Genomic DNA, 101,274 nt, shown 5'->3' on the forward strand with positions numbered 1-101,274 from the left:
CGAGACCCTCGCGCCTGGAGAACGCGGCTACGCTGCGCCGGCGAGGCGTCATGACCGCGTATTTCATCGCCCTAGGCGCGCACCGGACGCGTGCATCACGCGGAGGAAAAGAAAGGAGCGCCGGTCCCGATCAATGCCCGCGCGGAGAAGGGTGCCGATTCGGCTTACTTCCGCAGCGCCTTTTCCAAGCGCCGAGTCATTATCCCCGCCGACGGCTGGTACGAGTTTTTAGGGGGCATTAGGGCAGGGTGGAGGGCAGGGTTTTGCCCGGGCTCTACACCCCTTTACCCTGCCCTATTTTTCGAGAGCAGCACCTCCAACGGAATCGCCCACATCTGTCTACTTCCGGTTTGAACACGACTTGCTCGCATGCCCCGTTCCTTACACGCATCTTGGAATGCTTCCCAAAGCCGTCACTAAACCACCCGCTCTGTCCAAGGCTCATGAAAATTTCCAACAAAATATGATGCCAAGTTAGGCAAATCTTGACTTGGGATGGCTGACGGGTTCTGTCGATGCGCCCGCCCATTAACCTGCAAAAATAGGTTTCGCCGCGTCACTGCTAAAAACCGGCTTATGGTAGACCACCAAGAGAAATGACCTGCCGCGGGCGGTGCGCACCGCTTTGAGCGGACAGTTATTTCAACAAAAACAGATCAGGAACTGATCTGTCGCCATCATTCGCCAAATAGTGGCGGCGACCCGACAGCCCCGCATAGCTTCCCCCTACGTATGTCCACGCCTCTGGATTGGGTTTTCTATTCTCCCTTATATAAAGCTTATAGGCTGTCGTGCTTAATGCCCGCCCTTTTGAGTCGCACAAGGTTTTAATCCAAGTGTTGCCGTTCCGGGTCCATGAAGAAAGTGACCATTTGCGCGCGGCCGGGAATGGGGATCCCCCAAAACTGTAGTACCGATTGCCACGTTTCCAGAGTGGGCTGCCAGGCCCCTGGATGATCGCGCCATCGAATTGCCTGTGAGTCTTCCCCACCTTATCAAACCGGATGCAACTCCTTGCCTCGGCCGAGCGTGCAGGGCCGGAAGTCGTTGCAGGGCGGGCGCGAACTGCCACATCGATCACTGTCTTTCGTGACTGGCTATCGATCGCGTCCCAAAGCACCCTGATTGACTGATTCGCCAGACTTGTCTTGGGAGTGATGCAGAACATGGCGTTTCTAATCGGCGCGGGACCGACGGTGCGGCACTCGACATACTGGAAGCCGCCCCATGTGTTACCCGAGGACTGAAATACCGACGGACCACAATCGAGTCCGTTTTCTCCAGACACGCTGATACTACCGACGCTCGGGGGAATGACCCCGAATCTCAATCTGCGCCCCGCTGCCCCTTGAGATAGACGTCCGCTGAAGCAAAGCGGTTCTCCAACTTGAACTCGTCCACCATGGCGCTTTCGATAACCCGGCGGATTTGCAATCGTTCTGTTGATCCCTGCGTCATGCGGATCGGTGTATTGCGTTCCGTCGGCGGGCGAAACACGCCAAAGAGAGCCCCTAAGCCCCGCCCCCGTTGCAGCATTGAAGAGCGCGCACGCGAGTAACAGGACTGCCGCATATCCGCACGCGCTTGCAATGTTCGCTAGGCGAGGCTGGATTTGCCCAGCCCTAGATGAATCGGTGTGGATTACCGACTGCATTCTGGGTCTCCGGAACGGCGGGTCTGGTCTTGTCTTTTTTCCGCCAAGGTCCTTCGATCCGCACCGTTCACCTTATGCGGTTTGCAAAGGAGACAACCGCCCCGCGCATTCTTGGGTTTCCGGCGTTTATGGTGTGCCATTCGCAGATCGTTGTGCAGTTTTTTGTTTCTCGTTCGCAAAGCCTTGTTCCGACGCCGAAGGCGACCCGGATCTCCCCGGCACTGCTTCTTATTACTTAATCACCCCGGCCAAAATGCGCGGAACCGGTATTGCTCGACGCCCTTATCCAGACTGTCCTAAATTATAGCGGCCTTAACGAGATAAGCGACAATAGGAGACAAGTTGCGAAAGTCCGTTCTCAGAATATGGGACAAGGAAATCCTGCAGCGTTTGCGCGCCATCGCTACCGGCACAGCGAAGCTCGTGGACCGTGACGAGTTACGGAGAAGGCTTGAGAAGCGGCTCAGATCTCCGCAGTGACTCGTGTCTGAATTCTTGAACAGGCGGCGGAAGAGGCTCTGTGTTAAACCCAGGCGCACGGTAGCGCAGAAGGCATCTTGTTTACCCTTTACTCACCAGAAAATTTCTCCTCATAAATCTTCAACGCCTCGTCCAATGACCGGGAGAAAGCAATCTGCCCCACCCGTTCGCGCACGCCGGCGCGGCGCAGCTTGAGGATCATACGCGGGTGCAGATTGTTGATGATCAAACCAATACGGTGGCCGCGTAGTTCCTTAACGATTGATTCCATGGAGACAATCGCCGTCATGTCCAGCATTGTGACCTGCGTCATTTCGAGGATGACCACGCACACATCGGGACTGACCATACCGATTTGGCGTATGGCCTTATGAGCGGAGCCGAAGAACAGCGGCCCCTTTATATCGTAAACGGCCAACCCCTTCGGGAGATCCTGGGTTTCTGCTTTTTTATCGTTGGTGAACGCTCCACGCAGATCCACGCCGGTGAGGGCGATACTACGGCGAATAAACAGCGCGGCCGCTAGGCCGACGCCGACACTAACCGCGACGACCATGTCGAATATCACAGTCAGCGAGAAGCAGGTCAGCAAGGTAATCACATCTTGGCGAGGTGCGATCCTGAGGGTGCGCACGAAGTGGCGCGCCTCGCTCATGTTCCAGGCTACCATGATCAACAGCGCCGCCATCGACGCCATGGGAATGTAGGCTAGTAGCGGAGCCAGCACCAGGATGGCGGCCAGAATGAATAGGCTGTGCACGACTGAGGATAGGGGTAATGAACCACCGGCACGGATATTGGCCGCCGTACGTGCAAGGGCGGCGGTTGCTGGAATACCGCTGAATAGAGGTGCGATCAGATTGCCGATGCCTTGCCCGATCAACTCATCGTTAGGATTATGTTTTTTCCCAGACATGCCGTCTGCGACCACCGCGCACAGCAGGGATTCGATTGCGCCAAGCATGGCGATACTCAACGCCGAGCCGATCAAGGTGTTCACCAGACTAAAGGAAAACCCGATGGGCTCACCATTCGGCCCGGGCTGCTGCCAGGGCCACATAAACTCCGGCAGCACCGGTGGGATGCCGCTGCCGGTCACCCCATCGATCACATATTGAAAGCGGGAACCGATGGTTTCCACGGTAAAGCCATCGAATACCTCAACAAGGCTCAGGGCGGCACAGGAGCCGGCCAGTAGTGCGACCAGATGTCCCGGTATCTGGCTGCGCACGCGCGGCCACAGGACCAGGACTAGAAAGGTCACCGCACCGATCAGTGCCTCCCGCCAATCCAGAGTCGGTAAGGCACTGATGAGGGTAGCCACCTGTTCCGGGAAATGCCCATCCAGGCTCACGAGGTCCAGTCCGAGTAGGTCCTTGACCTGAAGAGTGGCGATCACCACGCCGATGCCCGCGGTAAACCCAACTGTCACCGGATAAGGCATGACCTCGATTAGGCTACCCAGGCGCAGTATCCCCATCAGGACCAGAATGATGCCCGCCATGAAGCCACTGAACAGTAACCCACCCAGCCCGTGTTGCTGCACAATCGGCAGTAGCAACACGACGAAGGCCGCCGTCGGCCCAGAGACATTCACTTTCGACCCACCAGTCAGGGCAATCACGATGCCCGCGACGATGGCAGTGTAGAGACCATTCTGCGGGGGCACACCGCTGGCGATTGCCAGAGCCATGGACAATGGCAGGGCGATCACGCCCACGGTGAGGCCGCTCAGGATGTTGGACCAGAGGATCGAAAGCGAGGGCTTGCTCCGGACACTGCGGGTCAGGGCGTAAAACACATCTACTTCCTTGGCGGTAACACCGAGGCCTCTATGCGAATTCAAACATGGTCAACACAGGGCGCGCGTAATGATCCGCGTCGCTCAGCCTAACGGACAGAAGCGAGAGACCAAGCGCTTTATCCACAGGGGCATTTATGTCTCACAGCTCCCGCCGGTCTTGGATGCCCCCTGCTGGCCAAGGTCGGCGCGACGCTATCGAGGATCACCTTGGCGGGCCACCAAGCGTGAGCCACGCCGATAAGTGACCTGGTCAAGACATAATACGATCGGCTGCGCGACCGGCTTGGCGACTCAAGTCGCGACGATAGCCTAATAGCCTACCCGAAACACCCAGCCGGTATTTCGCCTCTGCTGGACCACCAACACGGCTAGTCTTGCCAAGGGCAATAGCTATGGCGACAGGCGTTATTCGGATTGATTCTTAAGGGAAGAGATCACCGAGCGGAAATTCATTAAGGGAGCTATTTAGGGGCTGAACGCTAGCATTGATAGAAAAACACCAGATTTCACAAAGCGTTATTAATTTGTATTGGCGGAGAGGGAGGGATTCGAACCCCCGGACCCCGTAAGGGGTCAACGCATTTCGAGTGCGCCCCGTTCGGCCGCTCCGGCACCTCTCCACTGGTCGCCTCATACTCACACGACAGGCGGACTGCGCAGTTTACAATAGAATACCCTGAGTAAGCCAAGGCTAGGCTGCACGATGGCCAAGCGACACGGTTTATCGGGGGGCGACGGATATCCTCGTGATCAGTGCCTGGCGCTCTACAATAACCGTCCAATTTGACCAAGGCCGTTTTTATTCACTATGGGCCGCTCGTTCGCGCAGCTTTTTATTATTTTGTTGATCCTTAGCGCATGCCTGCTGAGCTGGTTCGGTCGGATGCACTTCCCCGATCGGCTCCAGCTCGTCCAGCAGCGGGATAAACTTGTCGTGCTCACCCGTCTTGGCGCGAGTACTTATTATCAGTCCAACGAAGGGCCGGAGGGGATCGAGTACGATCTTGCGAAGCGCTTTGCCAATCGCCTCGGGGTGCAGTTGGTGATAACGCTGACCGATGATCTGGGCAAGCTCGGAGTGCAGCTGGAAACCGGCATGGCAGATCTGGTGGCCACGGGGATCACGGCGACGCCGTTGCGCAGCAAGCGCTTCGCGTTTGCCACACCGTACCTGCAAGTATACCCCCAGCTGATCTACCGTGCCGGCTCACGACGCCCGGATGGGCTTGCGAATACGGTCAGCGGATCGCTAGCCGTGCTCGCCGATACCCGCTCCGAGTGGCTCCTTTCCGACCGCCAAGTTGACATCCCCCAATTGCATTGGGCAGCGCTCACCAATGCCACCAGTGAGGACCTGCTCTATCGCGTCTGGAGCAGGCAATTCGATTACGCGGTAGTCAACTCCAACGAATTCACTCTGAGTCAACATTTTTACCCCGAGCTGCGTGTGGCTGGAAATATTGGCAAGCCGCAGGGGGTGGCGTGGATGTTTCGCCGCGACGGCGATACCAGCCTGCTCGAGGCGGCCAATCGATTCTTTGCGGATTTGCGGGCGAGCGGCGAACTCAACCAGCTCATCGAGCACTATTATGGTCATCTGGATAAGTTCGATTACGTCGGTACACGGGTATTCATACGCCACATAACCGACCGCCTGCCGCTCTATCGACAAGCCTTTCAGGAGGCCGCCGAGAAGCATCAGTTGGATTGGCGGTTGCTTGCCGCAATCGGCTACCAGGAGTCGCACTGGAATCCTCAAGCGAAATCGCCCACCGGCGTGCGCGGCATAATGATGCTCACCCGACCGACGGCCCGCGCGATCGGCGTCGACAACCGACTTGATGCGGGGCAAAGCATTTTCGGCGGGGCCGCCTACCTAAAGCGTATACTCTCACGCATTCCCGAGCGGGTGCCCGAGCCGCAGAGAACCTGGTTCGCTCTCGCTGCTTATAATATAGGCTATGGCCATTTGGTAGATGCCCAAACGATTACCGAAATGCAGGCTGCGAACCCGGAATCTTGGGCGGCTGTACGCAAGCGCCTGCCGCTGCTCGCGCAAAAGAAATGGTACAAACGGGTAAAATACGGCTACGCTCGCGGTTGGCAGCCCGTACGCTATGTAAAGAACGTTCGCAAGTATTACCGGTTGCTGGTGCGCATCACCGAACCAGCCATCCTTGATCCCAAGCACATCGAGGCCGGCAAAGCTATGCTCGAGGGCCGCAGCCCTTTCTATCTAGAGGGCGCCGTCCAGTCGTTGTATTAAAGCACGCCGCGGTGCGCGTCCCACTCTGTCGGGACGGTTCACATCCATGGTTGAGTTGTTCGTGGATCGAAGAAGCGTCACTGCGGCAACACCTTCCCCAAAGCCCTCTCTGTAAGCGGTATACAAGTTCTAATCGGCATACAAGCCGGCCGACCAAGCGGCATCATGCTTAGTTGTGCAATGAACGAAAGAAACGGGAAGCACAATCGGGATAGGCCTTTTTCTGAAAATATTAGAACTTCATCACACCTGCATGACTGCCGCGTTGACCTGGCTTGTAACCTGGATATGCTGCAGAAGATAAAACACGGTTAGAGCGACCTTCTAAAAAGGTGGCCGGTTTTCTTCACCTGTGGTGATGCTTTGGTGCACCAATGGGTGGCGGTATTCGGCGAAATGTCGAGCACGAAAACGCGCAATAGAATGGGCCGCATCGCTCTTGGGGGAAGGGCACCCAATCCACGGCGTTCGGATCGTGGACACCGCTCTCAACCAACGAAACTGCCGTTGAGGGCGGCGCGATGAGCATAATTCGGCCGGAGCTATCAATTATGCGAGGCAGCGGTCGTGCCAAGTTTGTGGTGATTTTATACGCTTATCTACTGCCTGGAGGGCAATCTTGCTGTGGCTGCGAAGCGTAATCTGAGCAACCTTATTGTCTTCCGCAACAGCCAGGGCCTGCAGGCACGCGGCTCTCTGCTAAAACTCTCCCGCACGACGCTCATTTTCGAAGTCTACAATCCCTACTCCATCGTTCAGCTAAGTGAAGTGCTGGAGGACATGGAGATTCGCAGTGGCGAGCGAATCGTCTACAGTGGCCGAGCCGTCGTCACCAATTTGGTCAACACGGGATTGATGCTGATCATCTCGGCGCGCCTGGTGGATGCCTGGTCTGATTTGCGGGGGTTGATCGGCGATGACCGTAGAATTCAGCAAGAGGTGGTGTCATTCATCGAGGATTGGCAGGACTCGCATCGAATACGCCCAAGCTATCAGTTAAGCGTATCCCGGATTCGCTCCTTCCTGACCGAGCTGCATCGTTGGCTCGAGCACGTGGACATCGAAGGCGATCCTGCCGACGCGGCATCCAATACCGAAGAAAAGCGGGAACTGCTCGCTTCTCTCACCAAGCCCCTCCTGCCCCGATTATCCGAGATGTTCGAGCGCTTCGAAGAAGTTGCTGCAGAAGTCTCGGACGAAGAGCGCACCACCCATTCCCGTTATGTCCAGCGCGATCTGCACCCGTTGCTTATGCGCGCGCCGTTTGTCCATCGCGCCTACCACAAACCACTCGGTTATGCCGGCGATTACGAGATGGTCAACATGATGCTGCGCGAACCGCAGGAGGGTCCGACCATCTACGCGCAGCTTATCAACACGCTGTATCTCGACACCGGTCCCGCCCAGGCCCACCGTAACCGCATCGACATATTGGCGGATTGGCTACAGGAGCGTGTCCGCAAGACTCTGGAGCACCGTGAGCAACCGCGCATACTCAATATCGGCTGCGGGCCGGCAATAGAGCTCCAGCAACTGATTCGCAGCGAGCCTTTGATGGCTCAGTGCCGGATTAAGCTGGTCGATTTCAGCGAGCAGACCCTTGCATACACGAAAGGAAAACTTGACGAGGCCAGTCAAGTAAATGGCATCCGACCAGAAATTGAATACAGTCACGATTCAGTGCACAAGCTACTCAAACGTGCTTCCCAAAAAAGGGAAGAGGAAGATTACACAGAGGCGTTCGACATCGTCTACTGCGCGGGCCTTTTCGATTATTTATCCGATCGAGTGTGTACGCGGCTGCTCAGCCTTTTCTGCCAATGGAGTTGCCCAGACAGCGAGATTTTAGCCACCAACGTGCATCCGAGCAACCCGACTCGCTACTGGATGGAATACTTGCTCGAATGGTATCTGATTTACCGGGACGAGCGCCAAATGTTGAAGATTTCCGAAGACCTTGGCCGGCGGGAGGTTTTCGTAGATGAAACCGGGATCAATGTTTTTTTGAAAATCTTCAAGGAAGTAGATGCCGACTCGGATGGACATTGACCCGGCCGTCGAGCAGGCTTGGGCCGAAAAGGATCGTTCGGCGCGGTTGCGATTTTCCAGGATCGGCTGTGTGCTTGCCCTCGTCCTGATCCCGGCGGGGGTGACCCTGGATCTGTTCATCTACCCACAGTTTTTCGGCAAATTTTTGCTGCTGCGCGCGCTTGGTGATGTGGCTGTCCTGGTCATTCTAGGGCTGCATTTCAGTAAAAACGGCCGCGACAATATTCGAATTCTCACGATGGCCTGGCTGATCATACCCCAGGCAACCATCTGCTACATGATCTACCTGACCGAGGGCTATGCCTCTACCTATTATGCCGGGCTGAATTTAGCGATCCTCGGTATGGGTGTGTTACTGCCCGTCACCGTATGGGAAGTCGCGATACTCGTTAGCGCTAGCCTGGCGCTTTACCTCGTGGCTTGCTTGAGCCGGACCGAAGAGCCGATTAATTCTGTTTTGCTCTACAATAATCTCTATTTTCTCGTCTCTACCGGTGTTATCAGTGCCACCGCCGTGTATTTCAATCGACTTCGACGTTTTACGGAATTCCGGCTTAATTTCGAGCTGGATGCACGTCATAAAGAACTAGCGGAGCTGGACCGACTTAAGTCCGAGTTCTTTGCTAATGTCAGCCACGAACTGCGCACGCCGTTAACGCTGATTCTTGCGCCGGTGGAGGATCTGCTGCAAAAACGTGCCGCTATTCCGGCGGCCATTGCCAGTCAGTTGGACATCATTTACGGCAACGCGCATCGGTTGTTGCGGCTGGTGAACGATCTGCTCGAGGTCATCCGGCTGGAGGAAAGCGGTGTCAAGCTGGATCGTCGGCCACTCGATCTGACGGCACTTTTGAAAAGTATCGTAACGGCCGTTGAACCGCTCGCTAAGTCACGCGGTATCACTTTCAAGCAGCGGCTTCCCGACGATCCGGTTCCGATTCGAGGTGATCGCAGTGCGCTAGAGAAAGTCTTTTTCAATCTGCTGAGCAATGCATTCAAGTTCACCAACGCTGGGGGTGGCGTTCGCATCACCGCCGAAGTTGAACCGGATCAAGTGCAGGTGACGGTCCAGGATACGGGCATCGGCATCAGCGAAAGCGATTTGCCGTTCGTGTTTGACCGTTTCCGGCAAGCGGACAGTTCGGCAACGCGAAAATACGTTGGCACGGGTTTGGGCCTCGCGCTCGTGAAAGAGCTCACAGAAAAACATGACGGTTCAGCCAAGATTCAGTCAAGACTGGGAGCGGGCACGGCCATAACGGTTAGTCTTCCCCTGGCGCGTGCCGCGGGTGAGCTCGATGCGGAGCCCACGGATAAAGAAATCTTTGCGCAGCCCGCTAGCGCTGCGCCATGGCAGGAGCTGGCGGCGGCGCCGGGCACCGATGCGTCTCCAGTCGCTACGGGTGATGATGAGCGGGCAACAGTCTTGGTGGTGGACGATGAGCCGGACATGCAGCGTTATCTGGTCGAGTTGCTCGCACGGGAATATCGAGTGCTCAAAGCAAGCGACGGGCGGCAGGGGTTGGCGCTCGCACAAAGCCAGCGTCCGAATCTTATGGTGCTCGATTTGATGCTGCCCGAAATCGACGGTCTGGAGATCTGCCGTCGCATCAAAGAGTCTCCGCAGACCCGTTCGACGCGCATCGTATTGCTCACCGCCCGAGCGGACGAGACTACCAAGCTGGCGGCGCTCGAGAACGGTGCGGATGACTTCCTCACCAAGCCGTTCAGCGGTATCGAGGTGCAGACTCGGCTGCACAATCTGCTGCGCTCCGCCAAGCTGGAGCAAGACCTGCAATTACGTAACGAAGAGCTGCAGACCACCTTGGATGAGCTCACGCAGACCCAGAACCAACTCCTGCACAGTGAAAAGATCAATGCACTCGGTCGCCTCTCGGCCGGACTCTTGCATGAGGTCAACAATCCACTGAACTACGCTCTGACCGCTTTGGAGGTGGTGAAAAACGATCGCACGATCACCGGCGACGAGGAACTCAGTGAAATCATCGGCGATATCGACGAAGGCATGCAGCGTATCCGCGGAATCGTCTCCGAGCTACGCGCCTTCGCCTACCCCTCCAAGGGTGAACAGCAGACGTTCGATGCCGCCAAAGCCGTACAGGGCGCGGTGCAAATGCTCGTCCACGAACGTCGCGACGTCGCCGTGTACAACGAGGTTGATGAGAGCTGCTGCGTCAAAGGCTCGCGCAATCACATCGTTCAGGTTCTGGTGAACCTCATCGGCAATGCCATCAAGGCCGTACAGGCCGTGGCAGAGCAGCGAGCCGGCGAAATCCGGATACGGGCCGAAGAGGACAATGGGCGCATCCGCGTCAGCGTCCGCGATAACGGCACCGGCATACCGGCCGACACATTAAATCGCGTTTTCGACCCCTTCTATACCACCCGGGATGTGGGCGAGGGAATGGGCATGGGTCTGAGCGTCTGTCAGACCATCGTTCGCAACCACGGCGGCGAGCTTTGCGTGCGTAGCGAAGAAGGCGCCTGGACCGAATTCACTTTTGATCTACCGGCAGCGGATGAGCTGACCCAGACACAGAGCAAGGCGCACAGGGATGTACGTGAGCGAACCGCATAAACGGGCAGTCGTACTCTTCGTCGATGACGAGACTAAGGCGCTGAAGTATTTCGCGCGTTGCTTCCACCGGGAGTTCAACATCCTCACGGCCAGCAGCGGCGACGAGGCCAGAGAGATACTTGCGCAGCACGGCATGTGTATTGCCGTACTGTTAACGGACCAGAGAATGCCCGTCAGCGATGGCATCTCGCTGCTGAGCGAGACTAAAGCACGCTATCCCCACATCGTGCGATTGCTGACCACCGCGTATACGGACATCGGCGAAGCCATCGCCGCGGTCAATCGTGGCGAGGTGTGGCGCTATATTACCAAGCCTTGGGATCTTGAGCTCCTGCGCGGCGAGTTGACCAATGCACTGGAGCTGTATCGCGAACAGAACCACGAGCGCGAGCTACTCACCGAGCGGCGCAAAAGCATCCTCTCCGTGGCGAGTCACATCGCGCACGAGATGCGCACTCCGCTGCTCAGTACCCGTTCCGCCGCCGCGGGCATCGAGCGCTACCTGCCGCGCTTGCTCGAAGGTCACCGCTGGGCTTGTGAGGCCGGGGCGCCGGTCGAGCCCCTGCGGGAATCGCATAAGTTTGCCCTCGAAGAATCGGTAGTCAGCATTCGCCGCATCGTGGATCGAACGAATATTATGATCGATCTGTTGCTGGCGAATTGCGGCGGTAAGCGCATCGATCCGACGGCCTTCGATATCTGTCAGATGGGTGAGTGTGTCGACTGCGCCCTGCAAGATTTTCCGTTCCAGACCGATCAGCGAGAGTGGGTGCACAGCCAGGTCCAGCCGAGTTTTTATTTCCGTGGCTCATGCGGGCTGATGGTGTTCGTGCTGCACAATCTCATGCGTAACGCGTTCAAAGCAATAAACAACGCGGGCAAGGGGCGGATACGTATTTGGACGAGTCGCGGCGAGACGAGTAATACGCTTCATTTTGAGGATACCGGCACCGGTATCGATCCGAAGGTATTGCCCGAAATTTTCGAGGACTTCGCCAGTTTTTCGAGTAACGGCAAGGGAGTCGGTATCGGACTTGGCTTCTGTCGCCGCGTCATGGAAAGCTTCGGAGGCACGATCAGCTGCCACAGCATACCCTCCGTACACACCCGCTTCGATTTGGCATTTCCCCTAGTGGTTGGCGATGGCGCCGATCGGAGCTGATTCTATTGTTTAATTTATGGATGTTAATACACGCGCTATGACGATATATGCGGTTCTCTATGTGGACGACGAGGAGAAGGCGCTGAAATACTTCCGCCGCGCGGTCGCGGATGAGGCGCTACCGGTATACACCGCTTCCAGTGTTGCGGAGGCCTTGGAAGTGCTGGAAGTTCACGGCGAGGAGATCGGTGTCTTAATCACCGATCAGCGTATGCCGGGCCAAACTGGCGTCGACTTGCTGCGCCGCGTTCGCGAAGACTGGCCTGAAATCGTACGCCTGCTGACGACGGCGTATTCGGATCTGGACGAGGCAATCGAGGCGGTCAATCGCGGTGAGATCTTCCGCTACATCACCAAACCTTGGGACATTCGGCAGCTGCGCACGGAGTTGCAGCAAGCTTTGGAAATCCACCGGCTCAGGCTGGAACGCTCATTGCTCATGGAAGAGAAGCTGAGCGTGTGGCAGCGTCTGATCGAGGTCAACCGCGTGCGTGATCTGGTGGTCATGGCCGGCAGTTTTACCCATATCCGCAATGCCATGACGGCCGTCGCCGCCTATCTGGAGGCCAATGTCACCGCAAGCTACCGCGGTAGACTGATTGCTCCGGAACAACTCGACCTGTGGAGTCTGACCGAAACCGAGATCCGGCGCACACTGGGGCTGATCGAGGCGCTCATCCATACCACCGAGCCGAACGAGGCTCGGGATGCCTTCGATGCACAGACCAGCCCACGCCGCTTGATCGAGGAGGCCGCGCCGCCGGTGTGCCAAGTGCGTGTGCAGGAAGTCGACGGGATTCAGCCTGTACTCGTCGATAGGACCCTGGCGCGCTCGCTCGTTGCCAGCTTATGCCACATGAGCGCCGGGGGTGACGAAACGACCGTGGAGGTACTCTGCGAGCCGGGAAGATTATATGGGGAGCTGGCGGCCACCGTTATGACCTTCTGCAGCGCGAGTAATTATCAGGCACCGGAAGGGACGTCCGGTTTGGATGTGATCCCGGAGCATCTGAGCGCCTACCTCATTGCCTATCATCACGGTGGCAGCCTACAGCCGGTCCTGGATGGTTCTATCCAGAAGGGCTTCCGCCTCACCCTGCCCACCGAGCCGGCGGTGGTGCCTGCGGGGCAACCCGCCGAAGGCTGGTTGGAAAGGATTCTCGCGCGCTTGGAGTGTTGGGAGTAGCAATCAGGGCGATCAATTAGCCGGATGAGTGGCGTCCACACGGCGAGATCGTCCTAGTTTCAGCGCGCGTGCTGACTGGGAAAACAACGGCCAATCTATAGTTTCTGTGCAAAATACACTTTTTGACCGCCAACTAAGGGATTGGCCTGCCAGTATGTGAGGTATTTCTACCTATAGATGATCCGGCCGTCCGTGGTGATCGTTTGGGCAACGCCGGTCGGTTGCGCATCTTACGCAACATGCGTACCCATCGGGGCTCGAAGCTGATCCGGCAGAAGAGCGCCGGGAATGCTATCGCCGCCAGCGACTGAACTGCCCCCGTTTCACGGTTGGAGTTTCGTAACTTGCAGTACCGCCCCTGATGATTTTAAAGTCATCTATGCTTGAAACGAGCCGGCGCTCCGGCCTTGATCTCCGTGCGGGTGCGCGGCGTGGTGCGAGCCTGGGGGTGTAAAGTAACAGGCATCATCGGGCTTCAAGGTGCCGGCAGGGTTGTCTCATCGCGTCACGGGCCACGCATAAACGCCAGACCCGCTGTCCAATAGAATCACACGGAACCTGACATATAACCGAGTTACGGAATTTCTCGAAGTAACCGGCGTTTTTCAGTGCCACTTCTTGCGCATCAGCTATATGGCCTCGCGTAGAGGTTCGTTGCTGCGGTGACGTGGTCACCCCAAAGGCTTTCAAGGTGCAAAAATACAATATTGTAAATCAATAGCTTATGACACACCTTGCAACCCTGTGTGACGGTTCAGACCGAGACCGTACCGCGCTAGAGGACCGGTTTTCAGTCACTTACCTTGAGCCGCCATCTGCCCACCTTGAAAGCCTTGCTGCCACCCCTTAATGTCGGTGAAAGCCACGGCCTCGGTGGTAGCCACCGCGGTAGCCTCTGTGGTGAGGTCCTCTGAACTGGTGTCCACCGAAATAAAAATTGCCGAAACGCGGGCCCCGAAAGCGGGGGCCGCGCTTAAAGCGCTGGTAGTAGAAGCCCTGGTTCCGGAAACCCCGGCGCCAGCGCGGGTAATGGCCGTGCCGAAAGCGATGGTAGCCGCCCATGGGCGCGGAGTAACGGTATTGGTAGAAATGGGGACCGTAGCCGTAGGAGAAGCCGTAGCGCGTCACCGGTAATGCGCCTGGGCCGCCGAGATAATCGTTGGCGCGCGCCGCAGACGATCCAGCGAACGTTGCGCCAAACAGCATGCCTGCCGCGATCAGCGGTAATAAACGCATTCTCGTCATAATACGTCTCCTTCCTGCTCCTTGCGGATAAAGCCGGGCTGAGCCCGAGGCTTCTTTGAATCCATGCTGCGCGCTGTTTCCTGAACCGCGGCTGAACGGGTGGGCCGAGAGCCTGTTAACAATCAGCCGCGACGCTGCGGGTGATTGTTAACAGGCCCTACTGCCATTCAGCACCCGTTCAGCTCGTGCGCGCTAGGGTGGCCGCGTGCCGATGCTAAATCGGCTGCCAAAATACGCGAAAAAGTAAGGAGGCCTACCGATGAACAAATTGCTGAGTATCGGTCTGTGCGCGGCATCCGCGGCCCTTGCCCCGCTTGCTCAGGCTGCCAGCTACGGCAATTACGGTATGGATTACGCCCGGGTGATCCGCGTGGAACCGATCTACCGCGAAATAGAGATCACCACACCGCAGCGGCAGTGCTATGACCAGCCGGTTCATCGAGGTTACCGGGCCAATGATGGCGGTGATGGCGCCTTGGCGGCCGTCGTCGGCGGGGTTGTGGGCGGCGTGATCGGCCATAGTCTGGGCCGTGGCCGCCACCGCGCGCCCGTTACCATCGCTGGTACTTTGGCGGGGGTGGGTATCGGCCGGCACATTGCCCGTCAGCGTGACGACTACTACGCCGAGCGGATTGGCTATCAGCGTGTTTGTCAGGTGGTCGACGATACCCGTTACGAGCGGCGCGTGGAGGGTTACGATGTCACCTACCGTTACCGTGGCGAGACCTATGAGACGCGTCTGCTCTATGATCCGGGTCCGCGGCTGCGGGTACAAGTGGATGTGACACCGGTGCTGGAGAATTAACCCTCGGGGTAAGCGAATGGGTTAGGCTAGCGGGGATGGGGCGCATGATGGTCGTAGCGGCACTGCTGGCAGTGGTCCTGGGGGGATTCGGAATCGCATCCGCCCAGTCCCGCCCCTTCGATTTCGACCAACGCCGCGTCATGGCGCGTTCGATGCCCTTTCCCGGGGAAGGCGGGCCGCGCCGGTCAGGATCCGTTGACCACGCCGATCACCACGGCTCAGCCCGTTCCGAAAGTCTCGCCCCAGGCTATGCGCCGCGGGATCGCCTGATCTCACCCGGGGAGGCGGCGCGCCGGGCCCGGCAGCGCTATGGTGGCCGCGTGCTGGGTGTAGAGCTCGCCCGTGACGGCGCGCCCTACTATCGAATTAAGCTGCTTCGCAACGGCAACGTGCGGGTCGTGCGTATACCGGCCAGGCGGTAGCCATGCGTGCTCTGATCATCGAAGACGACCGGCATTTGCTGGAGCAGCTCAAGGAGCATCTGGCGAGCGCGGGCTTGGTGGTGGATACGGCCGCCGACGGGCGCGAAGGTTGTCATATGGCCATCGAATACCCACTCGATGTGGCCGTGATTGACCTGGGGTTGCCACACGTTTCGGGGCTGGAGATCATCAAGGCGACGCGTGCTGCCGGGCGCCGGTTTCCGATCCTCATCCTTACGGCCCGCACTCGCTGGCAGGACAAGGTGGCCGGGCTGGAGGCCGGCGCCGACGACTATCTGGTCAAGCCCTTTCACCCAGAGGAATTGCTGGCCCGGCTGCGCGCATTGCTGCGGCGCACGAGCGGCTGGGCTCAGCCGCTATTGATCTGTGGCCCCGTACGGCTTGATATCTCGAGCCAGGCGGTCATGCTCGATGGTCGGCCCGTTGCTCTCACCGGGTTCGAATACCGGGTGCTGGAATATCTAATGCTCCACGCCGGGGAGGTGGTATCCAAGACCACGCTCACCGAGCACCTCTATGCCGAGGACGGCGACCGCGACAGCAACGTCATCGAGGTATTCGTCCGGCGCCTGCGGCGTAAGCTGGATCCGGATGGCCGGCTGGCGGCGATCGAGACGCTGCGCGGTCGAGGCTACCGGTTCACCCTGCCGCGGCAAGAGCCTGAGGCGTGAGCTCGCTGCACACCCGGCTGTTGCTCGCAGCCACCTGCATTCTGGTCGTTTTTATCGCGGCGACGGGGCTGGCGCTGGACCATGCGGTTTACGAGCGGACTTTGCACGCCGAGCGTGACAAGCTCCAAGGGCTGCTCTATGCCGTGTTGGGTGCCGCCGAGCTGGACTCGGATGATGTCCTTACTGTGGCGCTGGCACAATTGCCGGAGGGTCGGCTGGTGCAGCCGCAATCGGGCCTCTATGCCTTGCTGTTGGATGCCACTGCAGAGGTAGTCTGGCAGAGCCCATCGCTGCTGTTTCCGGCACCGAGGGTGGTTGCGCCCGCGGTCGGGCACTGGCGGTTTCAGAATGTGTCGAAAACGGGCTTCGGCCCCGTTTTTGTCCTCAGCTTTGGCATTCGCTGGCTGGGGGAGGACGCCGGCGGTCGCCGCTACACGGTGGTGGCATTGGAGGATAGGACGGATTTCGATGCTCAGCTACGACAATTCCGCACCAATCTCTGGACGTGGCTCATCGGGGCCGCCGTATTGCTCCTGGTAACGCAGTTGCTCGTGCTGCGCTGGAGTTTGTTGCCGCTGGGGCGGCTGATGCAAGAGTTGCGTCGTATCGAGGCGGGGGAACGCGACACCATCGGCCCGAGTTATCCCGATGAGCTGCAACCTCTGGTGGCAGCGTTGAATGCCATGCTCGAGCACGAGCGCCGCCAACGGGCTCGTTACCGTAATGCTCTTGCCGATCTGGCGCACAGTCTGAAAACCCCACTGAGCGTGTTGCAGGGTATTGCCCAGAGCAATGAGCGCAGCAGCAGTGCGCAGCGCCGGGTCGCATTGGAGCAGCTCTCTCGCATGGGCGCTATCGTCGACTATCAGCTCAAGCGCGCCGGCGCGGCGGGGCGGCAGGTGCTGCGCCGGCCGGTGCCGCTTGGCCCGGTGGTGGGTCGGTTGATAGCGGCACTCGAGAAGGTCTATCGAGACAAGACACTGGAATTCGAGCTGCAGATTGTTCCCGCGGCGCTGGCACTGCGCGCCGATGCGGACGATTTGATGGAAATGCTGGGTAATCTGCTCGATAACGCCGCCAAATGGGCGCAGGGGCGCATTGGTATCCGGGCCGAACGCTCGGCGGAGCAATGGGTGATTCAGGTCGACGACGACGGTCCAGGGTTTCCGGCGCAGGCGTTGGAGCGCCTGCGCGAGCGCGGTGCCCGCGCGGATACCCGCACCGAGGGTCAGGGCATCGGGCTGGCAATTGTCGATGAACTGGTGCAAAGCTATGGCGGTACGCTGAGTGCCGAGCCCTCACCGCTTGGAGGCGCCCGGCTGGTGATCCGGATTCCGGCTCGTTCGCTATAACACCGGGTGGACGCTAACGCCTGTGCAACCGCGCAGTGGGGATGAGACTAATGGCGAGGATTCTGGTCGTCGGCTCGATTGCTCGGGACGAGGTGGTCTATCTCGATGCCTCGTTGCGGGTGGGCGCACACAATCAGGGCCGCTGGGGCGGCGTGCGACTCGGTGGCGGTGCCGCCAATACGGCGTTGGCGCTCGCCCGCGCCGGTGATCGCGCACGGGTGGTCAGCGCCGTCGGGCAAGACCAGGATGGCGAGGGCTTGCTGCGCGAGTTGGTCGCCGGCGGTGTCGATGTGTCCCTGGTGTCGCGAAGCGCAGCGGCGACCACCCGATCCCTGGTTTTGATCGAGGCCGGCGGCGAGCGCACCATCATAAATCTGGCGCGGGCTTGCGTGCCGTTGCCGGCCGATCTGGCGCGGTTGCCGGCAGATTGCCTATACGTGCGCAGTGCCGACCCGGCGCTGACGCCGATTATGGCGCAACGGGCGGAATGGGGGCTGGTCGTCGCCCATGTGCCGCCGGTTCGGGCGGGTTGCCTACCGGCACGGATTCTACTTGGTTCTGCCGGGGATCTGGATGATACTTTCCTGACCGATCCCTGGACCGCCGGCCGGCGCGTCGCCGGCCAATATCTGCAATGGATGGTGGTGACTCATGGGGGCGAGGGGGCCGTTGCGTACAGTGCGGATGGCCCGCTGCGCGTGCGTGCACCGCGAGTCTCCGTAGTCGATAGCACCGGTGCCGGCGATGTGTTCGCGGCGGGTCTCTTGCATGATCTCGCGCGTGGCGAGATGATGGAAGCCGCGCTTGCCACGGCGGTCTCGTGGGGGGCTGCATCCGTATCTTATGCGGGTAGCGTGCCGCTACGAGGCTTCCTTGATCGCGGCTGAGCAGCGGTGCCGGGTGTCCGTATCCGCTTCGCTGTAAGTGGCGAGACCCAAAAAATGCGCGAATACTTGCCACGGCAACCGGCTTCGATGGTAAAGTTGAGCGTCAAAATCTGAACGGCTTGCCTGCATGAGCATCGAGTACTCACCAGCCAAAGCCAAGGCTTTACCGCTGATCGTCCGCTATCTGTTGATCGGGATCGGGTTTACCGCCGTTGCCTTGGGAATGCTCGGTGTCGTGCTGCCATTGCTTCCCACCACACCCTTCCTGCTGCTTGCCGCGGCGTGTTTCGCGCGTAGCTCCGAGCGATTCCATGATTGGCTCATGAATATGCCCGTCTTCGGTCAATATATTCGAGACTATAAGGCCGGCAAGGGCATTCCGCTGCGGGTAAAGATCACGGCGCTCACGGTGCTTTGGGTGACGATATTGACGAGCGTGATCTGGATAGTGCCGGTGCTGCTCATCAAAGCATTATTGATCATCATCGCTAGTGCGGTCACCACGCATATCGTGCGCTTGCCGAATCGTCGCCCGGAGGCGGTTTGGCGGCGATCGGCGCCGCCACCCGCATGAGGGTGCATGGCATAGCGTAGCTTGGGCGGCCCGAACACAAGGCAGTTGTCTCGTCACGGGTTCATGTGAATTACCACTAGCGGCTGAGGGCGAATACGTTGCGCAGCTCTTCGTCGGCGAGGTTGCCGATCCACTGCTCGCCGGTGCCGACGGTGAGTTCGGAGAGCGCCCGCTTGGAGCGGATCATGGCATTGATGCGCTCCTCGAAGGTTGCGCGGGTGATGAGCCGGTGGACCTGCACGGTTTGGGATTGGCCGATGCGGTAGGCGCGGTCGGTGGCCTGTGCTTCCACCGCTGGGTTCCACCACAGGTCGAAGTGAACGACCTGGGAGGCGGCGGTGAGGTTGAGACCGGTGCCGGCGGCCTTGAGCGAGAGAATGAAGACGCGCTCGGTGCGCTCGCCCTGGAAGCGCTCGACCAGGGCATCACGTTGCTTGCGCGAGAGACCACCGTGCAGGAACGCCGGTGTGCGCCCGAACGCCTCGGCAATCCAGCCTTGCAAGAGCTCACCGGCTTTACGGAACTGGGTGAATACCAGCACTTTCTCGTGCAGGCGGTGCGTCTCGGTCAGGAGCTCGAGCAAGCGTTGGGCCTTGCCGGAGTGCATGGGTGTCGTGGCACCGTCATTGAGGTATTGCCGGGGGTGGTTACAGATCTGCTTGAGCGCGAGAATCATCTGCAATACGAGCCCCTGGCGCTGGAAGGTATCCGACTCGCCCTGAATGACTTCGAGTCCTTCCCGAACGACGGATTCATAGACGGCGGCCTGTTCCTCGGTGAGCTCGCAGAATTGGTCCTGCTCAATTTTCTCCGGCAGATCGCTAATGATGGAGGTGTCGGTTTTTACCCGTCGCATCAGGAAAGGCGCGGCGGCTCGGCGGAATCGCTCGGCGACGCGGCGGTCGCCGTGCACCTGGATCGGGGTGGCGAACTGCTCGCTGAATCGTTTCGGTGTGCTGAGATAGCCGGGGTTTGCGAAGTCCATGATGCTCCAGTACTCCGAAAGCCGGTTCTCGACCGGGGTGCCGGTCATGGCGATGCGGGCACCCGCGCGGATGGACTTGATGGCTTTGGTCTGGGCGGCGGAGGGGTTTTTGATGTTCTGCGCCTCGTCGACGATGACAACGCGCCACGACAAGCGCCGCAAGGCCGCCAGATCGCTACGCGCATGACCGTAGGTCGTGGCCACCAAGTCCGGTTGCGCACCGGGAGCAGGTAGGGCGCGGCCGGGGCCATGATAGACGTGGATCGATAGCGACGGCGTGAAGCGCTCGATCTCCTTGCACCAGTTAGTGAGCAGACTGGTGGGAACGACGATCAGCGCGCTTGCGTGGTTGCCGATCTCGCCGTCCTCCTTGAGTTTGAGCGCGGTGGCGAGGACCTGCAATGTCTTGCCAAGCCCCATGTCGTCGGCAATGATGCTGCCAAGCCCCGCGTGGGTGTTGCCGTAAAGCCACTGGAACCCGCATTGCTGGTAGGGACGCAGCTCCGCGTGAAGGGCAGTGGGCAGTGGCACGTCGTCAATTGTCTTGAGCGCTTTTACACGCTCATGGGCCGCGTTATCGAGCTGCACCGGCGCGTCTTCATACTCGCCGGTCAGGGCAATGCGCGTAAGCTCGGCCCCATGGAGGCGGGTGGATTTGGCGAGCTGCTTGCGCAGGCGCTCGATCTCGCTCGGCTCGAGGTAGACATACTCGCCGCGGAAACGCACGATGCCCGTGGCTTCGCCGACCAGGGACTCGAACTCCTCGGGGGTCAGCAGGTGGTCGCCTACGGCAATACGCCAGTTGAAGTTGAACAGATCATCGGCACTGAGAAATCCGCTCGTTTCTCTCTTCTTGGCGGTAACCTCCAGGGAGCGCTTTGGTCTCAGCAACTGCTCCAATCCGCGTGGTAGGAGGGTACGGATGCCGAGGAGCTGGATAACGGGCAAGACCTCGAAGAGCAACTCGGGAAGCTGTTCGGCTGCAATGCGCATCGGTGCGCTGGCTCCGGCGCGTACATAGTCGTTAATGGGCGGGTAGGACTCGCCGAGCATCGAAATGGTTTGCAGGATGCGGCTGCGCTGCGTCGCCCACTGCGGATTCTGGAGGATCTGTGCGAGAGGCGTCGGTGCCCGCGCCGGGGCATCGTTGCGCGCCGTGACGTCGATGGACAGGGTGAATGTGGCGGTGTCTTCCTCCAGGCGAAGAAGCGGTGTGTGATCGCCCTCGGTGAGATGGAGTCGTGCAAGCCAGGTGCGGATGCTTCCCGCTATGGCCCCTTCGCCGGGGCCGTCGAACCATTCGGAGCCAGCGCCGAAGAACAGCCCCATGACCTTGTCGCCGCGCTGGGCTTCCGTGAGCTTGCTACCCCACTCACGCAGCCAATGATCCATGAACAGCCCGCACAGTAGGCGGGCCTGCATTCGCGCCGAGAGCCGTCGCTGGCGATTCTCCAGTCGCAAGCGCAGCAGACTCGAGGGTAACCCGCGAGCGAGGTGCTCGATGAGTGCCCGCACGCTGGGGTCAAGCGTCGCAGGTAGCCATAACAGGCCGGTGTCACCTCTTGGGAGGGCAAAGACCCAAGGAACGGCCGCACCCGCCTGGAGGAGGTGCAATGCGGCTCGGTTGGCGGCATGCAGCCCGGCCAGCTCGGGTTGGTAATCCGGCAGGTCGGCCGGGTCTAGCGCACCGAGGGAGGCGAGCAGGTCGGCAAGCTCCGTCACGCTTGCGGCGTCAATGACGGTGGTGTCTGCGTTTGCGTCGACGAGCAGCAGCGGTTTGTCATCGCTCGTGAGGCGGGTTGTGGGATGTGCCTCCGCCTCTGTTCCACCGTGCTCTAACTGCCGGCGGGCGGCCTTCGCTAGGCGGCGCATCTGGGTTGTCCAGCGCTTGCGGAAATCACCCGCCGGGCTGAATGATGGATTCGGCGGTAAGGCTTGGGGCAGCGCGTCAACCAGGTCGGATAGGCCCGAGTAATCGATGTGGGCGAGGGAGTCCGGCTCGGGGGCGGGCTCACGTTCGTTCTCATCCGCGCCCGCGAGGGCGAGTTCGTCGAGCCCGGGAGGTGCGCCTTTGACCTCCGCGGTAATGGCAAGACCACGATGCTCGAGTTCAGCAGCGAGATCGACGCCACGCAGGTGGAAGACGAGAAACGGGTTGCCGTCGATCTCCCGCGAGAGTGTGTAGATCACAGCGGCGAGATGCTTGCAGGGCACGGCCCAGTCCGGGCAGGAGCACTGCATCTGCAAGTCGCGCCACTGGGTGGGGAAAACGCTGATGTCCAGCGAGTCAGCTCGCTCGAGCACGGCGGGGTCGAGCTCGCGGTTGAGCAGCCGGCCGATCAGTGCCGGATCGGTGGCGAGGGCGTCGACTAATTCCTCGGTGTCTGCCATCGTCATAGCCGGTACTCGAAGGGTGACCCTATACGGGCGTGGCCGGCTTCCCTTCACCCGTGCCCGCACGTTGGTGCCGTTGATCGCGAGTTCCTCGACGGAGCCGTTATTCGCGTATCGCCTTCCCCGCGGCAGACGGTTCTCCCAGTCGATTTCGCGTAGCGCATACAGCCACTGCGCGCCCCACCATGTTTTGCCGAACGTTTGCCTGGACATGAGGATTGAACGGGTTAGAGGAGTAACTGCGCGTGCTTTTGAAGTGTCGGACTGTAGCATAGAGGGTCCGGGTAGAGGATGACTAAACAAGCCGTGGTGAGGGAAAACGACCTGAACACCGGCCTGCGCCGGCATGGCGCCTAGACCTGAATTTTCCCCGGCAATCCGCAAAATGCACGTTACAATTAAGTGCGTCTGCTGCCGTGTAATCACTCATATCAAAGGGCGACAATGAATTTTTGGCCCCACTACGACAGCGACGAGCTGGCAGGCGTGCAGCAAGTGCTGGCCTCCAAGCGGGTGAATTACTGGAACGGCGCAGAGGGGAGGTGTTTCGAGCGGGAGTTCACGGCGGCTATGGGCCGGCCGTGACACGCCGTGGCGCTCGGCTTGGCGTTGCGCGTGCTCGGCATCGGGGCGGGCGACGAGGTCGTAGTAATGCCGCGGCATGCAACCTGAAGGTCATCGAGGAGTGTGCTCAGGCCCACGGCATCCCCGCGCTGCATGGTTCCTGTCCGAAGGTGTATCGGGAAATGGCCTTCGACGGGCTAGGCTGTTGCCCGGCCGAACGCTTGCCGATTGCTTGGGTGCTCGGTGAGACCAGCCTTATGCTTCCCGTGCATTCGGCTCTGACCGGAGCTGATCTGGATCGCTTCTGCGCAGGCCGCAACGAAGTGCTAGAAAAGGCCTCGTCCTGAGGGTCGGGTGCAAAAGAGTTGGCACAATATGTCTATTGCATCTTAACCCAAGTTTAACGTCCCCAAAAATAACTTCGCGATACTCAGAGAGTTAAGATCGGCCGCGGCGGCGAGTGGCACTACATTACGTTCATTTTATAAATCAGCGGGCTCACACGATTGTTTTCTGCACGCCGCCCGGGGCGGGATCGGCCCCGAGGGCCTGATAGATTCGCGCCTGATCGGGCTCGGCGCGGGTGGCCTTGCGCACGTGCAGGGTGCGGCCATCGCCGCGGTTGAACGTGGCGGTGACCCGGCACTGGCCGGCGAGGGTATCGCGTAGCGTGCTCCAACGCTCGCAGATGCCGTGGGCGGCGAGGCAGTGGCGGATGAGCTGGACGAACTGATAGGCGAGCACGGTGATGAACAGGTGCCCCTCGGCGCGCTCTTCCTTGTGATGGAAGATCGGGCGCAGGCCGAGCTCCGATTTCAGGCTTCGGAAGACCGCCTCAAGGTCGGTGAGCATGATGTAGGTGCGCCACATTGTCTTCTCGTCCCAGCCGGTCTCGTTGCTGCGCAGGCAATAGACGCCCGGCTCGGTGACCAGAGAGCCTTTCACGGGCAGGCGCTGCCAGTGGATCGCACGGGCGCGCTCGCCGCTGTCACCGGCGATCACTTCAATGTGGTAGTGCTGGCCGAGGCCGCGGCTTTTCTCCTTGAGCCGCCCGATGCGCTCCCAGAGCTTGTCGATGCGCTTGGTGGTGCCCCGCCGGCTGAGTCCGGTCGCAAGCTTGTCGAGCCCAGCCTCGAAGCGGTCCATCAGGCGCCCGGCGATCGCTTGCTCCTTGCGCACGCGGCCCTCGGAGCGACAATACAGGCGCACCTCCTGGCCATCGGCCGAGGGCACTTTGAGTAGCTCCACGGCCTGCCCGCCGGCGTTGTCGAGGGTGATGGCCTCTTTAAAATCGACCGCGCGGCGGCGCTCGCGGCTGACCACCAGATAGCGGTAGCCCTGCTCGGCCAGCCAGGCGAGGTTGGCCTCGGTGGCCACCCCGCGGTCCATGACCACAAGCGCGCCGGCGGGCGCCGCGAGGCCGGTGAGCATCCCCTGGAGGGTCTGCGCCTCGGCCGCATTGCCAGCGAAGACCCGCGAGCGGCGCACAAAGCCGCAGGCATCGAGCACCAGCGCCAGGGTGAGCAGCGGGCAGTCGCTGCGCCGCTCCTTGGAGTGGCCGTGGCGCGCGGCCGGATTGACCGGTGCCTCGCCCTCGAAGTAAGTGTTGGTCAGATCGTAGAGCGTGATTGTCGGGGCGAGCGCGAACAGATCGCTCACCCGGGCGAACAGATGCCCTTCGAGGGCCGCGCGGTGGCGCAGCAGGATATCGGAGGTACGGTAGAGCTGCATCGGGCTCATCGCCTCGAAGTCCACCTCCAGCAGCTCGCCGAGGCCGCTGCGCCGGCGAGCCACTGATACGTCGCCCGCTCCGAGCCCGGGGCGGCCATGCGGGCAACGATCAGCCCCAGCGCCGCCGCACGTTGCGGGCCGGTCAGCCCCAGCGCTTGGAGCTGCTCCTCCAAGCCCGCCTGGCGCAGCGCCCACAGGGCGAGCTGCTCGACGCCCACCGAGCGCGGGCGCACCAGTGAGAGCGAGTCCACGTCCACCGACTGCACGTCACCCCCACCGCCGGGTACACCGCCAGCATCGGCCGGTGCCGGCGTACCGCCCTGCTCGGCGAGCAGCCGCGCCGCAATACGCTCGGCCTGGCGCTCGACGGCGAGCGGGAGGCCCTTCCCCTCCTCGTCGAACAGCGCCGCCTGGCCGCTGAGCCGTTGCTCGATGCGCGCACACAACGCCGACCAGTGTGCCTGCGCCACTGGGAAGTGCCGCCCCAGGTTCAACAGGGTGCGCTGGCGGACCTTACCGGCGCGCCGCTCGGAGCGCACCAGACGATACGTGACATACGACTCGCCGGTGGCCGTGCTGCGGGTCTGGGTGCGGCGGATGAACATGCCCGCGAGGCTAGCGTGGGCGGGCGCTCCGCACAAGGGATAACAACAAATATTATGGCACTACATCCAGCGCGCCACCCTCGCCACTATACGAATCAATAACTTCTCTTCGCATACACGCCCAAATCAGCCCGAAATCAGGCAGAGAGCGTTAAAGATGGGTTAAGAGCTTGCCGGGGTTTGTCATCAGAGCTGGATGAGCGCTGGTACAGCGAGGGACAATCCTGGTAACGGCACACGGAACTTCTGCCTTGGGGCGTTAAGGGCGTCGGTTCTTCGATGGTTTTGAAACCGAAAGTATCAGAGATACTGAATCCAAGCGGCCGCGCCTAAGGCGCGGCCGCTTGCTTGATGCCTCTCGTTCACGCTACCACTCGAGCTTCTCGAGTTTGCGCACTGCAACGTGCGTATCCCGCGTCATGATTCCGGTCGGACCCCAGTAATTCCATGCGTAGGTGAATTGCCCACTTCCCCCGGCGAGATAGAGCGGGTTCAAGCGGGTACGTGTCAGACTGTTGTGGCCGCCGGCGCGACGGCCACCGCGGATCTGCGATTTGGGTATGTAGATGGTCCGCTCGACGGCGTGATAGTACAGGCACATACCCGACTGCACTCGGCGGCTTACGTTGGCGCGTGTCACGACTACGCCGTTGTCGTTATAGACCTCGACCCAGTCGTTGTCCTTCAGGCCGACCCGTTCTGCGTCTTTGTCGTTGATCCAAACTGGGTCCATGCCGCGCGACAAGGTCAACATACGGTGGTTGTCCTTGTAGGTCGAGTGGATGTTCCACTTCCCGTGCGGGGTGACGTAGTTCAAGATCAAGGTCTTGTCATCGATCGGGCTGACGCTCAGATCATGGATATCCTTATAGTCGATCTTTGCTCGATAGGTACACAATTGCGCACCGAAGTCGAGATACCATGGGTGGTCGATGTACATTTGCTGCCGGCCCGTGAGGGTACGCCAGGGTATTAACCGCTCCACCTGCAGGCACCAAGCCGCGTAGGCCCGGCCCTCGGTGATATTACCGGTCCAAACGGGGCTGACCAAAACTCGGCGTGGCTGGCGGGTGAGGTCATAGAAAGTCATCCTCACGCCGCGGTACGGCTCGGCCAAGTCAACCAGCGGCACGCCAGTGTGGTGCTCCTCCGCCTTGAAGGCCTGATAGCAAACCTCGCCGTTGGTCTCTGGAGCCATATACAGCAAAACGTTGGCGGCATCGAGCGCGTCCTCGAGGCAGGGATAGCGCTTGCCGCCCCACTCGATTGCCCGGCGATGGCGCGGGTCGGGTGAGCCGCCAACCGGCTGGTCGCAGAGTTCGTCGTATTGTTTCGTAACTGGGAAATTACACCCGTTGCCGCTAATGCCTTTTTCTCGGACGGCGGGGCCCAGGGAAATGTACTTATTGTAGATCAGGCTGTAATCCCGCTCGAACACCTCGAAGTGCGGCATGGTTTTGCCCGGAATGGGCTCGCACTCGCCTTCCATCCAGTCGCGCACCTCACGTTGGGCCATCTGATCCGGCGTGTCGTGCATCAGCGGTCCTGCGAAGACGTCTTTCACTGGTCCTGGGAATACGCTGGGTGCGAGTTCGCTGATCTTCTTGGCAAACGCCTTGAAAATATCCCAGTCGCTCTTGGACTCCCAGACCGGCGGTACTGCCTGACTTAGCGGATGGATGAACGAGTGCAAGTCGGTGCTGTTGAGATCGTTCTTCTCGTACCAAAAGGCCGTTGGCAGAATGATATCGGAATACAGCGCTGTGGAGTCCATCCGGAAGTTGATGTCGACCACCAGATCGAACTTCCCGCGCGGAGCCGGCTCCCGATACTTTACGTGCTTGACGTGCGGTTTGGCGCGCTCTTCGGCGACCGCATTGTCATGCGTGCCAAGGTAATGTCGTAGGAAGAACTCCGCGCCCTTGGCGCTCGACTGCATGGCGTTGCCTCGCCAAACGAACCACACCCGTGGCCAGTTCTCCGGGGCATCCGGGTCATCGGTCGCGAAGCTGAGTTCTTTCTTCTTCAGCGCCTGCACCGTATAGTTCACGATGCCTTTGTCGTCCTTTGCTCCAGCCGCTTGCGCCGCACGGGCGACCTCGTGGGGGCTGCGGTCGAACTGCGGGTAATACGGCATCCAACCCATTCGTACCGACTTGGCGATCAGATCGATCGAGTGCTGACCCTTCGCGAGTTTGGAATGCGGGGGGAGATTGGCATACTCTTCGGCCAAACCATCATACCGCCAGCTGTCGCTGTTGCTGTAATGCCAGGTAGCCGATTGAGTGAGGCGCGGTTTGACGCCCCAGTCTAGAGCAGACGTCAAAGTGCTCCATGGCGCGAGGATCGCGAGCTTCTCCTGACCGACGTAGTGGTTCATGCCGCCGCCGTTGCGGCCACAGCAACCGCAGGCAATTAGGCAGTTGATGGCGGCCCGATAAATGAAGTTGTTATGGTACCAGTGGTTGGCGCTGGCGCCGACGATGACCATCGAGCGGCCCTTGGTCTTCTCCGCGGTGCCGGCGAACTCGCGGGCGAAGCGAATGACCGTCTGCCGGCCGATGCCGGTGTATTGCTCTTGCCAGGCCGGCGTGTAGGGCTTGAGGTCGTCGTAGCTCTCCGGGTAATCGCCGGGCAGCCCGCGACCCACGGCATACTGGCCCATGTTCAGGTCATAGACCGTGGCGACCAATACACTGCCGCTGCCGGTGTCGATCTTCTTCGCCGGTACGCCGCGCTTGTATAGGGTCTCCGAGGCGAACTCGTAGAACTGCACCATGGCGATTTCGTCGCTCTCGCCGAGAAAGCTCAGCACGGGCTCGATGGGGCTGTTGTCGAGAGCGTCCTCCATCTTGAGGTTCCACTGGCCGTGTTGTTTGGCCCAGCGATGGCCGACCTGGCCTTTCGGGCAGCGGGTCTCGTTGCTTTTGCGATCGAGCACCAGCTGCTTCCAGGCGGCGTTCTCCTGCTTCTTGTACTTCTTGACCTCCTCGCTGGTCAGGTAGCGACCCGGACGGTAGCTATCACCGTCCTTCTCGAGCTTGACCAGGAACGGCATGTCCGTGTAGCGCGTCACGTAGTCGATGAAGTAAGGCACTTGGCGCTTGACGTAGAACTCGGTGTAGATGACATGGCCTACGGCCATCCATATTCCCAGGTCCTGCCCCTTCTTGACCGGAATCCACCAGTCGGCGTACTTGCTGACCTGGCTGAAATCCGGCGACAGCACCACGAACTTGGCCCCCTCATGGCGCGCCTCGGAGATGAAATGCACATCCGGGGTGCGGGTCATGTTGAGGTTGGAGGCCATCGATACGATGAACTTACTGTTGTACCAGTCGGCGCTCTCGCAGACATCGGTCTGATCACCCCAGATCTCCGGGAAGGAGTTGGGCAGATCGGCGTACCAGTCATAGAAACTTATGGTCGCGCCGCCGAAGAGCTGCAGGAAGCGCTGGCCGGCCGCAAAGGAGAGCATCGACATGGCCGGAATCGGGGAGAAGCCCATTACCCGATCGGGTCCGTACTTCTGGGCGGTATAGAGACAAGCGGAAGCGATGAGCTCGAGCAGTTCGTCCCAGCTCGTGCGTCGGAACCCGCCCTTGCCGCGGGCCTTCTGCCAACGCTTACGCTTGTTCTCGTCGGTGACAATGGAGCTCCACGCTTCGACCGGGTTGTTGTGGCTGGAGCGCGCCTCGCGCCAGAAGTCCAGTAGCACACCCCTAGCATAAGGATATTTGACGCGAATCGGACTGTAGACATACCACGATGCAGAGATGCCGCGCTGACAGCCGCGCGGCTCATAGGGCGGTATGCCGCGGCCACCTTCACCCCGCCCAAGCAAGGGGTAGTCGGTCTGCTGCATTTCCCAGGTGATGATGCCGTCCTTGACGTAAATCGCCCACGAACAGCCACCCGTGCAGTTCACACCGTGGGTGCTGCGGAAGATGTTATCGTGCTGCCAGCGGTTGCGGTAAAACTCCTCCCACCGGCGAGTCTTTGGGTTGACAAGATCCTGAATCCAGCCCATGGCTTATTAATCTCCCCTGCGAATTTCTTCTTGGCTCGCTTCGCGCTCGGTTCGCCGAAGCGATCATCGCGCTGGGATCTTTAAGCTACATCCTTCGTCACGCATCGGGAGGAAGCTTTGCAATCCCATTAATTTAATAAATATCATTTATACTTAATAAAGTAAAAATATTATTTATACTTGTTTATGTTTAAGTGGGGGGAGGCCTTACTCCTGATGGGCGTGTTGTCGGGCAGGGTGTGAAGACACAATAGGTCCAGCTTCTCTTCAGCATTGTGCCCCTGGGTGTGGAGAGGCTAATGATCGAAGAAGCTGTCGAGCGTCTGGAGGTGGTGCGCCTCGCATTTTTGGAGCGCAACTGGGGTGAGGAAGCCGCCCGTGCTTTTGCCGCACGAACCTCGCGCAGCTATCGACGGGCCGTAGTACATCACGCCCGCCCGCCGGTGATCGGCGGTTTCGGTTGCGTCTACTCGCTTCCTATTGCTTCTTAAAACGATGTGTTCGCCCGAAACGAGGGGAGCGTTGGCCGGGCCCGGTTAAAGAGCGTGCACGCCTCACCTTGTGTCAGCACGGCGGTGGTGAACCGAGGCATCCTGTCCTGCAAAGCGCATCCCTACCGTGCGACGAATATTAGGCTGTAAAGAGATTGTAGGTGTGAGCAAATGTCAGCGCCACCGATCAACTTCCGAGGGGTAGCGTTTGAGCATTACCATTAGAGGTGGCATCGCTGCCGCAGGCGGCGCAGACCGATAGCCCGAACTCATCGGTCTCCAAGTGTTCCACGGTCTGTGTGATGCGTTCACACAGATCCGTGAATTCTTCCAGCGGGTCTCTGGGTAGAGGCCGGTAAGGTCGGTCTGGGGCGGTATCGTCGGTTGACCTGTGGCGATGACGCTGGAGATAGGAACGCTCTCGCCGTAAATGTTCTTGATATATCCGCAAGTAACGCCGCGCAGGTGTGAGCAACGCTGATCGTGACACCACGATGCTGCCTATCATGTCCTCGATGAGTGCCAAGCAGCGTTCGCCGAGTTCGATGATCGCCTCATGCTCGGTGGTTAGGACAAGCCGAGCCGGGGCAAAGCGGTCATCAGCCTGCGTGAGCGCGTCGATCAACTCGCCTTCGTAGGCATCGTCGCCAATCGCCGCGTAGCGGTTGAGGCAGTCGACGATGTCGTGCATTAGCAGCATATCCGGTGTCCGACCACGCGCGAATGCGCGCAGTTGATTGGAAAAGACATCCAGCAACCGTTGTACGTTGCGCTGTCCAGCTTGGAAACGATCGATGGCAGTACTCATAATGCGATCCTCCGGATCGATTATTATGCATATCAAATACTTTTTAGGTCGCCTTACCCCAATCAACCGATCGGATTTGCCGGAGGCACCGCGAGCATTCGGAGACCCTCGACAGGATCCGTCCCAAGGGTTCCCGGCGGTTCTCGCCGCCGACGATACATGGCTAGTAGTACAGTGTAGTCGTGTTTGGTTTGCGGGCGAGGTTTTTAAGTCAATTCTTATATTATACTGCGAAAACGTAATGTGTGCTGTGGGGGAGATCGGTTGTCCGCGACCCGCGCGTTGTTTGCCCGGTCTGTGGACGCTTATTGCAAGCACTCGAGCGATTCAGTTTATGCTTTTTCTTTGGAGCTTCAGCCATTGCGCCAGGCCGTGGTTGCCAAGTGTCGGCCGCGCCACGTCGGTTTTTCGGAGGGGCTGATTAATGAGCGCCGTCCTCCATCGGGTCTAATGCCCGTGAACCGGCCCAGCCCCTGGCAAACGCCCCGTGATCGTTATAATTAGGCTCGCTTGGGCGGTGGTGTGGTGCTGGAAGTTACCCGAACCGGGATTTCGATGGCGAGCAGGTTGGCCAATTTTTGTTTCGGCTCGAGCAGATCGGCAAGGCTATAGCGATCGAGCACGGCGAGAAAGGCCTGCAAGGCCTCGCGAAGTACCCCGTGCAGCACGCAGGAAGGTGTCAGACGACAGTAGTTCTGGCTGCTGAAGCACTCCACCAGTGCCATGTCGTTTTCAGTACGGCGTACGACCTCGCCGAGATTGATGCTGGCCGGTGAATGGCGCAAGCGCATACCGCCGTGCTTGCCGCGCACCGTCTCTACATATCCGAGCCGGCCGAGTTCGTAGACGACTTTCATCAGGTGGTTGCGAGAGATGGCATAGCGCTCGGCAATCTCCGAGATCGTGCTGAGCTCGTTCTCCTTGAGGCTGAGGTACATGAGTACCCGTAAGGAATAATCGGTAAAAGAGGTTAATCGCATCGTCTACTCCGTAGATAAGCGGTTCGCGGGTAACTGCTCATCCTGGTTGTCCATCCACTCGTGGTCGACTCAGAATCGGCGCGTAGCGCACTGCGAACAACGCAAACGCTGCGACCCAAGCCAGTGCGGCAGCATACAGCATCCACGGCGCCCCGCTGAGGGTGGCGCTTACGCGCAGTACGGCCGCCGCGCTTACCAGCCAGTAGATCGGCTGCGTGCCGCGCAACAAAGTAAGCGGCCGTCCAGTGTGTCCGACTGTTACCCGTGTCATTACGCCAATGATCAGAGTACCTATGGCGCCGACGCCAAGTGTATGATACCAGACGCTTGTATCGAGTGCCGCCGATAGTGGAGTCAGCCCCTTCAGTAACAACGCCAGTGCCAGCCAGGCATAACCCACGTGCAGAATCCACATCAGCGGCTCCCGCCACGTGTGCCAACCCTGCCAGCCACAGAGTCGTAACAAGTGAAACAGGCCGGCAGCGAGTGCGATCATGCCGGCGCCAAGACTGGCGGGGGCGAGCAAATCCGCCGGCAGCATCAGTATCGTGGCGAGCAGCGTCGCTTGATCCAGGCGCGGCTGGCGGCGTATGCGTTGCGGCTTATGCTGGCGGATCAGCCAGTTGTCGGTGAATGCCGGGATGATGCGCCCGCCGATTACCGCCATCAGCACCGCGATGGTGTCCAACGCCACGAGTTCGCCCATATAACCGAGGGTAGGCGTGAGGCCGAGCAGGGTGAGGTGCATGAGCACATTGCCTGCCGCGAGGACGGCAAGCACCGCGACCAAGGGTAAATTCCGCGAATTGCCTGCACGGCGCAAAATCAGAAGTGCATAAAATGCCAATGTCGGTAGAAAGCTTAGATCTATGGCGGCCACCAACCAATTCGGTAGCCAACCCGTTAGCGCCATGGCAAGACGGCCGGCGAGCCAGAGGGCGCCGAGGGCAAGCAGCGGATAGCCGCTCGGCGGCGGGAGACCGGTCCAATTGGCCATGGCCGTCAATAGAAAACCGGCGATGGCGGCCGGGACGAATCCGTAGAGCATCTCGTGGGAATGCCACAGCGGTGGTGAAATCCCGGCCGGGAACTGCAGCCAGCCGAGCAGTACCGCCAGCCACACCAGTACCGCCACTGCGCCGAATATCCCGGTGAGTAAAAAGAACAGGCGGAAGGGGTAGGCGAGCAACATAGCGCGCTTAGCTCATGGGTGGCCGACTGCGGCTTTATCGAAGAGAGCCCGCGTGGCGCACGCGCCACGCGAGAAAGGGTTGTCGCTATACGCTGTTGCAGCGCAGGAGGCCCGCGATCGAGATAGCAACGCAGCTAAGGAGTGAGGCGTGGCGGGCATAAGCCGGAGACCTCAACCGCCAGGCGATAATGACTATATGAAATACTTTATTTTGTGTGGTGTCAAGTCAGCGTGGTATTGGTTGAATGCGCCGGTGCCAGTTGTTCATTTCGAAGGCGAGCCTGGCGCCGGCGATCTTCGGTAAAGGGGCGCTGTTTAAACAAGCCGTAAGAGGAGATGATCATGTCCCTGACCTTATTCCATGGGCCATTGTCCGGCCGACCCGCCGAGGCCAACTACCGCATCGAGGGTCCTGCGCATCGTTTGTTTTTTGATGACTTCCCGCGCCGTGTGCGGGCGAAGTACGCTGGCCAGACGCTGCTTGATACTCGCCGCGGCAAGCTTCTCCACGAGACCGGATTGTTGCCGCAGCTCTATGTCCCGCGCCAAGATGCCCGCTTCGACATGCTGGAGGCGACGGACCGCAAAACACATTGCCCCTTCAAGGGCGACGCCTGCTACTGGTCTGTTCGTGTCGGCGAGCGTGCCGTACAGAACGCGGTTTGGGCTTATCCTCAGCCGAGCGAGGCCGCGGCGTGGTTGCGCGACTACATTGCCGTCTACTGGGCCACCATGGACGCCTGGTTTGATGAAGACGAGGCAGTCGAAGGCCATCTGCGGGATCCGTACCACCGTGTCGATGTACGCGAGACCAGTCACCATCTGCGTGTCTGTGTGCAAGCTGATGTGGTGGCCGAGACCAAGCGGCCGAAGATCCTCTCCGAAACGGGGCTTGCGAATCGTTATTACGTGCCGCCGGCGGATATCCGCGCCGATCTGTTCGAGCCGAGCGCCACACAGACGGTCTGTCCGTATAAAGGGGTCGCCTCCTACCGCGCGCTTCGAATCGGTGATCAACGCATCGAGGACGTCGCCTGGCTTTATGCCGAGCCGCTGCCAGACGCCGGCAAAATCGGTGGTTACCTTTGCTTCGATCTCGCTGAAGGCCTCACGATCGAGATCGACGGTGCGCCGGTGCCGGGCCGCAAGGACAAGTAGATAGTAGGGGAGAGCTTGCGTGCTTGTCCGTGTCAGGTTCGGGCTGACGTGGCGCCGCCGGGAATAGAAAATTCTCTGTTCGGGCCGAGTTCTGCAAGCCTTTGGTGCCGGGAGCGAGACTCGAACTCGCACTCTGTCTCCAGAACCGGATTTTGAGTCCGGCGCGTCTACCAGTTCCGCCATCCCGGCTGCATCATAGCGGTGGAGTATAAGGCAGGCCGAGTTACGGCGAAACCCATTATCTCGCGGTATGGCTTCGGAGCTGATACCATCGGCGCAGCTGTTCAAGGCGCCGCGTGGATTTGCCGGCACAGGTGTTGATTCAGGATTTTCCCTTCCCCTATGCGGGTGAGCGATTTTCATTTCGAATTACCGGATGAGTTGATTGCCAGTACGCCGTTGCCTGAGCGTACGGCAAGTCGGCTGTTGGTGATCGATGCCGCCACAGGCGCGTGCCAGGATCGCCGGTTCGATGCGCTGGTCGAGTTGCTGCGCCGCGGTGATCTCCTAGTCGTCAACGATACGCGTGTGATTCCCGCGCGCCTTTATGGCGTGAAGGAGAGCGGCGGGCGAGTCGAGGTCCTACTGGAACGGTTGCTCGATGCGCACTCGGCACTGGTCCACGTGCGGGCCAATAAGGCGCCGCGGCCCGGCACGCGGCTGTGGTTGGAAGAGGCGCTCCCCGCCCTTGTTCTAGGGCGCCAGGGTGAGCTCTACCGGCTGCGCTTCGAGACCACCGAACCGCTGCTCGAACTCCTCGAACGCTACGGCCACGTGCCGTTGCCACCCTATCTGCGGCGGGCCGATACGCCGGTCGACCGGGAGCGCTACCAGACCGTGTTCGCAGCCCGACCGGGCGCGGTGGCGGCGCCCACCGCCGGGTTGCACTTCGATCAGGCGCTGTTGCAGCGGCTGGCGCAAAAAGGGGTGGCGCAGGCCCGGGTAACGCTGCATGTCGGCGCGGGTACCTTTCAGCCGTTGCGTACTGAGCGAGTGGAGCAGCATCAGATGCATGCCGAGTATCTGGAGGTCGACTCGGCTGTGTGCGCGCGTGTGGCGCAGACGCGGGCCCAGGGAGGGCGCGTAGTGGCCGTAGGCACGACCGTGGTTCGAGCTTTGGAAACCGCGGCGCGCTCCGGGGCGTTGCAACCCTATCGCGGGGAGACGGATCTTTTTATCTACCCCGGCTATCGGTTCCGGACGGTGGATGCGCTGATCACGAACTTCCATTTGCCTGGCTCCAGCCTGCTTATGCTGGTTTGCGCCTTCGCCGGACGTGAGCCGGTGCTGAGCGCATATCGTCATGCGGTGGCGGCGCGCTATCGTTTCTACAGCTACGGCGATGCGATGTTCATCCACCCGGCCCAGTCGGAGGCGCGGGCGTGAGCATGCGCTTCGAGCTACTGGGGCAGTGCGGACGTGCCCGCCACGGCCGCCTCGTCTTCGAGCGCGGGGAGGTGTATACCCCCGCGTTTATGCCGGTGGGCACCTATGGCACCGTCAAGGCCATGACCGCCGAGGAGTTGCGTGCGCTCGGCGTGGAGATCCTGCTCGCCAATACGTTTCATTTGATGCTGCGCCCGGGCACCGAGATCATCGCCGCCCACGGTGATTTGCACGCGTTCATGCACTGGGATGGGCCGATACTCACCGACTCCGGTGGCTTTCAAGTTTATAGCCTGGGCGCGATGCGCCGGGTCACGGAGCAGGGGGTGCATTTTCGCTCCCCGGTCGACGGTGCTTCTGTGTTCATGGGACCGGAGGAATCCATGGCGGTTCAGCGTGCACTCGGCGCGGATATCGTCATGGTGTTCGATGAATGCCTGGCTCATCCAGCGAGCGAATCCGCTGCACGCACTTCTATGGAATTGTCGCTGCGTTGGGCGGCGCGCAGTCATCAGGCGCATGCCGGTAATTCAGCGGCGCTGTTCGGCATCGTCCAGGGGGGGCTCTACGAACCGCTGCGAGTGGCTTCCTTGAACGCGCTTTTGGAGATCGGCTTCGATGGCTACGCGGTGGGGGGGTTAGCCGTGGGAGAGCCGACCGAGGAGCGTCTGCGCATCTTAGAGTTCTTGGATCCGCACCTGCCCGTGGCGCACCCACGCTATCTCATGGGGGTCGGCAAGCCCGAGGACATTGTCGAGGCGGTGCGCCGTGGGGTGGATCTGTTCGACTGTGTCATTCCCACGCGCAATGCCCGTAACGGTTATCTCTATACGCACGCCGGAACCTTGCGGATTCGCAACAGCTGCTATGCGCATGATACGCGGCCGGTCGATGAACAGTGCGGCTGCTATACCTGCCGGCATTACACTCGGGCTTACTTGCGCCACCTGGACCGCTGTAATGAAATCCTCGGCGCGCGGCTCAACACGCTGCATAACCTATGCTACTACCAGCAGCTGATGGACAATCTGCGCACGGCCATCAGCGAGGGACGCTTGGAGAGCCACATTCGCGAGTTCTACGCCAAACGCGAGCCTGGTATGACATAATGCCTAGCTTTCGTCACGGGCGCGTGCCCGTTCCGCCGTTTTAGCGACGAGGAGTTTACATATGGATTTTCTAATCAGCGACGCCATGGCTCAGAGCGGTCCGGCGGCGGGTCCAGGCCTCGGCGGTCTGATCTTTCCGATCGCGCTGATTGCCATCTTCTACTTCCTGCTGATCCGCCCCCAGCAAAAGCGCGCCAAGGAGCACAAGAAACTGGTGGCGAATCTGGGCAAAGGCGATGAGGTAATCACTAACGGCGGCCTGATGGGCCAGATTACCGATGTCGGTGAAGGCTATGCCGCATTGGAAATTGCCGATGGTGTCGAGGTCCGGATTCAGAAGAGCGCGGTGGCTCAGGTGCTACCCAAGGGGACCGTCAAGCAGAAGCTGAAGAAGGACGAAGTGCCCGCCGTGCTCGGTAAGGGTAAGGCCGAGGGCGGCAAAAGCAACAAGTAAGCCACCGCTGTCGGAGCAAGCATGACCAATCGCTACCCCCTATGGAAGTACCTCATCATCGCCGTGGCTTTGGTGGTGGGGCTTCTCTATGCATTACCGAACCTCTACGGCGAAGATCCCGCGCTCCAGATCACCACCAATCAGGGGGATGCACCATCGGCGCCGGTGCGCCAGCAGATCCTTGACTTGCTTGCCGATGAGGGGATTGCCGCCAAGGGCAGCGGGGTGCGCGATAACCATCTCCTGGTCCGATTCCATGATACGGAGGCCCAACTCAAGGCGGCCAACCAAGTGGGGTTGGCGCTGGGCCGGCAATACACTGTGGCGCTCAATCTGGCGCCGACCACACCCGCCTGGCTGCGTGCGATCAATGCGCAGCCCATGTATTTAGGGCTTGATCTGCGCGGCGGCGTGCATTTTCTGATGGAGGTGGATACGCAGGCCGCGATCAAGCAAGCCATGGAACGCTATGTCAACGCCTTTCGCACGCAACTGCGCGAGGAGCGCATCCGTTACTCGGAGGTGGCGTTGAACGGCCATAGCGTACAGGTCGCCTTCAAGCAGGCACCGGTGCGCGAAGCGGCTTTCCAGGCGTTGCGTAACGAATATCCGGAGCTCACTTTTAGCGCCGATGAGCACGATGGCAAGTTTCAGCTGACGGCGCTGCTGCCGCAGGGTGAAGTGCAGGAGATCGAAAACTTGGCCGTGCAGCAGAACATCACCACGCTGCGCAATCGGGTCAACGAGCTGGGGGTGGCGGAGCCGGTGATTCAGCGCCAGGGTGGGGACCACATCGTCGTGGAGCTTCCGGGTGTGCAGGATACCGCTCGAGCGAAAGATATCCTGGGGGCGACGGCCACCCTCGAGTTCCATTTGGTGAACATGAGCCACTTTCCTTATGAGGGCGAGCCGAATCAGCCGGTAGCACCGGATGACAAGGTGTATCCCGAGCGCGATGGCGGCTACGTGCTGCTCAAGCGCGATACCATCCTTACCGGTGAGTTCATTACCGACGCCCAGGCGGGCTTCGATCAACAAACCGGTGGCCCTGAGGTGACGATCCGGCTCAACGGCGCCGGTGGCAAGATGATGAATCGGTTTACCTCGGAGCACGTTAAGGACTATATGGCGGTGGTGTTCATCGAGAACCAAACCCAAACCCGTAAGGTTAATGGCGAACTCAAGCGGATACGCAGCCGCAGCGAGGAAGTGATCAACGTCGCTCAAATTCAGGAGCCACTCGGCAGCCGATTCCGGATCACGGGCCTGGACAATCCGCGCGAGTCCCACAATCTTGCCTTACTGCTGCGGGCCGGCTCATTGGCCGCACCGATCAGCATCGTAGAGGAACGCACCATCGGCCCAAGCCTCGGGCAACACAACATCGATCAGGGCTTCTTGGCCGTTTCGATCGGATTCGCCCTGGTGGTGCTGTTCATGGCACTTTACTACCGAATCTTCGGGTTGTTCGCGGACGCGGCTTTGTTCGCTAATCTGATCCTGATCATCGCCGTGCTGTCCATGCTGCAGGCTACCTTGACCCTGCCGGGGATCGCCGGCATCGTGCTGACCGTGGGTATGGCCGTGGATGCCAACGTGCTGATATTCGAGCGAATACGCGAAGAGCTGCACGCCGGCGCTACGCCTCAGACGGCGATCAATGCCGGCTATGCGAAAGCGTTGTCCACCATTACCGACGCCAATGTGACCACGTTGATTGCAGCGCTGGCGCTGTTTGCCTTTGGCACGGGGCCGGTCAAAGGTTTTGCGGTCACGCTTTGTATCGGCATCGTGACCTCTATGTTCACGGCCATCATGGGTACGCGCGCCCTGGCGAATCTCGTCTATGGTGGGCGCCGTGGTGTTCGACTGGCGATCTAACCCCGAGCGAGGGATACGATGGATCTGTTCAAACGCCAGACCCATATCAACTTCATTGGCATGCGCCGTTATGCGACGATCCTCTCCGCGATTCTGATTCTGATCGCGCTCGTATCGTTGGCGGTGCGTGGCCTCAACTTAGGTCTCGATTTTACGGGCGGCACCATAGTAGAGGTGACCTACCCCAAGCCGGCGGAGTTGCAGGACGTGCGGGCGGCGCTCGCGGTGGCCGGTTATCCGGATGCCGTTGTGCAGCATTTCGGCAGCGCCCGAGATGTGCTCATCCGTATGCCCTCCCGGCAGACGTCGAGCGCGCAGCTTGGTGATCAGATCATAACCGCGCTCAGCGGGTCCGGCGAAGCGCGGCTCAGCCGCGTTGAGTTCGTCGGGCCGCAGGTCGGCGAGCAGCTGATTGAGAAAGGCGGTTTGGCAATGCTCTATACGCTGGTGGGTGTTCTTATCTATGTTGCATTCCGCTTCGAATACCGGTTTGCGGTCAGTTCGGTTGCGGCACTGATTCACGATGTGATCATTACGATCGGGTTTTTCTCGCTGTTCCAGATCGAGTTCGATCTGACGGTCTTGGCCGCCGTGCTCGCCGTCATCGGCTACTCGCTAAATGATACGATTGTTGTGTTTGACCGTATCCGCGAGAATTTCGTGCGGATGCGTAAAGGCTCGCCAATCGAAATCGCCAATCAATCGATTAATCAGACCCTCTCCCGTACCCTGGTGACGTCGGGGACGACGCTGATCGTGGTCTTCACCCTGTATCTGATCGGTGGAGAGCTAATCGCCGGCTTCGCGCTGGCCTTACTCGTCGGTATCGTTACCGGAACCTATTCATCGGTCTACATTGCCAGTACGACGGCGCTCGCCTTAGGAGTAAGCAAGCAGGATCTGATGCCTCCAAAGAAGGAGGGGGCAGAGCTCGAAGAGCGTCTTTAGATGCGGCACATAATCCGCTAGGGTTCATTCCTCGGTTTTTGTAAAGACGGGTTTTGAGAGATTCAATTCGGGCGGTCCCCCATACGATTATGGGCTAGGCTTGCAGTGCGGGGCTGAGGTGGGGTGTTATCGTATGCAGTAGCTGCTGACACAGCCGCGGGCTGCCGGCGACCACGTTACCGGTCTCGAGATAGCGGTTGTGACCGGCAAAGTCGGTAATCATGCCGCCGGCCTCTTGGATCAACAATGCACCAGCGGCAATATCCCATTCCTTGAGACCGATTTCCCAGAAGCCATCCAGGCGGCCGCAGGCGACATAGGCCAAGTCGAGTGCGGCCGAGCCGGCCCGGCGCAGCTCACCGACCTGCGCAAAGACTGCTGTGAACATCCTCAGGTAGGCTTCGCGGTGCTCGGGTTGGCGAAAGGGGAATCCGGTTCCCAGCAAAGTTCCTGAAATGTTGGGCAGGGAGTTGACTCGGATGCGGCGGTTCTCCAAAGTGGCGCCCGCTCCACGTTTGGCGGTGAACAGTTCTTGGCGCAGCGGATCATAAATTACCCCGACCTCGAGCACGCCACGGTGTATCAGCGCGATCGAGACGGCCCAGTGCGGGAAGCCGCGCAGGAAGTTTCTCGTGCCATCGAGCGGATCGATGATCCAAACGTATTCGGCGTCGCGCTCGCCACCGAACTCTTCCCCGATCACCGCATGGCTGGGATAGGCTTTGTGCAGCACCTGTAGGATCGCTTGCTCGGCCATGCGATCGACGTCGCTGACGAAATCGTTATGGCCTTTCTCCTCGATTTTTACCCGGTCGAGGCGATCAGCGTAACGCACGATGATATTACCGGCGCTACGGGCGGCGCGCACGGCGATGTTTACCATTGGGTGCATATTAGGATGGGGCTCAAACTGTCGAAAGGTAGACGCCAAGCTAAGCATATCAGCAAAAGCTCGGCGCTTGAATCGGTGACTGCAGTTGTATGATGCGCCATGAATCCTGACAACATTCGCATCGTGCTGCTCGGCACGACTCATCCCGGCAACATCGGTTCGGCGGCCCGTGCCATGAAGACCATGGGGCTCTCCCGGCTGCACCTGGTCGCGCCCTTGTACTATCCCGATCCTCGGGCACAGGCCACGGCCGGCCATGCCGCGGATGTGCTGGGCGCAGCCCACGTCCATGCAGATCTGGCTGCGGCACTGCACGACACGCGGTTGGTTTTGGGGTTGACCGCTCGCCCGCGCCGTCTGGCGGCGGAGGCACTCGATGCTCGGTGTGGTGCGTTGCAGATTGCTGAGGCCAGTAGGGCCTATCCGGTGGCCTTGCTGTTCGGTCGCGAGGACTCCGGCCTTACCAACGCGCAGCTCTCTTACTGCCACGGGGTGGTGCACATTCCGGCCAATCCCGCTTACCCGGTGCTGAATTTGGCGGCCGCGGTGCAGATCGTCTGCTATGAACTGTTTCTAGCCGGGAGGTGTCTGGAGGGGGAGCGGGGGGAGCCGTCTGGCAGCTCAGCTGCGCCGCCGGCCCCTATGGAGGAGCTGGAGGGATTTTATTGCCACCTACAGCGAATAATGCAAGCGAGCGGCTACAGTCGGCACCGCCCCGATGCTCTGCTCATGCGACGGCTGCGGCGGTTGTTCAACCGAGCCCGCCCCGAGCGTGCCGAGCTCAATTTGCTGCGTGGAATACTTACTGCAATCGAACGTCGGCTAGGGTAACAAGAGCCTAATGGCCGTGGATGGCGCGAAGCCTTTATACTGGAGAAATGATGCATTGTGTCGGCTTCAATTATCCACTGTGTAGCGAGGGGCGTTGGGTGGCCCGTGAGGGTGGGCTGACGCCCCGAGCCTAGCGGTTTATCCCTGCATCGGTCGACACTGCGAGGCATCAGGATGTTCCAACGGCTAAGAGAAGATATCCGCTGCGTCATGGATCGTGATCCTGCGGCACGCAATGTGTTCGAGGTGATCAGCAGCTACCCGGGCGTGCACGCTTTGCTGGCGCATCGCCTCAACCATTGGCTGTGGCGGCATGGATTGCGTTGGTTGGGGCGATTTTTGTCGCTTTTTTCTCGCTGGTTCACCGGCATCGAGATTCACCCAGGTGCCTACATTGGCCGGCGCTTTTTCATCGATCACGGTATGGGAGTGGTTATCGGCGAGACAGCGGAGATCGGTAATGATTGCACGCTCTACCATGGGGTGACGCTGGGCGGGACTTCATGGGAGAAGGGCAAACGGCATCCCACGCTGGGCGATAATGTCATCATCGGTGCGGGCGCCAAGGTGCTCGGCCCGATCCACGTGGGCAATGGTGCGCGCATCGGTTCCAATGCGGTGGTGGTCAAGGACGTGCCCGAAGGCGCGACCATGATCGGCATCCCGGCGCGCGTGGCCGGCGTTCAACGGCACGGGTTGACCGCCGAAGACCGCCGCCGCGAGGAGGTGGCAAGACGCATGGGCTTCGATGCCTACGGGGCGACTCGTGGTGTCCCCGACCCCGTATCCAATGCCATTAACGCTATTTTGGATCATGTTCAAGCCACCGATCGGCGCTTGGAGGAGATTTGCAGTGCGCTGAAAACGCTCGGCGCTCATGTTGGGAACACACAGTTGCCGGACATCGAGGGCTGTCAGATCGAGGATAACGGCGAGTCGTCCGAGCAACAACCGAGCGTATCCGTTGCGCAGGGCGGTGCCGAGCGCCGCAAGCAGACGGGCGGCTGAAGCGTGGCAATGAGCGCGAGACAGCACGAGACCATTTATCTCGATTACGCAGCTACGACCCCGGTAGACCCGGAAGTCGTACGGGCGATGGCGAATTACCTCAGCGGCGACGGCGTTTTTGCCAACCCGGCCAGCGAGCATGCGCCGGGGCAGCAGGCGGCCGAGGCGCTCGCTGTGGCGCGCCTGCGTGTGGCCGCGCTGGTTGGGGCCGAGCCGGGGGAAATTGTATTTACCTCCGGAGCGACGGAGGCGAACAATCTCGCTATTGCCGGGGCGGCGCGCTGGCGCCGGCGGCACGGCCGCGGTCAGCGTATCGTGACCGTGCGCACCGAACACAAATCGGTGCTGGAGACGTGTACCGCCTTGGCCGCCGAAGGCTTCGCGGTGAGTTATCTCGATGTCGGCGCCGATGGGCGCCTTGATCCCGCGGCCCTGGATGCCGTGTTGGACGATGACACGGCTCTCGTCTCCGTGATGCATGTCAACAACGAGACCGGGGTGGTACAGGATCTGGCCGCCCTGGCTACTCGCGTGAAAGCTGTGGGCGCGTTGCTGCACGTGGACGCCGTGCAGAGTATCGGAGGCGAGCCGTTGGACGTGCGGGCATTGCCGGTGGATTTGGTCTCGCTATCGGCCCATAAGCTTTATGGGCCGAAAGGGGTCGGTGCGCTCTATATTCGACAGCGTCCGCGGGTGCGATTGTGTCCGCTATTGCACGGGGGCGGTCAAGAAGCCGGTTTACGTCCCGGCACGGTGCCTGTGCATCAAGCGGTCGGTATGGGGGTTGCCTGCGAACTTGCGGCGCAACGCCGCGCAAGTGATGCGCTGTGGCTTAAAGGCTTGCACCAGCGGCTGCGTGAGTCGCTGGCGGCGCTGGGCGGTGTAGTGCTCAATGGCCGCGAGGACGGCGCCGCGCATATACTCAACGTAAGCTTTGTCGGCATCCAGGGCGAAACTTTGGCCTACGAACTGCAGGCGGCAGATCTGGCGGTGGCTTCCGGATCGGCTTGCACGGCGGCGTTGAGTAATCGGGCGCCATCGCATGTGCTGCAAGCAATGGGGCGGCCTGCGGCACTCGCGCACGCGGCCGTGCGCTTTAGCCTGGGGCGCTCGATCACGGGCCACGAAATCGATACGGCGGTTGAGCGAATTCGGTGCCGGTTACAGTCGCTGCGTCGATTCTCGCCGCTCTGGCGCGACTGGTGCCGAGGCCGCTCGTTGCAGGCGCTTTATGAGACAGCTACGCCGCTGACGGTGCTTGAGAATTCGCCGGGAGCGCGCAAACGTGAGATCACTTAAACTCGGTTTGACGGCTGCGCCCTGGTATCATGAACGCAGTCGAGCCGGTATTCCGCCGGAGGCGGGTTGGCAGATCGGTCAAGCGGGCTCGGTACGCGAGGGCACGTGGGTGCGCTTCGGATTACGGCTGACGGGCCGGCGGATTGTCGATGCCCGCTATGAAGTGTTCGGCTGCCCAGCTGCCATCGCAGCCGCCGCATGGACGGCGCAGCGAGTGGTTGGCGCTGCTCCCGCGGCCGTTGCAAGTCTGCACGGACGCACTATTGCCGAGCTCTTGGCGCTACCGGTCGAGAAGACGGGGGTAGCCTTGGTGGTCGAGGATGCCGTACGGGCGGCCCTCGCTGCAGCCGGCCTATTGGTTGGACAGGGTATAGAGTAAGAGCGAGGTTGAGGCAATGGCGATACAAGTGACCGAAAGCGCAGCTACACATATCCGTGGTGCGCTTACCCGCCATGGTTCCGCTGTGGGACTGCGGCTTGGGATCAGGACTTCCGGCTGTTCCGGGTTTGCCTATACGGTCGGCTATGCCGAGCAGGTTGACGAGAGCGACGCCGTGTTCGAGAACCGGGGAATCAAGCTGGTGGTGGATCCAAAGAGTCTGCCGTTTTTGGACGGTATGGAAGTGGATTACGTGCGCGAGGGACTCAACGAGCGTTTCAGCTTTCGCAACCCCAATAGCAAGGCTGAGTGCGGTTGTGGGGAGAGCTTTTCGGTCTAGCTAAGATTGCCCGTGCTCCACGGTTCGCATGCCGTGGGGCAATATTTGAGATCAACCCATCCGTATTGGTCCAGCAACCTAAACAGAGGACGGATTGTACGTGCCAGTGCAACGCACCCTTTCGATTATCAAGCCCGACGCGGTTGCCAGAAATCTGCTCGGAGCTATCTGTGTTCGGTTCGAGCAGGCGGGCTTGGCCATCGTGGCCGCGCGGATGATGCACCTCACCCGCGAGCAGGCCGAAGGTTTCTACGCCATTCACCGGGAGCGCCCTTTTTTCAAGGATCTGGTCGAATTCATGCGCTCCGGGCCGATACTGGTCCTGATCCTCGAGGGAGATGAGGCGGTTCGTAAAAACCGTGAGATCATGGGGGCGACTAATCCGGCGGAGGCATTGGCCGGCACCATTCGGCACGATTATGCCGAGACGATCGATGCCAATGCGGTGCATGGCTCGGATGCGCCGGAAACCGCGCAGCAGGAAATCGAATTTTTCTTCGAGCAAGATGAGATCTTTTCGCGTAATTAAGACGGCCGAGCGCGAGGCACCCGGAAAAGCCAATCTGCTCAATTTCGATCGGCAAGCCTTGCAAGAGTGGTTGGCTCAGCTTGGCGAGCCGCCTTTTCGGGCCGTTCAGCTCATCAAGTGGATACACCAGCGCCGGGTCTTCGATTTCGATCGCATGACCGACCTCGGTAAGCCGCTGCGGGCTCGGCTTGCCGAGATAGCGGAGATCCGCCTACCAAGCGCGGTTTTCGACCGAACCTCAGCCGACGGGGTCCGCAAGTGGCTGCTCACCCTCGACGGGGATAATGCCATCGAGACGGTGTTCATCCCCGAGCCCGGCCGGGGTACGTTATGCGTTTCTTCGCAGCTGGGCTGCCCTTTGGCGTGCACATTCTGTTCGACCGGTCAGCAGGGTTTTAACCGTAACCTCACGGCCGCAGAGATCGTCGGCCAATTGCTGTTCGTCACGCAGGCCCTTGCAGCGGACGGTGTCGCTGGCCGGGTAACCAATGTGGTATTCATGGGCATGGGCGAACCGCTTGCCAATTTCGCCAGCGTGCTCAAAGCGAGCAACCTTATGGTGGACGAGCACGCCTATAATTTGTCCCGGCGGCGTGTGACGCTCAGCACTTCAGGTATTGTTCCGGCGTTGTATCGACTCGCCGAGGTGAGCCGGATCAGCCTGGCGGTATCCTTGCATGCACCCGACGACGCCCTGCGCGATGAGCTGGTGCCGATCAATCGCAAATATCCGATAGCAGAGCTCCTAGCGGCATGCCGCAACTACGTCGAGTGCACTCCGCATCATCGAATCACCTGGGAGTACGTAATGCTCGATGCGGTGAACGACACCGATGGGCATGCCCAGGCGCTGGCGCGGTTGCTGAAGGGTGTACCGTCCAAGATCAATCTCATTCCGTTTAACGCATTCCCGGGTGCGCCCTATCGCAGTTCGCCGCCCCAGCGCGTTGCGCGTTTTACCGAGATTCTGCAGCGGGCCGGCTATATTACGACGGTACGCAAGACCCGTGGAGACGACATCGACGGCGCCTGTGGGCAGTTGGTGGGCCAGGTCCGCGATCGTATGCGCCGCTTGCGTGCTCGCCCGCCACATTTGCCCATGGTACGCGCATGAGGCGATATGCGGCGGTGCTACTTACGGTGTGCAATATGGTGCTCGCGGCGGGTTGCGCGACGGACTCGAAGCCTCGGCCGAGCCCCGAGGCCTTGCAAAAGGCGTCCGAGATTAATACGCAAATCGGGATTCGCTACCTGCAGACCGGTGAGCTGCAGCAGGCGGTGCGCAAGCTGGAGAAGGCGCTCAAGCAAGACGCGGGGAACGCGGATGCCCATATGACGCTCGGGGTCGTCTACGAACGTCTCGACGAGACCGTGCAAGCACGCGCACATTACCGGCGGGCGATCGAGCTGCAGCCGAACAATTCCTCCGCTTTGAACAATTACGGCCAGTTTCTCTGCGAGCGTGATGAGTACGATCGGGCGGAGCGTTTATTTCTGCGTGCAGCCGAGAATCCGACCTACGAGTCTCCCCAGGTGCCGCTTGCCAATGCGGGGGTTTGTGCCATCCAGGATGGCGATACCAAGCGTGCCGAGGATTTCTTCCTGCGTGCTCTCAAGTATGAGCCGCGTTTCCCGTCGGCCTTGGCTCATATGGCGCAGCTGCGCTTCGACGGCCGGCATTTCTTGTCGGCTCGCGGATATTACCAACGCTACCTCGCCGTGGCCCGGCAGTCTCCGAGTACGCTTTGGCTGGGTATTCGACTCGAGCACGCGCTCGGCGACAAGGATGCCGTAGCCAGCTATAAATTGTTATTGAAGGGAAAGTTTCCCGATTCGATACAGACACGCCAGCTTCTGGAGTGGGAAGAAGATGGAAGGCTCTGAGCGCTTACATACCGCGGTGGAAATCGAATCGTTGTCCAAGGAGCGGCATGGTCCGGGACTCAGTCTGCGCCAAGCGCGCGAGCGTTGTCGGCTCAGCGTAGCCTCGATTGCCGATACACTGCATTTGGAGCCGCGTGTAATCGAAGCGTTGGAGGCCGATGACTATAGCCAGCTACCGCCGGTTACCTATGTACGCGGTTATCTCAGTGCGTACGCGAGGCTCGTGAACCTTCCGGTAGCGAATGTGCTACAGGCCTTCGAGCGTGTGGGCGGAGAGGAGCGCAGCCAGCCACTGACTTTGCATGCGGGCCGCGCCGGAAATCGCAGAATGGCCCGTTTCTCCATAGGCTCCTCCTGGCTGCTTACTTTGGCGTTCATCGCCGTGTTGATCAGTGGCTGGATGTTTTGGACGCAGGGTCAATCCACGTCAGAGGTCGCTTCCCCGGACGAGAATAATGCGGTTGATGCCGGTCCGGATACGATGCTTGACCCGAAGAGTGAGCCGGATGCAGCCGCTGCCGGGTCGGAGATTTTAGCGGCACCGACCGGAGCCGATACCGCGTTGCCGGCGCATCGTGCCGAAACCGCATCTCTCACCACGCAGCCTGCAGCGCCGCCAGGGGAACGGCTATCACGTGACCCACACATGAGCGGCGCTGAAACAGCCGGGGAAACCAGCGCCGTATCACCGACACCGCAGCGGGAAGCCCCGCTCATCCCATCGGCGAAGATCGGTACCGCCAGCATTGCGGATCACAAGCCGGCCGCACTCGCAGCCACAACGGTAGGGGTTGCCCCCGAATCGATCGCCGCGCAGCGCGCGGGAGCGTTGGAGACGCTCAAGTTCGATGCCAGCGGCAAGTCGTGGGTTACCGTTGAGGCCGCCGGTGGCCAACGACTGGTCTACGGCCTGCTCGAGCGGGGCGAGAGCCGTCGGGTAACGGGACGGCCACCCTTTAGAATCACGATTGGTGATGCAACGCAGGTGATGTTGCGCCACAACGGCACCCGGGTAGATCTTGGCCCCTACACCCACGCTAATGTGGCGCGCTTTACGCTGAGTGCTACGCACGATTAGCCGTGCGTGGCTCCGTCTACGCGCACCAAAGCGACCCGCCGAGTGCGGATTCATTGCCAAGCTGTCATCGGAGCAATATTCTGCCTCGCAAGAGGCGAGGGATGGTTACGCCGTCGCCGCTGGGAGTGAGCGAAACGGGTTAGCGTCCGGTTACTGGGAGTGGGCTGTTGGGAAAGTTGATCCAGGGCATTCGCGGTTTCAACGACATTCTTTGTGAGGCGACCCCCGTCTGGCGTTTCGTCGAGACCACCGTGTGCGAAATTCTGGACTCGTATGGCTATGAGGAGATTCGCCTGCCGGTCGTGGAGAAGACGGCCCTGTTCGCTCGCGCCATCGGCGAAGTGACCGACATCGTCGAGAAGGAGATGTACACCTTCGAGGACCGCAATGGTGAGAGCCTTACGCTGCGCCCGGAGGGGACGGCGGGTTGCGTGCGGGCCTGCATTCAGCACGGACTGCTGCATAAAGGCCAGCCACGTGTCTGGTATGGTGGCGCGATGTTCCGCTATGAGCGGCCGCAGAAGGGCCGTTATCGGCAATTTCACCAAATTGGGGCCGAGGTCTTCGGTGTGCCGGGGCCGGATATCGATGCGGAGATGATCCTCATGACCGGGCGCATGTTGCGCTCACTCGGGCTCCTCGACCTCCAACTTCAGATCAATTCGCTGGGGATTCCTGCCTCCCGTGCCGAGTATCGTGAGCGGTTGGTGAGCTATTTCCGGCGCCATCATGAGCAATTGGACGAGGAGGCGCAGCGGCGGCTGCATACCAACCCCCTGCGTATCCTGGATAGCAAGAGCCTGGCAATGCAACCGTTGATCGCTGCGGCTCCGAGCATCCTGGAGCACTTGGATGCGACCTCGCAGGCTCATATCGAGCAGATCACCGCCATTTTGGACACCGCCGGAATAGCCTATACCCTCAATCCTCGTCTGGTGCGGGGCTTGGATTACTACACTCGTACCGTGTTCGAATGGACGAGTGAGCGGCTCGGTGCCCAAGGCGCTGTCTGCGCGGGGGGGCGTTACGACGGCTTGGTCGAGCAGATCGGTGGGCCGCCTACGCCGGCGATCGGCTTTGCAGCCGGAATCGAGCGCCTCGTCACCCTGACCGCCGCGGCGGAGTGCGTACCGCCGGAACCGGCTTTGCATGCCTATCTGGTGGTCGTCGGAGAGGAGGCCGTTGCGCCGGCCTATCGATTGGTGGAACGCCTGCGCGATCACTTGCCCCGAGTGCGGTTACGGGTGAACAGTGGTGGCGGGTCGTTCAAGAGTCAATTCAAGCGGGCTGATCGCAGCGGTGCGCGGTACGCGCTTATCTTCGCGGCCGAGGAGCTCGCGACCGCGCGCGTGTCGGTCAAGGACCTGCGTGAGCGCACCGACCAAAGGCGCCTGAGCGAAGCCGAGCTTATCGAGTTGTTGGCGGAATGCATCGCCGGGTAATGCGGCTCGGTCGCGAGCAGGCCTGAAACGAGGAAACAGAGCGTGGCTGGTTATAGATCGGAAGAAGAGCAGATCGATCAGATTCGGCGCTGGTGGGGTGAGTATGGGCGGTCGGTGATCGCCGGGGTGATCATAGCGCTGGTAAGCATTTTGGGCTGGCAGCAATGGCACGGCTATCGGGACCGCCAGGAGTTGGCTGCTGCTGCAGCCTATCAAGCCTTGGTCGCTGACCTAGGAGATGGCAATACGGCAGCGGCAAAGAGCCAAGCTGAGCAGTTGCAAAGCGAGCACGAGGGCAGCGCCTATGCCGTATTGGCCGCCCTCCAGATGGCCGGCCAATATGTCAAGCAGGATGACCTGCAGGCGGCGGGTAAAGCGCTGCGCTGGGCGGTGGACCATACTCAACTGCCTGCCCTGCAGACTATCGCGCGCTTGCGCTTGGCGCGTGTGTTGCTGGGTGCCGGTGATGCCAAGGCGGCATTGCAGGTGGCACAGCCGGTACCGAAAGACGCGTTCGCCGGTCAGTTCCAGGAGCTGATCGGGGATATCCATATCGCGCAGTCTGATCAGGCGTCCGCCATCAAAGCGTATCAGGCGGCGCTGGCCGACGGGTCTAACAGTCAGCGTCACGGTCTGCTTCAGGCCAAACTCAATGATCTCGGTTCGGCAGAGTCCGCATTGTGAGGCGAGCCTTCCTGCTGACGGCGGTTCTGCTCGCTTTGACCGCTTGCACCAGCTCGAAGCTTTTGCAATCGACTCCCGCTCCGGCCGAACTGGCTGATGCCGCAACCGCGCGGGGTGTGCGGCTGGTATGGCACGCCGATGTCGGGCGTACCGATCTGGTGAGCGAGCGGCTTCGACCGAGTTCGGCTGCGGACCGCCTTTATGCGGCCGCGAGCGACGGCACTGTAACGGCACTGGCTGTGCAGGATGGGAAACAGCTCTGGCGTAAAGAACTGGATCGGCCCATCTCCGGGGGGCCGACGGTAGCCGATGACTTGGTGATCGTTGGCACGCGTAAGGGCGAGGTGTTAGGACTGGCGGCGGCCGACGGTGAGCTGTTGTGGATCTCCGGCGTGACCAGCGAGATGCTCGCACCGGCGGCCATTGGGCAAGGCGTAGTGGTCGTGCGGACCAATGATGGCCGCGTTTTCGCGCTTGATGCCAAGACGGGGGAGCGGCGCTGGATCTATGACCGCAACGTCCCGGTGCTTTCACTGCGCGGCCACGGTTCGCCGGTGCTCGTGCCGGGTGGCGTGCTCGTGGGTTTTGACAATGGTCGGGTCGCAGCGCTGAGCTTGAGGGATGGAACGCCGGCTTGGGAACAAAATATCGCGATTGCGCAGGGACGCTCCGAATTGGAGCAGATGGTCGATGTGGACGCGGACCCGGTGGTCGTGGAGGGCGCTGTATTCGCCGCCACTTATCAGGGTCGCATCGCGGGACTGAGCTTGCGCGATGGCCATATCGCCTGGGCGCGCGAGATTTCGGTGTACACTGGTATTGCGCTCGATTCGAACAATGTCTATGCCAGCGACGCAAAAGGTCGTATTTGGGCCTTCGATCGTTTCAACGGGGCCTCCGTGTGGCGCCAAGATGTGTTTCAAGGCGAACGCATGAGCGGTCCGGCCGTGTATTCGGATTACGTGGTCGTCGGCGGCTCGGACGGCTATGTGAATTGGCTTGCTGTCGACGACGGCCGGCTTGTGGCGCGGCAGGAAGTGGACGATACGCGGCTCAACGTGACTCCGCTGATCGCCGGTGACCGCATCTACGTGCAGTCGATGGGCGGTCGCCTGGTCGCCTATGAGCTCGAGGCGGGCCGCGATTGACCTCGGCGGAGGCCCTATGTGCTTGTTGCTGCTTGCTTACCGGGTCCACGCCGGCTATCCGATAATCGTTGCCGCCAATCGCGATGAATTCCATGAGCGTGCTGCCGAACCCGCGCATTGGTGGGAAAGGCCGGATATCTTCGCTGGGCGCGATCTTGAGGGCGGAGGCACCTGGATCGGTATTAGCCGCAACGGGCGAATGGCCGCTGTGACCAACTATCGGGATCCTTCGATCACCGAGCCGGGTGTCGCCTCGCGTGGCGAGTTGCCGGTGACGGCGCTGGCCCGGCATAACGATGCTGATCTGCTCCGGCATTTCCAACGTGAGGGTCACCGCTACAATGGTTTTAATCTCCTGTTCGGATCACCGGCGCGGCTGCTCTACTTATCTAACCGCGGTGCGCGGCGGATCGGGCTTGCAGCGGGAGTTTACGCTCTGAGCAACCACGTGCTCGATACCCCCTGGCCCAAGGTTAGCCGTGGTAAAGCGCGGCTGATTGACTATCTGCGGGGGCACAGCCGGCCCGATCCCGAAGGCTTGTTCGAGCTGCTTCGCGATCGGCATCGCCCCCCTGATACGGCTTTACCTGATACCGGTATCGGTTTGGAGTGGGAACGAGCGCTCGCACCCATGTTCATCATCACGCATCGCTACGGTACCCGTTGCTCGACCGTTATCATCATGAATGAATACAACGAAACCCTCTTCGCCGAACGCACTTTCGATCGCCAAGGCAATCCGATTGGAGATGTGTGTGAGTGGGTTCTGGCCGCCTAGAGATTAGCGGGCGGCGCCCTTGCTGGCGCGCCGATTGGGCCGTGTGTGACCTCGTCAAGAGAACCGCAGGAGATTGCTCGTATGCGAATCATTTTATTAGGCCCGCCGGGAGCTGGGAAAGGTACGCAAGCCGCCGACGTGTGCCGAAGCTATGGCATACCCCAGATCTCCACCGGTGATATGCTGCGCGCCGCAGTGCAAGAGGGCACGTCGCTGGGCCGGGAGGCCAAGGCGGTGATGGACAGCGGTGGGCTGGTTTGCGATGACCTCATCATCGAATTGGTCAAGGAGCGCATTACGCAGCCGGATTGCGCGAACGGTTTCCTCTTCGACGGCTTTCCGCGAACCATTGCCCAGGCCGATGCGTTGCGGGATGAGGGCGTTCGCATTGACTACGTCATCGAACTGCGCCTCGAGGATGAAGAGATCGTGCGCCGCTTGAGTGGGCGGCGCGTTCATCCGGGCTCGGGGCGAGTTTATCACCGCATCCATAACCCACCCACGCTGGATGATCGGGACGATCTGACCGGCGAGCCGCTCGTGCAACGCGATGACGATCGGGAGGAGACGGTGCGCGAGCGGCTTCGCGTCTACCACGAGCAGACCCATCCTCTGGTGGCCTATTATAGTGCTTGGGCCGTGCAGGATGGTTCTGCGGCGCCCCGTTATTTGGTCATCGACGGTCGAGGGGGCGTCGATGAAATCCAAGCGCGGATCCAGACAGCACTTGGTGGCTAGAGCGCCGCTGAGGAGTTTGCGTGCTCGGTGAACGAAGCCTGCAAGCCTGTCGTTGTACCGACACCCGGGAGACTGCGGCATGCGTGCCATCGTTCTTGCAAGCCTGCTTTGGTTGTTGACGGTCGCGACGGCAGCCGTTGCATCCAATGAGCGTGCCTTGCTACTGAGGATCGATGGTGCGATCGGTCCGGCGATAAGTGACCACATCACCACTGAACTGACTCGAGCGGAGCACCAGGGTGCGGCGCTCGTGATTCTAGAGATGGATACCCCCGGTGGGTTGGACACCTCGATGCGCGACATTATTCAGGCCATTCTCAGCTCATCGGTGCCGGTTGTCAGTTATGTCGCGCCGAGTGGCTCGCGTGCGGCCAGCGCCGGTACCTACATTCTGTATGCCTCTCACGTGGCCGCCATGGCCCCAGGAACCAATATCGGCGCCGCAACTCCGGTGCGGATTGGTGGAATGCCGGGCGCACCCTCTCCCAGGCCGGATAAGGAGCCGGACAAAGGGGATCGCGAGGAGGGGAACGAGGTCACATCGGCCACGCCGATGGAGCGTAAAATGGTAAATGATGCCGTGGCTTACATCCGCTCGCTCGCCGAGTTGCGGGGGCGCAACGCGGACTGGGCGGAAAAAGCCGTGCGGGAAGCGGCAAGCCTGCCGGCTCATCAAGCTTTGGAAATGAAGGTCATTGATGTGATGGCCGACAACGTCGCGCAGCTACTGCGCAAGATCGATGGCCGTACCGTGAAGCTTGCAACCGAGAAGGTGACCTTGGCTACGGCGCGGCTGAGCGTGGAGCGGATCGAGCCGGGTTGGCGTACCCGAATATTGGCGGTGCTTACCAACCCGAACGTGGCCTACGTTCTGATGTTGCTTGGTATCTACGGGCTTTTCTTCGAGCTCGCCAATCCAGGTGCAATCCTACCGGGTGTGTTGGGTGGAATCGCCCTGTTGCTCGCGCTGTTCGCCTTCCAGGCCTTGCCGATCAACTACGCCGGCTTGGGGCTGATACTGCTTGGCATCATCTTCATGATTGCCGAGGCCTTTGCACCCAGTTTCGGTGCCTTGGGGCTGGGCGGTGTGATCGCTTTCGTGATCGGATCGGTCATGCTAATCGATACCGATCTACCCGGCTTCCAGCTCTCGATAATGCTCATCCTCGGTTTTGCCGTTGCCAGTTTGCTGTTGTTGATGGCAAGTGCGAGTTTTGCGATACGGGCCCACAAACGGCCTGTCGTATCGGGGCAACAGCAAATGTTGGGCAGCGAGGGCGTTGCAGCGGTCGATTTTCAGGGGACCGGCTGGATCCGTATCCACGGCGAGCGCTGGCGGGCGCAGTGTGCTGTGCCCGTACGGGCCGGTCAGCGGGTGCGGGTTACCGAGTTGAATGGCCTATTGCTGCGGGTGGAGCCTGTCGAGGAATCGAATCGCTAGCGCCGTTCCAATGCTACACTACGCCGCACATTGGGTAGTTACGAGTCTCCATGGAACTCTATCGTGAGGCGATCGAGCGGTTTCAACGCCTGTTCGAACGCGCCCAGAATACAGCTCTGGCCGAGCCGGCGGCCATGACCTTGGCGACGGCTGATCGGCATGGTCGGCCCAGTGCGCGTACCGTCCTGCTCAAGCAGGTGAGCGAGGCGGGGTTGGTATTCTATACCAATACCCATAGTCGCAAGGGCCGGCAGCTCAGCGAAAATCCGCGGGCCGCACTCTGCTTGTTCTGGCAGCCGTTGCTGGAGCAGGTTCTCATCGAAGGGAGTGTACAATTGGTGGCTGCGCAAGAGGCGGATGGCTACTGGGCCACGCGGGAGCGAGCCAGCCAGCTCGGTGCATGGGCATCACAGCAATCGGAGTTGTTGGAGAGCCGGGCATGGCTTGAGAATCGGGTCAGGGAATTGGAGGCGCGCTACGCGGATCAACCGGTGCCCAGGCCACCGTATTGGACGGGGTATCGACTGGTGCCGGATCTGATCGAGTTTTGGCATAGCCGTCCTGGGCGGCTGCATGAGCGTTATCGCTACTGGTTCGAAGCGGGGGCGTGGCGCTGTGGACAGATCCAGCCATAACGGTAAATTGTCGCACGCTGGATCGCCGGCCCCCGGATCGCAGGCTTGTGTCATGGCCGGTGATGAATGCCTCCTTAGACCATCTCCCCATCGTGGGCAACACTCGACAAACGCCGGTCTCGCTCAGGGATACTGCGGGGTGCTTGCTCGAACCAAACACCGACCTGCCGGATAGCGCGCGTCTCCTTTATGTCCCGCCGGCCCCAAGGGGAGATTCTCGCGCTGAGAGCCACGTGCACGGGCGAAACGGGTTTTACCGGCAGTGGCGGGAACGTACCTCGATGCGGATAAGTAACCCTTGGCCCGCAGCGGCGATGCGGCTCGCGTTGCTCTTGCTGATTGCGGCCCTGATCGGCCTAGCCAGCGGCTATGTTACGCTGGCGTTGTTGCTTGCATTGGTGCTTTTCTTGGGCGTCCAGATCCGCAGCTTGGTTCGCTTCGAGCGTTGGCTACGGCAGGGACGTCAGCTACGGCCGCCTCGGTCGGAAGGGCTGTGGGCCACGCTTTTCGAGCATTTCTATCGATTGCAACGTCGCCACCGGGAGCGCCGCCAACGCCTTGCCGAGCTGCTGCGACGCTTCAAGGAGTCAGCCAATGCCATGCCCGATGCCACCGTGGTGCTGCGTGGGATGGGGGAGATGCAATGGTGGAACGCTATGGCCGAGCGCTACCTAGGGCTCGAGTGGCCGCGTGATCAAGGCCAGCGAATTGCCAATCTGTTCCGCCATCCGTTCTTCAGCGAGTTTCTGGCGCATGGCGACTGGTATGGCTCGGTCAAGGTTCCTTCACCGCTCGACGAGCATCTGATATTGGAGATCCGTATCGTGCCTTATGGGCAGGAACGCAAGTTGCTGGTCGCCCGCGACGTGACCCGCCTGCATCGCTTGGAGGTGATGCGGCGCGATTTTGTCGCCAATATCACCCACGAGTTGCGTACTCCGCTGACCGTGATTCAAGGAGTGGCCGAAACATTATCCGAGCAAGAGGAAGCCGGCTCAGAGGATTTCCAGCGATCGCTGGAGCTGATCCAGGAGCAGAGCCAGCGGATGAGCCGGTTGGTGGATGATCTGTTGCTGCTCTCCCGCCTGGAGACCGGTGAGCGTAAATCGGCTGCGGTGCCGGTCGATGTCGCAGCTATGTTGGAGGCGCTTGCCGTGGAAGCCAGCGCGTTGAGCGGCGGTCGACACCGCATCGAGCTCGATATTGACAGAGATCTAAAACTGCACGGTGATCAAACCGAGTTGCGCAGCGCTTTTTCGAATCTGGTGGTGAATGCGGTGAAATACACGCCAGCCGACGGCCGGATCGTCATCCGCTGGTTTGTCGATGACGACGCCGTGCATATGCAAGTGGTGGATACCGGCTTCGGTATTCCGCCGCACCACCTGCCGCGGTTAACCGAGCGTTTCTATCGCGTGGACAGTGGGCACAATGATGCGACCGCGGGCACCGGTCTTGGCTTGACTATCGTCAAGCACGTGCTTAGTCGTCATGACGCACGGCTGGAGATCCGCAGCCAGCTGAATAAGGGCAGCACCTTCGACTGCCTGTTTCCCGTCAAGTTGAGTGCGCGCGGGCTGGCTGCGAGCGCATCGCCAGGGACAAGCTCGCCGTAGCAGCAGCGAGCGTAGCGGCTGACATCCACGTTACCGATGGCCGTCATGGACGTGTAACACAGCTCCAGTACGCTAGGCCCTACCCGAATGTATCGCTTATACGGCAATCTCAAGCCGGTCATTGCAATTTCAAGGGTTAGATTGCCATCCAGTTCAACGCTTGGGGAGATCAGAATGCGAAAAGAATTGACGCGTGTGCTTATGGTCGCTGCCGTGCTGATGGTTGCCGGTGTGGCGAGCGCCGCCGCGGCGAGCAAGAGCAAGCAGATCAGCGGGGCCGGCGCGACTTTCCCTTACCCCATCTACAGTAAGTGGGCCGCGGCCTATCACAAGGCGACCGGGGTTAGAGTGAATTACCAATCCATCGGTTCGGGCGGTGGTATCAAACAGATCAAGGCGGGAACGGTGGATTTCGGTGCCTCGGACGCGCCGTTGACCAAACAGGAGCTTGACGCAGCTGGGTTGGTACAATTCCCGATGATTATCGGCGGAGTGGTGCCAGTGGTCAATTTACCGGGAGTCAAGCCTGGTACGCTGAGGCTGACGCCGCAGACGCTTGCTGGGATTTTCCTGGGCCGGATCAAGCGCTGGGATGATCCCATGCTGCAGGAGCTCAATCCCGAGCTGGACTTGCCCGACTCGCCAATCACGGTGGTGCATCGCTCCGATGGCTCGGGTACGACCTGGGTCTTTACCAATTACCTGAGCAAGGTCAGCTCGAGCTGGCAACGCCAGGTAGGCAACGCCAAAGCGGTCAGCTGGCCCGCTGGGGTTGGCGGTAAAGGCAATGAAGGCGTGGCTTCCTATGTGACTCGGCTGAAGGGCGGAATCGGTTACGTCGAGTTCGCCTATGCGCTGCAAAACCAGATGAATTACGTGCTCTTACGTAACCGCGCGGGTGATTTCACCAAACCGAGTATCGAGGCTTTTCAGGCGGCGGCAGCGGGTGCCGATTGGGCTCACGCGCCGGGTTTTTATTTGGTGCTGACCAATCAGCCCGGTCAACAGAGTTGGCCGATCAGTGGGGCGAGTTTCATCCTGATGCACAAGGTTCAAAACGACCGCACGGCGGGTCGAACGGCGCTCGAGTTTTTCGCTTGGTGCTTCGAGCATGGGAACGAGATGGCGCTGGACCTGCACTATGTGCCATTGCCGCAAAACGTGGTCGATCAAGTCGAAAATGCCTGGCAGGAAAGGCTGGTAGGATCGGATCAGCAGCCGCTCTGGACCCGCGCCGCGTCCCATGAGTAAAGACCTACGGTTTGACCCAACTGACCTAAGCTGGTACACAAAAGCCGCTCACCGAGGCGGCTTTTGGCTGCATGCCACAGCGCGGCGGCGGTACTTTAGTTAATACACCATGCGCGGAGTGCGTTATGGAGCAGGTTGCCAGCATACCGGCGACGGCCGCCGAACGAATCCTGCAGCGTAGACTGCGTCGGGGTCATTTGGCAGATCGATTGTTTGCCTACACCACGATGTTGTTCGCCGGAGTCGTGCTGTTTCTCGTTTTGGCGATTAGCGTAGCCCTCCTGGTTGGTGCGTGGCCCGCTATCCGTCAGTTTGGTTTTGGCTTTCTGACGAGCGCCGAGTGGAACCCGGTGACGGATAACTACGGTGCCGTGGTACCGCTTGTAGGCACATTAGTTACCTCGGCGATCGCGATGATTATCGCCGTGCCGGTCAGCTTCGGCATTGCCGTGTTTATCACCGAGCTTGCGCCACGTTGGCTGCGCCGCCCCATCGGTACCGCCGTTGAGCTGTTGGCGGCTATCCCGAGCATCATCTATGGTATGTGGGGCCTATTTGTGTTCGCCCCCTTGTTCGCCGAATATCTCCAACCCTGGGTAATCGAGCACATCGGCCGGCTGCCGCTGATCGGCGCGCTATTCTCCGGCCCGCCGTTGGGGATCGGTGTGTTCACGGCTGGGATAATCTTGGCCGTCATGGTCATTCCTTTCGTCACCGCCGTGATGCGCGATGTCTTCGAACTGGTTCCGGCCGTGCTCAAGGAATCCGCTTACGGGCTCGGTGCCACCACATGGGAAGTGCTCCGTCATGTCGTGCTGCCTTATACCAAGGTGGGCGTGGCCGGCGGTATCATGCTTGGCCTTGGGCGGGCGTTGGGCGAGACCATGGCGGTGACTTTCGTGATCGGCAACGCGCATCAGTTCAACAGTTCATTATTTATGCCCGGCAATACGATTTCCTCAACCCTCGCCAATGAATTTACCGAAGCGACGGGTGAGCTATACACGGCCGCGCTGATCGAACTTGGTCTGGTGCTCTTTTTTATTACCTTCCTGGTGCTTGCGCTCGCCAAGCTGCTGTTGCTGCGGCTGACGGCGAGAGAAGGTGAGCGTACCTGAGGCACGCAGCCTATGAGTCTGTATGTTCGTCGCCGTATCGTGAACGCCGTGGGGCTGGCCTTGTCGATTTTCGCCACCGCATTCGGCCTGTTTTGGCTGGGCTGGTTACTCTGGACGCTAGTGGCGCAAGGCCTGCCTTGGATCGATCTGAGCGTATTCTCGCAACCTACGCCGCCGCCCGGCGATGTAGGGGGATTGTCCAATGCCATCATCGGAAGTTTGTTGCTCACCGGCAGCGGCATTGTTATTGGAGCGCCGATCGGTGTTCTGGCCGCTACCTATCTATCCGAGTTCGGGCGCAAGACCCATTTGGCTTCGGTGGTTCGATTCGTGAATGATATTCTGCTGAGTGCGCCATCGATCGTTATCGGCGTGTTCATCTATGAGCTGATCGTTTTGCGTACGGGCCATTTCTCAGGCTGGGCGGGAGGCATGGCATTGGCTCTCATCGTCATTCCGATCGTCGTGCGAACGACCGAAGACATGCTCTGTCTCGTACCTGTAAGTTTGCGCGAGGCGGCGGCGGCACTGGGTGCGCCCCGCTGGCGAGTGATCTTCGCCGTCGTCTATCGAGCGTCACGGGCAGGTATACTGACCGGTATGTTGTTGGCGGTAGCGCGCATAAGCGGTGAGACGGCGCCATTGCTGTTCACGGCGCTCAACAATCAGTTCTGGAGCTTAGATATGGGTGGCGCCCTTGCCAATCTACCGGTGGTGATCTTCCAGTTCGCCATGAGTCCTTATGAGGATTGGCAACATTTGGCGTGGGCGGGCGCGCTGTTGATCACGGCGGGGATCCTGGCACTGAACATCATCGCACGCGTACTCGGTAGAGCACGCAAATAGAGTGAGCTAGGCCATGGCTTACGATGGATCGAGTGCACGCGGCCGTATCGACCTGCGGCCTCTTGGCTCGTACAAGCGAGAACAAACTGTCGAAGACGCGCGTGCGCGTCAGAGCTGGACCGCGGGAGTCGAACAAGGCGCTGGACAAGCGGCTAAAGGATCGGCAGTGACCTGTATCGAGGTCCGCGACCTGAGCTTTTTCTATGGTCGCTATCAGGCGCTGCAAGCGATTAATCTGGAGTTGCAGGCGCGCCGGGTGACCGCTTTCATCGGCCCCTCCGGTTGCGGGAAATCGACCTTGTTGAGAACGTTCAACCGCATTTATGAGCTCTATCCGGGCCAGTATGCGACCGGGGAGATTCTCATTGACGGCAGTAATATTCTGGACAAGCGCCAGGATCTGAATCTCCTGCGGGCGCGGGTCGGGATGGTATTCCAGAAACCGACGCCGTTTCCCATGTCCATTTACGACAACATCGCCTTCGGCGTCAAACTCTACCAGCGTCTTAGCCGGTATGATATGGATGAGCGGGTGGAGTGGGCTCTAAGGAAGGCTGCTTTGTGGGACGAGGTCAAGGACAAGCTCAAGCAGAGCGGTACCTTGCTTTCGGGTGGCCAGCAGCAAAGGCTTTGTTTGGCCCGGGCCGTGGCGGTCAAGCCGGAGATTTTGCTGCTTGATGAGCCGGCATCGGCGCTCGATCCGATCTCGACGCTGAAAATCGAGGAGCTCATCGAGGAACTCAAGGGCGAATACACGATTATCATCGTGACCCATAATATGCAGCAGGCGGCCCGTGTCTCGGATTACACGGCATTCATGTATCTGGGTAAACTGGTAGAGTTTGCCGATACCGATACGATCTTCACCCGACCGCGCGAGAAGGAGACCGAGGACTACATTACCGGCCGCTACGGCTGACCTCGGTAGCCGCCACGCAATACACATTGAATAGGGACGGGCCCGAGGTAGTACGCTATGGATAAAATGAGCTTCTCCCATCATATTTCGCAACAGTACAACGAAGAGCTTTGGGGGATTCTCGACAACGTCATGCGCATGGGCGGGCTGGTGGAGCAGCAGCTCGGCGATGCACTGGTGGCGTTGGTGGAAGGGGACAATGAGCGCGGCGAACTCGTGGTGACCAGCGACTACAAGGTCAATGCCTTCGAAGTGCGCCTCGACGAGGAATGCACCCATGTACTGGCTCGCCGGCAACCCGCTGCCAGCGACTTGCGCCTGATCATCGCCGTGGTCAAGACGATTACCGATTTGGAGCGCATTGGCGATGAGGCCGAGCGCATCGCTCGGATGGCGTTGCATCTGCTGGAAGCGGATCGTCGGCGTAGCCCAATGGAAGAGGTGGCGGCCCTCGGAGAATTGGTGAAGAAGATGCTCCACGGAGCGCTGGATGCCTTTGCCCGGATGGATACCGAGCAGGCCGTCAAGGTGGCGCAAGAGGATATCAAAGCCGACTCGCAGTACGAGGCGATCGTACGGAACCTGATTCAACACATGGAGGACAATCCCAAATCCGTGTCGCCGATCATGGATATTCTCTGGTCGGTACGTTCACTCGAACGCATCGGCGATCGATCGCGCAATATCTGCGAGTACGTGATCTACTTCGTCCTCGGCAAGGATGTGCGCCACACCAGTTTCGAGCAGATGGCGGCGGAGGCTACCGGTGATCGCCGTTGAGCAGCAAGAATTCCAAGAGTGCTTTTTGGGCATGGAGTCGATTCTCCGCTTCGTCCCATACCACGCTCTGGGCGCCGTCAATGACTTCTGCCTCGACCTCTTCGCCACGATGCGCCGGTAGGCAGTGCATGAACAGCGCCTGTGGATCGGCGAGCTCCATCAGGCCATCCGTGATCCGATAAGGCGCTAGATCACGCAAGCGCTGCTCGCGCTCGCGCTCTTGGCCCATGCTGGCCCAGACATCGGTAACCACCAAATGGGCTCCGCGTAGGGCCTCGCTGGGTTCGGGAATGAACTCGATGCGGGGATCGGCAAGCCATTGTGGGCCTGGGGCGTAGCCGGGTGGGCAACATACGCGCAGCTGAAAGTCGAGCATGCGGGCGGCATTGACGTAGGAGCGGCACATGTTGTTGCCATCGCCTACCCAGACGACGGTTCGTCCTCGGATGTCGTCCCGGTGCTCCCAGTAAGTCTGCATGTCGGCCAGCAACTGACAGGGATGGAACTCGTCGCTGAGTCCATTGATGATCGGTACTCGCGAGTATTCGGCGAAGCGCGTTAGGGTCTCGTGTCCAAAGGTGCGGATCATGATCGCATCCACCATGCTCGAAATTACCCGCGCCGTATCTTCAATGGTCTCGCCACGGCCGAGCTGGGTATCGCGGGGGGATAGAAACATGGCATGCCCGCCGAGCTGCACCATTCCAGCCTCGAACGATACCCGGGTGCGGGTCGATGCTTTCTCGAAGATCATCGAGAGGACGCGGTTTTTGAGCGGTTCATGGACCAGTCCGTCGCGGCGCATGCGTTTGAGCTCTATACCGCGGCGGATGAGAGCGTGCAGTTCTTCGGCAGTGCAGTCCGTTAAGGTCAGAAAGTGACGCGGATTCATTAGTCATCCTCTGCGCGTGGTGCCGCTGTTAGAGAGGAAGGAAGTGACGAGGTCGATCACGGTGTGGGTGATCCATTGTGCCTCCTCATCCGTGAGGATTAGCGGCGGTAATAAGCGAAGCACGCTCTGTTCGGTGACATTGATCAGCAGTTTCCGATCGAGTGCTTGGTAAACAAGCTCTGTGCAAGGCCACTCGAGTGCGATGCCCTGCATCAGACCAAGGCCACGTACGGCCCGTACCCCGGGCCGTCCAGCCAGCCCAGCCTGAAGCTGCGCAAACATACGCTCGCCGAGCCGGCTCGCTCGCTGTACCAGACGCTCACTCTGCAGTGTTTGCAGGACGGCCAGGCCAACCCGGCAAGCCAGCGGGTTGCCTCCGAATGTGGACCCGTGTGAGCCGGGCTCGAAGAGTTCCGCGGCCTCGCCCCGCGCCAGGCAGGCGCCGATGGGATAACCGTTGCCCAGTGCTTTGGCGAGGGTGAGTACGTCGGGTTTAGCTCCCAGCCGTTGATGGGCGAACCAAGCACCGGTTCGCCCCAGGCCCGTCTGGACTTCGTCGAGCATGAGCAGCCAGGCACGCTCATCACAGATGCGGCGTAGGCCGGTGAGATAGCCCTTATCCGGCACGACCACCCCCGCTTCGCCTTGGATTGGTTCCACCAGCACGGCAACGATGCGATTGTTATTATTACCGGCGCGTTCGACCGCCGCTAAATCGTCGTATGGAACGCGTACGAAACCATCGACCAGGGGATCGAAACCGGCTTGCACCCGCCGATTACCGGTTGCGCTGAGAGTGGCAAGGGTGCGACCGTGAAAGCCGCCATCCATGACCATCACGGTGGGAGTATCGATGTTGCGCTTGCGGCCGTATAGACGAGCGAGCTTGAGCGCAGCTTCATTGGCCTCGGCGCCGGAGTTGGTAAAAAAAATCGCAGCCATGTCGGCGAGCTCGCAGAGTTTCGCAGCGAGTCGCTCTTGCAGTGGAATGCGGTAGAGGTTCGAGGTGTGCAGCAGGGTTCGGGCCTGCTCCGCTATGGCCTGGGTAATCACCGGGTGCCCATGTCCGAGGTTGCAGACCCCGATGCCGCTCAGCGCGTCCAGATAACGCTCGCCCTTGTTGTCCGTAAGCCAAGCGCCCTCGCCGCGTTCGAAGGCGACCGGGAGCCGGGCATAGGTCCGCATCAGCGCGTCCGACATGCCGTCTATCCTCATCGGCGGTACCCGCAAAATAAAAAAACAGCCTCGCGGCTGCTTTCTGCATGCTCAATTATATCGAATAGCCGACGCGGGCGCAGCAAGCGCCCGCGGGGTTCTCAGCGTTATTTTTCAAAGTTTCGGTTGACGAAATCCCAGTTGACCAAATTCCAAAAAGCTTCTAGATACTTAGGCCGTGCATTGCGGTAATCGATGTAGTAAGCGTGTTCCCAAACATCGCAGGTCATCAGGGGCACGACGCTCTCATCGGTCAGCGCGGTCTGGGCATCGTCGGTCTCGACAATGGCCAGCGTGCCATCGGACTTATTCTTGACGAGCCAGCCCCAGCCCGAGCCGAAATTTGCGGCCGTCTTCTCATTGAACTGCTTACGGAACTCCTCGAACGAGCCGAAGCTCTGCCGAATCGCATCCGCGATGGGTCCCTTGGGGTCACCGCCGGCGTTGGGAGCCATGCTGTTCCAGTAAAAAGTGTGGTTCCAAATCTGGGCAGACTGGTTGAAGAGCCCACCGGCGGCTTTCTTGATAATGGCCTCGAGTTCCATGTTCGCGTACTCGGTGCCTTCGATGAGCTGATTGGTCTTATCCACATACGCCTTGTGGTGCTTGCCGTGGTGATATTCCAGGGTCTCCTGGGAAATGTACGGCTCCAAGGCATTTAGCGCATAAGGCAGCTCGGGCAGTTCGATTTTCATGGGTTACTCCTCTGAGTGGTTGTTGCTGTTTGGATACCGGCATAGAGAATCGCTAGCAATCGCCGCCAGTACGATTCCTCTACATAGACCCTACAGGGAGGGACTGGTCCGTCGGGCTTTGGGGAGAATGGTCGCAGCTACGTGATGCAGAACCCTTACTTGATCCGTCGCGTCGTACCACAGCCCATAAAATTTGGCGAACAAACGGGCTGTTCCCATTCCTCTACTTGTAGTACGGAGCGCGGCGATCTCTGAAGAGAACGCAAAACGTCTTCGCCATTTAGTCAAAGCAGTCTAAACACCGCTGCCGCATGTTTCAACAGCATGCCGAATCCGGTCCCGTTGCGGCTAGCCGTCGGCTGTTGGACGGCGGCATTGGCGCCGCGTGCAGCGCTTCTCTCCACGGCAAGGGTAATTCTTCGCTGTTGTGGGAAAAGTCGCTCCGGAATGAGACAATCGAACGCAGGTGATGCAGTCATCTTGCAGGGGACGGGCAGCTAAGCTATAGATTTTTTGTTAGACCCATGCATCGGGGCACGCAGGCGTAATTTGTCCATTAGCTGGATAGGCAGGCCGGATCAACAACAAATGCAACGTTGCCGTCATGGAAAGATATGCTAAACGGGCGAACGGGCGCCGCTCGGGCAAAGATCGCCGTCGATCGCCGGGCTGGCGTTCTGCCGTTCAACTTGAGCGCATCCGCTATCCGGGCTGGTGGGAGCAACTATTGCAGTTTTTAACCCGGTATCTGTTCATGGTACTGGGAATCGTGTTCTTCAACTACTCGCCTGCACCTGGCCCGCTGTGGCTGTCCGCGCCAACGATCACCGCTGTGTTGCTTGGCCACGGTGTTCTTAATACGATTTTGCTTTGGCATGCAGTGCACCGGCCGATCTGTCCGGCACGCTATCGACTGGCTATGTGGGTGGATCTCGTAGCGGTCTCACTCTGCGTCGCCAATGATCCCTATCAAGTTCCACCTTCGGTGCTTGCCTTCATCATGGTTGTGCTCGGTAACGGCATGCGCTATGGCATGGCGCTGTTCGCCGAGGCAATCGTCGGGGCGTTCGCTGGGGCGATGGTGGCGCTGTCGGTGAATGGCGCCGGTGGAATTACCCAGATCACCCCTGGGTTGGTTTTTCTCAACCTCTTCGGTGGCATCATTTTGCTCTACACCTATGTTCTCATGAGCCGTATCGAGCGTTCCCGGTTCAATTTGGAAGAACGCAGCCGGTTGGATAGCTTGACGGGGTTGGTCAACCGGCGTGCCTTGGAAGAGGCGGCCGATGCCCTGCTCAAAAGTCTTTTGGAACATGGTGGTGAAGTTGCGGTGATGCTCGCCGATATGGACGATTTCAAACAGATCAACGATCGCCATGGTCATGCCGTTGGGGATTTGGTGCTGAGGCGTTTCGCCCGTATTTTACAGCGCTCGATTCGCAGTCACGACATAGCGGCTCGCTACGGCGGTGATGAGTTCGTGCTTATCCTGCTGGATATAGATCTCGCTGGCACTGAGCGGGTTGCCCAGCGCATTCAGGAGTCTGTGGCCGCATGGGCACGGGAGAACGCTTTGTGTTGCACAGTGACCTTTGGGCTTGCTGCGGCGCCGCGGCATGGTACTTCGCTGCCGGTCCTGCTCAAGGCTATAGATGAAGCGCTTTATCGCGGCAAGCGCCGCTCGGAGCACGGGGGTGCGGTGGAGTGGGTTACTGATGAAGCCGTAAAGGTCAGCCCGGTCGAAACCCCCATGTTGGTTGATTGAAGCTCAGCCACAGTAGCGAGAGGGCCGATCAATAGAGCCGTCGACCAACTCTCGTGTGGACTCGGGTTGAAGGCGGCATTCGCTTTGCGCCGGGCTTGCGCAAGATGCAAGTTCATGGACCGTGTGGTTGGTTCAGCGCCAATACATGTGTGTCCGCCTGGCCTCACGCTATAAGCGCTAAATAGGGCGGGGCACTACACTAGGTGCAAGGAGCCGACTCACAGCATGAGCAGTCCAATCGATTTGCATGCTCATTCGACCGCCTCAGATGGAGTCTTGTCGCCGGCCGATCTGGTGGTGCGCGCGGCCGAGCGTGGGGTGCGAGTACTTGCGCTTACTGATCACGACACGACTGATGGCTTGCCGGCAGCGTGTCGCAGCGCCCAACTCAGGGGGGTGGAGCTGATCCCGGGGGTCGAAGTCTCCGCTACTTGGGCCGGTCGGACGCTCCACATCGTGGGGCTCGGCGTTGATGCGGACAATGCGTTGCTGCAGCGTGGGTTGACCAACATTCGCTCGACCCGACTGCAGCGCGCCCGGGAAATAGGGCGGATGTTGGAAGGCGCTGGACTCGAGGGCGCGTGGGATGGTGTGCGCACGCTCGCTCAGGGTGATGTTGTGGGGCGTGCTCATTATGCTCGGTTATTGGTTCTGCGAGGTTTGGCAGCGGATCCAAGCGAGGCCTTCCGCCGTTACCTACGCCGTGGTCGGCCCGGCTATGTCCCAGTCCAGTGGGCGGATCTTGATGAGGTGGTGGGTTGGGTGCATCAGGCAGGCGGTCTTGCCGTATTGGCGCATCCGTTACAATATCGATATCCACGCGCTTTTCTGCGGCGGATGCTGGCAGCGTTTGCCGCAGTCGGGGGGGATGCGCTCGAAATAGTCACCGGTGGCAGTACCGCGGAGCAGGTTTCAACCGCGGCGACCTATGCCCGACGTCTGGGCCTCGCGGGTTCGTTGGGCTCGGATTTCCACACTCTCCATCCGCCTTGGAACGACCTCGGGAGCATTAGGCCGCTGCCACGTGGGGTGGTGCCCATCTGGGAGCGTGGCTCATTGCTATCACAAGCAGCGCTCGCTGTCCCTGCTGATGTTAACGCTCCAGGTTGAACTGGCTCGCTGGCTCGCTGGCTCGTTCAGCCGCCGTCGCAAGACCTTACGATCTATTCGGTTTTCTATGAAATCGAAGCAATATGCAAATACCTGCCTTTCCCCGACATACCGTATCGCTGGGTCTTGCGCGGACAATTCGAAGCATTCATGGTAGCAACGGCACTCATAACGCGATTTAGCGATAACGCCGGTACTCTCCTTCGATGGTAGTGCCAATGTTCGTTCCCGGTTCAGCTCCGCCGCGCCGCAGTCGCCGGCGCAGCCACCATACGCGCACGGCAATGATCAGAGTCAAGATGGCTCCCAAGCCGATGACCGTCGCGAGTATGAACGCGCCGAATACGGCCGCCACAGCGGCTACCACTACGAAGGCCAGCGTGGCAAACACTTGCGCCAGCGGGTTGCGGGTCGGTAGGTAGTATTGCTTACGCATCGATCTCTCATCCAAATGCTTTAGCTAATCGACCTCGTTTAGCCGCCGGAGTTCCAGATGTGATATCGGGTATAGCGCAACAACGCTGCGAGAGTGGCCGCTCCTACGTGCAAGTTGCAGCCGTTCTCTCGGGCGGCTTCGCTAACCAACAAGGCCGCTTTTTCAAGTATAACTGGGTTACTTGCCCGAGTCGGTGATGCGGCTTGAACCCGTGTGCGAGCGTTCCACGCGGCCCCACCCGCTTCACCTCTTCGGGTTGGCGCCTTATAGTGTACTAAACTCGCCGTTGCGATACTGAAGGAGCAGGGTGGATCCGAGTCCGCATCCCTATGCAGCCTTAGCACCCGAGACCGTGCTCACGGCCGTGGAGACACTGGGGTTGACCAGCAATGGCCGGCTGTTGGCATTGAATAGCTACGAGAACCGAGTCTATCAAGTTGGCCTCGACGGTGCCGAGCCGCTGGTGGTCAAATTCTATCGCCCAGGGCGTTGGAGCGACCAGGCTATTCTCGAAGAGCACGCTTTTGCGGCGGAATTGGTCGGCTACGAAATTCCGGTGGTTGCACCGTTGCCGTTCACCGGCGCGACATTGCATTACCATCAGGGTTTTCGCTACGCCGTCTTCCCGCGCCGCGGCGGGCGCTCGCCGGAGCTGGACGATCCGGATTGCCGTGTGCGGCTGGGGCGGTTTCTCGGGCGCATTCATGCGGTTGGTGCCAGCCGGGCATTCGCGCATCGACCGGCTCTGGGGATTGCCGACTATGGTGAGGCGCCGCGCCGTTACCTGCTCGAGCAGGGGTTCATTCCAGCGCACTTGGTAAGCGCCTACGAGACGCTGAGCCGAGATCTGTTGGCGGCGATCCGCCGTTGCTATGCCCGCGTTGATGGGCTCAGGCAGCTGCGGCTGCATGGTGACTGCCACCTGGGTAACATCCTTTGGACGGAGGCCGGGCCGCATTTTGTGGACTTGGACGACTGCCTCCGTGGTCCCGCCATACAGGATCTCTGGATGCTGCTCTCGGGAAGCCGTGCGGAGATGACGCTGCAACTCTCGGATTTGCTAGCTGGTTACGAGGATTTTTATGAGCTCGATCGTCGGGAGCTGGTGTTGGTGGAAGCGTTGCGCACGCTGCGGATGATGAATTATTCGGCCTGGCTCGCGCGCCGCTGGTCCGATCCGGCTTTTCCACTTGCCTTCCCGTGGTTTGGCAGCGATCGTTACTGGGAAGAACATGTACTGGCGTTGCGCGAGCAAGCCGCTGCGCTCGACGAACCGCCATTAGTAGTCTAGCCGTGAGCGCAAAGCGTCCGGTTGCCGCTGTAATGTGCCGCCACGGGGAGGCCAGCCAACGTTTGGCCGTAGCGTTGGCGCCGGGCCGGTTTTTGCGTGTTGTTCTACAGCGCCGCCGTCGTCGCACGTTGGCTATTCATGTGCATCGCGATGCTACGGTCGAGGTTCGCGTCCCCGTTGCGTGCCCGCTCGGGACGGTGGTTGAGTTCGTGCGTCGGCGCCGAGCTTGGATCATGCGACAGCTCGAGTGGGTAGCCACCTATCCGCCAACCCGAGCGTTGCAGTATACGCAAGGCGAGCACCATCGTTATATTGGCGAGTGGGTGATGCTTGCCTTGCGCTCGGGCTCGCCCCGGCAGGGACAGCTAGTCGCTGGGCGGTTGCTGCTCACCCTGCGCGGGTCCACCGATCCCACGCGGGTCAAGCGGCTTTTAGAGCAATGGTACCGCGATCGGGCGAGCGAGATCTTCGCCGAACGCTTGGCGTATTGGAGTGAGCATCCCGCCTATGGGGGGCTGGGGCTGCCGCCGTTACGGTTGCGGCGTATGTCACGCCGTTGGGGCAGCTGCTCCTCCCGTGGTGTCATTACCCTCAACACTGGCTTGGTGAAACGGCGCTTGGAGCTGATCGATTACGTTGTCGTTCATGAGCTCTGTCATCTGCGGGTGTTCGATCACTCGGCCAGATTCTATGCCTTATTGGATAAGGTACTACCGGACTGGCGCCGGCGTCACCGAGCTTTAGCCCATCTTTAACGCTCTCTGCCTGATTTCGGGCTGATTTGGGCGTGTATGCGAAGAGAAGTTATTGATTCGTATAGTGGCGAGGGTGGCGCGCTGGATGTAGTGCCATAATATTTGTTGTTATCCCTTGTGCGGAGCGCCCGCCCACGCTAGCCTCGCGGGCATGTTCATCCGCCGCACCCAGACCCGCAGCACGGCCACCGGCGAGTCGTATGTCACGTATCGTCTGGTGCGCTCCGAGCGGCGCGCCGGTAAGGTCCGCCAGCGCACCCTGTTGAACCTGGGGCGGCACTTCCCAGTGGCGCAGGCACACTGGTCGGCGTTGTGTGCGCGCATCGAGCAACGGCTCAGCGGCCAGGCGGCGCTGTTCGACGAGGAGGGGAAGGGCCTCCCGCTCGCCGTCGAGCGCCAGGCCGAGCGTATTGCGGCGCGGCTGCTCGCCGAGCAGGGCGGTACGCCGGCACCGGCCGATGCTGGCGGTGTACCCGGCGGTGGGGGTGACGTGCAGTCGGTGGACGTGGACTCGCTCTCACTGGTGCGCCCGCGCTCGGTGGGCGTCGAGCAGCTCGCCCTGTGGGCGCTGCGCCAGGCGGGCTTGGAGGAGCAGCTCCAAGCGCTGGGGCTGACCGGCCCGCAACGTGCGGCGGCGCTGGGGCTGATCGTTGCCCGCATGGCCGCCCCGGGCTCGGAGCGGGCGACGTATCAGTGGCTCGCCCGGCGCAGCGGCCTCGGCGAGCTGCTGGAGGTGGACTTCGAGGCGATGAGCCCGATGCAGCTCTACCGTACCTCCGATATCCTGCTGCGCCACCGCGCGGCCCTCGAAGGGCATCTGTTCGCCCGGGTGAGCGATCTGTTCGCGCTCGCCCCGACAATCACGCTCTACGATCTGACCAACACTTACTTCGAGGGCGAGGCACCGGTCAATCCGGCCGCGCGCCACGGCCACTCCAAGGAGCGGCGCAGCGACTGCCCGCTGCTCACCCTGGCGCTGGTGCTCGATGCCTGCGGCTTTGTGCGCCGCTCGCGGGTCTTCGCTGGCAATGCGGCCGAGGCGCAGACCCTCCAGGGGATGCTCACCGGCCTCGCGGCGCCCGCCGGCGCGCTTGTGGTCATGGACCGCGGGGTGGCCACCGAGGCCAACCTCGCCTGGCTGGCCGAGCAGGGCTACCGCTATCTGGTGGTCAGCCGCGAGCGCCGCCGCGCGGTCGATTTTAAAGAGGCCATCACCCTCGACAACGCCGGCGGGCAGGCCGTGGAGCTACTCAAAGTGCCCTCGGCCGATGGCCAGGAGGTGCGCCTGTATTGTCGCTCCGAGGGCCGCGTGCGCAAGGAGCAAGCGATCGCCGGGCGCCTGATGGACCGCTTCGAGGCTGGGCTCGACAAGCTTGCGACCGGACTCAGCCGGCGGGGCACCACCAAGCGCATCGACAAGCTCTGGGAGCGCATCGGGCGGCTCAAGGAGAAAAGCCGCGGCCTCGGCCAGCACTACCACATTGAAGTGATCGCCGGTGACAGCGGCGAGCGCGCCCGTGCGATCCACTGGCAGCGCCTGCCCGTGAAAGGCTCTCTGGTCACCGAGCCGGGCGTCTATTGCCTGCGCAGCAACGAGACCGGCTGGGACGAGAAGACAATGTGGCGCACCTACATCATGCTCACCGACCTTGAGGCGGTCTTCCGAAGCCTGAAATCGGAGCTCGGCCTGCGCCCGATCTTCCATCACAAGGAAGAGCGCGCCGAGGGGCACCTGTTCATCACCGTGCTCGCCTATCAGTTCGTCCAGCTCATCCGCCACTGCCTCGCCGCCCACGGCATCTGCGAGCGTTGGAGCACGCTACGCGATACCCTCGCCGGCCAGTGCCGGGTCACCGCCACGTTCAACCGCGGCGATGGCCGCACCCTGCACGTGCGCAAGGCCACCCGCGCCGAGCCCGATCAGGCGCGAATCTATCAGGCCCTCGGGGCCGATCCCGCCCCGGGCGGCGTGCAGAAAACAATCGTGTGAGCCCGCTGATTTATAAAATGAACGTAATGTAGTGCCACTCGCCGCCGCGGCCGATCTTAACTCTCTGAGTATCGCGAAGTTATTTTTGGGGACGTTAAACTTGGGTTAGGGCCCGTCTAAAGTGGATTTGATGCGCTACACTGAAACTCGCGCGGCGCGTTTGCGTTCGTGCTCACGCAGCAGCTTCTTGCGCACCCGGATGGCGTTGGGGGTTACTTCCACCACTTCGTCCTGATCGATGATCTCCAGTGCCTGCTCCAGCGTGAGACGCAGGGGGGGCGTCAGGATGATGCTCTCGTCGCTGCCGGCGGCCCGAATGTTGGTCAGCTGCTTGGCTTTCAGTGGGTTTACGAGCAAATCGTTGTCGCGGCTGTGAATGCCGATGACCATGCCTTCGTAGACTTCGTCGCCTGGGCCGATCAGCAGCCGGCCGCGCTCCTGGAGGTTGAACAGCGCGTAGCCAAGCGCGCGGCCGCCGGCATTGGAAATCAGGGCCCCATTCGGACGCTGGCCGTATGGTCCGGGTTTGACGGGCCCATAATGATCGAAGACATGGTACAGCAGCCCGCTACCCGAGGTTGCGCTGAGAAACTGGGTGCGAAAACCGATGAGCCCACGGGCCGGTATCAGGTAGTCCAGGCGGATGCGGCCCTGGCTGGGGGGGTGCATGTTTTGCAGTGCACCACCCCGCGCCCCGAGCTTCTCCATGACGGGACCTTGGTGGAATTCGGCTACATCCACGCTCACCCGTTCCCAAGGTTCTTGGCGCTCGCCATCGATCTCGCGGATGATCACCTCAGGGCGGGAGACGCCGAGTTCGTAGCCTTCGCGGCGCATATTCTCGATCAGGATGGACAGATGCAATTCGCCGCGACCGCAGACACGCAGCTTATCCGGATCCTCGGTTTCCGTTACCCGTAGGGCGACGTTGTGTTGGAGCTCGCGCTCGAGGCGTTCGCGAATCTGCGGGGCGGTAATGTACCGTCCATCACGCCCGGCAAGCGGCGAGGTATTCACCTGGAATGTCATGGCAATTGTAGGTTCGTCGACGCTCAGGGGTGGCAACGCTTCGACGGCACCGGGATCGCAGAGGGTATCCGAGATCTGCACGTCTGCCACACCCGAGAACGCGATGATATCGCCGGCCTGCGCGTCGCTCACCTCGATGCGGTTCAGTCCGAGGAAGCCGAGCACCTGCAGGATGCGGCCGGCGCGGCGGCCGCCTGCGCGATCAATCGTCACTATCGGTCTATTGGTCCATACGCGCCCGCGTTTGATCCGCCCGATGCCGATGAGGCCGACGTAGCTACTGTAGTCAAGCGCGCTGACTTGCATCTGAAATGGCCCCTCGGGATCGACGGCCGGCGGCGGCACATGATCTCGAATGATCTCGAACAAGGCGGTCATGTCTCCCGTTCGAACGGCCGATGTTAGGCTCGCGTAGCCGTTCAAGGCGGAGCAGTAGACCACGGGGAAGTCCAGTTGTTCGTCGCTCGCGCCCAGTTCGGCAAATAGATCGAAGGTTTGATCCAGGACCCAGCTTGGGCGTGCCTCCGGCCGATCGATCTTGTTGATCACTACGATTGGCCGAAAGCCCTGCGCCAGCGCTTTATCGGTAACGAACCGGGTTTGGGGCATGGGGCCGTCGACGGCGTCCACCAATAGCAGCACGCTGTCGACCATTGACAACACCCGTTCCACCTCGCCACCGAAGTCGGCGTGGCCGGGGGTGTCGACGATATTGATGCGATGACCTTGCCACTCGATTGCCGTGTTTTTCGAGAGGATGGTAATACCGCGTTCGCGTTCGATCTCGTTGGAATCCATGACACGCTCGGGCAGCGCGCCCCGGTTCTGAAGACTGCCGGAGTCTTGTAGAAGGCGGTCGACCAGGGTCGTTTTACCGTGGTCGACATGGGCGATGATGGCGATATTGCGGAGTTTTTCAATCACGTTTGATGCCGGCCGTTCGTTGCTTGGCGCGTATGATCGTCGAAGCGGCTACAGCTGTCGAGCGTTTCGTGCGCAACAGTGGCTCCGCCGATGCCTGTACCTACGACGATCGAGCGCATGCCCGAGGCGTTATAAAGCGGGCTCACAATCCGTAGGCTTGCCTGCGCGGCGGCACTGGATTGTCCGCAGAGTCGCCCGGAAGGTGGATAAAAATGGGCCACCTAGGCGCACAGCTTGCGTGGCCGCCGTCTCGGCCACCGCCCAATTACCTCGATCGGCCTCGATCTGCGCCAGATTATTGTAAAGCACTGCGCTCCAATCGGTTTGACGTTCGAGCGCCGCCTTGAGCACAGCGGCTGCGCTTGCCAAGCGATCACTCTCGTATAGCGCATTAGCCAGCCCCAGAGCCAGGCGGCCGTCCTTCGGGAAACGTTTTACGGCGGCCCGCCAGCTTGGCAAGGTTGTCGTCGGATCGTGCTGCGTTTCGAGATCGGCCAGCGATTGAAACAACCGCACTGCGGTGGCGGTTGCTGGCAGCTCGCCAGGTGGCAGCACGACGATTCCCCAACGTTCCCCGCGCGCCCAGGTTCGCTCGAAGGTCTCGATCGTTACCACATGCCGGCGCTCATCGCCGGAGCGCAGCACTAGATTGCCATTTATCGGCTGCACCCCGACCACTACCGCATAGTGCCAGATTGGATACCAACTCAGCCCAAGGTTTTGCAGCACCAGTACCGGGTGTCCCGATTCCAACTCGCGCAGCAGCTCGGCTAGTTGCGGTGGGATGATATAAGCGAGGCGACGGCTGCGGCGGGCGCGAGCCAATAGTTCAGCCTGCAGCACACCATGTTTGGCCGGGATGTAGAGTTCGGTACCGAGCTGCTCGGGGTCGGCGCTTACCCCGCTCCAGCCCAGCACCGTGGCCAGCGCGGCCGGGCCGCAATGGTAGGCGGTTTGGGGATAGAACGGCACGTCGAGCAATTCGACGGGCGGCACGGTGAGCGTGCTGGCGAGCAATTGTGGGCCGTTTTGAGAGGCGCATCCGGCCAGGGCGAGTAATCCCGCGCACAGAACGAGCAACGGCCATGGCGAGGCCGCCCTCGCCCCGCCGAATTCACTCATCAATGCACTGTTTTTTTCACGAACGGGAATACATCCGTGAAGCCGAGAATGTCCGTTACCAGCAGCACGAGGAAGACGACGAGCCCGATCCCAACAAGAAAAGTAAGGGTACTTCCGCCTGCTGGCATATTATCGATGTGTTTTGCCAATGCTCTGGCCTGCGCGTCGGACAAGGCGGCCACGCGATTACGCGCTGCTTGCGGATCGACGCCCAGCGCGACGAGTTGCGCGTGCACCTCGTCGCGTTCCAGCATGGCCGCGATCCGTGCCCGCTCAGCGTCGGCAGCCGCGCCGGCGGCCAATGCTTGGGTACTGATCATCTTGGCCTGTGTGGCTGGAACGGGTATCACCGTAAGCACGAAAACAACCGCGATGAGACCAGGAAGCCAGCGGTGTCGATGTTGGAGCTCCAGCATCGTTTCCTCCTTGACGTTCGGCCCCGGGTTAGGAGTATCCCTGTGCGCGCGTATTGATGATGATTGACGGTGGCCGCATGCCGCGCCGTCCTGCGTGCAGCAGCACCCGCCGCGCGCTGGCGTTGATCAGCTATGGCGCTCCCCAGCGGCGAGTTGCTTGTCGCGCTCGATGAGGGCGTAGGCCGAGTGATTGTGAATCGACTCGAAGTTTTCCGAGGCGACGCTATAGGCGAGGATACGATCGTCGGCCTCCAGGCGCCCCGCCACCTCGCGTACGATGTCTTCGACAAATTTGGGGTTGTTATAGGCCCGTTCGGTGACGTATTTCTCGTCAGGGCGCTTGAGCAGTCCATAAAGCTCGCACGAGGCGCTCTCCTCGGCGATCTGGATCAGTTCCTCGAGCCAGATGAAGCCGCCGGTGCGCGCGCGAATGGTCACGCGGGAGCGCTGGTTGTGCGCGCCCTGTTCGGAGATGGACTTCGAGCAAGGGCATAGGCTGGTGACCGGCACCAGGACCTCTAATGTCAGCTCGGTGTGATCGCCCTGGGTTTCCCCGATGAAAGCCACTTCGTAGTCCAGCAGGCTTTCCACGCCGGAGACCGGCGCGCGTTTACAGATGAAGAAAGGGAAGCGCATTTCGATATGACCCGATGCCGCTTTCAGGCGCTGCGCCACCTCGCGGAGCATCGCTTTAAACGAGGCAATGGTGATCTCTCGGTTATGGCCTTCCAGGATCTCCACGAACCGTGACATGTGCGTGCCTTTGAAGTGATGCGGCAAGTCCACGTACATGTTGAACGTCGCAACGGTATGTTGCTCCTCGCCATTGCGCGCCCGCACCCGGACTGGGTGACGAATGTCCTTGATACCCACTTTGTTGATCGGAATACGCCGGGTATCCTGTCGTCCCTGAACATCTTCAATGGGCAGAGCTAGCGCACCTTTTGTTGCCTCGGCCATACTTCAGTCTTCCTCTGTATATCGAACGCGAGCGTGCGCGGTTTCCCAGACGGTCACGGCGCTGAGCCGAGCGTGGTGTCCGCTAAGCCACGTGCGAAGCGCTCGGTAGATGGCGCCGGCCACATGCTCCGCCGTGGGGTTGATGCCGGCGAATTCAGGTAAGTCGTTGAGATGGCGATGATCCATTGTTTCAACGATCTGCCGCGTGGCCGCTTTGAGCTCGGCGAAGTCGATTGCCATCCCGAGCCGGTCCAGCTCACGGGCTTCGACTTCTACTTCCACCGACCAGTTGTGGCCATGCAGGCGGCTGCATTTACCAGGATGCCCCTCCAGAATGTGGGAGGCCGAGAAGTCGGTGACTATGCTCAGGATGTAGCGCCCGCTCATGGGTGAATCCCGGTTTACGCGATGGCATATTAGGGTAACGCGGCGGGATCGGCAACGTCAGTGATCACGCGCTACGATGTATTCAGCGACGCTTCGCAGGCAGTCGGCCTCAGGGCCGAAGTCCTCTAGACTGGCCACGGCGTCTTGGCAGAGCTGACGCGCGAAATCGCGCGCCTCGTCGAGTCCGAGCAGCGCTGGGTAGGTCGGCTTATTGAGCCGAGCATCGGCGCCCTGACTTTTCCCCAGCCGCGCCTCGTCGCCGATCACATCCAGTACGTCATCCTGGACTTGGAAGGCGAGACCGACGCATTTTGCATAATGGTCCAGACGTTCCGTGCAGGTTGTGTTAGCGGTAGTGTCCGCCAAAGCGCCGAGCATGACGCTGGCGCGAATAAGCGCGCCCGTCTTATGGATGTGCATGTCCTCCAGTTCCGCTACGGTAACCTGACGACCCACGGCTTCATAGTCCAGGCTCTGGCCGCCGGCCATACCGCGAGACCCCGCGGCCAGGCTGAGGACCTCGATCATGCGTAGACGTCCCTGGACCGGCCCAGCTTCCCCATCGCGGCAATGGCTCAACACCCGGAAGGCAAGGCTCTGCAGCGCATCGCCGACGAGAATAGCTGTAACCTCATCGTAGGCACGGTGGCATGTCGGGCGGCCCCGGCGCAGGTCATCGTCGTCCATGGCCGGCAGGTCGTCGTGCACGAGAGAGTAGCAGTGGATGAGTTCCACCGCACAAGCCGGAGCATCCAAAACCTGCCGCGGTAGTCGCAGGGCATCGCCGGTTGCATAAACCAACAGCGGGCGCATCCGCTTGCCGCCACCGAGCACCGCATAACGCATGGCCTCGTGCAGCCGTGCGGGGTGCGTTTGTGCCGGCGGCAGCCAGCGCTCTAAGGCGGCTTCCACGCGGGCCTGGTACTCAGGCAAGTAACGCTCAAGAACCGTCATGGTTGATCGCCTCGAACGGCATGGTTACGGCGCTTTCATCCTGACCCAGGAGAATTTCGATCTTCTGTTCAGCTTCGCGCAGCACCTTCTGGCAAGCGCGTGTCAGTTCGATTCCCCGCTCGAAGGACTTTAGGGAGTCCTCGAGCGAGAGTTCTCCCGATTCCATGCGGCCGACCAGTTCTTCGAGTTCCTGCAGGGCGTGTTCGAAGTCGAACTCGGTATCACTTGGCTGGATCATGTTGCCTCGTTTGGCGCGGCGAGCGAACGCGCTTAGTGTAACTTGTGACGGCCGGCAACGCACTCGCAGTCGTTTGGGGCGCACGATACACTGCCAGCCTCGGTTCGAGCAGCGCCGGCAGCAACGACTATCGCAGAAATCGGGAGGGACGGAGTCCGTCGCAAGATGACGAAACACTATAACGCCGCTTCGATTGAGGTTTTGACCGGGTTGGATCCGGTGCGTCGCCGCCCGGGTATGTACACGGATACCACCCGCCCGAATCATTTGGCCCGGGAGGTGATCGACAATGGCGTCGATGAGGCTTTGGCCGGTTTCGCCGACCGAATCGAGGTCGTACTGCATTATGATGGATCACTTTCCGTCAGCGACAATGGCCGTGGTATGCCGGTGGACCTCCACCCGGAAGAGGGGTTGCCGGGGGTAGAGCTCATTCTTAGTCGGCTTCATGCCGGCGGCAAGTTCTCCCAACACAGCTATCAATTCTCCGGTGGTCTGCACGGTGTCGGTGTCTCCGTGGTGAACGCGCTTTCGCGCCGGCTGGAGGTGACGATTCGGCGTGACGGCCAGCAATGGCGGATGCACTTTGTCGAGGGTGAGAAATGTTCCGAGCTCGAGCTGATCGGCGCACTCAATAAGGTCGAAACCGGTACGACCTTGCGGTTTTGGCCCGACGCCCGGTATTTCGACTCCCCGCGTTTCTCCGTGCCGCGCTTGCAGTATGCTTTGCGAGCCAAGGCCGTGCTCTGTCCCGGGTTGCGCGTTCGCTTCTATGACGAGGCGGCGCAGGAAGAGTTTGTTTGGTATTACGAAGATGGCCTGGCGGATTATCTCTGCGATACGCTTGGGCCGGTCGAGCGACTGCCAGAACCGCCCTTTCTCGGCCAGATGAGCGCCGCTCAGGAAACTGCGGAGTGGGCACTCGTCTGGCTGCCCGATGCTGGGGAGGCGGTGCAAGAGAGCTATGTGAACCTGATTCCCACCCCGCAAGGTGGCACGCATGTCAATGGCCTGCGCGCCGGGTTGACCGAAGCGATTCGCGAGTTCTGCGAATTTCGCAATCTGCTGCCGCGGGGTGTGCGGATTGCGCCGGATGATGTTTGGGAGCGGTTGAGTTTCATACTCTCGGTCAAACTCGAAAATCCCCAATTTACCGGGCAGACCAAAGAGCGCTTGTCCTCGCGCGAGTGTGCCGCCTTCGTCTCTGGTGTCGTCAAAGACACCTTCAGTCTGTGGTTGAATCAACACATCGCACCGGCGCAGCAGATCGTCGCGTTGATCATTCAGAATGCCCAGCGGCGGTTGCGCACGAGTAAGAAGGTGGCGCGCAAGCGGGTGACGAGCGGGCCGGCACTGCCCGGTAAGCTCGCCGATTGTACCAGCCAGGATCTGCGCCAGACCGAGCTGTTTCTGGTGGAGGGGGATTCGGCAGGCGGTTCGGCAAAGCAGGCTCGCTCGCGGGAGTATCAGGCGGTTATGCCCTTGCGGGGCAAGATCTTGAATACCTGGGAAGTGGATCCCGCCGAGGTGATGGGCTCGCAGGAAGTGCACGATATTGCCGTCGCCTTGGGTGTGGAGCCCGGTTCAGCGGATCTCTCCCGGTTACGTTATGGCAAGATTTGCATCCTGGCTGATGCCGACCCGGACGGCGCGCATATCGCTACGCTGCTCTGCGCTTTGTTCCTGCGCCATTTCCCGGCGCTGGTTCGCCAAGGTCATGTCTATGTCGCTATGCCACCGCTTTATCGCATCGATGTTGGCAAACAGACCTACTATGCCCTCGACGGCGAGGAACGGCGGGGTGTTCTCGATCGCGTCGCCGCCGAGAACAATAAGGCAAAGCCCCAAATCACGCGTTTTAAAGGGCTCGGCGAGATGAATCCGAAGCAGTTGCGGGAGACCACCATGGCGGCGGAAACCCGACGTTTGGTGCGGCTTACGGTGGACTCCGAGGACGCTGCCGAGCAGCTGCTGGGTATGCTGCTTGGCCGACGAGCGGCGGCGCAGCGCCGCGCCTGGTTGGAAGCGAAAGGTGATCGAGCCGAGGTGCTGCTTTGAGGCACCGGCTGATGGCTAGGCGCCGTACAAGGGGGTGGAAGCGAATTGCCTGTACATGATGCCGATTATGAAACTCAGCCGTTGCGCGAGTTCACCGAGAAAGCGTATCTGGACTACTCCATGTACGTTATTCTGGACCGGGCGTTACCCCATCTCGGTGATGGTTTGAAGCCGGTCCAGCGACGCATCATCTACGCCATGTCCGAGCTCGGGATTTCCGCCGCTGCCAAGTATAAAAAATCAGCCCGCACGGTTGGCGATGTGCTCGGCAAATACCATCCGCATGGCGATTCCGCCTGCTATGAGGCCATGGTGCTCATGGCGCAGCCGTTCTCCTATCGTTATCCGTTGGTGGACGGGCAGGGCAACTGGGGTTCGGCCGACGAGCCCAAGTCGTTTGCGGCCATGCGGTATACCGAAGCCCGGCTTACGCGCTACGCGCAGCTTCTGTTGACCGAGTTGGGCGAGGGCACAGTGGAGTGGATGCCGAATTTCGACGGAACCTTGGAGGAACCTCGGATCCTACCAGCCCGGCTTCCCAATCTGCTACTCAACGGCAGTACCGGTATCGCGGTGGGTATGGCCACCGATATCCCACCGCATAACTTGCGTGAGGTGGTCGCCGCCTGTATTCACCTGCTAGATCAGCCCGATGCCAGCGTGGCCGATCTTTGTGAAGCCATTTTGGGCCCGGATTTCCCGACCCGAGCGGAGATCATCACTCCGGCCGAGGACATTCGCCGTTTCTACGAAATCGGTTACGGTGGTCTACGCCAGCGTGCCTGTTGGGAGCGCGACGGGCTCGATATCGTGATCACCGCGCTGCCCTACCAAGTCTCTGGTAGTAAGGTCCTGGAGCAGATCGCCGCGCAGATGCAAAGCAAAAAGCTGCCTATGGTGGAGGATTTGCGCGACGAGTCCGACCATGACAGCCCGACACGATTGATCATCACTCCGCGCAGCGCCCGAGTGGACGCCGAGCCGCTGATGCAGCATTTGTTTGCCACCACGGACTTGGAGAAGACCTATCGGGTGAATCTGAACGTCATCGGCTTGGATGCCCGGCCGCGGGTGCGTAATCTACGAGAAATCCTAACGGAGTGGTTGCGCTTTCGCACCGAGACAGTATGTCGGCGCCTGCAGTGGCGCTTGGATAAGGTCGAGGCGCGGTTGCATCTTCTCGACGGTTATTTGATCGCGTTTCTCAATATCGACGAGGTGATCGCGATCATCCGGGCCGAGGATAAGCCCAAGCTCGTGTTAATGGAACGCTTTGGGCTGACCGAGCGCCAGGCCGAGGCTATCCTGGAACTGCGCCTGCGTCATCTGGCGAAGCTCGAGGAGATCAAAATTCATGCTGAGCAGGATGAATTGCTGCGCGAGCGGGACCGCCTTCGCTCCATCCTGAACTCGGAGGCACGGCTTAAGGCTCTGATTAAGTCGGAGTTGCAAGAAGATGCCCAGAAATACGGCGACCCGCGCTGTTCGCCATTGGTGCAGCGTGGCTCGGCGCGTGCGCTGAGCGATACGGAGCTCGTGCCCAGCGAGCCAGTGACTTTGGTGCTCTCGCAGAGAGGCTGGATTCGGGCGGCCAAAGGCCACGATGTGGATGCGCAGCGTCTGAGCTACAAGGCGGGCGATGGTTATCGTGATGCGGCCATCGGCCGCACCAATCAACAGGCGGTTTTTCTCGATTCGCAAGGCCGAGCCTATTCTCTGCCGGCTCATACGCTTCCCTCGGCGCGGGGGCAGGGAGAGCCGCTGACAGGGCGCTTGTCGCTACCGGGGGGAGGCGAGTTCAGCTACGTGTTGCTCGGTGATCCGGACTCGCTTTGGCTGCTAGCAAGTGATCACGGCTACGGGTTTATCACTCGCCTGGGTAACCTCTACAGCAAAAACCGGGCGGGGAAGGCTGTATTGAGCGTCGCTGGCGGGGCGCAGCCACTCAAGCCGGCCCGGATATATGCGCTGGCACAGGACCGCCTCGTTGCGGCTACTACGGCCGGTCGGCTGTTAGTCTTTCCGCTGCAGGAACTACCGGAGCTTGGCAAGGGTAAAGGTAACAAGCTTATCCAGATACCATCGCCGCGGCTGAAGACGCGCGAGGAGGTGGTTGCCGGCGTGTTGGCCGTGCCCCCTGGGCGTGCGGTTATCCTCCAGGCGGGTAAGCGTACGCTCACGCTGCGCCCGAGTGATCTAGAGCGTTATCTTGGGCAACGCGGTCGCCGCGGAGACGCCCTGCCACGGGGATTTCAGCGGGTTCAGCAGTTTTGGGTGGATGGTGACTAAGACCTGTAGCACCCGCTTCCGAGCGCTGCTTTCAACTGTATGGGGCAAGGCGGATTAGATCACCATGCCGCTGAAATCGTAGTTCATCTCCAGAACGGGCTCTTGCAGAAAATGCCCTTGGACCAAGTCCACCTTATATTGCCAGAGCGTAGCGAGCGCAGTGGCCTCCTCGAGGAAGCCGGCGATGACTTGCTTACCCATAGTGTGGGCGGTATCAACAATTTGCCGGAGCTTGCGTTGGGTTTCCACACTATCCGTGAGATCGACGCATAGACTGCGGTCGAGCTTCAGGTAGTCGGCCGGGATGTGTTTGAGTAGCTGAAAGGAGTTGAACTCGCGGCCGAATTGATCCAAAGCAAAGCTGCAACCGAGCTCTTTGACTCCTTGACGGAAGGCCTTTGCCTGCTTGAGCTGGGTCATCGCGACTGGCTCGCTGAGCTCGAATACGAGGTTCGTGCCCTTCACGTCCAGGCGCTCCAGCTGGGAGGTGAGAAACGGCAAGAATTCTGGGTCGCCGAGGGTGCCGCCGGTGATCTTGATGAACACATGGGGCTCATGCCCAGCCGCGCGGCGCTGGGCGATTGCCGCGAGTACGGTTTGAGTCAGCCAACGATCGATGGCCGGAGTTAGGCCGCATTGGTCCGCAAACGGCATGAAATCGCGTGGCGCCAAGAACTGGCCGTTATCGGCGCTCAACCGCAGGCGCGTTTCGTAGCGCTCGGTCTGATCTCCGGACAGTGAGACCATCGGTTGATAAACGAGATAGAAAGCTTCATCGGCGAGCGCGTGCTCGAGCCGGCTCTTCCAGTCACTGCCGCTCTCGTTTCCGCTCTGCCCAGCGGTGGCATGGAGGTGGATACGGTTGCCTCCTTCACGGCGCGCCGCCTCGCTTGCCTCGGCGGCCAAATTGATGGCCTGGGATGCGTTGGCCCCACCTTCGCTTAGCATGGCAATGCCAATGCTGCAAGATTTTGTTATTGTTCGATTGTCGGCTTCCGAGACATGTTCCTCGATGCTTTGGCGTAGCGCTTCGGCCAGTCCGATTGCCTCGTGGACGGTACGGTTCGGTAGCAAAATGGTAAATACGGCGTTTGCATAGTGCGCGGCTATATCGTTTTCGCCGGTCTGCCCTTCGATGAGCCTGGCAATGTCGCTGAGAACGAGCTCCACCGACGTGATCCCTAAGCTCGCATGGGCGGCCTCTAGGTTATCGATCTGGAGGTAGAGCAACCCCAGGCTCGCTCCCTCGCCTGCGGGGGGCTGTTCGGCGAGGCTTCGATCGAGCTGTTCGAGGAAATATTTGCGATTGAACAAGCCGGTTAGCATGTCGCGGCGGCTGAGGTTGGCCAGCTCCTGCTCAAGCCCTGTGGCCTTGCCGCGCATGAGGATCTGGGTACAGGGCTCACCGTCGATGCTGGCGCCGGAGAAGTGCATGACTACCGCTTGGGTTTCCCCTTTTGGCCCACGGATGCTTATCTCCAGGTGGTCCTCATTGTGTTTCCCCTGGCTGTAGCGCCGTAAGAAATCCTTGAAGTGGGCCTGATCATCGACGGCGATCAGATCGAGGATGGGCATGCCTTCAATGGCCTCCCCACGATCCATGCCGAATCGCTCCAGGTAGGCCGCATTGGCGTAGATATGCATTCCTTCGTGGACATAGGCGATGGCATCACGGGAGTTGTCCAGCAGAGCATGGCAGCGCCGCTCTGTCTCGCGTAGAGCTGTTTCGAACTGGTATAGGCGACGGCGCTCGCGGAGGTTGCGGACCTCCCGCTCGACCACTAAGCGGAAGTGTTCGGCATCGCTTTTATCGACCAGATCCAAGGCACCCATACGCATCACCTGAAGGCGTAGTTCCGGGTCAGAGTGCTCGTTGAGGACAAGCAACGGGGTATTCCCGTCGGATTGCGATGCGATCTGGGCTGCGCTCTCTAGCGGCAGTTGTTCCAACTGGGGCGCACAAATAAACAGGTCATGGCAGCATTCGGATAGCACCGTCTGCAGCGCCTCTTCATCCTCCACCGAGATGGCGCGCACGGCGAAACCGGCATTGCGCAGAACATTGATCAGGTGTTCGGCGTCATTGCGTGACTCTTCGGCGATTACCAGTCGCAGCAGGTTCTTTTCGGTTGCCATCCCTTACCCTGGAATCTCTAGCCGTACGGTGTCATTTATGCTGTGGGTACGATACGTCCGGCACCGTCTCCTCCGCTTCCAAAAGATCACTGCAGCAGAATTCGAGCTGGACATAATGTGCAGTGGCATCGATCTCACGGCTGAGCTTCACTGCGGTTTCGCGCTGGCCGTATCGTACCCGCGCGCGCCGCTGCGCGGCGTAATTACGCCCTGGTGCGATCAATGTCGCAGATTGATCGGTTGCCGTCACGGCCGGTAGCAAAAGTCCCCGTTCCAAGGGGCCAAAGCGGTGTTCCGCGTGCTCGGCTCGCAGTTGGATGGGGCTTGGGCTTGATGCCAGGATCTGCACGCCGATTTGCAGCGTCTGCTCCGGTAGCACCCGCATCCAGCGGATTGCGCCCAGCTGCCAGGGTGGTTTGCGATCTGTCATTTCTCGCATGGCGATGAGTTCACCCACACGAGCGTGCGAATTTTGTTGTGGTCCGGAGACGAGGCAATAACCACCGGCACTGACATTGATTAGGCTCCAATCGAGGGTCTCTTCGTGGCGGGAATGGTGGGGCAGGTCATGTATGGACCGCTGCGGCTCTTGCGGCATCACCCCCAGTAGCTCGGCTGGATAGATCAGATCCCAAACGTCGGGCGCTTCGTGCTCGGCCAAGGGCGCGTTGCGGCATTGAAATCGGTCATGCGCCGGGTCGATCGTTTCGACATCTTCCCCGAGCTCATGGGACAGCGCGCGATGGATTGCGGTCAATCCAGGAACCGCTAGGATCCGCGCTGTAATTCTCATGCGCGATTGGCGCCGCCGGTCCGTCACCGCGCCTAGCGCCAGCGATAGGCGGCGGGAGAGTTCTGGATGGATGTCCGCCAGCGCCTTACGGCGCCCAAACAGCCCCTTGGTTGTGGTGGAGAACTCCCGCTCGGTGAGCCGCTGTAGTGCATCGGTGAGCAAAAGCCGATCCTGCGGCCCGGTCGAGCCCACCGTGTAGGGTTGTGGCGGTGCGTCCAAAGCATGTGGGACCCAGAATAGTGCTTCGCTTGCCGCCGGGTCTTCCGGCGCTACGAGACGTGCCACCGCTGCCCACTGTTCGAGCAGCCGATAAGCATCTAAAATTTCGCTGTGATGCATCCGCTGTGGGCCGGCGGCGGCAAGCAGCACCACTTGCCGATAGGCTCGTCCGGGCGTGCTGCGGTGGCGCCGGCTAGCAAGCTGTGAATCGATTACTCGCTGTTCGCTAAGTCCGGCTGCCTCGGCGATGGCGTAGAGGGTGTGCAGTCGGCGCCAGGTATCCGTAGGGGGTGCTTGATAGACGACCCAGCTCTCGAGCAAAACCTGGGAGCGGTAGCGAATAGCCCGATCGAGCGCGCAGGCTCGGCGCTGATGGTGACCAAATGCAGGGCGAGGTTGAGAGTGTGCTGTCTCGATTAAGATCTCATAACCCAGTGCCATTTCTTGCAGCAGTAACAGAGCAAGCGTGACGATGCCTTTGGGTTTGGGGCGCAAGGGTAGGGCGCGGCCCATATATTGTTTGCGCAGCCCATTGCCGATATAGCAAACGATCTCGCGGAGCTGTTCTAGGTAACGCAGTCGCAGGCTCGGGTGCAGCTGCTGGCGATTACAAGCCTGCAGCGATTCATACACGGCGCGGCTGGTGACGCTGAGATTGACAACGGGAAGATTCTGCAGCCAATCCTCTACTGAGTGGGGCCGATAATCGAAGCTGCCCGGGCCCGCCGGTTCTTGCTTCGGTATCGGAAGGTGGCTGGTCGTCGAGTGTTTCATACTGTTCCTTTCGCTTGGCCCAGTGTTGTCCGGGCGTCTTCCTTGTCCGCAGCTTAGCCATAGCCGTGGATTGGTCGACCCACCTGGTTTGAACGTCGCTCTTAGGGGGGCAGCCAGTGCTTGCCCGGCGCGCCTTCGATCTCTTGCACTAGCCTGGGTACTAGGTATCCCGGCAGCCGTCTAGCCATCTGTCGGTGCAGCTCGCGCGCTCGGTCTTGCGTAATCGCAAAATGGCGAGCGCCGGCAACCCGGTCGAGCAAGTGGAGGTAATAGGGCAATATGCCGCTATCGAACAATCGCTGATGGAGTGCGGTCAGTGCCATTGCCTCGTCATTGACCCCTCGCAGCAGCACTGTTTGATTGAGCATGGTGACCCCGGCCTCGCGCAGGCGTTTGACCGCGCTCGTTACCGTTGCGTCTAATTCGTTAGCATGGTTGGTGTGCAGTACCATGATCGGTTGCAGCCGGCTGCCCGCAAACCACTCGACCAGCTCGTCGGTAACCCGTGCGGGTAGCACTACGGGCAGCCGAGTGTGGATTCGCAGACGCCGGATATGAGGAATATCGACCAATTGGGTAACAAGTTGAGCCAAGCGGCGGTCCGCTAGAGTCAAGGGATCTCCGCCGCTCAAGATGACTTCTTCGACTTCGGTGCGCTGGGCGATATAGCGCAATGCGGAGTGCCATTGTCCGGCCGCGGCGTTCGCTTGGGCATACGGAAAGTGTCGGCGGAAACAATAGCGGCAGTTGATGGCGCAGGCGCCGGTGGTAATCAACAACACTCGACCATGATACTTATGCAGCACCCCCGCACCCTTGGAAGCGCCTAGGTCACCGACCGGGTCGGTAACAAAACCGGGCGCGGGATCCAGTTCCGCCGTAAGGGGAAGCACCTGGCGTAGCAGGGGATCCTCGAGGTTACCGCGCTCCATCCGCGCGAGATAGCTACGCGGTACGCGCAGCGGGAAAAGTCGAGCCGCCCGCCGTGCGGGTTCCAATAGGGTGGCGGGAAGTTCCAGCAAACGCAGGAGCTCCGCCGGATCACGAACCGCCCGCGCCAACTCCTGCTGCCAGGGGGGACGAGTGGTGGTGAGTGATACCGCGAGTGGAGACTCACTCATAAGCAATTATTCTAACAGCCGTGGTTTTCCGTTAGTATTCGCGTTTCTGGACGTGCAGAGCAAGTGCAGGTCCGTCGAATGCCCATAACAGTACCTGAATTTCAGCGCCAAGCAGGGGTTTCATGGCCAGTTATACCACCAGCCAGTTCAAGGCGGGGCTCAAAATTCTACTCGATGGCGATCCTTATGCCATCGTTGAGAACGAGTTCGTAAAGCCTGGCAAGGGTCAGGCCTTTAACCGTGTAAAGATACGCAATTTGCGCTCTGGCCGGGTGGTGGAGCGGACGTTCAAATCCGGTGACAGCGTTGAAGCCGCGGACGTGATCGAGACCGAAATGCAGTATCTCTACACGGACGGGGAGTTCTGGCACTTTATGAAGCCGGATAGCTTCGAGCAGTACGCGGCCGGCAAGACTGTGATCGGCGACGGGGCCAAATGGCTCAAAGAGCAGGATCTGTGTAAGGTCACGCTCTGGAACAATGAGCCACTTTCGATCGAGCCGCCCGCGCACGTCAACCTTGCCGTAGTCGAGACCGATCCTGGCTTGCGCGGCGATACCAGCGGGGGCGGGGGTAAGCCTGCAACCCTGGAAACCGGAGCGGTGGTGCAGGTGCCGCTGTTCATCGAGGAGGGCGAAGTGGTCCGGGTCGATACCCGCAGCGGAGCGTATATCTCCCGCGCAAAGGAGTGAGCGGCGTCGGTGCATGACGATTGGCGCCCTTCGGCGTGTCGCAAAGCCTTGCGTCAGCGGGCGAGTATCCTTGCGGCCATACGGGGTTTCTTCGCCGAGCGCGGTGTGCTGGAGGTGGATACGCCCTGCCTGGTCGGCGCCGGCGCGACGGATCCGAATGTGCCGAGTTTCTACGTCGCTTACGACGGTCCGGGCGCGCCGCCGGAGGGACGTCTTTGGCTACAGAGCTCGCCTGAGCATGCCATGAAGCGCCTGCTCGCCGCAGGTTCCGGCGCGATCTATCAGATCACGCATGCTTTTCGCGCCGGCGAGCGTGGGCGGTTGCATAACCCCGAATTCACCCTGCTCGAATGGTATCGCCTCGGCTGGGATCAACACGCGCTGATGGACGAGGTGGCGGATTTGTTCCGCTACCTGCTGGGTGGCTGCACTGTTGAGCGGCTGACTTATACGCAGGTGTTTCACGCTCATCTCGGTGTGGATCCCCTCGAGGCGTCTCGGCAAACGTTAGAGACAAGCGCCGGCGGACTCGGTCTGGGCCGTGCCGCCTTGGCGGCACTCGATCGGGATGGGCTGTTGGATCTGCTCCTGAGTCACCGGGTCGTGCCTGCGTTGGGAAGCGGCCGGCTGACGTTCGTTTATGATTTCCCAGCGTCGCAGGCGGCACTGGCCCGGTTGCGCCCGGATGATCCCCGGGTTGCCGAGCGTTTCGAGTTGTTCAGCAACGGTGTCGAGCTCGCCAATGGCTACCACGAGCTCACCGATGCGGTCGAGCAGCGCCTGCGCTTCGAGCGCGAGCGTGCTGCGCGCGCCCGCCTGGGATTGCCGCTGCCGGATGTCGATGCGCGCCTGCTAGCAGCCATGGAAGCCGGGCTGCCACCCTGCGCCGGGGTGGCTCTCGGCCTGGATCGACTCATTATGCACGTTTGCGGGGCTCGGCACATCGACGAGGTGATTGCTTTCCCGATCGAGCGCGCCTAAAGGTCGGGCGGGGCTCAGTTGGCCATGCCGTTTCAAGTGTCTCGGAAGCGGCCTAGTGCCTGGCCCATGCGTACCGGCTGTGTGGCGGCCAGGTCGTCCCGCCAACTGACCCGTTCGGGTCCGACCAGTACGATCACCGTTGAGCCCATGTTGAAGCGGCCCAGTTCTTCACCCCGTGCCAGCCGATATCTGGGGGGCGGGTAGTGCCAGCGCCGTAACCGCCGGCCGCGGGGCGGGGTCACCACGCCGGCCCAGACGGTCTCGATGCTCGCGACACAGATCGCTCCCACGAGGATTACGGCGAGTGGACCGTGTGCGGTATCGAATAAGCTGACCACGCGTTCGTTGCGGCTGAACAAACGGGGTATCGTGCGCACCGTGTGGGGGGCTACGCTGAATAGCCGGCCCGGGACATGGATCATGGTGCGCAACTCGCCGGCGGCCGGCATATGTACCCGATGGTAGTCCCGTGGGGAGAGATACACTGTTACAAAATGGCCACCATGGAAGCGTGTCGCCAGTTGATTATCGCCACCGAGGAGTTCGCCTACGCTGAAGTGGCGTCCTTTAGCCTGCAGTAAGTGTGCGTCGTCAATCCGGCCGATCTCACTGATTACACCGTCGGCCGGGCAGATAAGCGTTGCGGGATCTTTCGGCAAGGGGCGGGCGTCGGGGCGTAGTGTCCGGGTGAAAAAGCTGTTGAAATCCGGGTACGCTGTTGCATCGGGCTCGCCCGCCTCCCCCAAGTCCACTTGGTAAGTCCGTACGAACCAGCGTATGAGCGCATTTTTCCAATGCTTGTTGCGCGCCCGCGCGGCGTGCAGCACAAGGCGTGAGAGGGCGTGTTGCGGCAGTGGATAGAGCGGCAGCGCCTTGAGCCAGTCGCTCAGAACGGCTCGCTTGGGCCCCGTGGCGCTCAGGATTCGCTGCATTGGTTGTGAACTGGTGCGATTGGGCATGGCGGCGGATTATCACATAGGCTCACTGAATGCGCATTAGCCGTGAGCTTGCATTGGATTAAGCGCAGTGCGGATTAAGCGCAGTGCGGTGTTCTGCAAAAGATCTGCGCAAATATTTAAATTTAACAGAGATGGTAGAGACAAATGTCGGGCAATACCTTCGGCAAGTCCTTCACGGTGACTACCTTCGGCGAGAGTCATGGGCCGGCGCTCGGCGCCATCGTCGATGGCTGCCCACCCGGTTTGGCGCTTAGCGAGTCGGATCTGCAGCGGGATCTCGATCGGCGCAAACCGGGTACTTCCCGGCATACCTCACAACGGCAGGAACCCGATCGGGTAAGCATTCTCTCGGGTGTGTTCGAGGGGTGCTCCACGGGAACGCCCATCGGGCTGTTGATCGAAAACGCCGATCAGCGCTCCAAGGATTATGCCAAGATCAAAGCGAGCTTTCGCCCAGGTCATGCGGACTATACCTACCAGCAGAAGTACGGCGTGCGCGATTATCGCGGCGGAGGGCGTTCCTCGGCGCGGGAGACCGCAATGCGTGTGGCCGCGGGGGGCATCGCCCGGAAGTATTTAGCGGAACGGCTAGGTGTTCGTATCCGCGGCTATTTGGCGCAGCTTGGGCCGATCCGCATGGAACTGCGGGATTGGGAGGCAGTAGATAGCAACCCCTTTTTTTGCCCCGATCCGGCGCGTTTGCCGGAGCTGGAGCGTTACCTGGATGAGCTGCGCCGCAAAGGGGATTCGGTCGGCGCGCGGGTAACTGTTGTGGCGGAGAATGCACCGGTTGGGCTCGGGGAGCCGGTCTTCGATCGCCTGGATGCCGAGATAGGTCGGGCTTTGATGGGAATCAACGCGGTCAAGGGCGTCGAAATCGGTGCCGGCTTTGCTGCCGTCGAGCAACTCGGAAGCAGCCACCGCGACGAGATCACGCGGGCGGGTTTTTTGTCGAACAATGCCGGTGGCATTCTGGGCGGAATTTCCACCGGCCAGGACATCGTCGCCAGCATCGCCCTCAAACCGACCTCCAGCATCCGCGTCCCCGGGCGGTCCGTGAACACGCACGGGCAGCCCGAGGAGGTGGTGACTACCGGTCGGCATGACCCGTGCGTAGGTATTCGCGCCACGCCCATCGCCGAGGCCATGCTCGCCCTGGTGCTCATGGATCACTATCTGCGCCACCGTGCGCAGTGCGCCGATGTGCGCACGGCCACGCCGGTCATTCCGAGCGGCCACGATCGTTGATCACATGAGCTCGGTGGCGACTCCGTACTGGCGGTTGGCGGCGTTCTATTTTTTCTTCTTCGCTGTGGTCGGGGGGTTGGTGCCTTACTGGGGTGCTTATCTGCGCTCGCTCGGGTTCGGCGCTGCCGCAATCGGTGAGCTGATCGCCATACTCTATGCCACCAAGATCATCGCCCCCAATATTTGGGGATGGTTGGCGGATCATAGCGGGCGGCGCATGGCAACGGTGCGGCTTGCCTCGCTCGTGGCTGCAGTAGCATTCGCCGGCATGCTATACGCTCAGAGCTATGTGCGGCTTGCGCTGTTGATGGCTTTGTTCGGTTTTTTCTGGAACGCCGCGCTGCCTCAGTTCGAAGCCAATACCATGAATCATCTGGGGGCGAACGACCATCACTACAGCCGTATTCGGTTGTGGGGTTCGATGGGTTTCATCGCGGCGGTGACAGTGCTCGGCGAGCTCACTGATCGTATGGGGTTGCACATTGTGCCTTGGGCGCTGCTATTGCTGGTTACCGGTTTGGCCGGGGCGAGTCTGGTTGCGCCGAGTGCACCGGCGCAGCTCAGTGACGCATCTCATGAGCCGTTTCGTCGGGTTTTGCTGCGGCCCAATGTCCTGGGTTTTCTGGTGGCCTGCTATCTGCTTCAGGCAAGCCATGGCCCTTTCTATGTCTTCTACAGCATTTATTTGGCCGACCACGGCTATAGCGGGATGGCGATCGGGGCGCTTTGGGCGGTAGGGGTCCTCGCCGAGATCATGGTCTTTCTGAAGATGCACAGTTGGCTGCCGCGGTTCGGTCCGCGCCGACTGATGACCGCGGCGCTGGCGCTGGCGGTCGTGCGCTGGACACTCGTCGGCGCTTTCCCGGATTGGATCTTGCTGCAGATCATGGCGCAGCTTCTCCATGCGGGCACCTTCGGCGTTTACCATGCGGTGGCGATTTCGCTTATCAACCGTTTTTTCACCGGTCCCAACCAGGGGCGTGGGCAAGCGCTCTACAGCAGCCTGACCTTCGGCGCCGGCGTCGCCTCCGGCAGTCTTGCGAGCGGCTATCTTTGGTCGACCTTCGGTGAGGCCCCAACCTGGTATGTGGCCGCGGCGCTGGCCGCTACCGGTACGGTGCTCGCTGCTCGGAGTCTGCCGCAGGGCAGATGGGCGGTTAGCCTGCCGAGCCAGCGTTCAGTATAATAAAAGTTTATTGCAAATCCTTAAGCCTCTCGGAAAGCGCCGCCGATGCCTCGAACCGGCCGGGTTCCAGCCGCTTGCAATGCCCTATACCAGTTGCATAACAGGGGAGCCGTATGGTCGCCGCAACGCTTTACGATAAACTTTGGGACGCCCATGTCGTGCGCGACAACGCGGACGGTACCTCGCTGCTCTATATCGACCGCCATCTGGTGCATGAGGTCACCTCGCCGCAGGCGTTCGAAGGGATGCGGCTTGCCGGTCGCCGGCCTTGGCGCGTGGCCGCTAACCTAGCGGTGGCGGATCACAACGTGCCCACCATCAACCGCGCGCAGGGGATTGCCGACCCGGTCTCGCGGTTGCAGGTGGAGACGTTGGATCGCAACTGTGCAGAGTATGAAATCGTCGAGTTTCGCCTCGCGGATTCGCGCCAAGGCATCGTCCATGTCATCGGCCCGGAGCAGGGCGCTACACAGCCGGGGATGACCGTGGTCTGCGGCGATTCCCACACCTCGACGCATGGCGCGCTGGGTGCCCTTGCCTTCGGTATCGGCACCTCCGAGGTCGAACATGTGCTCGTCACGCAGACCTTAATCCAGTCGCAGTCCAAGCGCATGTTGGTGCGGGTGGAGGGCCAGGTCGGTGCCGGGGTGAGCGCTAAGGATATGGCGCTGGCGCTGATCGGTCGGATCGGTACGGCTGGGGCGACCGGTTATGCCATCGAATTCGGCGGTGCCGCCGTGCGTGCCCTGTCGATGGAAGGACGCATGACGTTGTGCAATATGTCGATCGAGGCGGGCGCGCGCTGCGGGCTGGTGGCCGTGGACGATGTCACGATCGAGTATATGCGCGGTCGACCCTTCGCGCCGCACGGCGCGATGTGGGATCGCGCCGTTGCCTATTGGCGCACGCTGGTGAGCGACTCGGATGCGGTATTCGATCGGGTGGTGGAACTCGATGGCACCGAAATCGTGCCGCAGATCACTTGGGGGACCTCGCCCGAAATGGTGGCGCCGGTGGACGCTCGAGTGCCGGACCCGGCCGCCGAGCCCGATCCCACCCGGCGGATCGGAATGGAGCGGGCGCTTGCTTACATGGGGCTCGAGCCAGGAGTGCCCATGACGCGCATCCGCCCGGACAAGGTGTTCATCGGCTCTTGCACCAACTCACGCATCGAAGATTTGCGCTCGGCCGCCGCGGTGGTGCAGGGGCGACGCGTGGCGGACACTATCAAGTTGGCGCTGGTCGTACCGGGCTCCGGGCTTGTCAAACGCCAGGCCGAGGACGAGGGGTTGGATCGAATTTTCCAGGCGGCGGGTTTCGAGTGGCGGGAGCCGGGCTGCTCTATGTGTCTTGCGATGAACGCGGATCGTTTGCAGCCCGGCGAACGCTGTGCCTCGACCTCGAACCGCAATTTCGAGGGTCGTCAGGGCCATGGTGGTCGGACCCATTTACTGAGTCCGGCCATGGCCGCCGCCGCTGCAATCACCGGGCATTTCGTCGATGTGAGGAAGCTTTGATATGCAACCACTCATTCGGGTCGAGGGCATCGTCGCACCCATCGACCGCGCCAATGTGGATACGGATGCCATCATTCCCAAGCAGTTCCTGAAGTCGATCAAGCGGACTGGCTTTGGTCCCAACCTTTTCGACGAATGGCGTTACCTGGATCACGGTGAGCCGGGCCAGGATTGTGCCCAGCGGCCGAAGAACCCGGAATTCGTGCTCAATCAACCGCGCTACCAGGACGCGAGTATTCTGCTGGCACGGCGCAACTTCGGTTGCGGCTCCTCCCGCGAGCACGCCCCTTGGGCGCTCAAGGACTATGGCTTTCGGGTTCTGATCGCACCGAGCTTCGCCGAGATCTTCTATAACAACTGCACCAAAAACGGGATTTTGCCGGTGGTGCTCAGCGAGGAAGCCGTCGAGCAGTTGTTCCGGGAAGTCACCGCAAGCACCGGTTACACGCTGGAGGTGGATCTGCCGAGTCAATCCGTGACCACTTCCGCGGGTGAGGTGTTTAGTTTCGAGATCGATACTTTCCGCAAGCAGGCTTTGCTCGACGGGCTCGACGAGATCGGGCTGACCCTCCAGCACGCCGCCGAGATCCAGGCCTATGAGGCGCGCCGACGGCGCGAGACCCCCTGGCTGTTTCAGACCCCCGATACATGATCCAGACACAGGGAAGCGCTTGCGTATGACGGTCAAAATCGCAATTCTCTCGGGCGATGGGATTGGCCCCGAGATCGTCGCCGAGGCGATAAAAGTCATCGGTTGCTTGCGCAAGCACTATGGCTTTCAGGTGGAGTTGGAAGAAGCCCAGATCGGTGGGGCTGCGGTGGATACTAGCGGCGAACCGCTGCCGGAGGCGACGTTGCGGCTGGCTCGCCAGGCCGATGCGATCCTGCTGGGAGCGGTCGGTGGGCCAAAGTGGGAGACCCTCGAGCGGCGCCGCCGACCGGAGCAAGGGCTGCTTGCCATCCGCTCGGCGCTTGGTTTGTTTGGCAATTTGCGCCCCGCCATCCTTTATGCGGAACTGGCCGGAGCCTCGACTCTGCGACCCGAAATCGTAGCGGATTTGGACATCCTGATCGTCCGGGAGTTAACCGGGGGTATTTATTTCGGCGAGCCCCGCGGGGTGCGCACCTCCGGTACGGGTGAGCGAGAGGCGTACAATACGCTGCTCTACCGGGAATCGGAAATCGTGCGCATCGCGCGGCTGGCGTTCGAGATCGCCGGTAAACGCGACGCTCGCCTGTGCTCCGTGGACAAGGCCAACGTTCTGGAGTCGAGCGGACTCTGGCGCGAAGTGGTCACGCAGCTTTCGGGCGAATACCCTCAGGTCGAGCTCTCGCATCTCTACGTGGACAATGCGGCGATGCAATTGGTGCGCGCCCCCAAGCAGTTCGATGTCATCGTCACCGGTAATCTGTTCGGGGACATTCTCTCGGACTGTGCCGCCATGCTGACCGGTTCCATCGGTATGCTGCCATCGGCCGCGCTGGACGAGCGGGGCAAGGGAATGTACGAGCCGGTCCACGGTTCGGCGCCGGACATTGCTGGGCGGGATGTGGCCAATCCGCTCGCCACCATTCTTTCTCTAGCGATGATGCTTCGCTACAGCCTCAACCAAGCAGTGTTGGCCGAGCGGGTGGAAAGCGCAGTCCGGTGTGTGCTTGCCGAGGGTTATCGCACGGCGGACATCCACACCGCCGGGACACGTCGGGTGGGGACCCGGGAGATGGGCGAGGCGGTCACCGCCGCATTGCGCGCGGTGGCCTCCTGATCGTCGGTATAGTCGCCATTCTGACTAGTAACGCGACAAGGTAGCAACTTTATGAAGCGTATTGGATTCGTCGGCTGGCGCGGCATGGTGGGTTCGGTCCTCATGCAGCGGATGCGTGAGGAAAACGACTTCACGGCCATTGCGCCCGAGTTTTTCTCCACTTCCCAAGTCGGCCGGCCGGGACCGGATGTGGGCCGTGAGGTGCCCACAGTCAAAGACGCCCATGATTTGAACGCCTTACAGGCGCTGGATGCCATCATCACGTGTCAGGGTGGTACCTACACCGAGGCAGTCTATCGCGAACTACGCGCGACGGGCTGGAACGGTTATTGGATCGACGCTGCCTCTACGCTGCGCATGCAGGAAGACAGCGTGATCATCCTGGACCCGGTCAACCGGGCGGTCATCGACCGCGCCCGCGCGGCTGGGGTCAAGACCTTCGTCGGCGGCAATTGCACGGTGAGCCTTATGTTGATGGGCATCGGCGGCTTGCTGCACCATGATTTGGTGGAGTGGATCAGCCCGATGACCTACCAGGCGGCTTCCGGCGCCGGGGCTCAACATATGCGGGAGCTGATCCAGCAAATGGGGTTTTTGCATAGTGCGGCCGATCGATTGTTGGACGATCCGGCTAGTGCGATTTTGGAAATCGATCGGGCTGTCTCCGAAGCACTGCGTAGCGAGAATTATCCGCGCGAGCATTTTGGTGTCCCGCTCGCCGGCAGCCTGATTCCGTGGATTGATCGGGCGATGGATTCTGGGCAAAGCCGCGAGGAATGGAAGGCCGGTGCCGAGACCAACAAAATTCTCGCTCGTCAGACGAATCCTATTCCCATTGATGGTGTATGTGTGCGTACCGCTGCGATGCGCTCGCATTGCCAAGCGCTGACGATCAAGCTGCGCCAGGATGTGCCCATCAATGAGATTGAGGAGATCCTGGCGCAGGCGAACGACTGGGTGCGGGTGGTGCCTAACGAGCCTGAGGCATCGAAGCGTGAACTCACCCCGGTGGCCGTAACGGGTACGCTCACCGTGACGGTGGGCCGGCTGCGTAAGCTCGCCATGGGGCCGCACTACCTGGCGGCTTTTACCGCCGGCGACCAGCTCCTGTGGGGTGCGGCTGAACCGCTGCGGCGCATGCTGCGGATCCTGCTCGAGGAGTAAACGGTACCTGGCCGTCTCTGCCCCTTGGGTTGACCGTGTTACGGGCAGCGCTGCGCGGTGGCTGCCTTGCAGAAGATCCCCTTTGGTTGTCAAAGCTGCGAACCAGGTCGAAGTTTTCGGCCGGTTAATACGGCATAAAGACAATCGAAACTCCGCTTGCTGGGCACGTCAGGCATACAGCGTGCCCACGGTTGGAATGAGAGGCAATAGGGGATTTCCATGGCTCGGAAGCTGGCATCCGCGTTGATGGCTGCGTTGATGGGGGCCCCGCCGTCGACCATGGCGCTGGGTCTCGGTAAGCTCGATGCAAATTCCGCCTTGAATGAGCCGTTGTTAGCCCGAATTCCGTTGCTGTCGGTAGGGGGCAACGATGTCGCTTCGGTCCGCGTCTCCCTCGCCTCGCCGGCTGCCTTCGAGCACGCCGGCTTGGCGCGCCCTTATTATCTTTCCAGACTAAAATTCGAAATCAAAGAAGTGGATGGGGAGCACTATATTCTCATCTCGACCGAGCAAGCCATCAAGGAGCCATTCCTGGATTTTCTGCTCAATGTGCGTTGGCCACAGGGTAACCTCCAACGCGAATATACGGTGTTACTGGATCCACCGAAGTACTCGGTAGGCGAGCCGCCCGCTACAGTGGGCAGTAATCATGTGAGCGCTACCCAGGCAGGGTTGCAAAACACGAATCCCTCACCGTCGCAGGCGCCGACAAAGGGCGCTGTTGCCGGTGAACGGGCGAACCGGTCAACTCGCTATGGCCCTGTGCAAGCCAACCAGACACTCTGGGGTATTGCCGAGGAAGTTCGCCCATCCCATGGGGTCACCGTCTACCAGACGATGCAAGCGATTCTGCTCGCCAACCCGGAAGCGTTCATTGATGGCAACATCAACGCCCTAATGAAAGGGGCGGTGCTGCGTGTGCCGCCACGCGCAGAAATTGTCAGTATCGATGCCCACCAGGCGACGCTGCAATTGCAGGAGCAGCTTGCCCGCTGGCAGATGAGTCACTCAAGTGGGGGTTCCACGACGCCGCCAGCACAAGCCCGTGCCCAGGCGACCGCTATGGGGCAAGGTGAAGTCGGTACGGCTGAGGCACCCATTCCGCCAACCCCGCTAGCGAAGGGGCGTTTGCATGTGGTGGCCGCGAGCGAGGACACCGAAACGCACGCAACCGTAGCGCTTGCCGATCAGGCGTTGGCACCGACACAGCAGAACATCCTGCGGCTGCAGCAGCAGCTTGCCCTGGTGGCTGAGCGCAATGCCAATCTGGCCTCCGCCAACGAGCGACTCCAACAGCAGGCGAGCTCGCTGAAAAAAGAACTGACCGATTTAAACGGTAATGTGCCGCTCGATGAAGCTGTTCCATTGCCCGGCGCCGAATCGGTGACAAAACAAGGGGGCGAGGCGACAAGCGGAGCACAGCAAGCAAGCGCCGTCGATCCAGGCGGTGAGGCCGCTTCCGCGGGCGCTTCTGGGATGCCGTCGTCCAGTCATTTGGAAACGACCGAGCATGCGGCCAACGGCCGGAGTGCGGTGCTTGGTACCAGTGGCTCGGGTGGATCGCAGCCGACGGCTGTGGCGGACAATACCAAAAGCGAGTTGGATTCAAGCCGCGCTGAACCAGAGGCTGCCGCCAATCCGCAGAGCGATTCTTCGCTCAAAGCGCGGCTTTTGGCCTATTTGTCGCTGGATGCCAAGCGGATTGGCTTGCTTGGTGTGGGTTTGCTGTTGGTGCTGATGCTGCTATGGGCGCTTCGCCGCCGGAGTGCGGCGGCTCGGCGCCACGCGCTTCCGCCAGAAGCGCCTAGTTCGGTCGGAACGCGGGCAGTAACGAGTGTTGAGCCGGCCGGTACCAGAGCGAATCTTGGCCGCGCTGATGTGCAGGCGCAGGCAGGCTCGGCGGTAGAGGAGAGCAATTCGCTCGATGAGGCCGAGGCTTATATCGCATACGGCCACTATGATCGGGCGCAGGAGCTTCTGGATCATGCCTTGGGCGAGCATCCCGATAACCGGGAGCTCCGGTTGAAACTGCTCGAAGTTCTAGCGGCACAAGGCGATCGCGGTGGTTTCGAGGCCGAGGCACAGGTGCTACATACGCAGCTTGCCGACGAGGCAGATCCACACTGGCAACAGGCAATCCAGTTGGCTCGGCGTATTGCTCCCGACCATCCGCTATTCAACGACACGCTGTCGTTTGAGACAGCAACGGGAACCACGGGAGCACAGCCTGAACAGGGGGAACGCGCTGCCGCAGCAACCACGGCCAAGTCGACGGACACGCCAATGGCGCAGGTGCAGGCTACAGAAGCCGACTTCGAGCTCAGCATAAGCGAACTGGCACTGGATCACTCCGGTAACTCGGGCGAAGCAGGGCGGCAGCCGACCGCTGAGCGCCAGGAGAGCGCTGTTCTCGAGTTTGATTTGGGTGAGATCGAGGCGTTTGCATCACAACGCGCGCAGGCGGCGGCATCCGCCTCCTCCTCCGCCGAGGACTCGGCGGATGATGGGTTGGGCTCGCTGGATTTCTCCCTGTCCGAGGATTGGGCGGCTCAGTCGGAGAGCATTTCGGAGAAAGACGGCGACGATGACCAGGACGTACCGCAGCGCAATGATTTCACCTTGCAAAACGAGCTTGATCCGGAAGATGAGCGTGCGGCGAAAACACCGGAGGATTCGATGGGCTCGGACGAGGTGGGCACCAAGCTCGATCTGGCGCGTGCCTACCTGGATATGGGCGATATGGCTGGGGCGCGAAGCCTTCTCAGCGAAGTCGTCACGGAAGGCAATACGGCTCAGCAGAGTGAGGCGCAGGACTTGTTACGGCGGGTCGGATGAATATGATCGCTTGCCGTGGTATCAAGGTGGTAGGCCTTTGCGCGATGCAGGTCTTAGTGGAACAGACCTGGTGTTTGTTCATACCATTTTCCAGCCGGGTCGAGGCGTGCAGCGACGGTCGCTGAGCGTGGCCGCTGCGTTGAATCGATCGGTTGGTTCCATATCGCCGCGGTGGTGTTCGACTGCTCATTTACTCTCACCGGTTGTTTAAGCTCGCCGAGATCTCTGCCTCACCGGCTTCCCATGGCCACCTATTCCGTGCATTCTGCGCAAGCAACGCTTCTTTTGAATTTAAATTTAGCGGGCGGTCTGTTTCCCATGCGTGTTGCGCTTGGCATTGAATATGACGGCAGCCGGTTCAGCGGCTGGCAACGCCAATCGCACAGACTTTCCGTGCAGGTGGCATTGGAAGAGGCGCTGTCACGGGTGGCCGACCACCCGGTCACCGTGACCTGCGCGGGGCGCACCGACGCGGGTGTCCATGCCACTCACCAGGTCATTCATTTCGATACCACCGCGCCGCGTCCGTCGCGGGCCTGGGTCCGGGGCGTGAACTCTAATCTGCCGGGTGACATTCGGATAACCTGGGTACGTGCGGTGCCGCAGGTCTTTCACGCCCGATTCGCCGCTACGGCTCGCAGCTACCGTTATGTGATTCTGTCCCGAGCGGTGCCGCCAGCGCTCCACCGCCGGCGGGTGGCGTGGACTTACCGCCCGCTCCAGCTCTCCGCGATGCGTGTCGCGGCGCAATACCTGTTGGGCGAGCATGATTTCTCCTCCTACCGGGCGCTGGCCTGCCAGGCGCGCCACCCCGTGCGTACGGTGCATCGCCTAGACATTACCCGCTGCGGGGATTACTTCTATGTCGACGTAACGGCCAATGCGTTCCTGCATCACATGGTGCGTAACATCGCTGGGGTGCTGCTCAGCATCGGTTCCGGCGCACGGCCGCCGCAGTGGTCGTGGGAGATTCTGCAAGCCCGGGATCGAACGGCCGGCGGTGTTACCGCGCCGGCAGGAGGGCTTTATCTAGTCGCGGTGCGCTACCCGACTCAGTTCGCTATCCCCGAACGCGGCGAGCTTCCGGTTTTTGCGTGACCCTCGCTGGCAGGGTACCATTACGCATCTCCTCGAATCACAGGTCTTGGCTCGATCCATACGGGGCCCCGCGGTTGCGTACACGCATTAAAATTTGCGGACTGACCCATCCGGATACCGCTGTTGCGGCCGCACAGCTGGGTGTCGATGCTGTTGGGCTGGTTTTCTATGAGCGTAGCCCGCGGCGGTTATCATTACGCTGTGCCCGTGAAATCGTCGCGGCGCTGCCGCCGTTCGTAACCGTGGTCGGGCTTTTCCTCGATGCGCCAGCGGCGCAGGTGGAAGAGGTTCTCGCGAGCGTAGCGCTGGACGTGCTGCAATTCCATGGCGCCGAGGAGCACGCCTATTGCGTGCAGTTCCGCCGCCCTTATATCAAGGCTGTGCCCATGGGTGGGGCTATTGATCCGGTCGCTTATGTTCGCACCTATCCGGATGCCGCCGGTTTGCTACTGGACAGCCACCGCCTCGGTCAAGCCGGCGGCAGCGGCCAGGCCTTCGATTGGCAACAGGTGTCCCAGGATTTGGGGCGCCCCATCGTGTTAGCCGGGGGGTTGCATGCCGGCAATGTCGCAGCGGCGATCACGGCAACACGTCCTTGGGGCGTGGATGTCAGCAGTGGGGTAGAGGCAAGACCTGGGGTCAAGGACCCCGCGCTCATGAGCGCATTTGTCAAAGAGGTTGCTCGTGTCCAAGGTGGCTATGTCGAGTAAGGTATCGATCGATACAGCGG

Annotated in this window: 85 protein-coding genes, 2 tRNA genes and 1 pseudogene; 61 read left to right on the plus strand and 27 right to left on the minus strand. The window is 60.6% G+C overall.

The window, feature by feature from the left end:
- The first annotated feature begins 90 nt into the window (after positions 1 to 90).
- Entirely contained in the window at positions 91 to 354 is a 264-nt protein-coding gene (locus tag NB231_RS20190) for an SOS response-associated peptidase family protein (RefSeq protein WP_004998725.1), read from the plus strand.
- Positions 355 to 1,326: 972 nt separating this feature from the next.
- Here the strand turns inward: NB231_RS20190 and NB231_RS19975 are convergent.
- The 3 genes from NB231_RS19975 to NB231_RS00545 form a co-directional block, all read right to left on the minus strand.
- Entirely contained in the window at positions 1,327 to 1,458 is a 132-nt protein-coding gene (locus NB231_RS19975; protein WP_269593323.1) for a hypothetical protein, read from the minus strand.
- 764 nt (positions 1,459 to 2,222) lie between these two features.
- Complete coding sequence (gene dauA / locus NB231_RS00540) at positions 2,223 to 3,935, minus strand: C4-dicarboxylic acid transporter DauA (protein ID WP_004998730.1); 1,713 nt, start codon at positions 3,933 to 3,935, stop codon at positions 2,223 to 2,225.
- Positions 3,936 to 4,468: 533 nt separating this feature from the next.
- A tRNA-Ser gene (locus NB231_RS00545) sits at positions 4,469 to 4,558 on the minus strand.
- Positions 4,559 to 4,746: 188 nt separating this feature from the next.
- Here NB231_RS00545 and mltF point away from each other — a divergent pair.
- The 5 genes from mltF to NB231_RS16530 all read left to right on the plus strand — a co-directional run bounded on the left by mltF (position 4,747) and on the right by NB231_RS16530 (position 13,200).
- On the plus strand, positions 4,747 to 6,204 hold the full coding sequence (gene mltF, locus NB231_RS00550; protein ID WP_004998733.1) for a membrane-bound lytic murein transglycosylase MltF: 1,458 nt from the start codon (positions 4,747 to 4,749) through the stop codon (positions 6,202 to 6,204).
- A 624-nt stretch (positions 6,205 to 6,828) separates the two neighbouring features.
- The gene (locus tag NB231_RS00555; RefSeq protein WP_004998736.1) at positions 6,829 to 8,253 is read left to right on the plus strand and encodes a class I SAM-dependent methyltransferase; all 1,425 of its coding nucleotides are present in this window, start codon (positions 6,829 to 6,831) and stop codon (positions 8,251 to 8,253) included.
- Positions 8,231 to 10,852, plus strand: coding sequence for an ATP-binding protein (locus NB231_RS00560; protein WP_084766187.1), 2,622 nt, complete (start codon positions 8,231 to 8,233; stop codon positions 10,850 to 10,852). Before NB231_RS00555 ends, NB231_RS00560 begins: the two co-directional genes overlap by 23 nt.
- Positions 10,830 to 12,014, plus strand: a complete 1,185-nt coding sequence (locus NB231_RS16525) for a hybrid sensor histidine kinase/response regulator (RefSeq protein WP_004998742.1) — start codon at positions 10,830 to 10,832, stop codon at positions 12,012 to 12,014. The genes NB231_RS00560 and NB231_RS16525 overlap by 23 nt, the downstream gene beginning before the upstream one ends.
- A 16-nt stretch (positions 12,015 to 12,030) precedes the next feature.
- Positions 12,031 to 13,200, plus strand: a complete 1,170-nt coding sequence (locus NB231_RS16530; RefSeq protein ID WP_084766188.1) for a response regulator — start codon at positions 12,031 to 12,033, stop codon at positions 13,198 to 13,200.
- 846 nt (positions 13,201 to 14,046) lie between these two features.
- On the opposite strand, the gene NB231_RS00575 is transcribed toward NB231_RS16530, so the two are convergent.
- Positions 14,047 to 14,445, minus strand: a complete 399-nt coding sequence (locus tag NB231_RS00575) for a hypothetical protein (protein ID WP_156776851.1) — start codon at positions 14,443 to 14,445, stop codon at positions 14,047 to 14,049.
- A 259-nt stretch (positions 14,446 to 14,704) separates the two neighbouring features.
- Between NB231_RS00575 and NB231_RS00580 the strand changes: the two genes are divergently transcribed.
- From NB231_RS00580 to NB231_RS00605, 6 genes are all read left to right on the plus strand, one after another.
- Positions 14,705 to 15,250 (plus strand): glycine zipper 2TM domain-containing protein, encoded by a 546-nt coding sequence (locus tag NB231_RS00580; protein WP_004998748.1) that lies wholly within the window; start codon positions 14,705 to 14,707, stop codon positions 15,248 to 15,250.
- 44 nt (positions 15,251 to 15,294) lie between these two features.
- The gene (locus NB231_RS00585; protein WP_156776852.1) at positions 15,295 to 15,672 is read left to right on the plus strand and encodes a PepSY domain-containing protein; all 378 of its coding nucleotides are present in this window, start codon (positions 15,295 to 15,297) and stop codon (positions 15,670 to 15,672) included.
- A 2-nt stretch (positions 15,673 to 15,674) separates the two neighbouring features.
- Entirely contained in the window at positions 15,675 to 16,364 is a 690-nt protein-coding gene (locus NB231_RS00590; protein ID WP_004998753.1) for a response regulator transcription factor, read from the plus strand.
- Positions 16,361 to 17,716, plus strand: coding sequence for an ATP-binding protein (locus NB231_RS00595; protein ID WP_004998756.1), 1,356 nt, complete (start codon positions 16,361 to 16,363; stop codon positions 17,714 to 17,716). The genes NB231_RS00590 and NB231_RS00595 overlap by 4 nt, the downstream gene beginning before the upstream one ends.
- A 50-nt stretch (positions 17,717 to 17,766) precedes the next feature.
- Positions 17,767 to 18,603, plus strand: a complete 837-nt coding sequence (locus NB231_RS00600) for a carbohydrate kinase family protein (protein ID WP_004998757.1) — start codon at positions 17,767 to 17,769, stop codon at positions 18,601 to 18,603.
- Positions 18,604 to 18,730: 127 nt separating this feature from the next.
- A complete protein-coding gene (locus NB231_RS00605; RefSeq protein WP_004998759.1) occupies positions 18,731 to 19,177 on the plus strand; it encodes a YbaN family protein in 447 nt (148 codons plus the stop codon).
- A 76-nt stretch (positions 19,178 to 19,253) separates the two neighbouring features.
- On the opposite strand, the gene NB231_RS00610 is transcribed toward NB231_RS00605, so the two are convergent.
- Positions 19,254 to 22,769, minus strand: a complete 3,516-nt coding sequence (locus tag NB231_RS00610) for a DEAD/DEAH box helicase (protein WP_004998762.1) — start codon at positions 22,767 to 22,769, stop codon at positions 19,254 to 19,256.
- A 231-nt stretch (positions 22,770 to 23,000) separates the two neighbouring features.
- Here NB231_RS00610 and NB231_RS18180 point away from each other — a divergent pair, with 231 nt between their 5' ends.
- Both NB231_RS18180 and NB231_RS00615 read left to right on the plus strand, forming a co-directional pair.
- Entirely contained in the window at positions 23,001 to 23,141 is a 141-nt protein-coding gene (locus NB231_RS18180; RefSeq protein WP_004998764.1) for a hypothetical protein, read from the plus strand.
- On the plus strand, positions 23,138 to 23,467 hold the full coding sequence (locus NB231_RS00615) for a hypothetical protein (RefSeq protein WP_004998766.1): 330 nt from the start codon (positions 23,138 to 23,140) through the stop codon (positions 23,465 to 23,467). Before NB231_RS18180 ends, NB231_RS00615 begins: the two co-directional genes overlap by 4 nt.
- A 151-nt stretch (positions 23,468 to 23,618) precedes the next feature.
- Here NB231_RS00615 and NB231_RS00620 read toward each other — a convergent pair.
- A pseudogene (locus NB231_RS00620) lies at positions 23,619 to 25,456 on the minus strand (IS1634 family transposase).
- Between the two features lie 367 nt (positions 25,457 to 25,823).
- Positions 25,824 to 29,486 (minus strand): nitrate reductase subunit alpha, encoded by a 3,663-nt coding sequence (locus tag NB231_RS00625; protein WP_004998773.1) that lies wholly within the window; start codon positions 29,484 to 29,486, stop codon positions 25,824 to 25,826.
- Positions 29,487 to 29,785: 299 nt separating this feature from the next.
- Between NB231_RS00625 and NB231_RS00630 the strand changes: the two genes are divergently transcribed.
- Entirely contained in the window at positions 29,786 to 29,977 is a 192-nt protein-coding gene (locus tag NB231_RS00630) for a hypothetical protein (RefSeq protein ID WP_004998775.1), read from the plus strand.
- Positions 29,978 to 30,164: 187 nt separating this feature from the next.
- On the opposite strand, the gene NB231_RS00635 is transcribed toward NB231_RS00630, so the two are convergent.
- The 3 genes from NB231_RS00635 to NB231_RS00645 all read right to left on the minus strand — a co-directional run bounded on the left by NB231_RS00635 (position 30,165) and on the right by NB231_RS00645 (position 32,957).
- Entirely contained in the window at positions 30,165 to 30,785 is a 621-nt protein-coding gene (locus tag NB231_RS00635; protein WP_004998776.1) for a hypothetical protein, read from the minus strand.
- 500 nt (positions 30,786 to 31,285) lie between these two features.
- Entirely contained in the window at positions 31,286 to 31,765 is a 480-nt protein-coding gene (locus NB231_RS00640) for an Rrf2 family transcriptional regulator (RefSeq protein WP_040661486.1), read from the minus strand.
- A gap of 37 nt (positions 31,766 to 31,802) precedes the next feature.
- Complete coding sequence (locus tag NB231_RS00645) at positions 31,803 to 32,957, minus strand: NnrS family protein (protein WP_004998782.1); 1,155 nt, start codon at positions 32,955 to 32,957, stop codon at positions 31,803 to 31,805.
- Positions 32,958 to 33,299: 342 nt separating this feature from the next.
- Here NB231_RS00645 and NB231_RS00650 point away from each other — a divergent pair, with 342 nt between their 5' ends.
- On the plus strand, positions 33,300 to 34,115 hold the full coding sequence (locus NB231_RS00650) for a DUF427 domain-containing protein (RefSeq protein ID WP_040661490.1): 816 nt from the start codon (positions 33,300 to 33,302) through the stop codon (positions 34,113 to 34,115).
- Positions 34,116 to 34,217: 102 nt separating this feature from the next.
- Here NB231_RS00650 and NB231_RS00655 read toward each other — a convergent pair.
- Positions 34,218 to 34,304, minus strand: a tRNA-Leu gene (locus NB231_RS00655).
- 153 nt (positions 34,305 to 34,457) lie between these two features.
- Between NB231_RS00655 and queA the strand changes: the two genes are divergently transcribed.
- The 5 genes from queA to secF all read left to right on the plus strand — a co-directional run bounded on the left by queA (position 34,458) and on the right by secF (position 39,893).
- Positions 34,458 to 35,501, plus strand: a complete 1,044-nt coding sequence (gene queA, locus NB231_RS00660) for a tRNA preQ1(34) S-adenosylmethionine ribosyltransferase-isomerase QueA (protein WP_004998786.1) — start codon at positions 34,458 to 34,460, stop codon at positions 35,499 to 35,501.
- A 2-nt stretch (positions 35,502 to 35,503) separates the two neighbouring features.
- Positions 35,504 to 36,610: a tRNA guanosine(34) transglycosylase Tgt gene (gene tgt, locus NB231_RS00665; RefSeq protein WP_040661494.1), complete on the plus strand. Its 1,107-nt coding sequence runs from the start codon at positions 35,504 to 35,506 to the stop codon at positions 36,608 to 36,610.
- A gap of 61 nt (positions 36,611 to 36,671) precedes the next feature.
- Positions 36,672 to 37,064 carry a preprotein translocase subunit YajC gene (gene yajC, locus NB231_RS00670; protein ID WP_004998792.1) on the plus strand — a complete coding sequence of 131 codons (393 nt, stop codon included), beginning with the start codon at positions 36,672 to 36,674 and terminating at the stop codon, positions 37,062 to 37,064.
- Between the two features lie 21 nt (positions 37,065 to 37,085).
- Complete coding sequence (secD, locus tag NB231_RS00675) at positions 37,086 to 38,945, plus strand: protein translocase subunit SecD (protein WP_004998795.1); 1,860 nt, start codon at positions 37,086 to 37,088, stop codon at positions 38,943 to 38,945.
- 18 nt (positions 38,946 to 38,963) lie between these two features.
- A complete protein-coding gene (secF, locus tag NB231_RS00680) occupies positions 38,964 to 39,893 on the plus strand; it encodes a protein translocase subunit SecF (RefSeq protein WP_004998797.1) in 930 nt (309 codons plus the stop codon).
- A gap of 94 nt (positions 39,894 to 39,987) precedes the next feature.
- Here secF and NB231_RS00685 read toward each other — a convergent pair whose 3' ends face one another.
- Positions 39,988 to 40,785, minus strand: a complete 798-nt coding sequence (locus NB231_RS00685) for an inositol monophosphatase family protein (RefSeq protein WP_040661497.1) — start codon at positions 40,783 to 40,785, stop codon at positions 39,988 to 39,990.
- A 99-nt stretch (positions 40,786 to 40,884) separates the two neighbouring features.
- Here NB231_RS00685 and NB231_RS00690 point away from each other — a divergent pair, with 99 nt between their 5' ends.
- The 22 genes from NB231_RS00690 to phoU all read left to right on the plus strand — a co-directional run bounded on the left by NB231_RS00690 (position 40,885) and on the right by phoU (position 61,529).
- The gene (locus tag NB231_RS00690) at positions 40,885 to 41,616 is read left to right on the plus strand and encodes an RNA methyltransferase (RefSeq protein WP_004998802.1); all 732 of its coding nucleotides are present in this window, start codon (positions 40,885 to 40,887) and stop codon (positions 41,614 to 41,616) included.
- A 174-nt stretch (positions 41,617 to 41,790) separates the two neighbouring features.
- Positions 41,791 to 42,624 carry a serine O-acetyltransferase gene (gene cysE, locus NB231_RS00695; RefSeq protein ID WP_004998804.1) on the plus strand — a complete coding sequence of 278 codons (834 nt, stop codon included), beginning with the start codon at positions 41,791 to 41,793 and terminating at the stop codon, positions 42,622 to 42,624.
- 9 nt (positions 42,625 to 42,633) lie between these two features.
- Positions 42,634 to 43,923: a cysteine desulfurase family protein gene (locus NB231_RS00700; RefSeq protein ID WP_004998806.1), complete on the plus strand. Its 1,290-nt coding sequence runs from the start codon at positions 42,634 to 42,636 to the stop codon at positions 43,921 to 43,923.
- A complete protein-coding gene (locus NB231_RS00705) occupies positions 43,910 to 44,302 on the plus strand; it encodes an iron-sulfur cluster assembly scaffold protein (RefSeq protein WP_198007207.1) in 393 nt (130 codons plus the stop codon). Before NB231_RS00700 ends, NB231_RS00705 begins: the two co-directional genes overlap by 14 nt.
- Positions 44,303 to 44,318: 16 nt before the next feature.
- Complete coding sequence (locus tag NB231_RS00710) at positions 44,319 to 44,642, plus strand: HesB/IscA family protein (RefSeq protein WP_004998810.1); 324 nt, start codon at positions 44,319 to 44,321, stop codon at positions 44,640 to 44,642.
- Between the two features lie 100 nt (positions 44,643 to 44,742).
- On the plus strand, positions 44,743 to 45,171 hold the full coding sequence (gene ndk, locus NB231_RS00715; RefSeq protein ID WP_040661500.1) for a nucleoside-diphosphate kinase: 429 nt from the start codon (positions 44,743 to 44,745) through the stop codon (positions 45,169 to 45,171).
- Positions 45,149 to 46,285, plus strand: a complete 1,137-nt coding sequence (locus NB231_RS00720; protein ID WP_004998817.1) for a bifunctional tRNA (adenosine(37)-C2)-methyltransferase TrmG/ribosomal RNA large subunit methyltransferase RlmN — start codon at positions 45,149 to 45,151, stop codon at positions 46,283 to 46,285. Before ndk ends, NB231_RS00720 begins: the two co-directional genes overlap by 23 nt.
- The gene (gene pilW / locus NB231_RS00725; RefSeq protein ID WP_004998818.1) at positions 46,282 to 47,055 is read left to right on the plus strand and encodes a type IV pilus biogenesis/stability protein PilW; all 774 of its coding nucleotides are present in this window, start codon (positions 46,282 to 46,284) and stop codon (positions 47,053 to 47,055) included. Before NB231_RS00720 ends, pilW begins: the two co-directional genes overlap by 4 nt.
- A complete protein-coding gene (locus NB231_RS00730; RefSeq protein WP_004998821.1) occupies positions 47,042 to 48,133 on the plus strand; it encodes a RodZ domain-containing protein in 1,092 nt (363 codons plus the stop codon). Before pilW ends, NB231_RS00730 begins: the two co-directional genes overlap by 14 nt.
- Before the next feature lie 167 nt (positions 48,134 to 48,300).
- Complete coding sequence (hisS, locus tag NB231_RS00735; RefSeq protein ID WP_004998822.1) at positions 48,301 to 49,575, plus strand: histidine--tRNA ligase; 1,275 nt, start codon at positions 48,301 to 48,303, stop codon at positions 49,573 to 49,575.
- Positions 49,576 to 49,617: 42 nt separating this feature from the next.
- Entirely contained in the window at positions 49,618 to 50,259 is a 642-nt protein-coding gene (locus tag NB231_RS00740) for a YfgM family protein (protein WP_004998827.1), read from the plus strand.
- Positions 50,256 to 51,407 (plus strand): outer membrane protein assembly factor BamB, encoded by a 1,152-nt coding sequence (bamB, locus tag NB231_RS00745; protein ID WP_004998828.1) that lies wholly within the window; start codon positions 50,256 to 50,258, stop codon positions 51,405 to 51,407. The genes NB231_RS00740 and bamB overlap by 4 nt, the downstream gene beginning before the upstream one ends.
- A 16-nt stretch (positions 51,408 to 51,423) precedes the next feature.
- Positions 51,424 to 52,185: an NRDE family protein gene (locus NB231_RS00750; RefSeq protein ID WP_004998831.1), complete on the plus strand. Its 762-nt coding sequence runs from the start codon at positions 51,424 to 51,426 to the stop codon at positions 52,183 to 52,185.
- A gap of 81 nt (positions 52,186 to 52,266) precedes the next feature.
- Positions 52,267 to 52,923, plus strand: a complete 657-nt coding sequence (adk, locus tag NB231_RS00755; RefSeq protein WP_004998834.1) for an adenylate kinase — start codon at positions 52,267 to 52,269, stop codon at positions 52,921 to 52,923.
- A gap of 79 nt (positions 52,924 to 53,002) precedes the next feature.
- Positions 53,003 to 54,364: an NfeD family protein gene (locus NB231_RS00760; protein ID WP_004998837.1), complete on the plus strand. Its 1,362-nt coding sequence runs from the start codon at positions 53,003 to 53,005 to the stop codon at positions 54,362 to 54,364.
- Between the two features lie 50 nt (positions 54,365 to 54,414).
- Positions 54,415 to 54,999: a pyridoxamine 5'-phosphate oxidase gene (pdxH, locus tag NB231_RS00765; protein WP_004998840.1), complete on the plus strand. Its 585-nt coding sequence runs from the start codon at positions 54,415 to 54,417 to the stop codon at positions 54,997 to 54,999.
- A gap of 281 nt (positions 55,000 to 55,280) precedes the next feature.
- Positions 55,281 to 56,615: a phosphate regulon sensor histidine kinase PhoR gene (gene phoR, locus NB231_RS00770; RefSeq protein WP_040661504.1), complete on the plus strand. Its 1,335-nt coding sequence runs from the start codon at positions 55,281 to 55,283 to the stop codon at positions 56,613 to 56,615.
- Between the two features lie 174 nt (positions 56,616 to 56,789).
- Positions 56,790 to 57,866, plus strand: coding sequence for a phosphate ABC transporter substrate-binding protein PstS (gene pstS / locus NB231_RS00775; RefSeq protein WP_004998844.1), 1,077 nt, complete (start codon positions 56,790 to 56,792; stop codon positions 57,864 to 57,866).
- Between the two features lie 125 nt (positions 57,867 to 57,991).
- Positions 57,992 to 58,984 carry a phosphate ABC transporter permease subunit PstC gene (gene pstC, locus NB231_RS00780; RefSeq protein WP_004998846.1) on the plus strand — a complete coding sequence of 331 codons (993 nt, stop codon included), beginning with the start codon at positions 57,992 to 57,994 and terminating at the stop codon, positions 58,982 to 58,984.
- A 12-nt stretch (positions 58,985 to 58,996) separates the two neighbouring features.
- Entirely contained in the window at positions 58,997 to 59,830 is an 834-nt protein-coding gene (gene pstA, locus NB231_RS00785) for a phosphate ABC transporter permease PstA (RefSeq protein WP_004998848.1), read from the plus strand.
- Positions 59,831 to 59,843: 13 nt separating this feature from the next.
- A complete protein-coding gene (gene pstB / locus NB231_RS00790; protein WP_004998851.1) occupies positions 59,844 to 60,749 on the plus strand; it encodes a phosphate ABC transporter ATP-binding protein PstB in 906 nt (301 codons plus the stop codon).
- 57 nt (positions 60,750 to 60,806) lie between these two features.
- Positions 60,807 to 61,529, plus strand: coding sequence for a phosphate signaling complex protein PhoU (phoU, locus tag NB231_RS00795; protein WP_004998853.1), 723 nt, complete (start codon positions 60,807 to 60,809; stop codon positions 61,527 to 61,529).
- Here the strand turns inward: phoU and argF are convergent.
- The 3 genes from argF to NB231_RS00810 form a co-directional block, all read right to left on the minus strand.
- Complete coding sequence (gene argF / locus NB231_RS00800) at positions 61,510 to 62,421, minus strand: ornithine carbamoyltransferase (RefSeq protein ID WP_004998855.1); 912 nt, start codon at positions 62,419 to 62,421, stop codon at positions 61,510 to 61,512. The genes phoU and argF overlap by 20 nt on opposite strands.
- Before the next feature lie 3 nt (positions 62,422 to 62,424).
- Positions 62,425 to 63,621, minus strand: coding sequence for an aspartate aminotransferase family protein (locus tag NB231_RS00805; RefSeq protein ID WP_004998856.1), 1,197 nt, complete (start codon positions 63,619 to 63,621; stop codon positions 62,425 to 62,427).
- 122 nt (positions 63,622 to 63,743) lie between these two features.
- A complete protein-coding gene (locus NB231_RS00810) occupies positions 63,744 to 64,331 on the minus strand; it encodes a superoxide dismutase (protein ID WP_004998858.1) in 588 nt (195 codons plus the stop codon).
- Between the two features lie 604 nt (positions 64,332 to 64,935).
- Here NB231_RS00810 and NB231_RS00815 point away from each other — a divergent pair.
- Positions 64,936 to 66,096: a sensor domain-containing diguanylate cyclase gene (locus NB231_RS00815; RefSeq protein ID WP_004998861.1), complete on the plus strand. Its 1,161-nt coding sequence runs from the start codon at positions 64,936 to 64,938 to the stop codon at positions 66,094 to 66,096.
- 225 nt (positions 66,097 to 66,321) lie between these two features.
- Positions 66,322 to 67,206 (plus strand): PHP domain-containing protein, encoded by an 885-nt coding sequence (locus NB231_RS00820; RefSeq protein ID WP_040661507.1) that lies wholly within the window; start codon positions 66,322 to 66,324, stop codon positions 67,204 to 67,206.
- 178 nt (positions 67,207 to 67,384) lie between these two features.
- Here NB231_RS00820 and NB231_RS00825 read toward each other — a convergent pair whose 3' ends face one another.
- Positions 67,385 to 67,642, minus strand: a complete 258-nt coding sequence (locus NB231_RS00825) for a hypothetical protein (RefSeq protein ID WP_004998864.1) — start codon at positions 67,640 to 67,642, stop codon at positions 67,385 to 67,387.
- Between the two features lie 307 nt (positions 67,643 to 67,949).
- Between NB231_RS00825 and NB231_RS00830 the strand changes: the two genes are divergently transcribed.
- The 3 genes from NB231_RS00830 to NB231_RS00840 all read left to right on the plus strand — a co-directional run bounded on the left by NB231_RS00830 (position 67,950) and on the right by NB231_RS00840 (position 71,678).
- Positions 67,950 to 68,933 (plus strand): serine/threonine protein kinase, encoded by a 984-nt coding sequence (locus NB231_RS00830; RefSeq protein WP_004998866.1) that lies wholly within the window; start codon positions 67,950 to 67,952, stop codon positions 68,931 to 68,933.
- Positions 68,934 to 68,935: 2 nt separating this feature from the next.
- Complete coding sequence (locus NB231_RS00835; protein ID WP_156776853.1) at positions 68,936 to 69,688, plus strand: M48 family metallopeptidase; 753 nt, start codon at positions 68,936 to 68,938, stop codon at positions 69,686 to 69,688.
- A gap of 151 nt (positions 69,689 to 69,839) precedes the next feature.
- Positions 69,840 to 71,678, plus strand: a complete 1,839-nt coding sequence (locus NB231_RS00840; protein ID WP_004998877.1) for an IS1634 family transposase — start codon at positions 69,840 to 69,842, stop codon at positions 71,676 to 71,678.
- 135 nt (positions 71,679 to 71,813) lie between these two features.
- On the opposite strand, the gene typA is transcribed toward NB231_RS00840, so the two are convergent.
- The 7 genes from typA to NB231_RS00875 form a co-directional block, all read right to left on the minus strand.
- Complete coding sequence (gene typA / locus NB231_RS00845) at positions 71,814 to 73,631, minus strand: translational GTPase TypA (RefSeq protein ID WP_004998880.1); 1,818 nt, start codon at positions 73,629 to 73,631, stop codon at positions 71,814 to 71,816.
- Between the two features lie 129 nt (positions 73,632 to 73,760).
- Positions 73,761 to 74,753 (minus strand): PA2778 family cysteine peptidase, encoded by a 993-nt coding sequence (locus tag NB231_RS00850; protein ID WP_004998885.1) that lies wholly within the window; start codon positions 74,751 to 74,753, stop codon positions 73,761 to 73,763.
- Positions 74,753 to 75,169, minus strand: coding sequence for a PA2779 family protein (locus NB231_RS00855; protein ID WP_004998887.1), 417 nt, complete (start codon positions 75,167 to 75,169; stop codon positions 74,753 to 74,755). Before NB231_RS00855 ends, NB231_RS00850 begins: the two co-directional genes overlap by 1 nt.
- Before the next feature lie 126 nt (positions 75,170 to 75,295).
- Positions 75,296 to 76,129 carry a GTP cyclohydrolase FolE2 gene (gene folE2 / locus NB231_RS00860; RefSeq protein ID WP_004998888.1) on the minus strand — a complete coding sequence of 278 codons (834 nt, stop codon included), beginning with the start codon at positions 76,127 to 76,129 and terminating at the stop codon, positions 75,296 to 75,298.
- Positions 76,130 to 76,132: 3 nt separating this feature from the next.
- Entirely contained in the window at positions 76,133 to 76,516 is a 384-nt protein-coding gene (gene queD, locus NB231_RS00865) for a 6-carboxytetrahydropterin synthase QueD (RefSeq protein WP_004998891.1), read from the minus strand.
- Positions 76,517 to 76,573: 57 nt separating this feature from the next.
- Complete coding sequence (gene ispA, locus NB231_RS00870) at positions 76,574 to 77,470, minus strand: (2E,6E)-farnesyl diphosphate synthase (RefSeq protein ID WP_004998894.1); 897 nt, start codon at positions 77,468 to 77,470, stop codon at positions 76,574 to 76,576.
- Positions 77,457 to 77,708, minus strand: a complete 252-nt coding sequence (locus tag NB231_RS00875; RefSeq protein WP_004998896.1) for an exodeoxyribonuclease VII small subunit — start codon at positions 77,706 to 77,708, stop codon at positions 77,457 to 77,459. Before NB231_RS00875 ends, ispA begins: the two co-directional genes overlap by 14 nt.
- Positions 77,709 to 77,873: 165 nt before the next feature.
- On the opposite strand from NB231_RS00875, the gene parE reads away from it, so the two are divergent.
- Together parE and parC are read left to right on the plus strand one after the other, a co-directional pair.
- Positions 77,874 to 79,766, plus strand: coding sequence for a DNA topoisomerase IV subunit B (parE, locus tag NB231_RS00880; RefSeq protein WP_004998899.1), 1,893 nt, complete (start codon positions 77,874 to 77,876; stop codon positions 79,764 to 79,766).
- 45 nt (positions 79,767 to 79,811) lie between these two features.
- The gene (gene parC, locus NB231_RS00885) at positions 79,812 to 82,055 is read left to right on the plus strand and encodes a DNA topoisomerase IV subunit A (RefSeq protein ID WP_004998900.1); all 2,244 of its coding nucleotides are present in this window, start codon (positions 79,812 to 79,814) and stop codon (positions 82,053 to 82,055) included.
- A 54-nt stretch (positions 82,056 to 82,109) separates the two neighbouring features.
- Here parC and NB231_RS00890 read toward each other — a convergent pair whose 3' ends face one another.
- The 3 genes from NB231_RS00890 to epmB all read right to left on the minus strand — a co-directional run bounded on the left by NB231_RS00890 (position 82,110) and on the right by epmB (position 87,098).
- The gene (locus tag NB231_RS00890) at positions 82,110 to 84,191 is read right to left on the minus strand and encodes an EAL domain-containing response regulator (RefSeq protein ID WP_004998904.1); all 2,082 of its coding nucleotides are present in this window, start codon (positions 84,189 to 84,191) and stop codon (positions 82,110 to 82,112) included.
- A gap of 31 nt (positions 84,192 to 84,222) precedes the next feature.
- Positions 84,223 to 85,977, minus strand: a complete 1,755-nt coding sequence (locus tag NB231_RS00895) for a hypothetical protein (RefSeq protein WP_004998905.1) — start codon at positions 85,975 to 85,977, stop codon at positions 84,223 to 84,225.
- 101 nt (positions 85,978 to 86,078) lie between these two features.
- The gene (epmB, locus tag NB231_RS00900) at positions 86,079 to 87,098 is read right to left on the minus strand and encodes an EF-P beta-lysylation protein EpmB (protein WP_004998910.1); all 1,020 of its coding nucleotides are present in this window, start codon (positions 87,096 to 87,098) and stop codon (positions 86,079 to 86,081) included.
- A 122-nt stretch (positions 87,099 to 87,220) separates the two neighbouring features.
- Between epmB and efp the strand changes: the two genes are divergently transcribed.
- A complete protein-coding gene (gene efp, locus NB231_RS00905; protein ID WP_004998912.1) occupies positions 87,221 to 87,790 on the plus strand; it encodes an elongation factor P in 570 nt (189 codons plus the stop codon).
- A 9-nt stretch (positions 87,791 to 87,799) separates the two neighbouring features.
- Positions 87,800 to 88,771, plus strand: a complete 972-nt coding sequence (epmA, locus tag NB231_RS00910; RefSeq protein ID WP_004998915.1) for an EF-P lysine aminoacylase EpmA — start codon at positions 87,800 to 87,802, stop codon at positions 88,769 to 88,771.
- Positions 88,772 to 88,803: 32 nt separating this feature from the next.
- Here the strand turns inward: epmA and asd (NB231_RS00915) are convergent, their stop codons facing one another.
- Entirely contained in the window at positions 88,804 to 89,703 is a 900-nt protein-coding gene (asd, locus tag NB231_RS00915; protein WP_004998919.1) for an archaetidylserine decarboxylase, read from the minus strand.
- 171 nt (positions 89,704 to 89,874) lie between these two features.
- Here asd (NB231_RS00915) and aroC point away from each other — a divergent pair, with 171 nt between their 5' ends.
- The 9 genes from aroC to NB231_RS00960 all read left to right on the plus strand — a co-directional run bounded on the left by aroC (position 89,875) and on the right by NB231_RS00960 (position 101,254).
- Entirely contained in the window at positions 89,875 to 90,978 is a 1,104-nt protein-coding gene (aroC, locus tag NB231_RS00920) for a chorismate synthase (protein ID WP_004998924.1), read from the plus strand.
- Positions 90,979 to 90,982: 4 nt separating this feature from the next.
- Positions 90,983 to 92,164 carry an MFS transporter gene (locus NB231_RS00925; protein WP_004998925.1) on the plus strand — a complete coding sequence of 394 codons (1,182 nt, stop codon included), beginning with the start codon at positions 90,983 to 90,985 and terminating at the stop codon, positions 92,162 to 92,164.
- Positions 92,165 to 92,277: 113 nt separating this feature from the next.
- Entirely contained in the window at positions 92,278 to 93,681 is a 1,404-nt protein-coding gene (leuC, locus tag NB231_RS00930; RefSeq protein ID WP_004998926.1) for a 3-isopropylmalate dehydratase large subunit, read from the plus strand.
- A gap of 1 nt (position 93,682) precedes the next feature.
- On the plus strand, positions 93,683 to 94,333 hold the full coding sequence (gene leuD / locus NB231_RS00935; RefSeq protein WP_004998936.1) for a 3-isopropylmalate dehydratase small subunit: 651 nt from the start codon (positions 93,683 to 93,685) through the stop codon (positions 94,331 to 94,333).
- Between the two features lie 25 nt (positions 94,334 to 94,358).
- Complete coding sequence (gene leuB / locus NB231_RS00940; RefSeq protein ID WP_004998938.1) at positions 94,359 to 95,447, plus strand: 3-isopropylmalate dehydrogenase; 1,089 nt, start codon at positions 94,359 to 94,361, stop codon at positions 95,445 to 95,447.
- Positions 95,448 to 95,498: 51 nt separating this feature from the next.
- Entirely contained in the window at positions 95,499 to 96,611 is a 1,113-nt protein-coding gene (gene asd / locus NB231_RS00945; protein ID WP_004998940.1) for an aspartate-semialdehyde dehydrogenase, read from the plus strand.
- A gap of 219 nt (positions 96,612 to 96,830) precedes the next feature.
- Positions 96,831 to 99,446 (plus strand): FimV/HubP family polar landmark protein, encoded by a 2,616-nt coding sequence (locus NB231_RS00950; RefSeq protein WP_004998941.1) that lies wholly within the window; start codon positions 96,831 to 96,833, stop codon positions 99,444 to 99,446.
- A gap of 318 nt (positions 99,447 to 99,764) precedes the next feature.
- Complete coding sequence (gene truA, locus NB231_RS00955) at positions 99,765 to 100,544, plus strand: tRNA pseudouridine(38-40) synthase TruA (RefSeq protein ID WP_040662725.1); 780 nt, start codon at positions 99,765 to 99,767, stop codon at positions 100,542 to 100,544.
- 74 nt (positions 100,545 to 100,618) lie between these two features.
- The gene (locus tag NB231_RS00960; RefSeq protein ID WP_004998952.1) at positions 100,619 to 101,254 is read left to right on the plus strand and encodes a phosphoribosylanthranilate isomerase; all 636 of its coding nucleotides are present in this window, start codon (positions 100,619 to 100,621) and stop codon (positions 101,252 to 101,254) included.
- The last annotated feature ends 20 nt before the right edge of the window (positions 101,255 to 101,274 follow it).

The sequence above is a fragment of the Nitrococcus mobilis Nb-231 genome, assembly GCF_000153205.1.
Classification (GTDB): Bacteria; Pseudomonadota; Gammaproteobacteria; order Nitrococcales; family Nitrococcaceae; genus Nitrococcus; species Nitrococcus mobilis.

What these genes read in the sequence shown, in the direction of transcription:
- NB231_RS19975 (WP_269593323.1), bottom strand. Translation starts at nt 1,458, where the DNA reads ATGACGCAGGGATCAACAGAACGATTGCAAATCCGCCGGGTTATCGAA.
- mltF (WP_004998733.1), top strand. Translation starts at nt 4,747, where the DNA reads ATGGGCCGCTCGTTCGCGCAGCTTTTTATTATTTTGTTGATCCTTAGC.
- NB231_RS00560 (WP_084766187.1), top strand. Translation starts at nt 8,231, where the DNA reads ATGCCGACTCGGATGGACATTGACCCGGCCGTCGAGCAGGCTTGGGCC.
- NB231_RS16525 (WP_004998742.1), top strand. Translation starts at nt 10,830, where the DNA reads ATGTACGTGAGCGAACCGCATAAACGGGCAGTCGTACTCTTCGTCGAT.
- NB231_RS16530 (WP_084766188.1), top strand. Translation starts at nt 12,031, where the DNA reads ATGGATGTTAATACACGCGCTATGACGATATATGCGGTTCTCTATGTG.
- NB231_RS00575 (WP_156776851.1), bottom strand. Translation starts at nt 14,445, where the DNA reads ATGACGAGAATGCGTTTATTACCGCTGATCGCGGCAGGCATGCTGTTT.
- NB231_RS00580 (WP_004998748.1), top strand. Translation starts at nt 14,705, where the DNA reads ATGAACAAATTGCTGAGTATCGGTCTGTGCGCGGCATCCGCGGCCCTT.
- NB231_RS00585 (WP_156776852.1), top strand. Translation starts at nt 15,295, where the DNA reads ATGATGGTCGTAGCGGCACTGCTGGCAGTGGTCCTGGGGGGATTCGGA.
- NB231_RS00590 (WP_004998753.1), top strand. Translation starts at nt 15,675, where the DNA reads ATGCGTGCTCTGATCATCGAAGACGACCGGCATTTGCTGGAGCAGCTC.
- NB231_RS00600 (WP_004998757.1), top strand. Translation starts at nt 17,767, where the DNA reads ATGGCGAGGATTCTGGTCGTCGGCTCGATTGCTCGGGACGAGGTGGTC.
- NB231_RS00605 (WP_004998759.1), top strand. Translation starts at nt 18,731, where the DNA reads ATGAGCATCGAGTACTCACCAGCCAAAGCCAAGGCTTTACCGCTGATC.
- NB231_RS00610 (WP_004998762.1), bottom strand. Translation starts at nt 22,769, where the DNA reads ATGTCCAGGCAAACGTTCGGCAAAACATGGTGGGGCGCGCAGTGGCTG.
- NB231_RS18180 (WP_004998764.1), top strand. Translation starts at nt 23,001, where the DNA reads ATGAATTTTTGGCCCCACTACGACAGCGACGAGCTGGCAGGCGTGCAG.
- NB231_RS00625 (WP_004998773.1), bottom strand. Translation starts at nt 29,486, where the DNA reads ATGGGCTGGATTCAGGATCTTGTCAACCCAAAGACTCGCCGGTGGGAG.
- NB231_RS00630 (WP_004998775.1), top strand. Translation starts at nt 29,786, where the DNA reads ATGATCGAAGAAGCTGTCGAGCGTCTGGAGGTGGTGCGCCTCGCATTT.
- NB231_RS00635 (WP_004998776.1), bottom strand. Translation starts at nt 30,785, where the DNA reads ATGAGTACTGCCATCGATCGTTTCCAAGCTGGACAGCGCAACGTACAA.
- NB231_RS00640 (WP_040661486.1), bottom strand. Translation starts at nt 31,765, where the DNA reads ATGCGATTAACCTCTTTTACCGATTATTCCTTACGGGTACTCATGTAC.
- NB231_RS00645 (WP_004998782.1), bottom strand. Translation starts at nt 32,957, where the DNA reads ATGTTGCTCGCCTACCCCTTCCGCCTGTTCTTTTTACTCACCGGGATA.
- NB231_RS00650 (WP_040661490.1), top strand. Translation starts at nt 33,300, where the DNA reads ATGTCCCTGACCTTATTCCATGGGCCATTGTCCGGCCGACCCGCCGAG.
- queA (WP_004998786.1), top strand. Translation starts at nt 34,458, where the DNA reads ATGCGGGTGAGCGATTTTCATTTCGAATTACCGGATGAGTTGATTGCC.
- tgt (WP_040661494.1), top strand. Translation starts at nt 35,504, where the DNA reads ATGCGCTTCGAGCTACTGGGGCAGTGCGGACGTGCCCGCCACGGCCGC.
- yajC (WP_004998792.1), top strand. Translation starts at nt 36,672, where the DNA reads ATGGATTTTCTAATCAGCGACGCCATGGCTCAGAGCGGTCCGGCGGCG.
- secD (WP_004998795.1), top strand. Translation starts at nt 37,086, where the DNA reads ATGACCAATCGCTACCCCCTATGGAAGTACCTCATCATCGCCGTGGCT.
- secF (WP_004998797.1), top strand. Translation starts at nt 38,964, where the DNA reads ATGGATCTGTTCAAACGCCAGACCCATATCAACTTCATTGGCATGCGC.
- NB231_RS00685 (WP_040661497.1), bottom strand. Translation starts at nt 40,785, where the DNA reads ATGCACCCAATGGTAAACATCGCCGTGCGCGCCGCCCGTAGCGCCGGT.
- NB231_RS00690 (WP_004998802.1), top strand. Translation starts at nt 40,885, where the DNA reads ATGAATCCTGACAACATTCGCATCGTGCTGCTCGGCACGACTCATCCC.
- cysE (WP_004998804.1), top strand. Translation starts at nt 41,791, where the DNA reads ATGTTCCAACGGCTAAGAGAAGATATCCGCTGCGTCATGGATCGTGAT.
- NB231_RS00700 (WP_004998806.1), top strand. Translation starts at nt 42,634, where the DNA reads ATGAGCGCGAGACAGCACGAGACCATTTATCTCGATTACGCAGCTACG.
- NB231_RS00710 (WP_004998810.1), top strand. Translation starts at nt 44,319, where the DNA reads ATGGCGATACAAGTGACCGAAAGCGCAGCTACACATATCCGTGGTGCG.
- NB231_RS00720 (WP_004998817.1), top strand. Translation starts at nt 45,149, where the DNA reads ATGAGATCTTTTCGCGTAATTAAGACGGCCGAGCGCGAGGCACCCGGA.
- pilW (WP_004998818.1), top strand. Translation starts at nt 46,282, where the DNA reads ATGAGGCGATATGCGGCGGTGCTACTTACGGTGTGCAATATGGTGCTC.
- NB231_RS00730 (WP_004998821.1), top strand. Translation starts at nt 47,042, where the DNA reads ATGGAAGGCTCTGAGCGCTTACATACCGCGGTGGAAATCGAATCGTTG.
- NB231_RS00750 (WP_004998831.1), top strand. Translation starts at nt 51,424, where the DNA reads ATGTGCTTGTTGCTGCTTGCTTACCGGGTCCACGCCGGCTATCCGATA.
- adk (WP_004998834.1), top strand. Translation starts at nt 52,267, where the DNA reads ATGCGAATCATTTTATTAGGCCCGCCGGGAGCTGGGAAAGGTACGCAA.
- NB231_RS00760 (WP_004998837.1), top strand. Translation starts at nt 53,003, where the DNA reads ATGCGTGCCATCGTTCTTGCAAGCCTGCTTTGGTTGTTGACGGTCGCG.
- pdxH (WP_004998840.1), top strand. Translation starts at nt 54,415, where the DNA reads ATGGAACTCTATCGTGAGGCGATCGAGCGGTTTCAACGCCTGTTCGAA.
- phoR (WP_040661504.1), top strand. Translation starts at nt 55,281, where the DNA reads ATGCGGATAAGTAACCCTTGGCCCGCAGCGGCGATGCGGCTCGCGTTG.
- pstS (WP_004998844.1), top strand. Translation starts at nt 56,790, where the DNA reads ATGCGAAAAGAATTGACGCGTGTGCTTATGGTCGCTGCCGTGCTGATG.
- pstC (WP_004998846.1), top strand. Translation starts at nt 57,992, where the DNA reads ATGGAGCAGGTTGCCAGCATACCGGCGACGGCCGCCGAACGAATCCTG.
- pstA (WP_004998848.1), top strand. Translation starts at nt 58,997, where the DNA reads ATGAGTCTGTATGTTCGTCGCCGTATCGTGAACGCCGTGGGGCTGGCC.
- pstB (WP_004998851.1), top strand. Translation starts at nt 59,844, where the DNA reads ATGGCTTACGATGGATCGAGTGCACGCGGCCGTATCGACCTGCGGCCT.
- phoU (WP_004998853.1), top strand. Translation starts at nt 60,807, where the DNA reads ATGGATAAAATGAGCTTCTCCCATCATATTTCGCAACAGTACAACGAA.
- argF (WP_004998855.1), bottom strand. Translation starts at nt 62,421, where the DNA reads ATGAATCCGCGTCACTTTCTGACCTTAACGGACTGCACTGCCGAAGAA.
- NB231_RS00805 (WP_004998856.1), bottom strand. Translation starts at nt 63,621, where the DNA reads ATGTCGGACGCGCTGATGCGGACCTATGCCCGGCTCCCGGTCGCCTTC.
- NB231_RS00810 (WP_004998858.1), bottom strand. Translation starts at nt 64,331, where the DNA reads ATGAAAATCGAACTGCCCGAGCTGCCTTATGCGCTAAATGCCTTGGAG.
- NB231_RS00815 (WP_004998861.1), top strand. Translation starts at nt 64,936, where the DNA reads ATGGAAAGATATGCTAAACGGGCGAACGGGCGCCGCTCGGGCAAAGAT.
- NB231_RS00820 (WP_040661507.1), top strand. Translation starts at nt 66,322, where the DNA reads ATGAGCAGTCCAATCGATTTGCATGCTCATTCGACCGCCTCAGATGGA.
- NB231_RS00825 (WP_004998864.1), bottom strand. Translation starts at nt 67,642, where the DNA reads ATGCGTAAGCAATACTACCTACCGACCCGCAACCCGCTGGCGCAAGTG.
- NB231_RS00840 (WP_004998877.1), top strand. Translation starts at nt 69,840, where the DNA reads ATGTTCATCCGCCGCACCCAGACCCGCAGCACGGCCACCGGCGAGTCG.
- NB231_RS00850 (WP_004998885.1), bottom strand. Translation starts at nt 74,753, where the DNA reads ATGAGTGAATTCGGCGGGGCGAGGGCGGCCTCGCCATGGCCGTTGCTC.
- NB231_RS00855 (WP_004998887.1), bottom strand. Translation starts at nt 75,169, where the DNA reads ATGCTGGAGCTCCAACATCGACACCGCTGGCTTCCTGGTCTCATCGCG.
- folE2 (WP_004998888.1), bottom strand. Translation starts at nt 76,129, where the DNA reads ATGGCCGAGGCAACAAAAGGTGCGCTAGCTCTGCCCATTGAAGATGTT.
- queD (WP_004998891.1), bottom strand. Translation starts at nt 76,516, where the DNA reads ATGAGCGGGCGCTACATCCTGAGCATAGTCACCGACTTCTCGGCCTCC.
- ispA (WP_004998894.1), bottom strand. Translation starts at nt 77,470, where the DNA reads ATGACGGTTCTTGAGCGTTACTTGCCTGAGTACCAGGCCCGCGTGGAA.
- NB231_RS00875 (WP_004998896.1), bottom strand. Translation starts at nt 77,708, where the DNA reads ATGATCCAGCCAAGTGATACCGAGTTCGACTTCGAACACGCCCTGCAG.
- parE (WP_004998899.1), top strand. Translation starts at nt 77,874, where the DNA reads ATGACGAAACACTATAACGCCGCTTCGATTGAGGTTTTGACCGGGTTG.
- NB231_RS00890 (WP_004998904.1), bottom strand. Translation starts at nt 84,191, where the DNA reads ATGGCAACCGAAAAGAACCTGCTGCGACTGGTAATCGCCGAAGAGTCA.
- NB231_RS00895 (WP_004998905.1), bottom strand. Translation starts at nt 85,977, where the DNA reads ATGAAACACTCGACGACCAGCCACCTTCCGATACCGAAGCAAGAACCG.
- epmB (WP_004998910.1), bottom strand. Translation starts at nt 87,098, where the DNA reads ATGAGTGAGTCTCCACTCGCGGTATCACTCACCACCACTCGTCCCCCC.
- efp (WP_004998912.1), top strand. Translation starts at nt 87,221, where the DNA reads ATGGCCAGTTATACCACCAGCCAGTTCAAGGCGGGGCTCAAAATTCTA.
- asd (WP_004998919.1), bottom strand. Translation starts at nt 89,703, where the DNA reads ATGCAGCGAATCCTGAGCGCCACGGGGCCCAAGCGAGCCGTTCTGAGC.
- aroC (WP_004998924.1), top strand. Translation starts at nt 89,875, where the DNA reads ATGTCGGGCAATACCTTCGGCAAGTCCTTCACGGTGACTACCTTCGGC.
- NB231_RS00925 (WP_004998925.1), top strand. Translation starts at nt 90,983, where the DNA reads ATGAGCTCGGTGGCGACTCCGTACTGGCGGTTGGCGGCGTTCTATTTT.
- leuC (WP_004998926.1), top strand. Translation starts at nt 92,278, where the DNA reads ATGGTCGCCGCAACGCTTTACGATAAACTTTGGGACGCCCATGTCGTG.
- leuD (WP_004998936.1), top strand. Translation starts at nt 93,683, where the DNA reads ATGCAACCACTCATTCGGGTCGAGGGCATCGTCGCACCCATCGACCGC.
- leuB (WP_004998938.1), top strand. Translation starts at nt 94,359, where the DNA reads ATGACGGTCAAAATCGCAATTCTCTCGGGCGATGGGATTGGCCCCGAG.
- asd (WP_004998940.1), top strand. Translation starts at nt 95,499, where the DNA reads ATGAAGCGTATTGGATTCGTCGGCTGGCGCGGCATGGTGGGTTCGGTC.
- NB231_RS00950 (WP_004998941.1), top strand. Translation starts at nt 96,831, where the DNA reads ATGGCTCGGAAGCTGGCATCCGCGTTGATGGCTGCGTTGATGGGGGCC.
- truA (WP_040662725.1), top strand. Translation starts at nt 99,765, where the DNA reads ATGCGTGTTGCGCTTGGCATTGAATATGACGGCAGCCGGTTCAGCGGC.